At 68.1% G+C, this 113559-nt stretch carries 99 protein-coding genes, 1 tRNA gene, 1 pseudogene and 1 riboswitch (1 of these 102 only partly in view); of the genes and pseudogenes, 68 read left to right on the top strand and 33 right to left on the bottom strand.

What is annotated here, in order from left to right; all coding sequences use genetic code 11:
• On the bottom strand, positions 1-2076 hold a 2076-nt coding region (locus tag ACE3T8_RS03220), incomplete at its 3' end, for a putative bifunctional diguanylate cyclase/phosphodiesterase (RefSeq protein WP_374606758.1).
• 93 nt (positions 2077-2169) lie between these two features.
• On the opposite strand from ACE3T8_RS03220, the gene ACE3T8_RS03225 reads away from it, so the two are divergent.
• Together ACE3T8_RS03225 and ACE3T8_RS03230 are read left to right on the top strand one after the other, a co-directional pair.
• Positions 2170-2712 carry a UPF0149 family protein gene (locus ACE3T8_RS03225; protein ID WP_374606760.1) on the top strand — a complete coding sequence of 181 codons (543 nt, stop codon included), beginning with the start codon at positions 2170-2172 and terminating at the stop codon, positions 2710-2712.
• A gap of 16 nt (positions 2713-2728) precedes the next feature.
• Positions 2729-4051 carry an aminopeptidase P N-terminal domain-containing protein gene (locus ACE3T8_RS03230; RefSeq protein WP_374606761.1) on the top strand — a complete coding sequence of 441 codons (1323 nt, stop codon included), beginning with the start codon at positions 2729-2731 and terminating at the stop codon, positions 4049-4051.
• 135 nt (positions 4052-4186) lie between these two features.
• On the opposite strand, the gene pepQ is transcribed toward ACE3T8_RS03230, so the two are convergent.
• The 6 genes from pepQ to rph all read right to left on the bottom strand — a co-directional run bounded on the left by pepQ (position 4187) and on the right by rph (position 10949).
• Entirely contained in the window at positions 4187-5509 is a 1323-nt protein-coding gene (gene pepQ / locus ACE3T8_RS03235; RefSeq protein ID WP_374606762.1) for a Xaa-Pro dipeptidase, read from the bottom strand.
• Positions 5510-5585: 76 nt separating this feature from the next.
• Positions 5586-5933 (bottom strand): PilZ domain-containing protein, encoded by a 348-nt coding sequence (locus tag ACE3T8_RS03240; RefSeq protein WP_374606763.1) that lies wholly within the window; start codon positions 5931-5933, stop codon positions 5586-5588.
• Positions 5923-8277 (bottom strand): DUF1631 family protein, encoded by a 2355-nt coding sequence (locus ACE3T8_RS03245; RefSeq protein WP_374606765.1) that lies wholly within the window; start codon positions 8275-8277, stop codon positions 5923-5925. The genes ACE3T8_RS03240 and ACE3T8_RS03245 overlap by 11 nt, the downstream gene beginning before the upstream one ends.
• Before the next feature lie 82 nt (positions 8278-8359).
• Positions 8360-9613: a radical SAM family heme chaperone HemW gene (hemW, locus tag ACE3T8_RS03250; RefSeq protein ID WP_374606766.1), complete on the bottom strand. Its 1254-nt coding sequence runs from the start codon at positions 9611-9613 to the stop codon at positions 8360-8362.
• Between the two features lie 8 nt (positions 9614-9621).
• Positions 9622-10224: an RdgB/HAM1 family non-canonical purine NTP pyrophosphatase gene (gene rdgB, locus ACE3T8_RS03255; RefSeq protein WP_374606767.1), complete on the bottom strand. Its 603-nt coding sequence runs from the start codon at positions 10222-10224 to the stop codon at positions 9622-9624.
• The gene (rph, locus tag ACE3T8_RS03260; protein WP_374606769.1) at positions 10221-10949 is read right to left on the bottom strand and encodes a ribonuclease PH; all 729 of its coding nucleotides are present in this window, start codon (positions 10947-10949) and stop codon (positions 10221-10223) included. The genes rdgB and rph overlap by 4 nt, the downstream gene beginning before the upstream one ends.
• A gap of 95 nt (positions 10950-11044) precedes the next feature.
• On the opposite strand from rph, the gene ACE3T8_RS03265 reads away from it, so the two are divergent.
• The 6 genes from ACE3T8_RS03265 (at position 11045) to recG (ending at position 17937) form a co-directional block, all read left to right on the top strand.
• Positions 11045-11893 (top strand): YicC/YloC family endoribonuclease, encoded by an 849-nt coding sequence (locus ACE3T8_RS03265; RefSeq protein WP_374606771.1) that lies wholly within the window; start codon positions 11045-11047, stop codon positions 11891-11893.
• 150 nt (positions 11894-12043) lie between these two features.
• Positions 12044-12673: a guanylate kinase gene (gene gmk, locus ACE3T8_RS03270; protein ID WP_374606772.1), complete on the top strand. Its 630-nt coding sequence runs from the start codon at positions 12044-12046 to the stop codon at positions 12671-12673.
• A gap of 152 nt (positions 12674-12825) precedes the next feature.
• A complete protein-coding gene (rpoZ, locus tag ACE3T8_RS03275; RefSeq protein WP_374606774.1) occupies positions 12826-13125 on the top strand; it encodes a DNA-directed RNA polymerase subunit omega in 300 nt (99 codons plus the stop codon).
• A gap of 100 nt (positions 13126-13225) precedes the next feature.
• Positions 13226-15397, top strand: coding sequence for a bifunctional (p)ppGpp synthetase/guanosine-3',5'-bis(diphosphate) 3'-pyrophosphohydrolase (locus ACE3T8_RS03280; RefSeq protein WP_374606776.1), 2172 nt, complete (start codon positions 13226-13228; stop codon positions 15395-15397).
• 40 nt (positions 15398-15437) lie between these two features.
• Complete coding sequence (locus ACE3T8_RS03285) at positions 15438-15830, top strand: RidA family protein (protein WP_374606777.1); 393 nt, start codon at positions 15438-15440, stop codon at positions 15828-15830.
• A 7-nt stretch (positions 15831-15837) separates the two neighbouring features.
• Complete coding sequence (gene recG / locus ACE3T8_RS03290; protein WP_374606779.1) at positions 15838-17937, top strand: ATP-dependent DNA helicase RecG; 2100 nt, start codon at positions 15838-15840, stop codon at positions 17935-17937.
• 9 nt (positions 17938-17946) lie between these two features.
• Here the strand turns inward: recG and ACE3T8_RS03295 are convergent, their stop codons facing one another.
• Genes ACE3T8_RS03295 through ACE3T8_RS03305 form a run of 3 tightly spaced genes read right to left on the bottom strand, consistent with a single transcriptional unit; the run spans position 17947 to position 19578 of the window.
• Positions 17947-18828 carry an MBL fold metallo-hydrolase gene (locus tag ACE3T8_RS03295; RefSeq protein ID WP_374607048.1) on the bottom strand — a complete coding sequence of 294 codons (882 nt, stop codon included), beginning with the start codon at positions 18826-18828 and terminating at the stop codon, positions 17947-17949.
• A gap of 2 nt (positions 18829-18830) precedes the next feature.
• On the bottom strand, positions 18831-19181 hold the full coding sequence (locus ACE3T8_RS03300; protein ID WP_374606780.1) for an ArsR/SmtB family transcription factor: 351 nt from the start codon (positions 19179-19181) through the stop codon (positions 18831-18833).
• A 4-nt stretch (positions 19182-19185) separates the two neighbouring features.
• Complete coding sequence (locus ACE3T8_RS03305) at positions 19186-19578, bottom strand: rhodanese-like domain-containing protein (RefSeq protein ID WP_374606782.1); 393 nt, start codon at positions 19576-19578, stop codon at positions 19186-19188.
• Positions 19579-19683: 105 nt separating this feature from the next.
• Between ACE3T8_RS03305 and ACE3T8_RS03310 the strand changes: the two genes are divergently transcribed.
• The 8 genes from ACE3T8_RS03310 (at position 19684) to ACE3T8_RS03345 (ending at position 28022) form a co-directional block, all read left to right on the top strand.
• The gene (locus ACE3T8_RS03310; RefSeq protein ID WP_374606784.1) at positions 19684-19887 is read left to right on the top strand and encodes a DUF2892 domain-containing protein; all 204 of its coding nucleotides are present in this window, start codon (positions 19684-19686) and stop codon (positions 19885-19887) included.
• Positions 19884-20969: an efflux RND transporter periplasmic adaptor subunit gene (locus ACE3T8_RS03315; protein ID WP_374606786.1), complete on the top strand. Its 1086-nt coding sequence runs from the start codon at positions 19884-19886 to the stop codon at positions 20967-20969. The genes ACE3T8_RS03310 and ACE3T8_RS03315 overlap by 4 nt, the downstream gene beginning before the upstream one ends.
• Positions 20962-24234 carry an efflux RND transporter permease subunit gene (locus tag ACE3T8_RS03320; protein ID WP_374606788.1) on the top strand — a complete coding sequence of 1091 codons (3273 nt, stop codon included), beginning with the start codon at positions 20962-20964 and terminating at the stop codon, positions 24232-24234. The genes ACE3T8_RS03315 and ACE3T8_RS03320 overlap by 8 nt, the downstream gene beginning before the upstream one ends.
• Positions 24234-24674: a thioredoxin TrxC gene (trxC, locus tag ACE3T8_RS03325; RefSeq protein ID WP_374606789.1), complete on the top strand. Its 441-nt coding sequence runs from the start codon at positions 24234-24236 to the stop codon at positions 24672-24674. The genes ACE3T8_RS03320 and trxC overlap by 1 nt, the downstream gene beginning before the upstream one ends.
• Before the next feature lie 8 nt (positions 24675-24682).
• Positions 24683-25225 (top strand): beta-lactamase hydrolase domain-containing protein, encoded by a 543-nt coding sequence (locus tag ACE3T8_RS03330; protein ID WP_374606791.1) that lies wholly within the window; start codon positions 24683-24685, stop codon positions 25223-25225.
• A 36-nt stretch (positions 25226-25261) separates the two neighbouring features.
• Positions 25262-26200 carry a nucleoside hydrolase gene (locus ACE3T8_RS03335; RefSeq protein WP_374606793.1) on the top strand — a complete coding sequence of 313 codons (939 nt, stop codon included), beginning with the start codon at positions 25262-25264 and terminating at the stop codon, positions 26198-26200.
• Positions 26201-26298: 98 nt separating this feature from the next.
• Positions 26299-26541, top strand: coding sequence for a type B 50S ribosomal protein L31 (locus ACE3T8_RS03340; RefSeq protein ID WP_374355940.1), 243 nt, complete (start codon positions 26299-26301; stop codon positions 26539-26541).
• A 146-nt stretch (positions 26542-26687) separates the two neighbouring features.
• The gene (locus tag ACE3T8_RS03345; RefSeq protein ID WP_374607049.1) at positions 26688-28022 is read left to right on the top strand and encodes a citrate synthase; all 1335 of its coding nucleotides are present in this window, start codon (positions 26688-26690) and stop codon (positions 28020-28022) included.
• A gap of 84 nt (positions 28023-28106) precedes the next feature.
• Here ACE3T8_RS03345 and ACE3T8_RS03350 read toward each other — a convergent pair whose 3' ends face one another.
• The gene (locus ACE3T8_RS03350; protein WP_374606795.1) at positions 28107-28775 is read right to left on the bottom strand and encodes a hypothetical protein; all 669 of its coding nucleotides are present in this window, start codon (positions 28773-28775) and stop codon (positions 28107-28109) included.
• A gap of 66 nt (positions 28776-28841) precedes the next feature.
• A complete protein-coding gene (locus tag ACE3T8_RS03355; RefSeq protein WP_374606796.1) occupies positions 28842-31316 on the bottom strand; it encodes a penicillin-binding protein 1A in 2475 nt (824 codons plus the stop codon).
• 240 nt (positions 31317-31556) lie between these two features.
• Here ACE3T8_RS03355 and ACE3T8_RS03360 point away from each other — a divergent pair, with 240 nt between their 5' ends.
• The 22 genes from ACE3T8_RS03360 (at position 31557) to ACE3T8_RS03465 (ending at position 56508) form a co-directional block, all read left to right on the top strand.
• A complete protein-coding gene (locus ACE3T8_RS03360; protein WP_374606798.1) occupies positions 31557-32615 on the top strand; it encodes a pilus assembly protein PilM in 1059 nt (352 codons plus the stop codon).
• Positions 32615-33244, top strand: a complete 630-nt coding sequence (locus ACE3T8_RS03365; protein WP_374606800.1) for a PilN domain-containing protein — start codon at positions 32615-32617, stop codon at positions 33242-33244. The genes ACE3T8_RS03360 and ACE3T8_RS03365 overlap by 1 nt, the downstream gene beginning before the upstream one ends.
• Positions 33241-33936: a type 4a pilus biogenesis protein PilO gene (locus ACE3T8_RS03370; RefSeq protein ID WP_374606801.1), complete on the top strand. Its 696-nt coding sequence runs from the start codon at positions 33241-33243 to the stop codon at positions 33934-33936. Before ACE3T8_RS03365 ends, ACE3T8_RS03370 begins: the two co-directional genes overlap by 4 nt.
• A 7-nt stretch (positions 33937-33943) precedes the next feature.
• Positions 33944-34459, top strand: a complete 516-nt coding sequence (locus ACE3T8_RS03375) for a pilus assembly protein PilP (protein ID WP_374606803.1) — start codon at positions 33944-33946, stop codon at positions 34457-34459.
• A gap of 14 nt (positions 34460-34473) precedes the next feature.
• The gene (locus ACE3T8_RS03380) at positions 34474-36501 is read left to right on the top strand and encodes a type IV pilus secretin PilQ (protein ID WP_374606805.1); all 2028 of its coding nucleotides are present in this window, start codon (positions 34474-34476) and stop codon (positions 36499-36501) included.
• A gap of 138 nt (positions 36502-36639) precedes the next feature.
• Positions 36640-37632 carry an AAA family ATPase gene (locus ACE3T8_RS03385; RefSeq protein WP_374606807.1) on the top strand — a complete coding sequence of 331 codons (993 nt, stop codon included), beginning with the start codon at positions 36640-36642 and terminating at the stop codon, positions 37630-37632.
• Positions 37633-37645: 13 nt separating this feature from the next.
• Positions 37646-38581 carry a DUF58 domain-containing protein gene (locus ACE3T8_RS03390; RefSeq protein WP_374606808.1) on the top strand — a complete coding sequence of 312 codons (936 nt, stop codon included), beginning with the start codon at positions 37646-37648 and terminating at the stop codon, positions 38579-38581.
• Positions 38578-39030 carry a DUF4381 domain-containing protein gene (locus tag ACE3T8_RS03395; RefSeq protein WP_374606810.1) on the top strand — a complete coding sequence of 151 codons (453 nt, stop codon included), beginning with the start codon at positions 38578-38580 and terminating at the stop codon, positions 39028-39030. The genes ACE3T8_RS03390 and ACE3T8_RS03395 overlap by 4 nt, the downstream gene beginning before the upstream one ends.
• 83 nt (positions 39031-39113) lie before the next feature.
• A complete protein-coding gene (locus ACE3T8_RS03400; RefSeq protein WP_374607051.1) occupies positions 39114-40031 on the top strand; it encodes a VWA domain-containing protein in 918 nt (305 codons plus the stop codon).
• The gene (locus ACE3T8_RS03405; RefSeq protein ID WP_374606811.1) at positions 40028-41773 is read left to right on the top strand and encodes a tetratricopeptide repeat protein; all 1746 of its coding nucleotides are present in this window, start codon (positions 40028-40030) and stop codon (positions 41771-41773) included. The genes ACE3T8_RS03400 and ACE3T8_RS03405 overlap by 4 nt, the downstream gene beginning before the upstream one ends.
• Positions 41770-43401: a BatD family protein gene (locus tag ACE3T8_RS03410; RefSeq protein WP_374606813.1), complete on the top strand. Its 1632-nt coding sequence runs from the start codon at positions 41770-41772 to the stop codon at positions 43399-43401. Before ACE3T8_RS03405 ends, ACE3T8_RS03410 begins: the two co-directional genes overlap by 4 nt.
• Before the next feature lie 93 nt (positions 43402-43494).
• Positions 43495-44790 carry a dicarboxylate/amino acid:cation symporter gene (locus ACE3T8_RS03415; RefSeq protein WP_374606815.1) on the top strand — a complete coding sequence of 432 codons (1296 nt, stop codon included), beginning with the start codon at positions 43495-43497 and terminating at the stop codon, positions 44788-44790.
• Positions 44791-44885: 95 nt separating this feature from the next.
• On the top strand, positions 44886-46871 hold the full coding sequence (tkt, locus tag ACE3T8_RS03420) for a transketolase (RefSeq protein ID WP_374606817.1): 1986 nt from the start codon (positions 44886-44888) through the stop codon (positions 46869-46871).
• 77 nt (positions 46872-46948) lie between these two features.
• Positions 46949-47659, top strand: a complete 711-nt coding sequence (locus tag ACE3T8_RS03425; RefSeq protein ID WP_374606818.1) for an ABC transporter ATP-binding protein — start codon at positions 46949-46951, stop codon at positions 47657-47659.
• Positions 47649-48629 carry an HlyD family secretion protein gene (locus ACE3T8_RS03430; RefSeq protein ID WP_374606819.1) on the top strand — a complete coding sequence of 327 codons (981 nt, stop codon included), beginning with the start codon at positions 47649-47651 and terminating at the stop codon, positions 48627-48629. Before ACE3T8_RS03425 ends, ACE3T8_RS03430 begins: the two co-directional genes overlap by 11 nt.
• Positions 48626-49585 carry an HlyD family secretion protein gene (locus ACE3T8_RS03435; RefSeq protein ID WP_374606821.1) on the top strand — a complete coding sequence of 320 codons (960 nt, stop codon included), beginning with the start codon at positions 48626-48628 and terminating at the stop codon, positions 49583-49585. The genes ACE3T8_RS03430 and ACE3T8_RS03435 overlap by 4 nt, the downstream gene beginning before the upstream one ends.
• A complete protein-coding gene (locus ACE3T8_RS03440) occupies positions 49582-50859 on the top strand; it encodes an efflux RND transporter periplasmic adaptor subunit (RefSeq protein ID WP_374606822.1) in 1278 nt (425 codons plus the stop codon). Before ACE3T8_RS03435 ends, ACE3T8_RS03440 begins: the two co-directional genes overlap by 4 nt.
• A complete protein-coding gene (locus ACE3T8_RS03445) occupies positions 50856-52109 on the top strand; it encodes an ABC transporter permease (protein ID WP_374606824.1) in 1254 nt (417 codons plus the stop codon). Before ACE3T8_RS03440 ends, ACE3T8_RS03445 begins: the two co-directional genes overlap by 4 nt.
• Before the next feature lie 60 nt (positions 52110-52169).
• Positions 52170-52436 carry a DUF2946 family protein gene (locus ACE3T8_RS03450; RefSeq protein ID WP_374606826.1) on the top strand — a complete coding sequence of 89 codons (267 nt, stop codon included), beginning with the start codon at positions 52170-52172 and terminating at the stop codon, positions 52434-52436.
• 63 nt (positions 52437-52499) lie between these two features.
• Positions 52500-54569, top strand: a complete 2070-nt coding sequence (locus ACE3T8_RS03455) for a TonB-dependent copper receptor (RefSeq protein WP_374606828.1) — start codon at positions 52500-52502, stop codon at positions 54567-54569.
• A gap of 108 nt (positions 54570-54677) precedes the next feature.
• Positions 54678-55049 (top strand): BlaI/MecI/CopY family transcriptional regulator, encoded by a 372-nt coding sequence (locus ACE3T8_RS03460; RefSeq protein WP_374606830.1) that lies wholly within the window; start codon positions 54678-54680, stop codon positions 55047-55049.
• Positions 55036-56508, top strand: a complete 1473-nt coding sequence (locus tag ACE3T8_RS03465; RefSeq protein ID WP_374606832.1) for a M56 family metallopeptidase — start codon at positions 55036-55038, stop codon at positions 56506-56508. Before ACE3T8_RS03460 ends, ACE3T8_RS03465 begins: the two co-directional genes overlap by 14 nt.
• Positions 56509-56523: 15 nt before the next feature.
• On the opposite strand, the gene ACE3T8_RS03470 is transcribed toward ACE3T8_RS03465, so the two are convergent.
• Genes ACE3T8_RS03470 through ACE3T8_RS03480 form a run of 3 tightly spaced genes read right to left on the bottom strand, consistent with a single transcriptional unit; the run spans position 56524 to position 58827 of the window.
• Complete coding sequence (locus ACE3T8_RS03470; RefSeq protein ID WP_374606834.1) at positions 56524-57273, bottom strand: sulfite exporter TauE/SafE family protein; 750 nt, start codon at positions 57271-57273, stop codon at positions 56524-56526.
• Positions 57270-58145 (bottom strand): S1/P1 nuclease, encoded by an 876-nt coding sequence (locus ACE3T8_RS03475; protein WP_374606835.1) that lies wholly within the window; start codon positions 58143-58145, stop codon positions 57270-57272. Before ACE3T8_RS03475 ends, ACE3T8_RS03470 begins: the two co-directional genes overlap by 4 nt.
• A gap of 49 nt (positions 58146-58194) precedes the next feature.
• Positions 58195-58827 (bottom strand): OmpW family protein, encoded by a 633-nt coding sequence (locus ACE3T8_RS03480; RefSeq protein ID WP_374606837.1) that lies wholly within the window; start codon positions 58825-58827, stop codon positions 58195-58197.
• Positions 58828-58980: 153 nt separating this feature from the next.
• Between ACE3T8_RS03480 and gap the strand changes: the two genes are divergently transcribed.
• From gap to ACE3T8_RS03500, 4 genes are all read left to right on the top strand, one after another.
• Positions 58981-59982 carry a type I glyceraldehyde-3-phosphate dehydrogenase gene (gap, locus tag ACE3T8_RS03485; protein ID WP_374606839.1) on the top strand — a complete coding sequence of 334 codons (1002 nt, stop codon included), beginning with the start codon at positions 58981-58983 and terminating at the stop codon, positions 59980-59982.
• A 96-nt stretch (positions 59983-60078) separates the two neighbouring features.
• Positions 60079-61758 carry a diguanylate cyclase gene (locus ACE3T8_RS03490; RefSeq protein ID WP_374606841.1) on the top strand — a complete coding sequence of 560 codons (1680 nt, stop codon included), beginning with the start codon at positions 60079-60081 and terminating at the stop codon, positions 61756-61758.
• Between the two features lie 94 nt (positions 61759-61852).
• Positions 61853-64591: a DUF2339 domain-containing protein gene (locus ACE3T8_RS03495; RefSeq protein ID WP_374606842.1), complete on the top strand. Its 2739-nt coding sequence runs from the start codon at positions 61853-61855 to the stop codon at positions 64589-64591.
• Positions 64588-65949, top strand: coding sequence for a DUF3999 domain-containing protein (locus ACE3T8_RS03500; RefSeq protein WP_374606844.1), 1362 nt, complete (start codon positions 64588-64590; stop codon positions 65947-65949). Before ACE3T8_RS03495 ends, ACE3T8_RS03500 begins: the two co-directional genes overlap by 4 nt.
• A gap of 21 nt (positions 65950-65970) precedes the next feature.
• On the opposite strand, the gene ACE3T8_RS03505 is transcribed toward ACE3T8_RS03500, so the two are convergent.
• Complete coding sequence (locus ACE3T8_RS03505) at positions 65971-67647, bottom strand: tetratricopeptide repeat protein (protein ID WP_374606846.1); 1677 nt, start codon at positions 67645-67647, stop codon at positions 65971-65973.
• A gap of 129 nt (positions 67648-67776) precedes the next feature.
• Between ACE3T8_RS03505 and ACE3T8_RS03510 the strand changes: the two genes are divergently transcribed.
• The 8 genes from ACE3T8_RS03510 to ACE3T8_RS03545 all read left to right on the top strand — a co-directional run bounded on the left by ACE3T8_RS03510 (position 67777) and on the right by ACE3T8_RS03545 (position 78091).
• A complete protein-coding gene (locus tag ACE3T8_RS03510; protein WP_374606849.1) occupies positions 67777-68952 on the top strand; it encodes a phosphoglycerate kinase in 1176 nt (391 codons plus the stop codon).
• A 75-nt stretch (positions 68953-69027) separates the two neighbouring features.
• Positions 69028-70521: a pyruvate kinase gene (pyk, locus tag ACE3T8_RS03515; RefSeq protein ID WP_374606851.1), complete on the top strand. Its 1494-nt coding sequence runs from the start codon at positions 69028-69030 to the stop codon at positions 70519-70521.
• Positions 70522-70589: 68 nt separating this feature from the next.
• Positions 70590-71240: a hypothetical protein gene (locus ACE3T8_RS03520; protein WP_374606853.1), complete on the top strand. Its 651-nt coding sequence runs from the start codon at positions 70590-70592 to the stop codon at positions 71238-71240.
• A gap of 47 nt (positions 71241-71287) precedes the next feature.
• On the top strand, positions 71288-72292 hold the full coding sequence (locus ACE3T8_RS03525; RefSeq protein ID WP_374606854.1) for a class I fructose-bisphosphate aldolase: 1005 nt from the start codon (positions 71288-71290) through the stop codon (positions 72290-72292).
• A gap of 172 nt (positions 72293-72464) precedes the next feature.
• Complete coding sequence (locus ACE3T8_RS03530; RefSeq protein ID WP_374606856.1) at positions 72465-72860, top strand: hypothetical protein; 396 nt, start codon at positions 72465-72467, stop codon at positions 72858-72860.
• A 124-nt stretch (positions 72861-72984) separates the two neighbouring features.
• Complete coding sequence (locus ACE3T8_RS03535; RefSeq protein ID WP_374606857.1) at positions 72985-74076, top strand: efflux RND transporter periplasmic adaptor subunit; 1092 nt, start codon at positions 72985-72987, stop codon at positions 74074-74076.
• A 3-nt stretch (positions 74077-74079) separates the two neighbouring features.
• Positions 74080-77214, top strand: a complete 3135-nt coding sequence (locus ACE3T8_RS03540) for an efflux RND transporter permease subunit (protein WP_374606858.1) — start codon at positions 74080-74082, stop codon at positions 77212-77214.
• Positions 77207-78091, top strand: coding sequence for a TrmH family RNA methyltransferase (locus ACE3T8_RS03545; protein ID WP_374606860.1), 885 nt, complete (start codon positions 77207-77209; stop codon positions 78089-78091). Before ACE3T8_RS03540 ends, ACE3T8_RS03545 begins: the two co-directional genes overlap by 8 nt.
• Positions 78092-78137: 46 nt before the next feature.
• On the opposite strand, the gene ACE3T8_RS03550 is transcribed toward ACE3T8_RS03545, so the two are convergent.
• The 4 genes from ACE3T8_RS03550 to ACE3T8_RS03565 all read right to left on the bottom strand — a co-directional run bounded on the left by ACE3T8_RS03550 (position 78138) and on the right by ACE3T8_RS03565 (position 81098).
• Positions 78138-79550 carry a M28 family peptidase gene (locus tag ACE3T8_RS03550; RefSeq protein ID WP_374606861.1) on the bottom strand — a complete coding sequence of 471 codons (1413 nt, stop codon included), beginning with the start codon at positions 79548-79550 and terminating at the stop codon, positions 78138-78140.
• 75 nt (positions 79551-79625) lie between these two features.
• Positions 79626-80030 carry a large-conductance mechanosensitive channel protein MscL gene (gene mscL / locus ACE3T8_RS03555; protein WP_374606862.1) on the bottom strand — a complete coding sequence of 135 codons (405 nt, stop codon included), beginning with the start codon at positions 80028-80030 and terminating at the stop codon, positions 79626-79628.
• A 39-nt stretch (positions 80031-80069) separates the two neighbouring features.
• A complete protein-coding gene (locus ACE3T8_RS03560) occupies positions 80070-80813 on the bottom strand; it encodes a fumarylacetoacetate hydrolase family protein (RefSeq protein ID WP_374606864.1) in 744 nt (247 codons plus the stop codon).
• Positions 80814-81098 carry a hypothetical protein gene (locus tag ACE3T8_RS03565; RefSeq protein WP_374606866.1) on the bottom strand — a complete coding sequence of 95 codons (285 nt, stop codon included), beginning with the start codon at positions 81096-81098 and terminating at the stop codon, positions 80814-80816.
• A 73-nt stretch (positions 81099-81171) separates the two neighbouring features.
• Between ACE3T8_RS03565 and ACE3T8_RS03570 the strand changes: the two genes are divergently transcribed.
• Positions 81172-81546, top strand: a complete 375-nt coding sequence (locus ACE3T8_RS03570) for a Rieske (2Fe-2S) protein (protein ID WP_374606868.1) — start codon at positions 81172-81174, stop codon at positions 81544-81546.
• 33 nt (positions 81547-81579) lie between these two features.
• On the opposite strand, the gene ACE3T8_RS03575 is transcribed toward ACE3T8_RS03570, so the two are convergent.
• From ACE3T8_RS03575 to thiS, 4 genes are all read right to left on the bottom strand, one after another.
• Complete coding sequence (locus tag ACE3T8_RS03575; RefSeq protein ID WP_374606869.1) at positions 81580-83418, bottom strand: SLC13 family permease; 1839 nt, start codon at positions 83416-83418, stop codon at positions 81580-81582.
• Between the two features lie 39 nt (positions 83419-83457).
• Positions 83458-84192 (bottom strand): tRNA (guanosine(46)-N7)-methyltransferase TrmB, encoded by a 735-nt coding sequence (gene trmB / locus ACE3T8_RS03580; RefSeq protein WP_374606871.1) that lies wholly within the window; start codon positions 84190-84192, stop codon positions 83458-83460.
• The gene (locus ACE3T8_RS03585; protein WP_374606873.1) at positions 84189-84983 is read right to left on the bottom strand and encodes a thiazole synthase; all 795 of its coding nucleotides are present in this window, start codon (positions 84981-84983) and stop codon (positions 84189-84191) included. Before ACE3T8_RS03585 ends, trmB begins: the two co-directional genes overlap by 4 nt.
• A gap of 156 nt (positions 84984-85139) precedes the next feature.
• Positions 85140-85340, bottom strand: a complete 201-nt coding sequence (gene thiS, locus ACE3T8_RS03590; RefSeq protein ID WP_374606874.1) for a sulfur carrier protein ThiS — start codon at positions 85338-85340, stop codon at positions 85140-85142.
• Positions 85341-85522: 182 nt separating this feature from the next.
• Here thiS and ACE3T8_RS03595 point away from each other — a divergent pair, with 182 nt between their 5' ends.
• The 7 genes from ACE3T8_RS03595 (at position 85523) to ACE3T8_RS03625 (ending at position 92406) form a co-directional block, all read left to right on the top strand.
• Positions 85523-87352 (top strand): autotransporter domain-containing protein, encoded by a 1830-nt coding sequence (locus ACE3T8_RS03595; RefSeq protein ID WP_374607053.1) that lies wholly within the window; start codon positions 85523-85525, stop codon positions 87350-87352.
• 87 nt (positions 87353-87439) lie between these two features.
• Positions 87440-87513: transfer RNA gene (locus tag ACE3T8_RS03600), tRNA-Gly, on the top strand.
• A gap of 68 nt (positions 87514-87581) precedes the next feature.
• Positions 87582-88040 carry an ATP-dependent zinc protease gene (locus ACE3T8_RS03605; protein ID WP_374606876.1) on the top strand — a complete coding sequence of 153 codons (459 nt, stop codon included), beginning with the start codon at positions 87582-87584 and terminating at the stop codon, positions 88038-88040.
• 8 nt (positions 88041-88048) lie between these two features.
• Positions 88049-88966, top strand: coding sequence for a 30S ribosomal protein S6--L-glutamate ligase (gene rimK, locus ACE3T8_RS03610; RefSeq protein ID WP_374606877.1), 918 nt, complete (start codon positions 88049-88051; stop codon positions 88964-88966).
• 304 nt (positions 88967-89270) lie between these two features.
• Positions 89271-89954 (top strand): response regulator transcription factor, encoded by a 684-nt coding sequence (locus ACE3T8_RS03615; protein WP_374606878.1) that lies wholly within the window; start codon positions 89271-89273, stop codon positions 89952-89954.
• On the top strand, positions 89947-91248 hold the full coding sequence (locus tag ACE3T8_RS03620) for a sensor histidine kinase (RefSeq protein WP_374606879.1): 1302 nt from the start codon (positions 89947-89949) through the stop codon (positions 91246-91248). The genes ACE3T8_RS03615 and ACE3T8_RS03620 overlap by 8 nt, the downstream gene beginning before the upstream one ends.
• 51 nt (positions 91249-91299) lie before the next feature.
• Entirely contained in the window at positions 91300-92406 is a 1107-nt protein-coding gene (locus ACE3T8_RS03625) for a branched-chain amino acid aminotransferase (protein ID WP_374606881.1), read from the top strand.
• Between the two features lie 3 nt (positions 92407-92409).
• Here the strand turns inward: ACE3T8_RS03625 and ACE3T8_RS03630 are convergent, their stop codons facing one another.
• From ACE3T8_RS03630 to metF, 3 genes are all read right to left on the bottom strand, one after another.
• On the bottom strand, positions 92410-92988 hold the full coding sequence (locus tag ACE3T8_RS03630; protein WP_374606883.1) for a hypothetical protein: 579 nt from the start codon (positions 92986-92988) through the stop codon (positions 92410-92412).
• 45 nt (positions 92989-93033) lie between these two features.
• Positions 93034-93666, bottom strand: coding sequence for a hypothetical protein (locus tag ACE3T8_RS03635; protein WP_374606884.1), 633 nt, complete (start codon positions 93664-93666; stop codon positions 93034-93036).
• A 102-nt stretch (positions 93667-93768) separates the two neighbouring features.
• Positions 93769-94593: a methylenetetrahydrofolate reductase [NAD(P)H] gene (metF, locus tag ACE3T8_RS03640; RefSeq protein ID WP_374607055.1), complete on the bottom strand. Its 825-nt coding sequence runs from the start codon at positions 94591-94593 to the stop codon at positions 93769-93771.
• A gap of 134 nt (positions 94594-94727) precedes the next feature.
• On the opposite strand from metF, the gene ACE3T8_RS03645 reads away from it, so the two are divergent.
• From ACE3T8_RS03645 to ACE3T8_RS03670, 6 genes are all read left to right on the top strand, one after another.
• A complete protein-coding gene (locus ACE3T8_RS03645) occupies positions 94728-95885 on the top strand; it encodes a diguanylate cyclase (protein WP_374606886.1) in 1158 nt (385 codons plus the stop codon).
• Between the two features lie 7 nt (positions 95886-95892).
• Positions 95893-96447 (top strand): DUF3228 family protein, encoded by a 555-nt coding sequence (locus ACE3T8_RS03650; RefSeq protein WP_374606888.1) that lies wholly within the window; start codon positions 95893-95895, stop codon positions 96445-96447.
• A gap of 93 nt (positions 96448-96540) precedes the next feature.
• A complete protein-coding gene (locus ACE3T8_RS03655) occupies positions 96541-97245 on the top strand; it encodes a DUF3348 family protein (protein WP_374606890.1) in 705 nt (234 codons plus the stop codon).
• 10 nt (positions 97246-97255) lie between these two features.
• Complete coding sequence (locus tag ACE3T8_RS03660; RefSeq protein ID WP_374606892.1) at positions 97256-99454, top strand: DUF802 domain-containing protein; 2199 nt, start codon at positions 97256-97258, stop codon at positions 99452-99454.
• 2 nt (positions 99455-99456) lie between these two features.
• Positions 99457-100110: an OmpA family protein gene (locus ACE3T8_RS03665; protein ID WP_374606894.1), complete on the top strand. Its 654-nt coding sequence runs from the start codon at positions 99457-99459 to the stop codon at positions 100108-100110.
• Positions 100094-100747: a DUF2894 domain-containing protein gene (locus ACE3T8_RS03670; protein WP_374606896.1), complete on the top strand. Its 654-nt coding sequence runs from the start codon at positions 100094-100096 to the stop codon at positions 100745-100747. The genes ACE3T8_RS03665 and ACE3T8_RS03670 overlap by 17 nt, the downstream gene beginning before the upstream one ends.
• A 93-nt stretch (positions 100748-100840) precedes the next feature.
• Here ACE3T8_RS03670 and ahcY read toward each other — a convergent pair whose 3' ends face one another.
• From ahcY to ACE3T8_RS03690, 4 genes are all read right to left on the bottom strand, one after another.
• Positions 100841-102289 carry an adenosylhomocysteinase gene (gene ahcY, locus ACE3T8_RS03675; protein WP_374606898.1) on the bottom strand — a complete coding sequence of 483 codons (1449 nt, stop codon included), beginning with the start codon at positions 102287-102289 and terminating at the stop codon, positions 100841-100843.
• Between the two features lie 35 nt (positions 102290-102324).
• Positions 102325-102405, bottom strand: a riboswitch (S-adenosyl-L-homocysteine riboswitch).
• A gap of 68 nt (positions 102406-102473) precedes the next feature.
• The gene (locus ACE3T8_RS03680) at positions 102474-103214 is read right to left on the bottom strand and encodes a peptidase (protein ID WP_374606900.1); all 741 of its coding nucleotides are present in this window, start codon (positions 103212-103214) and stop codon (positions 102474-102476) included.
• Between the two features lie 72 nt (positions 103215-103286).
• Complete coding sequence (locus tag ACE3T8_RS03685) at positions 103287-104285, bottom strand: alpha-E domain-containing protein (protein WP_374606902.1); 999 nt, start codon at positions 104283-104285, stop codon at positions 103287-103289.
• Positions 104285-105712 carry a circularly permuted type 2 ATP-grasp protein gene (locus ACE3T8_RS03690; protein ID WP_374606904.1) on the bottom strand — a complete coding sequence of 476 codons (1428 nt, stop codon included), beginning with the start codon at positions 105710-105712 and terminating at the stop codon, positions 104285-104287. Before ACE3T8_RS03690 ends, ACE3T8_RS03685 begins: the two co-directional genes overlap by 1 nt.
• Before the next feature lie 250 nt (positions 105713-105962).
• On the opposite strand from ACE3T8_RS03690, the gene ACE3T8_RS03695 reads away from it, so the two are divergent.
• A complete protein-coding gene (locus ACE3T8_RS03695; RefSeq protein WP_374607057.1) occupies positions 105963-107174 on the top strand; it encodes an OmpA family protein in 1212 nt (403 codons plus the stop codon).
• A gap of 19 nt (positions 107175-107193) precedes the next feature.
• On the opposite strand, the pseudogene ACE3T8_RS03700 reads toward ACE3T8_RS03695, so the two are convergent.
• Positions 107194-108743 (bottom strand): annotated as a pseudogene (locus ACE3T8_RS03700) (SDR family NAD(P)-dependent oxidoreductase).
• A gap of 73 nt (positions 108744-108816) precedes the next feature.
• On the bottom strand, positions 108817-110025 hold the full coding sequence (gene metK / locus ACE3T8_RS03705; RefSeq protein WP_374606906.1) for a methionine adenosyltransferase: 1209 nt from the start codon (positions 110023-110025) through the stop codon (positions 108817-108819).
• Between the two features lie 215 nt (positions 110026-110240).
• On the opposite strand from metK, the gene ACE3T8_RS03710 reads away from it, so the two are divergent.
• The 3 genes in view from ACE3T8_RS03710 to ACE3T8_RS03720 are tightly spaced (at most 32 nt apart) and all read left to right on the top strand, a layout consistent with a single transcriptional unit that may run on beyond the window.
• A complete protein-coding gene (locus ACE3T8_RS03710) occupies positions 110241-111959 on the top strand; it encodes a GNAT family N-acyltransferase (RefSeq protein WP_374606908.1) in 1719 nt (572 codons plus the stop codon).
• The gene (locus tag ACE3T8_RS03715) at positions 111959-112780 is read left to right on the top strand and encodes a UDP-2,3-diacylglucosamine diphosphatase (protein WP_374606910.1); all 822 of its coding nucleotides are present in this window, start codon (positions 111959-111961) and stop codon (positions 112778-112780) included. The genes ACE3T8_RS03710 and ACE3T8_RS03715 overlap by 1 nt, the downstream gene beginning before the upstream one ends.
• 32 nt (positions 112781-112812) lie before the next feature.
• Positions 112813-113559 carry the 5' portion of a metal-dependent hydrolase gene (locus ACE3T8_RS03720; protein WP_374606911.1) on the top strand. The gene runs 330 nt beyond the window's last position, so only the first 747 of its 1077 coding nucleotides appear in the window; it begins with the start codon at positions 112813-112815; its stop codon lies beyond the right edge, outside the window.

Consider the following 113559-nt stretch of genomic DNA (forward strand, 5'->3'; position numbering starts at 1 on the left):
CGTGGTGGTGATCGCCGCGTCCTCGTTGTCGCCGGGACGGCCGAGGTCGTCGATGAACGCCTTGTCGATCTTCAGCGTGGTGATCGGCAGGCGGCGCAGGTAGGCGAGCGAGGAATAGCCGGTGCCGAAATCATCCGCCGCGATCGACACGCCCAGCCGGCGGAAGGTCTGCAGGCGTTCGGTCGCGTGTTCCGCGTTCGCCATCAGCACGCTTTCGGTGAGTTCCAGTTCCAGTTGGTTGGCCGGCACGCCGGTGTCGCGCAGCACCTGCTGCACGGTCTGCGCCAGGTCGCTGCGCAGTAGTTGCACGGCCGAGACATTGACCGACATCAGCACGTTGTCGATGCCGTCGCGACGCCACTCGGCCAGCGTGTTGCACGCCTCGCGCAGCACCCATTCGCCGATCGACACGATCAGCCCGCTTTCCTCGGCCAGCGGGATGAACACGCTCGGCGGAATGTCGCCGTGCTCCGGGCTGTTCCAGCGCAGCAGCGCTTCGACCGCACCGATCCGGCCATCGGCCAGCACCAGCTGCGGTTGGTAGACCAGGCGCAGTTCCCCGCGTTCGACCACCTTGCGCAGCGCGGCGATCAACATGGCGCGCCTGCGGATGTCGCCGTCCATCGCATCGGCGTAGCGCAGGAAGGTGCGCCGGCCGGCGGCCTTGGCCTGGTACATCGCGGTGTCGGCGTGCTTGAGCAGGTCGGTGGGCACCTGTGCGTGGTCGGGGAACAGGCTGATGCCGATCGACGGCGAAATCGCGATCTCGTGGCGGTCGTCGAGGCGCAGCGGCGCGTCGAAGGCATCGATGATGCGCTGCGCGCAGCGTTCGGCCTCTTCGCCGCCGACGAGGTCTTCCAGCAGCACGGTGAATTCGTCGCCACCGATGCGGGCCACGGTGTGGCCATCGCCGACGACCTCCTGCAGGCGTTGCGCGGTGGCGCGCAGGATGCGATCGCCGGTGGCGTGGCCCAGCGAATCGTTGATGTCCTTGAAGCGGTCCAGGTCGAGGAACAGCAGGGCCATGCGGCTGCCCTGGCGGCGCGCGCGGACGATGGCGCGGGACAGCCGCTCGGCCAGCAAGGTGCGGTTGGGCAGGTTGGTCAGGGTGTCGTAGTTGGCCAGGTAGCGCAGTTCCTGCTCGATCCGGCGGCGGTCGGTGATGTCGCTGGCCACCACCACGTACAGGCGCTTGCGGCTGCCCGGTTCGACGATCGCGTTGAACTGCACCGCGCAGAGGAAATCGCGGCCGTCCTTGCACTTCTGCCACATCTCCCCGGTCCAGCAGCCCTGCTGCTGCATCGCCTCGCGCGATTTCTCGTAGAAGGCCGCATCCTGCTGGTCGCTGTTGATGATCGAACCATCCTTGCCGATCACGTCGACCGCTTCGTAGCCGCTCATCCGGGTGAAGGCGGGGTTGACCGCGACGAAGCGGAACTCGGCATCGACCACCGCCACCGATTCGGCCATGTTGTGCATGACCTCGTTGGCGATGCGGCGCTCGCGCTCCTTTTCGCGGATCGAGGTGACGTTGCGGGCGGTGCCGGCGATGCGGGTGACGTGGCCGACGTCATCGCGGGCGACCGCGCGGCCGCGTGCACGCATCCATTGCCATTGCCCGCCTTCGTCCAGGATCCGGTGCTCGGACAGGAACATCTGGGTGCCGCCGGTGACGTACTCGCGCAAGCGGTCCAGCACCAGCGGCAGGTCCTCCGGGTGGATCTGGTGATCCTTGTCCAGGTCCACCTGCACGGCGAGGTCGTCGCTGCGGTCGGGCTCGACCCGGGTGCGCTCCAGCTCGCGCTTCTCCAGGTCGTACTGCCAGTAGATCTCGTTGGACGCCCACAGCGACAGGCGCAGGCGCTGCTCGCGTTCGCGCATGGCGCGCAGGTGGTCGCGGTGCTCACGTTCGCGGCGGCGATGCCCGGCGATCGCCATGCCGGCCATCGCCAGGACGAGCAGTGCCACCAGCAGCGCGAGCACGTGGCTGGATGGCATGTCCAGGAACGACGAGGACGCCGGCAGGGGCGCGGTGGCGCCGGCCAGGCGTGATGGCGTAGTGGCGCGGATCCCCATCCGGCCAGTGTAGGCGCGGGTCGGCGCCCGCAACAAGCCGGGCGGGGGGCATGGATTGCTAAACTGTCCTGCCCCGACCCAAGGCGCATCCACGTGAGCGAAACCGAGCTGCCGGCCTGGGCCGACGTGGCCACCGCCGCCGACCGGCTGGAACTGGCCAGCACCCCTGCCGAACTGCATGGGGCATTGTGCGGCTGGCTGGCCGCGGGTGGCGCGGACCAGCCCGGCTGGATCGCCACGGTGATGGCCGATCCCGGCCTGCCCACGCCCGCCCCCGGCGATGCGCTGGACCAGTTGCGCACCACGTCCGCGAAGCAGTTGGGCGATGCGGATTTCGGTTTCGAACTGCTGCTGCCGGACGATGACGACGTGCAGGTGCGTGCCGGCGGATTGTTCGCCTGGTGCCGCGCGTTCCTGGGCGGTTTCGGCCTGGCGGTCGGCGACAAGGCCCTGTCCGAGGACGGCCAGGAAGCGCTGGGCGATCTCGCGAACCTGGCGGCCGCGCGCATCGAGGAAGTGGATCCGGAGCAGGACGAGGAATCGCTGACCGAGATCGAGGAATACCTGCGCATGGCGGTGCTGTTGCTGCACGCGGACTGTGCGCTCGGCCCGCGCAGCCGGCAACGCCTGCACTGAGGCGGCGGGCGTCACCATGACCGCGCCCACCACCCACAACCGCAAGGCGCTGGCGCGTCGCCGCAAGCAACTGATGCAGGCCGCCGGCGACGGCGCCATCCTGATCCTGCCCGCTGCACCGGAACGCATCCGCAGCCGCGACACCCACTATCCCTACCGGCAGGACTCGGACTTCTGGTACCTGACCGGATGCAACGAGCCCGATGCGGTGCTGGTGCTGGTGCCCGGGCGCAAGCATGGCGAGGCGATCCTGTTCTGCCGCGAACGCGATCCCGAGCGCGAGGGTTGGGATGGTCCGCGGCTGGGGCCGGACGGCGCGGTCGAATTGCTAGGCATGGACGATGCGTATCCGATCTCCGATATCGACGACATCCTGCCCGGCTTGCTGGAAGGCCACCGGCGCGTGCACTACCACCTGGGCCGCGACGCCGATTTCGACCTGAAGCTGATCGGCTGGCTCAACCGCGTGCGTGCGCAGGCACGACACGGCGCGCAGCCACCGCAGGAATTCCTCGAACTCGGCCATCTGCTGGACGAGATGCGGCTGTTCAAGTCGGCCGACGAAATCAAGCTGATGCAGCGTGCCGCCGACATCAGCGTGGAAGCCCATCGCGCGGCGATGCGCGCGGCCCGTGCCGGCATCCACGAATACGAACTGCAGGCGGAACTGGAGCGGGTGTTCCGCATGCACGATGCACAACCGGCCTATGCCAGCATCGTCGGCGCCGGCGCCAATGCCTGCGTGCTGCACTACCGCGACAACAGCGCGAAGTCGCGCGACGGCGAGCTGGTGCTGATCGACGCCGGTGCGGAATACCGCGGCTACGCCGCCGACATCACCCGCACGTTCCCGGTCAACGGGCGCTTCAGCAAGGAACAACGCGCGTTGCACGACCTGGTCTGCACCGCACAAGCGGCGGCGCTGGCACAGTCGCGACCGGGCGTGGCGTACGAAGCGGGGCATGACGCCGCGGTGGCCACGCTCACCGAAGGCCTGCTCTCGCTGGGCCTGCTGAAGGGCCGGCTGGAGACCGCGATCGAGCGTGGCGACTACAAGCGCTTCTACCGGCACAAGACCGGCCACTGGCTCGGCCTGGACGTGCACGACGTGGGCGAATACCGCATCGACGGCGAATCGCGGCTGCTGGAACCCGGCATGGTCTTCACCCTCGAACCCGGCCTGTACATCCCGTCCGATGACGCGTCCGTGCCGGCGAAATGGCGCGGCATCGGCATCCGCATCGAGGACGACGTGCTGGTCACCGCCGATGGCCACCGCGTGCTGACCGCGGCGTTGGAGCGCAGCGCGGATGAAGTAGAAGGGTTGATGGCGGGTTGATTGGCTCAAGCCCCTCTCCCCCTGGGAGAGGGGTTGGGGTGAGGGTTCGGCCACCGCGCGATTGATTCATCTGCGTCCCAATCCGAACCCTCATCCGCCCTTCGGGCACCTTCTCCCGGAGGGAGAAGGAAAAAATCAGCTCGCAAACGCCTCGCGCGTCAGGTTGATCGGCGCGCCATCGGTGCAGACCACGTCGTCCTCGATGCGGATGCCGCCGTAGGGCTTGAATACATCCACGCGATTCCAGTCCACCGCATCGGCCAGGCCCTTCTGCTTCAATTCGTCCAGCAGCATGTCGATGAAGTAGACGCCCGGTTCGATCGTGACCGCCATGCCCGGTTCCAGCACGCGGGTCAGGCGCAGGTAGGGATGGCCTTCGGGTTTGGCGATCGTGCCGCCGGCATCGCTGGCGGCGAAGCCGGCCACGTCGTGTACCTGCAGGCCGATGCCGTGGCCGATGCCGTGCGGGAAGAATGCGCTGGACACGCCGCTGGCCAATGCCTCCTCCGCACCCACCTTGATCACGCCGAAGTCCTTGAGGATCCCGGCCAGCGCCAGGTGTGCGTCGATGTGCAACTGCTTGTAATCGAAGCCCGCGCGCACCGCGTCGCACATCTTCAATTGCGCGGCATCGACCGCATCCACCATCGCCTGGAACTCGTCGCCGGCATCGGCGGAGTAGGTGCGGGTGATGTCGCAGGCGTAGCCGTGGAAGCTGGCGCCGGCATCGATCAGGAAGCTGCGCGCCGCCGTGGGCGGCAGGCGGTCGCGGTCGGTGTAGTGCAGCACCGCGGCGTGTTCGTTGAGGCAGACGATGTTGCCGTAGGGCAGGTCGTTGGCATCCTGGCCGGCGGCCTGGCAGTAGGCCAGGTGGATGCCGAACTCGCTGGCGCCGGCACGGAACGCGCGTTCGGCGGCGCGATGCGCGCGTGCGCCGATGCGGCTGGCCGCGCGCATCATCGCGATCTCGTACGGTGTCTTGTAGGCGCGGTGGTATTCGAGGTAATCGACCACCGGCACCGGGTTGGTCGGGACGTAGTCGCCGACCGCACTTTGCGGCTCACCGAGGATCGCGCAGCGCGCAGCGTCCTTCGGCAGGTGGCGCGCGGCTTCTTCCGGCGTGCGAATGGTGACGATGTCGAAATGCTCGACCCAGTAACCGCTGGGCGCGGCCGGAACCACGTGCCAATAGTCGTGCGGTTGCAGGAACAACAGCTTCGGACGCTGCCCGGGGGTGATCACCAGCCAGCTGCCGGGTGCGCGGGTCAGCGGCAGCCAGGCCTTGAACTGCGGATTGACCGCGTAGGGATAGTCGCGGTCGTCGAAGAACTGGTAGTGCAGGGTGCCGCTGGGCACGACCAGATGGTCGAAGCCGCCGCGCTGCAGCGCTTCCGCGGTACGCGCCTGCAGTTCGGCCAGGTGCTGCGGGTACAGGGCGGCGAGCGTGGTCGGGGACATGGCGGGCGTCTCGCGGGGCGGATCGGGCATTTTGACCGATCCCGCCGGCGCGCACAGTGCGTGACGTCCCGGCCGGTCAGAGCGCGTTCGATTCCTGCTCGGTCCACCAGCGCAGGCGGCGGGTCGCCTCCGGCGACAGGCCGAGGAAGCGCAGCCCGGCCCAGGACTGCCCCGGCGCACTGGCATCGTCCACCCACAGCACGTGCGCGCCGACTTCCAGCGGCTGGGTCTCGCCCATGTCGTCGGGCAGGGCGAAGCGGAACTGGTACAGCGCGTCATCGACCAGGGCGCGGTTGGCGATCAGCAGCATGCCGCCCACCGAGACATTGCCCAGGTAACCCACGGGTTCCTCGGTGATGGTGTCGTAGACCTCCATCATCCCCGGCACGGTGCGGCGTGCCTGGCGGCGCGATTCAATCCCCATGGCCGTCCTCCCGGGCCTGCTGGCCCTCGTTTTCGCCGATCCGTTGCAGGCTGGCCATGGTCGCCTCCCACGCGGTCTCGGCCGGCGCGATGTCGGCATCGAGCACGCGCATCCTGCCGGCCGCCAGCTTGCGCGCCAGCACGTCGAGGTCCTCGCTCAGGGTACGCAGGCCGCGGCGGTTGACCACCAGGGTCTGCAGGGTGTGCTGGCTGGTCCAGGCCAGCCGGCGGCGGACGGTGGTGTCGTCGGCGTCCTCGTCGAATTCCACCCAGGCCGGTTCCTGCAGGGCGCGCAGCTGCTGGAAGGCGGCTTCTTCAAGGGGGTTGCGCGTCGGCAGGTCGGTGCCGGGTGCGGCTGCATTGCCTTCGCCCAGGCGCGCGCGCGCGCGCAACTGCACCAGCAATTCGGTGCGCGAGGCCAGGTCGGCGTCCTCGGCGCGGCCATTGGCGAGCTGGCGGGCGATCGCGGTGGCGTCGTCGGCGTGGTAGCCGACCTGCTCCAGCGCACCTTGCACGCGCGCCACGAAGGCCGGGTCCGCATGCGGCTGGCCACTGCTGGTGCTGGCGTCGATGATCGTGGCGGTGGTGTCGAGCAGTTCCCGCCAGGCCGCGGAGTGTTCACCGTTGCGCAGGTGGGTCAGCGACAGCACGTCGGACCAGGCCTGGTCCATCAGGATGGCGTGGAAGCGGGGCAGGCTGCGCCCTGCGAGCAGCCGGGCGATTTCGGTGCCGGCGCGCTGGCGGGCGACCTCGAGTTTCTCGCGGCCGCGCGCGGCTTCCACTTGCCGGCGTTCGGACATCTCGGTCTTGCGGGCCAGCGCCTGCAGCCCGGATTGCAGGGTCTGGTTGGCTTCGACGAAGGTGTCGAAGGCGCCTTCCGCGTCCTGCTGCACGGTCGCCACTGCACGTTGCAGCAGGCCCAGCCATTGCAGGTCGGCATCGTCTTCGCCCAGCCAGCGCGCGCCACCGCGCGACACCGCATCCAGCAGCATGCGCCCGGGGTGGCTGGCATCCACGAAGAAGCGATGGTCGCGCAGGGCGAGTTGCAACAGCGGCAGGCGCAGGCGTTCGACCAGCGCCTCGCCGTCGCTGCCCTTGCGCATTTCCCGCTTCAGTTGGGTGAGGAACAACGCGAGCAACTCGAAGGTGTCGCTGTCCGGGTCGGACAGGGCCACGCCATGCCCGTGCATCTGCCGCGCCTGGGCCAGCAGGATCTGCCGGAAGTCGCCGATGGTGTCGGCCTTGGTCGCGTTGGCGCGCATCCGCTGCAGCGCGCCCAGCACTTCATCGCGCTGCAATGGCTCGCGCACGCGCTCGTCCTGGCCGCCCGGGCGCAGCTTGGCCAAAAGCACGCGACGGCGCTTGAGCAGGTTCTGCAGCGCGGCGAAACCGGCGCCCAGGCCAGTGGGCTTGGGCGGTGCAGCACTGCCCGGCTCCTGTGGCGCGTGAGGTGCCTGCGGGACGGGCTGCATTCCCGCAGGCATGAAGTTGGCCCGGCCCTTGCCTTCCATCGAGAGCGTCGGCAGGTCGATGCCGGCCGCACCCCTGGAAGCGGGCGTCGGCCCGCCGTCGCCCGCGCCCAATGCGGGCATCGCCGCGGTGGTGCGCGGCGACCCAGACCCCGCCGACGCCGGTCGCGCACGCACCGGCACGAAGCTCAGGTGCGGCAGGATGCCGTCGCTGGCCAGCTTGTTGTTCAGGGCTTCGAGCAAGGTCGAGTACAGCGCCATCAGCACCTTCTCGAACTGCCGGTACAGCTCGAACTTGGCGTGCGGCGGGAATTCGAGCTCGCCGCTGGCATCGTGCAGCGCGTGGCACAGCGCGTACGGGCCGATCGGCAGGTGCTCGCCGTCGAAGGCGGGCGCGCCGGCGAGCACGCCGAAACGCTGGCCCATGAGTTGCAGGGCCAGGCTGTTGCGGGATTCGATGCGGCTGGCAATGTTGTTGAGGATCGCCTGGTCGCTCATCGCATCGTCGTCGAGCAGGGTCAGGCCCAACACCGAGGCTTGCTGTTCCTCCAGCCGATGATTGCGGCGCGGTGCCAGCAGGCCGGCCAGGCCGGCCTCGATGTCAGCCAGGAAGCGCCCGCTGAAGCGTTGCTGGCCGGTGCGCAGGTTGTTGAGCGAGAGGAACTTTGCGGCTTCGACCTTGGGATCGTTGACCGGACTGCCCGCGCGCGACAGCGATACTTCCGTTTCCAGCAGGACCGTCTGCAACTGCCGGTCCATGTCACCGCGGAACTCCTGCAGGACGCGCTCCAGCACCTGGCGCACGCGCCGCGGCAGGGTGGCCTCGGCGAGCGTTCTGGCGGATGCGGATTCGTGTGCAACGGGTGCTGCGGCCATCGGCGTCCCCTTCACGCGCCGGCAAGCGCCCGATGGTATGCGTTGCGAAGTCGGCCCTCAACTGGAATCGACGTCACGGAATTCATGCCAGGAAGAGGCCAATGACGTCATTGGTGAAACGGCGGCCCAGTTCGGTCGGACGCAGCCAGTCCGGATCGTCCTCCAGCCAGCCGTGCGCCTGGGCCTCTTCCAGTTGCGGCGCGATCGTCGAGCGTGGCAAGCCGGTGCGTGCCTCGAACATCGCCATCGGCACGCCGTCGTTCAGGCGCAACGCATTCAACATGAAATCGAAGGGCAGGCGTCCGGCATCCAGGATCTCGTCGCCGCCGATCGCCGCTTCACTGCCTGCCGCGACCAGGTACTGCGATGGGTGCTTGTGCTTCCAGCGCCGCATCACCTGTTGCGCTGCACCCAGCGTCAGCTTGCCGTGCGCGCCGGCGCCGATGCCCAGGTAGTCGCCGAAGCGCCAGTAGTTGAGGTTGTGCGCGCACTGCCGCCCTTCGCGCGCATAGGCGCTGACCTCGTACTGGGCGAACCCGCCTGCGGCCAGCAAGGCCTGGCAGGCGTCCTGCATGTCCCAGGCACCATCCTCGTCCGGGATGCCGGCGGGCGGGCGGGCGGCGAACACGGTGTTGGGTTCCAGGGTGAGCTGGTAATGGCTCATGTGCGCGGGCTGCAGGGCGAGCGCCCGTTCGACGTCCGCGAGCGCCATCGCCAGCGATTGTTCCGGCAGCGCATACATCAGGTCGATGTTGAGGTTGTCGATGCCGGCATCCTGCGCGGCCTTGATCGCGCGTTCGGCGTCGCCGCTGGAATGGATCCGCCCGAGGCGCCGCAGGCAGCCGTCGTCGAAGCTCTGCACGCCGAAGCTCAGGCGATTCACTCCGGCTGCGCGATAGCCGGCGAACGGGCCATGCTCGACCGTGCCCGGATTGGTCTCCAGGGTGATCTCCGCATTCGGTGCGAAGCGCAGGCGTGCACTGGCCAGTTGCAGGAAGCGGTCGATCGCCTCCGGCGGGAACAGGCTGGGCGTGCCGCCGCCGAAGAACACGGTCTGGATGGTGCGGCCCCAGGCCAGCGGCAGGTCGAAGTCGAGGTCGGCGATCAAGGCATCGACATACGCATCGAACGGCAACGCGCCGCGCCCGCCCTCGCCGCGGAATTCGTGCGAATTGAAATCGCAGTACGGGCATTTGCGCACGCACCAGGGCAGGTGCACGTAGAGCGAGAGGGGGGGGTGAAGCAGCGCGCTTGCGGACCACTGGTCCGCGCACTGCTGAACGCCCGGCCAAGGATGGCCGGGCAGGGAGTCGTCAGGGCGATTTTGTTGCGCCATGGATGGCTTCAACGACGATCGGTGGAAACATTGGAAAGCAGCGTGCGCAGCTTCGCCAGCGCGATCCCGCGGTGGCTGTCGCGGTTCTTGGTGGCGGCCGGCAATTCGGCCGCGCCGACACCATGCGCCGGCGAGAAGAACACCGGGTCGTAGCCGAATCCGTTGCTGCCGGTGCGCGCGTGCAGGATACGACCCTCCCAGATGCCTTCGGCGACCAGCGGCATCGGGTCCTCCGCATGCCGCACCAAGGCGAGCACGCAGACGAAGCGTGCCGTGCGTGCATCGTCCGCTACGCCAAGCAGGTTGCCCAGTAGCTTGTCGATGTTCGCTTCGCTGTTGCCGTGGCCACCCGAGTAACGCGCCGAATACAGCCCGGGTGCGCCATCCAGCGCATCGACGCACAGGCCGGAATCGTCGCCCAATGCAGGCAAGCCGGTGGCGCGCGCGGCATGGCGCGCCTTGAGGATCGCGTTCTCGATGAAGCTCAGCCCGGTTTCCTCGGCATCGTCCACGCCGAATCCGGATTGCACGTGCAGCTCGAATGCGTCGCCCAGCAATTCGCGCAATTCGACCAGCTTGCCGGCGTTGCTGCTCGCCAGGACCAGCTTCACGCCAGCGCCAGCGCCGCCTGTTGCGCGGCGAACAGTTCGTTGCAGCCGTTGCCGGCCAGCGCCAGCAATGCATCCAGTTCGTCGCGTCGGAAGGCGTGGCCTTCCGCGGTGCCCTGCAGCTCGATGAAGCCGCCGCCGTCGTTCATCACCACGTTCATGTCGGTATCGCAGTCGCTGTCCTCGGCGTAGTCGAGGTCGAGCACCGGGGTGCCGCGATAGATGCCCACCGACACCGCCGCGACCGCGCCGATGATCGGATCCTTGCCGATGTCCCTGCGCTTCTGCAGCCAGCGCACCGCATCGACCAGGGCGACGTAGGCGCCGGTGATCGCGGCGGTGCGGGTGCCGCCATCGGCCTGCAGCACGTCGCAGTCCAGGGTGATGGTGCGTTCGCCAAGCGCGGCGCGATCCACGCAGGCGCGCAGCGAGCGGCCGATCAGGCGCTGGATTTCCAGGGTGCGGCCGCCCTGCTTGCCGCGCGAGGCCTCGCGGTCGTTGCGGGTGTGGGTGGCGCGCGGGAGCATGCCGTACTCGGCGGTGACCCAGCCCTCGCCCTTGCCGCGCAGGAAGCCGGGCGCCTTGTTCTCGACGCTGGCCGTGCACAGCACGCGGGTGTCGCCGAACGCCACCAGCACCGAGCCCTCGGCATGGCGGGTGAAGCCGCGGGTGATCGACACGGTGCGCAACTGGTCGGCGGTGCGGCCGCTGGGGCGGGCGAACGACATCGGGATTCCGGCAACGAACGCCGGCAGCCGGCGGGGCGCTAGATTACCATCCGCATTCCGCTCTCCCGGCCGCCCGCACGATGCCCATCCGCAGCATGACCGCCTACGCCGCCGGCGAGCGCAGCACCGAATGGGGCGTGCTCGGCTGCGAGATGCGCGCGGTCAACCATCGTTTCCTCGAACTCGGCGTGCGCCTGCCGGATGAGCTGCGCGTGCTGGAACCGCAACTGCGGGAACGCATCGCCACCCGCGTGTCGCGCGGCAAGCTGGACCTGGTGCTGCGGCTGCGTTCCGCGACCGGCAGCGATGGATTGCAGGTGGACGAGGCACTGGTCGCGCGGCTGGGCGACCTGGCACGGCAACTGGATGCGGGTTTCCCGCAACTGCGCGTGCAGTTCACCGAGCTGCTGCAGTTCCCCGGCGTGCTGCAATCGCGCGGCGTCGATGCCGAGGCCCTGCAGCGCGAGGCGATGGTGCTGCTCGATGCGGTACTGGACGATTTCGTCGCTTCCCGCGAGCGCGAAGGCGGCAAGCTGGCCGAGGTCATCGGCGAGCGCGCCATCGCGATCGCGGCGATCGCCGCCGAAGTTCGCACGCTGGTGCCGCTGATCCGCGCTGGCCAGCGCAGCAAGCTGGAGACCCGGCTGGCCGATCTCTCGCAGCCCGCCGACCCGGGCCGCGTCGAGCAGGAACTGGTGCTGTGGCTGCAGAAGCTTGATGTCGACGAGGAGCTCGATCGCCTCGACAGCCACCTCTCCGAATTGCGGCGCGTGCTCAAGCAGAAGGAACCGGTCGGTCGCCGCCTGGATTTCCTCCTGCAGGAGTTCAACCGCGAGGCCAATACCCTGGGCAGCAAGTCGGTCGACGCGCGCACCAGCAATGCCGCGGTCGAGCTGAAGGTGCTGATCGACCAGATCCGCGAGCAGATCCAGAACATTGAATAGTGCATGCGCACGTGGGGCCTCTGCACCGGCACAAGGATGTGCCGGCGGCGACATGCCGAAGGCATGCTGCCGTTGCGGCAGGGAATCCACGCATTTCCGGCCGCACGTCGAAGTCGCGGCAGGATGCCCGATCTTCGACCAAGGATGACCATGCGCGGAACCCTCTACATCGTCGCCGCGCCCTCGGGTGCCGGGAAATCCAGCATCGTCAACGCGGTGCTGGCGCGCGATGCGAACATCAGCCTGTCGATCTCGTTCACCTCGCGGCAGCCGCGGCCCGGCGAGCGGCATGCCGAGCACTACCATTTCATCGGCGCCGACGAGTTCAAGGCGATGGTGGCCGAGGGCGACTTCTTCGAGCACGCGCTGGTGCATGGCGACTGGAAGGGCACTGCGCGGCAGTCGGTGGACCCGCAATTGTCGGCTGGCCGCGACGTGTTGCTGGAGATCGACTGGCAGGGGGCGCGGCAAGTGCGATCGAAGATTCCCGACGCGGTCAGCGTGTTCATCCTGCCGCCGTCGCGGGCCGCGCTGGAAGAACGCATGCGCAAGCGCGGGCAGGATTCGGAGGCGGTCATCCAGCAACGCCTGGCCGCGGCGCGCGAGGAAATGAGCCACTACGGCGAATTCGACTACGTCATCGTCAACGAGGATTTCGAGACCGCGGTGAGCGAGATGTGCAGCATCTTCACCGCCAGCCGGCTGCGCAAGGACGCCCAGGTGGCGCGCCATGCCCGCCTGATCACTTCGCTGCTGGTCGACGACGAATCCGCCATTTGACCCGCGCGATCCGGCGCTTGCTGCTGCCCGGGCGCGCAGGATTCGATCTATGTGGTTGATTTTCAAGGCGGCGACTTGCCTTGCGGGCGGCCTGCGGCTAGAATTCCGGCCCCTTTCGATCACTTCAGCGGCCCCGCGGTCGCAGGACACACATGGCCCGTATTACCGTCGAAGATTGTTTGGAAGTGGTCGACAACCGCTTCGAGCTCGTGATGATGGCCGCCAAGCGCGCGCGCCAGCTGGCCGGCGGCGTGGAGCCGAAGCTGGACAACAGCGAAGCCAACGACAAGCCGACCGTGCTTGCCCTGCGCGAGATCGCCGCGCGCGAAATCGACACCGACTACATCGATGCGGTCGAGAAGGCCGAGCGCGAGCGCAAGGAGCGCGAGGCGCTGGAGTGGGCCGCCGCCGAAGTGGTGGCCGGCGACGACGACATGAAGGGCGACGACTGATCGTCGCGTTTCATGCGGCATGAAGACGGCCCCGCGGGGCCGTTTTTCGTTTCCGGGACAGGGGTTTACGGCTCCCATACGGCCCGGTTAGGCTCGCCGCATGAGTCCCGGCGATCCTGCGCTTGCCATGCCGTTGCCCGCACCCGGCCAGGATGCGGTGCCCGACTACGTGCAATCGCTGGAACGCGCCGCGAACTACCTGCCCGAGGCGCAGCGGTTGCAGTTGCGGCGGGCGTGGGCGGTGGGCGCGGCGGCGCATGCCGGGCAGACCCGCAAGTCCGGCGAGCCGTACATCACCCATCCGGTCGCGGTGGCGCAGGTGCTGGCCGAGCAGGGCCTGGACGTTGAGACCCTGGTCGCCGCGATCCTGCACGACACCATCGAGGACACGCCGCTCTCGCGCCAGGACCTGGCCGCGCAGTTCGGCGAGACCGTGGCCGAACTGGTCGATGGCGTCACCAAGCTCGACAAGCTGCGCTTCGCCGACCGCCAGGAAGCGGCGGCCGAGAGCTTCCGCAAGATGCTGCTGGCGATGTCGCGCGACCTGCGGGTCATCCTGATCAAGCTCGCCGACCGCCTGCACAACATGCGCACGCTGGGCGCGCAATCCGCTGAAGCGCGCCGGCGCATCGCGGTGGAAACGCTGGAGATCTTCGCGCCCATCGCCCAGCGGCTGGGCATGAACCTGATCAAGTCCGAACTGCAGGACCTCGGCTTCCGCGCGCTGCATCCGTGGCGGCATGCGGTGATCGAGAAGCGCATCCGCAGCCAGCCGGTGGTGCGGCGCGAGGCGCTGGCGCAGATCGAGGCGCGGCTGGCGCAGAAACTGGCGCTGGAGAAGCTGCCGCACCGGCTGGTCGGGAGGATCAAGACCCCGTGGAGCATCTACACCAAGATGCATGCGGAGAACCGCAGCTTCGACCAGGTGATGGACGTGTTCGGCTATCGGGTCATCGTCGACAGCGTTCCGGACTGCTATCACGCGCTCGGCGTCGTCCACTCAGTCTATAAGCCGCTCGACGCGCGCTTCCGCGATTTCATCGCGATCCCCAAGGCCAACGGCTACCAGTCGCTGCACACGGTGCTGTTCGGGCCCTACGGTTCGCCGATCGAAGTACAGATCCGCACCCGCGAGATGGACCTGGTCGCGGAGCGTGGCGTGGCCGCGCACTGGGCCTACAAGCACGGTGGCGGCGATGCCGGCAACAGCGCGCAGAGCCGCGCCTCGGCGTGGATCGCCGGCTTGGTGGAAAGCCAGCGCGGCACCGGCTCGTCGCTGGAGTTCCTGGAAAACGTCAAGGTCGACCTGTTCCCGGACGAGGTCTACCTGTTCACGCCGAAGGGCGAGATCATGGCGCTGCCGCGCAATTCCACCGCGCTCGATTTCGCCTACGCGGTGCATACCGACGTCGGCAACCATGCGGTCGCCGCGCGCGTGGACCGCAAGCTGGCGCCGCTGCGCGCGCAGCTGGCCAGCGGCCAGACCGTGGAGATCATCACCGCCAAGTCGGCCGCGCCGGCGGCGCAGTGGCTGGAATACGTGGTCACCGGCAAGGCGCGCACCGCGATCCGCCAGCAGCTGAAGCACCTGGAACACGAGGACGCCGTGCGCGTCGGCCACCACATGCTGGACCGCGCGCTGGGCGATCGCGGCACCTCGCTGGACCGGCTGCCGCTGGCGCGGCTGGACGGCTACCTGGCGGAGAATCGCTTCCCGCGCCTGGAGGCGCTGCTGGCCGACATCGCCCTCGGCAACCGCATGCCCACGCAGGTCGCGCTGGCGCTGGCGCAGGAGCAATCGCCGAACCTGCTGCAACCCGACGCGGTACCCGGTGAGCGCATCCTGATCACCGGCGCCGAGCGCGGCGTGATCAGTTTCGCGCAGTGCTGCATGCCGATCCCCGGCGACGAGATCATGGGCTACCACAGCGCCGGCAAGGGCATTGTGGTGCACCGGCTGGAATGCCCGAACGTGGCCGAGTTCCGCAAGTCGCCGGAGCGCTGGGTGGCGATCGGCTGGGACCGCGCGGTCTCCGGCGATTTCGATGCGGCGTTGCGGATCGAGGTCGAGAACCGTCCCGGCGTGCTGGCCCAGGTCGCCGCCGCGATCGCCCATGCCGAATCCAACATCGACCGCGTCGAGTACCTGGAGCGCGACACGCATACGGCGGCGATCCGCTTCTCGATCGAGGTCGCCGACCGCAAGCACCTGGCCGAAGTCATGCGCCGCATCCGCCGGCTCGGCGTGGTCCACGGGGTCGGGCGGCTGTAGCGTCGTTACACTGTCGGCTTCCCCGACGGAGCCATCCCGCATGTCCCGCACCGCCATCCACAGCGACCGCGCGCCGGCCGCGATCGGCCCGTATTCGCAAGCGACCCGCGCCGGCAACCTGGTGTTCTTCAGCGGCCAGATTCCGCTGGACCCGGCCACCGGCGAACTCGTCGGCGGCGATATCGCCGCGCAGACGCGCCGCGCCTTCGACAACCTCAAGGCCGTGTGCGAAGCCGCCGGCGGCACGATGGACGACATCGCCCGCGTCGGCCTGTACCTGACCGACCTGTCGCAGTTCGCGGCGGTGAATGCGGTGATGGGCGAATACTTCGCGCAGCCTTATCCCGCGCGCTCGACCATCGAAGTCCCGGGGCTGCCCAAGGGCGCGGCGTTCGAGGTCGATGCGCTGATGGTTCTGCCGCAGGCGGACTGAGCCCGGCGTGCCACGCCTGTCGCGACCCGCGCCCGCCCTGGCGGCCAGCGCGACGCCGCTGTCGGTGCTGCCGGGCGTGGGCCCGGCGGTCGCGGAAAAACTTGCCGCGCGTGGTTTGGCCAACCTGCAGGACCTGTGGCTGCACCTGCCGCGCGGCTACGAGGATCGCACCGCGCTGACCGCGATCCGCGACCTGCGTCCGGGGGTTGCCGCGCAGGTGGAGGGCAAGGTGACGGCGGTCGAACGCGGCTTCCGTTTCCGGCCGATGCTGCGCGTCGCGCTGGCAGACGAGTCGCGCGGCACCCTGGTGCTGCGGTTCTTCCATTTCCGCGCGCAGCAGGTGTCCCAGTTCGCGCCGGGCGCGCGCATCCGCGCCTACGGCATGCCGCGCGCGGGCCAGCTCGGGCTGGAGATCGTGCATCCCAGCTATCGCGTCCTTGATGCCGGCGAGCATGGCCTGGGCGAGGCGCTGGATCCGGTCTATCCGGAGGTCGAAGGCATCGGCCCGGCCAACCTGCGCAAGCTGATCGGCCTCGCCCTGCAACATCTACCGGACGAGGACGCGCTGGAATTGCTGCCGCGCGACTGGCTGCGCGAGATGCGCTTGCCCACCTTGCGCGAGGCGCTGTTGACCCTGCACGCGCCACCACGCGAGGCCGATGTCACCGCCTTGCAGACCGGCCTGCATCCGGCGCAACGGCGACTGGCGCTGGAGGAATTGCTCGCGCATCAATTGAGCTTGCGTCGGCAGCGGCTCGCACTGCAGGCGGAAGGCACGCGTGCGCTGGCCGGCGACGAACGCCACGTCGCGCGCCTGCGCGATGCATTGCCGTTCGCGCTGACCGCCGCGCAGGCGCGGGTGTACGCGCAATTGCGCGAGGACCTGTCGCAGCCGCGGCCGATGCTGCGGCTGGTGCAGGGCGACGTCGGCAGCGGCAAGACCGTGGTCGCGGCGATGGCGGCCCTGCTGGCGGTGGCGGATGGTCGCCAGGCCGCGCTGATGGCACCGACCGAACTGCTGGCCGAGCAACACCTGGCCAACCTGCGTGGCTGGCTGGAGCCGCTCGACATCCGGGTGAGCTGGCTGGCCGGCAAGGTCACCGGCAAGGCGCGTGCGAAGGCATTGGACGAGGTCGCATCCGGTGTCGCGCAGGTCGTCGTCGGCACGCACGCGCTGATGCAGGAGGGCGTCGAGTTCCATGACCTCGCGCTGGCCATCGTTGATGAACAGCACCGCTTCGGCGTGCACCAGCGGCTCGCCTTGCGAGACAAGGGCAAAGGCAACGTCCCGCACCAGTTGGTGATGACCGCCACCCCGATCCCGCGCACGCTGGCGATGAGCGCGTATGCCGACCTGGACGTGTCCGCCATCGACGAATTGCCGCCGGGACGCACGCCGATCACCACCATCGCGCTGTCGGCGGAACGCCGCGCGGAACTGGTCGAACGCATCCGCCAGGCCTGCGCCGAAGGACGCCAGGCCTACTGGGTCTGCACCCTGATCGACGACTCGGACGAAATCGAGGCGCAGGCCGCGCAATCCACCTTCGAGGCCTTGCAGGCGGCGTTGCCGGATGCGCGCATCGGCCTGGTCCATGGCCGGTTGAAGACCGCGGAAAAGCAATCGACCATGCGTGCGTTCAAGGACGGCGGCATCGACCTGCTGGTGGCGACCACGGTGATCGAAGTCGGCGTGGATGTGCCGAATGCGTCGCTGATGGTGATCGAGAACGCCGAGCGACTTGGGCTGGCGCAATTGCACCAGTTGCGCGGTCGGGTGGGGCGCGGCAGCGCGGCGTCGAGTTGCGTGCTGCTCTACCAGTCGCCCTTGTCTGCGATGGCGCGCCAGCGGCTGGACACCTTGCGGCAGACCAACGATGGTTTCGCCATTGCCGAGAAAGACCTGCAACTGCGCGGCCCCGGCGAACTGCTCGGCACCCGGCAGACCGGCCTGGCAGCGTTCCGCATCGCCGAACTCGCGCGGGATGCGGATTTGCTGCCGAAAGTGCACGCGCTCGCGGATCGCCTGCTGCAGGACGCGCCCGATGCGGCGAATCGCATCATCGACCGCTGGGTCGGCGGCGCGGCGCGTTTCGCTGCCGCCTGATCGCTGCGACTAGGGCTTGCCGAACTGGTCGATCGGCAGCTTGAGGTAACGCACCCCGTTGCCTTCCGGCTCCGGCAACGCGCCGGCGCGGATGTTCACCTGCACCGACGGCAGCAGCAGCGCCGGCATCGCCAGGGTGGCGTCGCGTGCGGTGCGCACCGCCACGAAGTCGGCTTCGGAGACGCCATCGCGGACGTGGATGTTGCCGCGCTTCTGCGCGTCGATGCTGGTCTCGCAGGCGACCTCGCGGCCGCCCGGGCCGTAGTCGTGGCAGACGAACACGCGAGTGCCTGCAGGCAGCGCGAACAGGCGCTGGATCGAGCGGTACAAGGTGGCGGCGTCGCCACCCGGGAAATCGCAACGCGCGGTGCCGCCGTCCGGCATGAACAGCGAGTCGCCGGTGAACAGGGCATCACCGATCAGGTAGGCATTGCTGTCGCTGGTGTGGCCGGGCACCGCGATCACGCGTGCCTGCAATCCGCCGATCGCGAAGGTCTCGTCGTCGGTGAACAGGTGGTCGAACTGCGAGCCATCGACCGGGAAATGTTCGCCGAGGTTGAAGATCGGGCGGAACGCCTTCTGCACCGCGCGGATGCCTTCGCCGATGGCGAGCGTGGCGGTTGGATAGTGCGTCTCCTTCAGCCAGTGCGCGGCGCTGAGGTGGTCGGCGTGCGCATGCGTTTCCAGCAGCCAGCGCACGTCCAGGCCTTCGGCGGCGACATGGTCGACGACCGCCTGCGCTGAGGTGGTCGAGGTGCGTCCGGACGGCGCATCGAAGTCGAGCACGGCGTCGATGATCGCCGCTGCGGTCGATGCAGGGTCGCGGACCACGTAGCTCCAGGTGTTGCTGGCGCGGTGGAAGAACGGGGTGACGACGGGCTTGCCGGGCATGTTCATGGCGCGCAGAGCGGCGCTCCGCCGCAATAGATGCCGTGCAGGGTTTCGATGATCCGGTGCGCCGGGCCATCGGCCAGCGAGTAGTAGATCGTCTGCGCTTCGCGTCGTGTTCCCACCAGGCCATCCTCGCGCAAGACCGCAAGGTGCTGCGACAGCGCCGACTGGCTCAGGTCGACCCGGGCGTTGAGCTCGCCGACGGACTGCTCGCCTTCCACCAATGCGCACAGCAGCATCAGCCGCTTCTCGTTGGCCAGTGCGCGCAACAGGCGCGCGGCATCGGCGGCATGCTCGCGCATGGCCTCGGGATCCATCACGGGTGGGGCGGGTTTGCGGCGTGCCTGGGCCATGCGCTTACCGTAGCACCAGCGGCAGGCCGGCTTCGCCCCAGGCCAGCACGCCGCCGGCGATCGAACGCACGTCGGCGAAGCCGAGCCGCTGCAGGTTCACCGCCGACAACGCCGCGCGTCCGCCGGTTCGGCAGACCACCACGATGGGTCGCTCCTTGTGCGACAGCGCGGGGTCGCTGACGTTGGCTACGGCCGGATGCGCACCGACCTGGAATTCCAGCACGCCGCGCGGGATGTTGATCGCGCCGGGGATATGGCCGGTCTCGAATTCGGATGGTTCGCGCACGTCGATGACGACCGCATCGGCCACCGCCGCGTGGAATGCACCTGGAGCGACTTCACGGATCTTCGCGCGTGCCTCGGCGACGAGGTCGGAGGCGGTGATGGATGCGGCCATGGCGGGTTCCCTTGATTGTCTGTTGAAATATCAGTTGACACTAATATAAGTAATATCTAATATTTATTCCAGCGCCGTGCGTCAACAACTGAGGAAATCACTGCGATGAACATCGATCGCGCCATCTTCGCCTTCGCCGGCACGATGATCCTGCTCAGCCTGGCGCTGGCGCATTTCGTGTCGCCACGCTGGCTGTGGCTGACCGCCTTCGTCGGCCTGAACCTGTTGCAGTCCAGCCTCACCGGGTTCTGCCCGGCGGCGATGGTGCTACGCAAGATCGGCCTTGCCCCGGGCTGCGCCTTCCAATGAAGCGCATGGTGCTGGCCGCCGCATTGGCGGCCTCGCTTGCAGCGTGTGGCAGCGACAAGCCGACGGCGCCGCCGCGCCTGGCCGATGTCCCCACCTTCGTGGTCGCGGCCGCCGGCGGTGCGCCCGGCCGTGGCTGGGACGGCGTGGTGGAAGCGGTGCGCCGCTCCGACCTGAGCGCGCAGACCGCGGGCCGTGTCACCGCGGTGGAGGTTGATGTGAACGATCGCGTCGCCGCCGGCGACGTGCTCCTGCGCATCAGTGCGGTGGAGCAGAACGCCGGCGCCAATGCCGCGCGCGCGCAACTGCGTGCGGCCGAGGCGTCCGCGGTCGAGGCCGAGCAGCACTACCGCCGCTTCGCCGCGCTGGCGAGCGGGCAGTACGTGTCGAAGGCGCAGATCGACCAGGCCCGCGCCGCCCGCGATTCAGCCGCGGCCGCGCGCGATGCCGCCCGCGCCGTGGTGGCGCAGGCCGCGCAGCAGTCGGCGTACACCGTGGTGCGCGCCCCGTTCGCCGGCGTGGTCGCCAGCCGCGATGTCGAGCCCGGCGAAACCGTGGCCCCCGGCAAGCCGTTGATGCGGGTGTACGAACCGCGCGAACTGCGGATCGAGGTCGCGGTGCCGCAAACCCGTGCCGAGGCGATCCGTCGTGATCCCCGCGCGCGTGTCGTGTTGCCCGGCGGCCGCGAAGTGGTGCCGGCCGAGGTCACCGTGTTCCCGGCGGCGGATGCCGCCAGCCACAGCGTCAACGTGCGCGTGCGGCTGCCCGACCTGGATCCGCCGCCGGCACCCGGCACCACCGCCAAGGTGGTGTTCGATGCCGAACCCGGCAACGCCGGCGATACGGGCGCGAGGTCGGTGCGTATCCCGCTGTCCGCGGTCGCCCAGCACGGCGAACTCAGCGGTGCCTACGTGCAGCAGGGCGACCGGCTGCTGCTGCGCCAGTTGCGGCTCGGCGCGCGGCTCGGCGACAGCGTGGAAGTGATCAGCGGCCTGCAGGCCGGCGACAGGGTCGCACGCGATCCGGTCGCGGCGATGCAGGCGCTGGCCGCGCAGCGCAAGCAGGCGGGCGCAGGCGATGAGTGACGCATCCACTCCCGTGCGGCTCGGCATTTCCGGGCGGCTGGCGACGGCGTTCCAGAAGAATCCGCTGACCCCGATCCTGGCGATCATGGGCCTGCTGCTGGGCCTGCTCGCGGTGGCGATCACCCCGCGCGAGGAAGAGCCGCAGATCGACGTGACGATGGCCAATGTCATCGTCCCGTTCGACGGCGCCAGCGCGCGCGATGTCGAACAACTGGTGGCGACGCCGCTGGAGCAGACACTGTCGGAGATCGAGGGCGTCAAGCACGTCTATTCGATCAGCCGACCGGGCATGGCGGTACTGACCGTCGAATACGAAGTGGGCGTGCAGCGCCAGCCGGCGCTGGTGCGCCTGTACAACCAGGTGTTCTCCAACCAGGACTGGCTGCCGCAGGGTGTCGGTGTCGGCCAGCCAATCGTCAAGCCGAAGGGCATCGATGACGTGCCGGTGATGGCGGTGACCCTGTGGAGCGACGATCCGGCCACCGATGCGAGCCTGCTCGCGGAAGTCGCGCACACCCTGGAAACCGAATTCAAGCGCGTGCCCGGCACCCGCGACGTCTACACCATCGGTGCGCCCGACCGCACCGTGCTGGTCACCCTCGATGCGGCAAAGCTGTCCGCCTACGGGCTCGCCCCCGGCGACCTGGTGCAGGCACTGCGCGGGGCCAACGTGGTCCACCAGGCCGGCGAGCGCGTGGGCGCCTCTGGCGCGGTGCCGGTCACCGCGGGGCGCTTCCTCGCCTCCGCGGAAGAAGTGGCGTCGCTGGTGATCGGCAACCACGCCGGCAAGCCGCTGCTGCTGGCCGACGTCGCCAGCATCGAGCCGCGTGGCGACCTCGCCACGCGCTACGCCTGGCATGGCGCGCCCGCAGGGCGTGATGGCCCGAAGTCGGGCATTGCGCCGGCGGTCACCATCGCTATCGCCAAGAAGCCGGGCAGCAATGCCTCCGACATCACTGCCGCGATCACCGAGCGCCTCGACCAGCTCAAGGGCCAGCTGATCCCCGACGGGGTGCGTGCCACCGTCACCCGCGACTACGGCGCCACCGCCGCGGACAAGGCGTCGAAGCTGATCCAGAAGCTGGCGTTCGCCACCGCTTCGGTGGTTCTGCTGGTGCTGTTCGCGCTGGGCTGGCGCGAGGCCATCGTGGTCGGCAGCGCCGTAGTGTTGACCCTGGCCGTGACCCTGTTCGCCTCGCACGTGATGGGCTTCACCCTCAATCGCGTCTCGCTGTTCGCGCTGATCTTCTCGATCGGCATCCTGGTCGACGATGCGATCGTGGTGGTCGAGAACATCCACCGCCACCTCGCCATCCCCGGCGCGGATGGCCGCAAACGCAGCCTGTTCGAGGTGATCCCACCGGCGGTGGACGAAGTCGGTGGCCCGACCATCCTGGCCACGTTCACGGTGATCGCGGCGCTGATGCCGATGGCCTTCGTGTCCGGGCTGATGGGTCCGTACATGCGGCCGATCCCGATCAACGCTTCGGTCGGCATGCTGCTGTCGCTGCTGATCGCATTGATCGTGACCCCGTGGCTGTCGCTGAAGCTGCTGCGCCGGCACGGGCATCCGGCCGAGGTCGACCAGTCGCATGAGGTCCCGCAGCAGGGTCGCCTGCACCGCCTGTTCCGCTGGGTGATGTCGCCGTTCCTGTTCGGCGAGCGCGCCGGCCGCAAGCGCGGGCTGCTGTTCGCGTCGATGGCCGGGTTGGTGCTGCTGGCGGCGTCGCTGGCGGTGTTCGAGCTGGTGGTGCTGAAGATGCTGCCGTTCGACAACAAGTCGGAAGTGCAGGTGGTTGTCGACATGCCGGAAGGCAGCACGCTGGAGCAGACCAACGCGCTGCTGGGCGAACTGGCCGCGCAGCTCGACACGGTGCCCGAAGTGCTGGACTACCAGGGCTATGCCGGCACCGCCGCGCCGATCAATTTCAACGGCCTGGTGCGCCAGTATTTCCTGCGCAGCGGCAGCAATGTCGGCGACCTGCAGGTCAACCTGGTCGACAAGCACCATCGCGACCGCAAGAGCCACGACATCGCCCGTGCGATGCGCCCGGCGCTGGCCGCGATCGGTATCCGCCACGGCGCGTCGGTGAAGGTGGTGGAAGTGCCGCCCGGTCCGCCGGTGCTGTCGCCGCTGGTGGCCGAGGTCTATGGTCCGGATTACGCCGGCCAGCGGCGCATCGCGCGTGACTTGGCGAGCGGTCCTTTCGCGAAAACCGAGGGCATCGTCGACATCGATACCAGCGTCGAAGCCGATGCCTCGCGCGAAACCGTGGTGCTGGATCGCATGCGCGCGGCGCGCCTTGGGGTGGCGCAGGCGACCGTGGCCGATGCGATCGCGATGGCGGTGTCCGGCAGCGACGCGACCTATGTGCACGACGGTGCGTCCAAGTACCCGCGCCCGGTGCGCGTGCGCCTGCCGGCGCAGGAACAGGCGTCGACCGAATCGTTGCTCGCGGTGAAGGTGCGCGGCGGGCAGGGCCAGCTGGTGCCGTTGTCGGAGCTGGTGCGCGTCGAGCAAGGGACCTGGGATGGCGCGGTCCACCACAAGGACGGCCTGCCGGTGGCGTACGTGATGGCGGACGAGGCCGGTGACCTCGACAGTCCGCTTTACGGGATGTTCTCGATCGTCGGCCAACTGCGCGACGCGAAAGTGGACGGCCAATCGCTGGCGCAGACTTTCATCTCGCAACCGCCGGGCGACAGCGGATATGCGATCAAGTGGGATGGCGAGTGGCAGATCACCTACGAGACGTTCCGCGACATGGGCATCGCCTACGCCGCCGGCATGGTGCTGATCTATTTGCTGGTCGTCGCCCAGTTCCGCAGCTACCTGGTGCCGCTGGTGATCATGGCGCCGATCCCGCTGACCGTGATCGGGGTGATGCCCGGGCATGCGTTGCTGGGCGCGCAGTTCACCGCCACCAGCATGATCGGCATGATCGCGCTGGCCGGGATCATCGTGCGCAACTCGATCCTGCTGGTGGACTTCATCCACCAGGAGACCACGCGCGGGATGCCGCTGGCCGAAGCGGTGATCGACGCCTGTGCGGTGCGCGCCAAGCCGATCGCGCTGACCGGCGCGGCGGCGATGCTGGGCGCGTTCTTCATCCTCGATGATCCAATCTTCAACGGGCTTGCGATCTCGCTGATCTTCGGCATCTTCGTGAGCACGCTCCTCACGCTGGTGGTGATCCCGGTGCTGTATTACGTGCTGCAAGCCGGCAGGGCACGCCGTCCAGCGGCGACAATGGAGACCACGTGATGACCGCAGCACGGCTGGTGGCCTGTCCGCATTGCAATGCGATCAACCGGGTGCCGATGTCGCGGTTGGCGGAATCGCCGAACTGCGGAAAATGCGCGGGCGCACTGTTCGTCGGGCACCCGCTGGCCCTGGACGCGGTCGGTTTCCATGCCCATGCCGAGCGCGCCGACCTGCCGCTGCTGGTGGATTTCTGGGCAGCGTGGTGCGGGCCATGCCGGGCCATGGCCCCGCAGTTCGAGGCCGCCGCCGCGCAACTGGAGCCGGCAATGCGGCTGGCCAAACTCGATACCGAAGCGCAACCTGCGCTGGGTGGCCGTTTCGGTATCCGCAGCATCCCCACCCTGGTGCTGTTCCGCCAAGGTCGCGAACTGGCTCGCCAGGCCGGTGCGATGGGCGCGGCCGACATCGTGCGCTGGGCGCGCCACTACCTTCCCGATTGAAGACCACCATGCACAAGATCTCCGCGCTCACCCCTGTACTCGCCTGTGCCCTTGGTTTGCTGGCCGCTTGCCATGCGCACCGCGACACCGCACCGGTTGCGAGCGCGACGGCGATCCCCACGCCCAGCATCGAGCTGCGCGAGCCGCGCCCCGGCCTGTACACCGCTGCACAGCCCGCAGCAGCAGATTGGTCGACGATCGCCGCGCGCGGCGTCGGCACGGTGATCGACCTGCGCGCGCCGGGCGAGCTGAAGGACCGCGATGAAGCCGCCGAAGTGCGTGCGGCCGGCATGCAGTACATCGCGATCCCGGTGGCCGGCGCGGGTGGCATCGACGATGCCAATGCGAACCGCCTGCGCAAGGCGCTTGAGGCGGCCGATGGTCCCGTGCTGGTGCATTGCGCCAGCGGCAACCGCGTCGGCGGCTTGCTGGCGCTGATGCAGGCGCGATCCGGCACGATGACGACCGAGCAGGCGCTCGAGTTCGGCCGCAGTGCCGGCATGGGCAGCACCGAGGCGCGGGTCAGGACGTTGCTCGACGCCGGGGAGTGATGCGGGATCGCGGAGGCATCGGGCCATAATGGCGGGATGACGAATACACGCATCCCGCTCCTGATCGATACCGACCCCGGCGTGGACGACGCGCTGGCCCTGCTGATGGCCTTCAACGACCCGCGCTTCGATGTGGTCGGGCTGACCATCGCCGCCGGCAATGTCGGCCTGGACCATACCGTCGCCAATGCCCTGAAACTCTGTGAAGTCTGCGGCGTCGACGTGCCGGTATTCCCCGGCGCCGATGCCCCGCTGGTGCATCCCGCGCGCGACGCCGCCTACGTGCACGGCCGCGACGGCTTCGGCGATACCGGTTATGCGCCGGCAGTGCGCCAGGCCGAGGCCGAACACGCCGCGCTGGCGATCCTGCGGCTCTCGCACGAACACGCCGGCAAGCTGCTGCTGGTGGCGCTGGGGCCGCTGACCAATGTCGCGCTGGCGTTGAAACTGGATCCGACCCTGCCGAGCCGGGTCGCGCGCTGCGTGATCATGGGCGGGTCGGTGACGGCCCACGGCAACATCACCCCGGCCGCAGAATTCAACATCGCCTTCGACCCGGAAGCCGCGCACATCGTCTGCAGCGCGTTCCCGCGGTTCGATTTGGCCGACTGGGAAGCGGTGCTGGCGCACGGCTTCCAGCACGACGACGCGGATCGCTGGCTGGCCGCGGATTCGCCGCGCGCACGGTTCTACGCGGGGATCTCGGCGCATACCCGGGCCTGGTCGAAGGCCGGGCGGGGCGCACGCTGGCATGCCGCCGACGCGTTGGCGATGGCCCTCGCGCTGCGGCCCGAGTGGGCGACCGAAACCCTGGAACGGCCGCTGGTGGTGGAGATGGCCGGCGTGCATACCCGCGGCGGCACCATCGTGGACTGGAACCGCCAGACCGGCCAGCCGGACAATGCGGCCATCCTGATGCGTTACGACCAGGTGCGCTTCGAAGGCCTGATCCAGGCCGCACTGGCGGCATCCTGACCGTTTCGGGGGCGTCCGTGCCGGCATCGGCTTGCACTGGCGCCAACGTCGTCGCTATAATGCGCGGCTCAGTCCCGCTCCACTACCAGGTTCAAGCCATGAAAGCCGGCATCCATCCCGAATACCGTGACGTCGTCTTCCAGGACGTGACCTCCGATTTCAAGATCCTGACCCGCTCGACGCTGGCCTCCAAGGAGACCGTGAAGTGGGAAGACGGCAACGAATATCCGCTGATCAAGGTGGAAGTGTCGTCGTCGTCGCACCCGTTCTACACCGGCCAGAACAAGCTGATCGACACCAGCGGCCGCGTCGACAAGTTCCGCAAGCGCTACGGCAAGTAAGCCCCCGCGCCATGCGTTGACGAACGGCCACCCTCGCGGTGGCCGTTTCGCTTTTGGGCGACCGGAAGGGCGGGCGTCTGCGACTTTCGTCCGGGGCCGCGTCCGGATGGCCTGTGCGATAATTCCGGTTCCCCATGCGCAGGCGCATGGCCTGCGGGCCGGCGACGCGCATACCCCACTGGAGTTGCGTCGTGCCTGAACTTGAGCAGATCACCCTGACCGCGGGCGACAAATCCGTCGCCATGCCCGTGCTGCACCCGACCCTGGGCCAGCCCTGCATCGACATCGCCAAGCTGCCGAAGGAAACCGGCTGCTTCACCTACGATCCGGGCTTCGGCGCCACCGCATCGTGCAAGTCGGCGATCACCTACATCGACGGCGATGCCGGCGTGCTCCTCTACCGCGGCTACCCGATCGAGCAACTGGCCGAGAAGTCGACCTTCACCGAGGTCGCCTACCTACTGATGCACGGCGAGCTGCCGACCCAGGCCGAACTGGGCAAGTTCGAGCACGAGGTCACGCATCACACGATGATGCACGAGGCGTTCCGCACGTTCCTGTACGGCTTCCGCCACGACGCCCACCCGATGGCGATGCTGACCGGCATGCTGGGCTCGCTGGCCAGCTTCTACCACAACGACCTCGACCTCGAGGATCCGGAGCAGCGCCGCCTGGCCGCGATCCGCCTGATCGCCAAGGTGCCGACGATCGCCGCTGCCTGCCATCGCTATTCGATCGGCTGGCCGATCCGCTACCCGCGCAACAACCTCGACTACACCACGCGCTTCCTGCACATGATGATGGAAGTGCCCAGCGAGCCGCTGGAGCTCAATCCGGTCGCCGCGAAGGCGATGGACCTGCTCTTCATCCTGCATGCCGACCATGAGCAGAACGCGTCGACCTCGACCGTGCGCCTGGTCGGTTCCACCGGCGCGAATCCGTACGTCAGTGTCGCCGCCGGCGTGGCGGCGTTGTGGGGTCCGGCGCACGGTGGCGCCAACGAGGCGGTGCTGAAGATGCTGGCCGAGATCGGCCGCCCGGAGAGCGTGAAGTCGGCGGTCGACAAGGCCAAGGACAAGGAGTCCGGCTTCCGCCTGATGGGCTTCGGCCACCGCGTCTACAAGAACTACGATCCGCGCGCGGCGCTGGTGCGCAAGATGACCCACGAGGTGCTGGGCGCGCTCAATGTCGACGACCCGTTGCTGGAAGTGGCGGTGCGGCTGGAGGAAGCGGCCCTGCAGGACGAGTACTTCGTCCAGCGCAAGCTCTACCCGAACGTCGATTTCTACAGCGGCATCATCTACAAGGCGCTGGGCATCCCCACCGAGATGTTCACCGTGATGTTCGCCATCGCCCGCACCGCCGGCTGGGTCAGCCACTGGCTGGAGCAGCAGAACGACCCGGAAAACCGCATCGGCCGCCCGCGCCAGATCTACACCGGCGCGCCGACCCGCGATTACGTCGGCATGGGCCAGCGCTGAGTCGCGGGCCACGCTCGTAACGTGAAACGCCCCGCATGCGGGGCGTTTTCTTGATCGCGACCCGTCGATGTCGGGGAAGTCTCCTCAGGACGCCTCGTAGCCGGCGATCTCCTCTTCGGCCAGCAGCGCCTGCAATTGCGACGCGGACGCGCGACGCATCGGTTTTCCGTCGACGCCCGACAACGGTGCCTGGCGCAGCACATCGGCGGGCAGCACGGTCACGTCGAAGCTGAGACCTTCCGCACCGAACAGCCAGACCGGGAAATCGCCCTCGCGGTCGCGGTCCAGGCGCAGGTGGCGGCTGCGCGATTCGGCCGGCACGCCGTGTTCGTCCAGCCAGCGCGGGACCGCGTCCGCATCGTCGTCGTGCAGGTGCAGGGCGACCGCGGTGTTCGCGTCTGCCGTCCCGTCCAGCACGGCACCGACCAGGCGCGGCTCGAACCGGCGGAAGAACGCCAGCGCGCGGATGGCGGCTTCGCGGCGGATGCGCAGTTCCGCGGCCTGGTCGCTGCCGGCGAACAGGCGCTGGTATTCGCGCAGGGCGTCCTCGATCTCGCGGTTGCGCGGCAGCGAGGCATCGTCATGGATGCCGAGCCGCTGCGCGGCCTTGAGCTTGGCCTGGTGGTAGTCGCGCATGCCACCCTCGGCCATCAGCCGGGCGGCTTCGTGGGCAAGCCGCTGGCGGCGCTCGCGGATGCGGGTCTGCGCATGCAGCTGCGCGTGGGGATTGGGATGGTGGCGGCTGTTCGGCATTGCGCATCCCCGCTGCGACCTGCGTCCGACTGTAAACGAGCGGGCTGACGCCCGCCATCGCGTGGCTCAGAAGATGTCGAACGCTTCCTCGGTGGGCTGGGCCTCTTGATCCTGCATGGTGTCGTATTCGGCGTGCATCCGCTCCTGATCCTCGATCTTGACCCACTCGGTCGCACCGTTGGAGGTGACCTGGACCATCCCGTCCGGCGGGTCGAGGTTGCGCTCGGGCTGGTCCTTCAGCGCGGCCTTCATGTAGCCGATCCAGATCGGCAGCGCGGCCTTGCCGCCGTATTCGCGGTAGCCCAGCGAGCGGAAATCGTCGCGGCCGACCCAGACCGTGGTGACGACCGGCCCGCCGAACCCGGAGAACCAGGCGTCGCGGTGGTTGTTGGTGGAGCCGGTCTTGCCGCCCACGTCCTCGCGCCCCAGCACCTTGGCATCGGTCGCGGTACCGCGCTTGACCACGTCGCGCATCATCGACTGCAACTGCCAGGCCACGCGTGGGTCGATCGCGCGCGGGGCGACGACCATGCCGGGATCGAGCGGCTTGGCCTCGCGGGGTTTCGGCGCCTCGGACGGTTTGCCGGCGCTGGCGACGGGCGCTGGCGTCGACGCTCCGGCCGCGGGGCCGAGGTCGAACCCGTCCACCTTCGATGGCGCGGCCACGGGTGCGGCCTGGCCCGGGATCGTGGTCACTGCGCAACCTGGGCAGGCGGTCGGGGGCTTCTCGGTGAAGATGTCCTTGCCGTCGCGGTCGCGCACGCGGTCGATGACCCAGGGCGTGGTCAGGAAGCCGCCATTGGCGAAGGCCGTGTAGCCGCGCGCCACCGACAGCGGGGTCAGCGAGGCGGTGCCCAGCGACATCGACAGGTTCGGCGGCAGGCTGGCTTCGTCGAAGCCGAAATGGCTGATGTAGCGGCGGGCGTATTCCACCCCGATCGCGTCGAGCAGGCGCACCGAGACCAGGTTGCGCGACTGCACCAGCGCCTCGCGCACGCGCATCGGGCCGGCGAAGTTGCCGCTGTCGTTCTGCGGTCGCCACATGTGGCCGCGGCGATCCTTGAACACCACCGGGGCGTCCAGCACGATCGAGGCCGGGTTGAAACCGCGCTCGAAGGCCGCCGCGTAGACGAACGGCTTGAAGCTGGAGCCCGGTTGGCGGCGTGCCTGGGTGGCGCGGTTGAACTTGTTGCCGGCGAAGCTGAAACCGCCGACCAGCGCGCGGATTGCGCCGTTGTCGGCGTCCAGCGAGACCAGGGCGGCCTGGCCGCGCGGCAACTGGTCGATCGCCCATTGCGGGGCGGCGTCGGGCTTGTCGGACGGGAGCCGGCGCACCCGCACCACGTCGCCGCGCTGGGCGAGCCCGGCGGCCGATTTCCCGGTCCAGGAGAGCGCGCTGCCGCCCAGGGCGAGTTCGCTGCCGTCGGCCAGCACGACGCGCAACTGGCCACCCTCGCTGCCGGTCACCACGGCCGGCAGCAGACCGCCCTGCGGCGGCGTGCCGCGCAGCAGGCCGGCGATCGTCGCGGTGTCCGCCCCGGCCGGGATATCGACCTTCTGCTCCGGCTTGCGCCAGCCATGGCGGTGGTCGTAGACCCGCAGGCCGTCGATCACCGCCTTGTCGGCTGCGCCCTGCAGCACCGGGTCGATGGTGGTGGTGACGTGGTAGCCCTTGCTGAGCACGTCGCCGCCGAAGCGTTCGATCATCTGCTGGCGCACCATTTCCGCCACGTACGGCGCATAGACCTCGATCTGGCGCTCGTGCGGGCTGGCATGCATCGGCACCGCGCGGGCCGCGTCGGCCTCGGCGCGGCTCACGTAGCCCAATTCGGCCATGCGCGGCAGGATGTAGTTGTCGCGGCGGATCCGGGCGCGCTCCGGGTTGCTCAGCGGATTGCCGCTGGACGGGAACTTGGGGATGCCGGCCAGGGTGGCGGCCTCGTCCAGGGTCAGCTGGTCCAGGGTCTTGCCGTAGTAGAACTCGGCCGCTGCGGCCACGCCGTAGGCGCGATTGCCGAAAAAGCTCTTGTTGAGGTACAGCTCGAAGATCTCGTCCTTGCCGAGTTCGCGCTCCATCTTCATCGCCAGCAGCATCTCGGCGAACTTGCGGCGGAAGCTGTATTCGGAGCTCAGGAAGAACTGCTTGGCCACCTGCTGGGTGATGGTCGAGCCACCGGCCACGCGCTCCTGCCCGCCGGTCTTGGCCAGCAGCCACACGGCGCGGGCCACGCCGTTCACGTCGATGCCGTTGTGCTCGTAAAAGTTGGCGTCTTCGGCGGCCAGGAAGGCCTGCTTCACCCGCGCCGGAACCTTGGCGATGTCGACCGGATAGCGGCGCATTTCCCCGAACAGGCCCATCAGCCGGCCGTCGGCGGCATACACGTAGAGCGGTTCCTGCAGCTCGGTGCTGCGCAGGCTCTGCACGTCGGGCAGGCGCGCGCTGACCACGTAGACCAGGATGCCGATCGCCAACATCCCGATCAGGCAAAGTGCGACCGCGCCCAGCAAAAACCAGCGCAGCATGCGGGGGAGGCGGGGCATTGGGGCGAATTCCGATTGCAGCCGGGCAGGGCGCGGAGTATAGAGTAGGCGTTCGTGATGCCGGGCCTACAGGGGGCGACCGGTTTCCCCCAAGGCCTCCGTTAACCCGGGTGCCGGGTGCGGTGGAGAGGGTGTTTGCGGGGTGGGAACCAAGGGGCCGGTTGCCATATCGTGAAAAGTCCGTTATTCATGTACTGCAGCACCAAGTGCGCGTAAGCGCCCGTGGGAAGGGGAGATACCGTGGGTCTGGTGACGAAAACACAACCGCCGTTGATCGGCGTGGATATCAGCTCGACTGCGGTCAAGCTGCTTCAGCTTGCCCGTACCGGTGACCGTTACCGGGTCGAGCACTACGCCGTCGAACCGCTGCCGCCGAACGCGGTGGTGGAAAAGAACCTGGTCGAGGTCGAGGCCGTCGGCGAGGCGATCCGCCGCGCCGTGGCGCGATCCGGCTCGCGGATCAAGCATGCCGCCGCCGCGGTCTCGGGCTCCTCGGTGATCACCAAGGTGATCCCGATGCCGGCCGACCTCGGCGAGGACGACCTGGAATCCCAGATCGAACTCGAGGCCGTCAACTACATCCCGTACCCGATCGAGGAAGTGAACCTCGATTTCGAGGTCATGGGGCCGATGCCGGGCAACAGCGAGATGGTGCAGGTGCTGCTGGCGGCGTCGCGCTCGGAGAACGTCGAGGTCCGCGCCTCCGCGCTGGAACTGGGCGGACTCACTGCGAAGGTGATCGATGTCGAGGCCTTCGCCATCGAAAATGCCTACGCGCTGATGGCAGGCAGCCTGAACGTGCCCCGCGATGGCCTGGCCGCGCTGGTCGATGTCGGTGCCACCATGACCACGCTGAACGTGCTCCGTGGCGGTCGCAGCATCTACACCCGCGAGAACGTGTTCGGCGGCAAGCAGCTCACCGATGAAGTGATGCGTCGCTACAGCCTGAGCTACGAGGAAGCCGGCCTGGCCAAGCGCCAGGGTGGGCTGCCGGAAAGCTACGAGATCGAGGTCCTCGACCCGTTCAAGGAAGCGATGGTCCAGCAGGTCAGCCGCCTGCTGCAGTTCTTCTATGCCGGCAGCGAGTTCAATCGCGTCGACAGCGTGGTCCTGGCCGGCGGTTGCGCATCGATCCCGGGCATCGCCGCGATGGTCGAGGAACAACTCGGGATCCCGACTGTGGTCGCCAATCCGCTGGCGCAGATGACCCTCGGCCCGCGCGTGCAGGCGCATGCGCTGGCGCAGGATGCTCCCGCGCTGATGATCGCCTGCGGGCTCGCACTGAGGAGCTTCGACTGATGGCACGGATCAATCTCCTTCCGTGGCGCGCCGAGCGCCGCAAGTCCCGGCAGAAGGAATTCGCCGGCATGCTCGGGCTGTCGGCGTTGGCCGGCATTCTGGTCGCCTTCCTGATCGTCAGCTTCTACAACGGGCGCATCAGCAGCCAGAACGGCCGCAACGAGTACCTTCGCGGCGAGATCACCAAGGTCGATGCGCAGATCAAGGAAATCGACGAGCTCGACCAGAAGAAGGCGAAGTTGCTGGCGCGCAAGGAAGTCATCGAGCAATTGCAGTCCAATCGTTCGCAGATGGTGCACCTGTTCGATTCGCTGGTTCGCACCATCCCGGATGGCGTGACCCTGACGGCGATCAAGCAGGAAGGCGACATCCTCACCCTGAGCGGTCGTTCGCAATCCAATGCCCGCGTGTCGACCTACATGCGCACCCTGGAAGGTTCGGGCTGGATGACCAATCCGGATCTGAACATCATCGAGGCCAAGGGGGCGAATCCGGGTCTGCCCTACGAGTTCAACCTCAAGGTCAAGCTGGCCAACCCGAACGCTCCCAAGGAAGAGGGTGAGGGTGGTGAGGCGACTGCGCCCGCCACGGCCCCGGCCGCGCCAGCCGCAGGAGGAGCCGCCCCGTGAGCGCCAACAAGAAGATCAATCTCAAGGAACTCGATATCAACAACATCGGTGGCTGGCCTCGCCAGGCACAGATGGGATTCTGCGTGATCATCGCCGTGATCATCATCCTGCTGGGATGGTGGCTGTTCGTGCGCGGCAAGCAGGCCGAGCTCGACAAGCTGGAAGGCCAGGAGACGGAGCTGCGCAGCGAGTTCGAGATCAAGCAGGGACGCGCGTCCAACCTGGAGCCGCTGAAACAGCAACTGGCGCAGATGGAACAGCAACTGCAACAGATGCTCCGCCAGCTGCCGAGCAAGACGGAGATGCCGGATCTGATCGTGGACATCTCGCAGACTGCGCTGGCGACCGGGATCCAGAACGAGTTGTTCCAGCCGGCCGGCGAGAGCAAGAAAGAGTTCTACGCCGAGAAGCCGATCGCATTGCGCATGGTGGGGACCTACCACCAGTTCGGTGCGTTCGTCAGTGGTGTTGCTTCGCTGCCGCGCGTGGTGATCATGACGATGCATGACATCTCGCTGCAACCCAAGGACGCGAAGACCAACCCGAATGCCAGGATCGGGCCCAACAGTCCGCTGGAATTGGCGGGGACGGTGAAGACGTACCGCTACCTGGACGAGGACGAGACTCCAGCGCCGGCTGCAAAGCCCGCCACCCCAGCGCCCGCTGCGACACCTGCCAAGGGAGGTGCCTGACATGCGCATGAAAGGACACCTTCGCGCCAGTCGCTGGCTGGTCGTCGCGCTGCTTGCCTCCGCGTTGGCCGCCTGCGGCGGCAGCAAGGGCGACTTGGAGAAGTGGGTCGCCGAAATCAAGGCGAAGCCCGCGCCGCCGCTTGATCCGTTGCCGGTCATGCAGCAGTTCGAGACCTTTGAATACGACGCGCAGAACCTGCGCGATCCCTTCAGCGAGATGTTCAACGGCGGCGAAGGCAGCGGGCCACGACCGGATGCCGGCCGTCGCAAGCAGACCCTCGAGCAGTTCCCGCTCGACAGCCTCGACATGGTCGGCACGCTCGGCAAGGGCAAGAGCCTGGTGGCTCTGGTCATGGCACCCGACAAGGTGACCTATCGGGTGCAGCCCGGTGCCTACGTGGGGCAAAGCGATGGGCGGGTGACCGCCATTAACGAAGACCGGGTCGAACTGGTCGAACTGGTTCCGGATGGAGCGGGTGGCTGGCTCGAACGGCCGGCGACCATCTTGCTCGAAGACAATTGATTGGGGATAGACCGATGACCGTCACCAACGCCAAGCAACAGCGTCCTCTCCGGCGCCCCCTTTCCCTCGGCACCTGCGCGATCGGGCTTGCCGTCGGCCTCTATGCCGCGGGCGCGAGCGCGCTGCCTGTCACCACGCTCGCCGCGATCGGGCAATCCGCGACCGGCGCGATGGCAGACCCGGCCAAGCGCGCGCCGGATGCCGTCACCGTTTCCGCGATCGATTTCAAGCGCGGGGACGGCGGCTCGGGCAAGCTCGTGCTCCGGTTCTCCGGCAGCGGTGCGGCCCCCGACCTTCGCAACATGGGCAACAGCGTCGTCGTCGACATCGGCAACGCGCAATTGCCGGCCGCCCTGCAACGTCCGATCAACGTGACCGACTTCGCCACGCCGGTACAGCGCATCGATGCGCGTGCCACCAGCAGCGGTGCGCAACTCGTGCTCGGCACGCAGGGCGAATTCGAGTCGATGGCCTACCAGAGCGGCAACGAATACATCGTCGAGATCGTGCCGCGTGCGAGTACCGCAGGCGTCGCCAAGGCAAAAGCCGCAGCGCCGGCGATGGGTGCCCCCGCCATGGGCGCGGCATCGAGCGCATCGACGGTTCGCTACAGCGGCAAGCCGGTGACCTTCAATTTCCAGGACGTGCCGGTGCGTACCGTCCTGCAGCTGATCGCCGAAGAATCCAACCTCAACATCGTTGCCGCCGACACCGTGCAAGGCAACGTGACCCTGCGCCTGATCAACGTGCCGTGGGATCAGGCGCTGGACATCGTGCTGCAGGCGAAATCGCTGGACAAGCGCCGCAGCGGCAACGTCGTGTGGGTTGCGCCGCAGAAGGAAATCGCCCAGTTCGAGCAGGACAAGGAAGATGCCCGCATCAACCTGGAGAATCGCGCCGAGACGGTGACGGAATACATCCCGGTCAACTACGCGAGTGCCGAGGACATCGCCAAGCTGCTGACCGAGCAAAGCCTCAGCAGCCAGGGTGCTGGTGGCGGAGGTGGAGGCTCAAGTGGGCAAGGCGGCCAGCAGGATCGCGGCTTCCTGTCGCCTCGCGGCAGCTTGAGCTACGACAAGCGGACCAACACGCTGCTGGCGATCGACATCCCGCAGCGGGTGGCGAACATCCGCAACTTGGTGCAGCAGCTCGACAAGCCGGTCGATCAGGTCGTGATCGAGGCCCGCATCGTGATTGCCAACGAGAACGTGGCACGCGAATTGGGTGCGCGGTTCGGTATCAGTGGTGCCAAGGACAATGCCTACTTCAGTGGGGATCTTGGTACCAACTCGATCAACCGCAACAACGACGCCGCCAATGAACTTGCGAACGCCAACAGGATCCGCGATTGGCAAGTCGAGAATCAGGAGCGCGCCGAGGAAGGGTTGGCGCCTCTGGCACCTCCGGTGCTCACGGCCGGCAGCATCACACGCGGTTTGATGACCAATCTGCCTGCTACGCTCGTTGGTGCGAACGCCGGCTCGATGGCCTTGTCCATCCTCAATGCAGGCTACCTGCTGGACATCGAACTGTCGGCGATCCAGACGCAGGGTCGCGCAGAAGTCATCTCCAATCCGCGGATCGTGACCAGCAACCAGAAGGAATCGGTCATTCGCCAAGGCAAGGAAATCGGTTACCTGACGGTGTCCGGTGGCCAGGGCGGCAATGTGCCGACGGTGAACTTCAAGGAAGCCTTGCTGGAGCTGAAGGTCACACCGACGATCACCAATGACGGTCGGGTGTTCCTCAACCTGAATGTGAAGAAGGACGAGCTGGACGGGTTCGTGGACCTGGGCACGTTCGGCAGCGTGCCGCAGATCGCCAAGCGCGAAGTCAACACGGCGGTACTGGTCGATGATGGCCAGACCGTGGTGATCGGTGGCGTCTATGAATTCAGCGACAGCACCGACCTGGCCAAGGTTCCGTTCCTCGGCGACCTGCCGGTGATCGGTAACCTGTTCCGCAACAAGAGCCGCGCCAAGAGCAAGGCCGAGTTGCTGATCTTCGTGACCCCGAAGGTGATGCGCGTCGCCCAGCGCTGATCCAACGCGCATCGCAAGGCCAGGAACGGGAGCCGCAAGGCTCCCGTTTCGTTTGCGGGGAACTTCGCTGTTTTTCGCCGGCGTGAGAACCTTTATGAATTGCGCCGGTCGAAGTCGACTGCAGAAAAAGGTTGCCCAATGGACATCGCCATTCCTGACACCGCCACCCTGCACGATGCCTTCCGTGGCTTGCGCGAGGATCTTTCGCGCGAGATCGTTGGCCAGGCGGGACTGATCGAACGCCTGCTGGTCGCCCTGCTTGCGGATGGCCACCTGCTGGTCGAAGGTGCGCCCGGGCTGGCCAAGACCACCGCGATCCGCGCGCTGGCATCGAGGCTGGAAGCCGACTTCGCCCGCGTGCAGTTCACCCCCGACCTGTTGCCTGCAGACCTGACCGGCACCGAGGTCTGGCGTCCGCAGGATGGCCGCTTCGAATTCCAGCCCGGGCCGATCTTCCATCCGATCCTGTTGGCGGACGAGATCAACCGCGCACCGGCCAAGGTGCAATCCGCCCTGCTGGAGGCGATGGGCGAACGCCAGGTCACCGTGGGCCGGCAGACCTATGCCTTGCCGCCGCTGTTCCTGGTGATGGCTACCCAGAACCCGATCGAGCAGGAAGGCACGTTCCCATTGCCCGAAGCCCAGCTCGACCGCTTCCTGATGCATGTCCGCATCGGTTATCCGCAGGTCGACGCGGAGACCGAGATCCTCCGACTGGCGCGCGAGCGCGCACGCGATGCATTGACGGCCGCACCGCATCCACCGTCGCGCATGCCGCAAGCGCATGTGTTCGAGGCGCGCGCCGCAGTGCTCGACCTGCATCTGGCACCGGCGCTGGAGCGTTACATCGTCGAGATCGTGCTGGCCTCGCGCGATGCCGGTCGCTATGACGCCGCGCTGGCCCGGCGGATCGCCTGGGGCGCCAGTCCGCGCGGCTCGATCGCGCTGGAACGTTGCGCACGTGCGCGTGCCTGGCTGGAAGGGCGCGATTTCGTGACCCCGGACGACGTCCGCGCAGTGGCCCCGGATGTGTTGCGCCACCGGGTGCTGCCCAGCTACGAGGCCACCGCGGAAGGCTGGGACGGCGAGCGCCTGGTCGCCGAGTTGTTGCGCCTGGTGCCGCTGCCGTAAGCCGGTCGCAGATATGCCCCCATCCGGAGCGACCGTGACCGACGGCCTTGTCCCCACGCTTCCCGAACTGGTCGGCCTGCGCGCCCTGGTGCAGGGACGGCGCGGCGCCAGGCACGGCCGGCACGGTGCGCATGGGCCGGCGGCATCGAACCTGCGCGGCCGCGGCATGGAGTACGCGGAATCGCGCGAATACGCGCAGGGCGACGACGCGCGCCACATCGACTGGCGGCTCACCGCGCGCAGTGGTCGTACCCATACCAAGCTGTTCCAGGCCGAGCGCGAACGACTCACGCTGGTTGTGGCGGATACCGCGCCATCGCTCTACTTCGGCACCCGCGTGCGCTTCAAGTCGGTGCAGGCCGCGCGTGCCGGTGCACTGGCGGCATGGCTGGCGGCGCGCGACGGCGACCGCATCGCCGCGCTGCGCGGGTCGCATCGGGAAGCGCCGGTACCGCCGGCATCTGGGCCGCGCGGCGCATTGCGTGTGCTGGACGCACTGGTGCGTTGGTATGCGCAACCCCCTGCGGACGATGACGGCCTGCTGGTCGCACTGGAGCATGCGCGGCGACTGCTGCGGCCGGGTTCGCGGCTGGTCCTGCTGGCCGACCCGTCCAGCATCGCCGCAGTCCCCGCGGAACGCTGGCTGGCGTTGGCGATGCACCATGAATTGATCGTGCTGCTGTTCGTCGATCCAGTGGAAACCTCGCCACCATCGAAACGCTTGCCGTTCCGTGGCACGCAGGGCGACCGCATCGAGCTGGGACTGGACACCGCGCCGGTGCGCGAGCGTTGGCGGCAACAGTTCGATATTCCGCTGGAGGCCACGCAGGCAATGCTGCAGCGGCAGGGCGCGCGGGTGATGGCGCTGTCCACCATCGATGCCAGCGATGCGTGGCTGTCGCTGCTCGGGCGACCCCACGCAGGGGTGGCGACGGGAGCCGCGCGTTGAACCTGCCGTTGCCGCTCAAGGACGTCCATCCCGGCCTGGCACCGTCGTGGTGGCCGCCGGCCCCGGGTTGGTGGATGGTCGCGGCCGGGGGATTGCTGGTCGCTGCGGGCGCGTGGTGGTGGTTGCGCAGGCGGCGCATGCGACGCGCGGCGATCCTGCAGCTGTTCGAGGACGCAGTCGATGCCGCGGGTTCGCCCGCGCAACAGGTCGCGGCGATGTCGGACCTGCTGCGGCGCGCGGCGCGGCGCAAGGATCCGTCGGCCGACCGGCTGCAGGGCGACGATTGGCTGCGTTTCCTCGACCGGGGCATGAGCCCGCCATGCTTCGAGCATGGACCCGGTGCATTGCTGCGCGACGGTGCGTTCCGTCGTGATGTCGACGAAGGCGCGGCACGTGCGTTGCGAACCGTCGCGCGGCAACGCTACGTGACCTGGATGCTGGGCAAGTGAACCTGCTCGCCGATTGGCTGGGCATCGACGGATTCGCCTGGCCGTGGCTGTTGCTGGCGATTCCCTTGCCGTGGCTGGTGCGCATGTCGATGCCGGCGCGTGCGAACCCGCAGCCGGCGCTGCGCGTGCCGTGGGGCGAGCGCCTGCGCAAGGTGGCCTCGGGTCGCGTGCTGGAGGTGACATCGCGCGGCTTCCCGTGGCTGGCGATGCTGGCCTGGTGCCTGCTGTGCGTCGCCGCGGCGCGTCCGCAGCAACTCGGACCGGCAGTGGCGCCGCCGCAGGTCGGCCGCGACATGATGCTGGCGGTCGATTTGTCCGCCAGCATGGGCGAGGAAGACATGGAACTGGGCGGGCGCCTGGTCGATCGCCTGACCGCGGCCAAGGCGGTGCTGGCGGATTTCCTCGACCGACGGGTCGGCGATCGCATCGGCCTGGTCGTGTTCGGCGACCGCGCCTTTGCGCTGACGCCGTTGACCCTGGATCGCGACAGCGTGCGCCAGCAACTCGATGCAAGCGTCGTCGGCCTGGCCGGGCGCGCGACCGCGCTGGGCGATGCCATCGCGCTGTCGACCAAGCGCCTGCAACAGCAACGCACCGAGCAGCGCGTGCTCATCGTGCTCACCGATGGCGTCAACACCGCCGGCGTGCTGGAGCCGGCCAAGGCCGCGCAGATCGCCCGCGATACTGGCGTGCGCATCCACGCGATCGCCTTCGGTGGCGAAGGCGGCGGCGCGTTGTCGGTATTCGGCCTGCAGTTGCCGACCGGTGGCGACGAGGTCGACGAAGCCGGCTTGCAGCGCATCGCCAAGCTCACCGGCGGGCGCTTCTTCCGCGCCCGCGACACCGAGGCGCTGGCCGGCATCTACGCGGAGATCGACGCGCTGGAACCGGTCCAGCGGCAAGGCCAGGCGGTGCGCCCGCGGATCGAGCGCTACCCGTGGCCGCTCGGCCTCGCGCTGGCGTTGGGCGTGCTGGCGCTGCTGCTGCGGAGGCGCGGATGAGCCTGCTCTCCGCCCTGCATTTCCTGCGCCCGTGGTGGCTGCTGGCATTGCTGGTCCTGCCGCTGATCGCGTGGTGGTGGCGCAGGCAGGCGCAACAGCGCAATCCGTGGCGCGACGTGGTCGATGCGCACCTGCTGCCGCACCTGCTCGAAGGCGAAGCGGATGGCCACGTGCGCGCATGGCCGCGCTGGTTCGCATTGGCTGCGGCCGCGCTGGCGATCATTGCGCTGGCGGGTCCGAGCGCTGGCAAGGACGAGCAGCCGCTGTGGCAGGCGCAGGAACCGTTGGTGATCGCCTTGGACCTGTCCAGCGCCACCCTGGCACGCGACCTGCCACCGACGCGGCTCGCCCAGGCGCGGGCCAAGCTGGCGACCCTGCTGCGCGAACGCGCTGGCAGCCAGGTGGCCCTGGTCGCGTTCGCCGGCGATGCCTTCACGGTGGCACCGTTGAGCGAGGACGCCGCCAACATCGCGCTGTTCCTGGATGCGCTATCGCCGGGGGTGATGCCGGAAGACGGCCATCGTGCCGATCGCGCCATCGCCTGGTCGCAAGGCCTGATGCGCCAGGCCGGGTTCGAACGCGGGCAGGTCCTGTTGCTGACCGACCGCGCCGACGGCACCGATATCGCAGCCGCCGCGAAAGCGAATGCCGCGGGCTACCGCGTGTCCGTGCTTGGGCTGGGCACGGCGCAGGGCGGCGTGTTCGATACCCCGGAGGGACTCGGCCAGGCGCGACTGGATGCGCCTGGCCTGCGTCGCCTCGCGGCGAGCGGTGGCGGCAATTACCAACAATTGACGCCGGGCGATGCCGACCTGCGCGCGCTGGGCGTGCTGGATCCAAGCCAGGACGCCGGCACCAGCGTGCGCGGGCAGAAGGTCTCGCGCTGGCGCGATGACGGCTACTGGTTGTTGCCGCTGGTGATGTTGCTGTGCCTGCCGCTGTTCCGTCGTGGCGGTGCATTCGCGCTGCTGCTCGCCTGCGGCATGCTGTTGCCGGTCGCACCCGCATCCGCGCAGTCGACGTCGTCCGGTGGCAGCCTGTGGCAACGCGCAGACCAGGCCGAACACGCGCGCATGCAGGACGGCATCGCCGCCTACCGGCAGAAGGACTATCCGCGCGCGATCGAACGTTTTTCCACGGTGGGCGGCGCGGAGGGCCAGTACAACCTCGGCAATGCGCTGGCCAAGGCCGGGCGCTATGACGATGCGATCGCCGCCTACGATCGCGCCTTGGCGTTGCAGCCAGGAATGCAGGACGCGACCTTCAACCGCAACCTGGCGCGATTGGCGAAGAAGTTGCCGAAGCGCCCGCAAGACCAGGGCGAGAACAAGGACGGCAAGCAAGACGAGGACGGGCAAACCGGCAAGGACGGCAAGACCGACCCGCAGGCGCGCCAGGGCAAGGACCAGGACAAGCACTCGCCGCAGCCCGACCCGCCGCAGCCCACCAACGCGCCGCCACCGCCGCGCGATCCGCAATCGCAGGCACGGGCCGATGCCGCGCAACGCGAGCGCATGCAGCAGGCACTGCGCGAACAGCAGACCAAGCAGGACGGCAAGGGCAAGGACGGGAAACCGCAGCAAGCGTCCGCTGAGCGCGGCAAGCCCGCGGAAACCCCGGAACAGCGCGAGCGCAGGCTGGCCAACGAGGCCTGGTTGCAGCGCGTGCCGGACGATCCCGGTGCGTTGCTGCGTGCGCGCTTCCTGTTGGAACAGCAGCGGCGTCGCGGAGGCGGCCCGTGAGCCGCGTGCTTGCATGGTTGCTCGTCGCGATGCTGATGCTTGCCGCATCGCCCGTGCAGGCGCAGACGCGCGCCTGGCTGGATCGTGCGCAGGTCGGCCATGGCGAAACCGCGACCCTCAACATCCAGACCGACCAGTCGGTGGCGTCGATCGACTATGCGCCGCTGCAACGGCAATTCGATGTCGGCGGACAGACCGTGCGCCGCAGTTACCAGCGCAGTAATGGACGCTCGACCGCGATGTCGTTGTTCGTGGTCGGCATCCGTCCGCGCGGACCCGGTGTGTTCACCGTGCCGGCGCTGCGCGTCGGCAACGTCACCACCGCGCCCTTGCAATTGACGGTGGTGGCGCCTTCGGTGCTGCCGGCCAGCGGCGATGCCGACGCCTTCGTCGAAACCGTGGTCGATGCCGCGCGGCCGTATGTGCAGCAGGCGGTGGGCGTGCAGGTGCGCCTGCACTACGCAGTGCCGTTGATGTCCGGCCAGCTCGAACAGGATCCACCGATGGGTGCGAGCCTGCGCCAGGTCGGCGAGGACCTGACCTACCAGCGCGAGATCGATGGCCGTCGCTACAACGTGGTCGAACGCCGCTTCTTGCTGATCCCGGAGCGGAGCGGCGTTTTGTCGTTGCCGGGCGCGCGTTTCAACGGCCAGACCATGGGCGGGTTCTTCGACCAGGTGTTCGACGACGGTCGCAAGGCGGTGTCCGCTGCCGCGCCGGTCAAGCGCCTGGACGTGCAACCGATTCCATCGGGCGTGCCGCAGCCGTGGTTGCCGCTCCATGACCTCAAGCTGCGTTACGTGCAGGCGCCAACGCGCGCGCGCGCCGGCGAAGCGGCATCCGTCGAGATCGAAGTCATCGCCGATGGCGCCACCGCCACGCAGCTACCGCCGGTCGCGCTGGCGGACACGGCGGGCGTGCAACTGTTCGCGGATCCGCCGCAGGTCGACGAACAGTTCGTCGAAGGCCGGCCGCGCAGTGTGCTGCGCCGGCGCATCGCGATCGTGCCGTTGCAGCCGGGCGCGGTGTCGATCGCGGGCCCGCGCATCGAATGGTGGGATGCGGCGCAGGGCGTGGCGCGCACGGCGATGCTGCCGCCGTTGCAACTGCAGGTGGCAGCGGGCACGGCCGCCGCCACGACATCGACCGATGCCACGCAACCCGCGAATCCGGGCGTGCCATCGGGCGATGCCGCGCAATCGTGGTCGCGATGGTGGCCCTGGCTGTTGCTGATCGTTGCATTGCTGGTCGCGCTCGGAGGGTGGCGCTGGTCGCGCGCGAAAGGATCCGTGTCGGAGGCGAAGCGCGATGCGCCATTGCCCGTTGCGCAGGTCGCCGCAATCCCCTCCTTGCAGGAGGCATTGAAGCGCGGCGACCTCGGCGTGATCGCGCAGGCGTTGGGTGTCGCGGCCGCGATGCGCAGCGACGACCTCGATGGCGTGCGCCGGCGACTGGACGATGCCGCGCAAGTCGATGCGGTGATGCAGTTGCAGGCGGCGCGCTGGGGCGATGGCGATGCGGCATCGGCACTCGCTGCATTGCGCGCTGCGTTCGCGAAGGGACCGCGCTGGCGCAAGCCCACGAAGGCATCGACCTCGCTGCTGCCACCGTTGTACCCGGAGCGTTGAGGCAGCCCCTTCGACGTCGTGGCTTCGCCACGACGCTCGGGCGAACAAGTTCGGTTTGTTAAGCTCGCCCGCTACACGGAGCGGGACGAAGCGATGAGCGAAGCGAAGGCCACCGGCGGCAAGCTGCCACTGCACTGGAAGATGCTGATCGGCTTCCTTGCGGGCCTGGCCCTGGGCCTGGTCGCGCACCATGGCGGCGGTGCGGATGTCGGTTGGGTGCAATGGCTCACGACGTACGTGACGCAACCGGCGGGCACGCTGTTCCTGCGCCTGATCTTCATGCTGGTGATCCCGTTGCTGTTCTCCGCGCTGATCATCGGCGTGGCCGAGATGGGCGACGTGCGTTCGCTGGGCCGCGTGGGGTGGAAGACGCTGGGTTACACGATCGTCGCATCCGGCGTCGCGGTGGCGCTGGGCCTGGTGCTGGTGAACTGGCTGCAGCCGGGCGCGGGCGTGGACCCGGCGGCGGCGCAGGCGATGCTGGCGCAGGGCGCAGACCGGGCCAAGGACATCGTCGGCACCACGGCCTCGCAGCCGAAGGGCCTGGACATGCTGTTGGCGATCGTGCCGGACAACGTGGTCAAGGCCGCGGCGGAGAACACCATCCTGGCGGTGATGTTCTTCGCGCTGATGCTCGGCGTCGGCCTGGTGCTGACCCGCACGCCGGCGACCGAGACGCTGTTGCGCGGGATCCAGGGCCTGTTCGACGTCTCGATGACCCTGATCGGCCTGGTCATCCGCCTGGCGCCGTACGCGGTGTTCTGCTTCATGTTCAACCTGGCCGCGCTGTTCGGCTGGGACCTGCTGCGCTCGCTGGGCGCCTACGTTGGCGTGGTGGTGCTCGCGCTGGCGCTGCACATGGTCGTGGTCTATTCGCTGATGCTGAAGTTCCTGGGTGGCTGGTCGCCGCTGACGTTCTTCAAGGGCTCGCAGGAAGCGATGGTGATGGCGTTCTCGACCGCGTCGAGCAACGCGACGCTGCCGGTGTCGTTGCGGGTCGCCGAGGAGAAACTGCACCTGCCGAAGAAGATCTCGCGCTTCGTGCTCACCGTCGGCGCCACCGCCAACCAGAACGGCACCGCGCTGTTCGAAGGCGTCACCGTGCTGTTCCTCGCCCAGTTCTTCGGCGTGGATCTTTCGCTCACGCAGCAGGTCACGGTGATGTTCGTCTGCATCCTCGGCGGGATCGGTACTGCGGGTGTTCCCGCTGGCTCGTTGCCGGTGGTGGCGCTGATCTGCGGCATGGTCGGCGTGCCGCCGGAGGGCATCGGCCTGATCCTCGGCGTGGATCGCTTCCTCGACATGTGCCGGACCACGCTCAACGTGACCGGCGACCTGATGCTCGCGGCAGTGGTGTCGAAGGGCGAGGAAGCCGCGGAAGCCGCGTAGCCGCTGCGTTTCGGGCTCAGGTTCCGGATCGGGCCGCGCGCGTGGGACAATGGGCGGCCCGCATGCCGCCGGGCGCCTCCCCACGATGCCCCCCCATGACGACGCCTAGCCGCCGCGACCTCGCCAACGCCATCCGTTTCCTCGCCATCGACGCGGTCCAGGCCGCCAATTCCGGCCATCCGGGCATGCCGATGGGCATGGCCGACATCGCCGAAGTGCTGTGGAACGATGTTCTCAAGCACAACCCCGCGAACCCGCGCTGGGCCGACCGCGACCGCTTCATCCTCTCCAACGGCCACGGCTCGATGCTGCAGTACGCGCTGCTGCACCTGAGCGGCTACGACCTGTCGATCGACGACCTGAAGCAGTTCCGCCAGCTGGATTCGAAGACCCCGGGTCATCCCGAGAACTTCATCACCTGCGGCATCGAGACCACCACCGGGCCGCTGGGCCAGGGTTTCGCGAATGCGGTCGGGTTCGCGCTGGCGGAGAAGTTGCTGGCGCAGCGCTTCAACCGCGACGGCCATGCCATCGTCGACCACCGCACCTGGGTGTTCATGGGTGATGGCTGCCTGATGGAAGGCATTTCGCATGAAGCGGCATCGTTGGCCGGCACCTGGGGCTTGAACAAGCTGGTCGCGTTCTGGGACGACAACCACATCAGCATCGACGGCAACACCGATGGCTGGTTCACCGACGACACCCCCAAGCGTTTCGAAGCCTACGGCTGGAACGTGGTGCGCGGCGTCGACGGCCACGATCCGGTCGAGATCCGCACCGCGATCGAGACCGCGCAGAAGTCCTCCGACAAACCCACCCTGATCTGCTGCCGCACCACGATCGGTTTCGGCTCGCCGAACAAGGCCGGCAAGGAGTCGTCGCACGGTTCTCCCCTGGGCAAGGACGAAGTGCTCGCCACCCGCGAGGCGTTGGGCTGGACGCATGGCGCATTCGAGATTCCACAGGACTTGTACGACGGCTGGCGCGCGCGCGACCTGGCCAGCGTCGAAGCCGATTGGGATGCGCGCTTCGCTGCGTACGCTGCCGCGTTCCCGAGCGAGGCCGCCGAATTCCAGCGCCGCCTTGCAGGCGACCTGCCGGATGGTTTCGTCGACGCCGCACTGGCCTTTGCCATCAAGACCCAGCAGGACGGCCCGACCATCGCCAGTCGCAAGGCCTCGCAGAACTGCATCGAGGCATTTGCGCCGCTGCTGCCGGAACTGGTCGGCGGCTCCGCCGACCTGGCGCATTCCAACCTGACCCTGTGGAAGGGCAGCAAGTCGGTGGCCAGCACCGATCCGAACGCGAACTACATCTATTCCGGCGTGCGCGAGTTCGGCATGACCGCCATCAGCAACGGCCTGGCCCTGCATGGCGGCTTCATCCCGTACGACGCGACCTTCCTCGTCTTCAGCGACTACGCCCGCAACGCGGTGCGCATGAGCGCGCTGATGGGCGTGCGCGCGCTGCATGTGTACACGCATGATTCGATCGGCCTGGGCGAGGACGGCCCGACCCACCAGCCGATCGAGCATCTCGCCTCGCTGCGCTACATCCCCGACAACGATGTCTGGCGCCCGTGCGATGCGGTGGAATCGGCGATGGCGTGGAAGGCCGCGATCCAGCGCGCCGACGGCCCGAGCTGCCTGGTGTTCAGCCGCCAGAACCTGCCGCACCAGCCGCGCGACGAAGCCCAGTTGCTCGACATCGCGCGTGGCGGCTACGTGCTGAAGGACAGCGCGGGCGTGCCCGATGTCATCCTGATCGCCACCGGTTCCGAAGTCGGGCTTGCGATGCAGGCGGCCGCACGACTCGGCGATGGTGTCCGCGTGGTCTCGATGCCGAGCACCGACGTGTTCGATCGCCAGGACGCAGCCTACCGGGAATCCGTGCTGCCGAAGGCGGTGCGCAAGCGCGTCGCCATCGAAGCCGGCGTCAGCGATTTCTGGCGCAAGTACGTGGGCCTGGATGGCGCGGTGATCGGCATCGATACCTTCGGTGCGTCCGCGCCGATCGAAGCGCTGCTGCCGCATTTCGGGTTCACCGTCGACAAGGTGGTCGAGGCCGCGCAGTCCCTGTAACAGGGACTGCGACGTTCGGGAACTGTCCGGCATCCTGTCTGTCACAGGCTGTCGAGCCGGCAAGCGGTGGGGGACGGGTGACGGATAACCAGAGCGCGGGCGAATTGATCGAGCTGCGTGGCGTGCGCCGCCGCTATGCCATGGACGGGCAGGTGGTGGAGGCATTGGCCGGCATCGACCTGCGTATCGGTGCGGGCGAATTCATCGCCATTACCGGCGCGTCCGGTTCGGGCAAGTCGAGCCTGCTCAATATCCTCGGCTGCCTGGATCGCCCGACCGAAGGCTGCTATCTGATCGAAGGTCGCGACGTGGCCGGCATGGACGACGAGGCCGCCAGCGACATCCGCAATCGCCGCATCGGCTTCGTGTTCCAGAGCTTCCACCTGTTGCCGCGGTTGACCGTGCTGGAAAACGTGCTGCTGCCGTTGCGCTTCCATCGCGACCCGCCAACGGACGCAGGCGCGCATGCGCGCGAATTGCTGCGCAAGGTCGGGCTGCAGGAGCGCATGGAACATCGGCCCTCGGAGCTTTCCGGCGGGCAGATGCAACGCGCCGCGATTGCCCGTGCGTTGGTGCTGCGCCCGGCGATCCTGCTGGCCGACGAACCCACCGGCAACCTGGATTCCAGGAGTGCGGCCGACGTGCTGGGCCTGATCGACGACGTGCATGCCAGCGGCCAGACCGTGGTGATGGTCACCCATGACAACGACATCGCCGCGCGCGCGCCGCGCCGGATCCGCCTCCGCGACGGCAAGGTCGAACATGACATCCGCCAACATGCGCATTGAACTGCGCGCTGCATGCGTGGCCTGCGCGGTGGCGCTGGCATGGCCGGCGTTGGCTGGCAATGCCACGGTGATCACCGGTGAAGTGCAGGCCGTGAATGCGCAGCCCATCTACACGCCGGAGTCGAATTCCTCGCCGGTGGTGATCCGCTATTTCATCGCCGAAGGCACGCAGGTGAAGAAGGGCGACGTGGTGCTGCGCATTGATCCCGGCCAGTCCGCCAGCCAGGTGCGCGACATCGAGGCCAACATCGAGCAGACCCGCGCACGCGCCGCGAAGGAACTGGCGGAACTGCAGGTCAAGCGGGTCGATGCCGAGCTTGCGCTGGGCGATGCCGAGGCCGCGCTCGCCACCGCGAAGATCGACGCGAAGGTGCCACGAGAACTGATTTCCCGGCTCGACTACGACCGCTACCAGGGCGAGCTCGACCGCGCCACCCGCGAGGCCGCGCTCAAGCGCACCGAGCTTGCTTCCGCGCGCGCCGCGGTCGAACGCCGCAGGAACGACGGCGCGCTGGAAGTGCAGAAGCTGCAAGTGCAGCGCGACTACAGCGCCACCCGCATGCGCAACTCGGAAGTGCGGGCGGATCGCGACGGCATCGTCGTGCACGGGTTCAACCAGGGCTGGCTGGAAGGCCGGATCGATGAGGGCTCCTCGACCATGCCCGGCAGCAAGGCCGGCGAAGTGGTCAGCGGCGGCGCGATGCGCGTGCGCGCATGGGCGCTGGAACCGGATCGCCGGCACTTGCGCCTCGGCCAAGGCGTGCAACTCGCCTTCGATGCCTATCCGGGGCACCATCTCCCCGGCCGCATCCAGGCGATCGCCGGTGCGCCGGACCGCAAGCCGGAATGGGGCGAGGGCCGCTATTTCACCGTCGACATCGACCTGGTCCAGCAGCCGAAGTTCAAGTTGCTGCCGGGCATGAGCGTGCGGGTGACTGCGCCATCGGCAACCGGAGCAGCGTCGCGATGAAACGCCTGCTCTTGGCATCCGCCCTGCTGTGCATGGGGACGGCCATCGCCGGCACGCTCAAGATCGATGGCGAGGTCTATGCGCAACGTACCGCCTCGCTGATGCCGCCCGCGGTCGACGACCTGTGGCAGTTCAACATCACCCAGCTCGCGCCCGACGGGAGTCCGGTCAAGCAGGGCGATGTGGTGCTCGCCTTCGATGGCAGCGAACTGATGAAGCGGCTCACCGAGAAGCAGAGCGTGCTGAAGGAGAAGCAGAGCCAGCTCGACAAACTGCTGCTGGAACTGGCCGAGCGCGAGCGCAACGAACGCCTGGGCACCGCCGAAGCGATGTCCAATCGCGAGAAGGCGCAGCGCAAGACCACGCAGCCGGAGGAAATCATCGGCGGCATCCCGTACCGCAAGCTGATGGTCGCGCGCCAGCAGGCCGACCGCCGTGCGGCGCTGGTCGAGCAACGCGAGCGCCTGGCCGCGGAACAACGCGTGCAGGAACGCCGCCTGCTCGGTTCCGAAGTCGAGCAACTGCAGGGCGAAGTGAAGGAACTGCAGGCCTCGCTGATGGCGATGAACGTCACCGCGCCGCGCGCCGGCCTGATGATGCACAGGAGCAACTGGCAGGGCGAGAAGTTCGATGTCGGCACCCAGGTGTGGAAGGGCATGTCGGTGGCCGAAATCCCCGACACCGCAACACTCGCGGTGCGCGCGCAATTGCCGGAGCGCGACCTGACCCGCGTGCAAGTGGGCGCGCCGGCGCGGATCGTGATCGAGGGCGGTGCAGGCAGTGCGCTCAAGGGCCGCGTGGTCGCGCTGGGGCGCACCGTGCGCAGCAAGTCGCGGGTGCAGCCGATCCCGGTGGTGGATGTCGAGATCAGGCTGGACGATCCGCGTGCCAGGCTCAAGCCCGGGCAGCCCGTGCGCGTGGAAGTGACCGTGGCCGACGTGGTGGCGGCGCAATGAAGGCCCGCGCGTTTTCGCTCGCCTGTCTCGTCGCACTCGGACTGTGCGCCTGTCGCGAGGATGCGCCGCAGCCCGTGCTGGAAACCGTGGCCGCAGGCGACATCGTGCTCAGCGTGCAGGCCGGCGGCGAACTCAAATCGTCCAAGGCCACGCCGTTGATGGTGCCCGGCCAGAACTGGTCGTCGCGTCGGCTCACCTGGATGGTGCCGGAAGGCAGCCTGGTGAAGAAGGGCGAACTGATCGCCCGCTTCTCCGCCGAGGAGGGCGCGCAGCAACTGGCGCAGGCGATGATCGACCTGCAGCGCAATGCGCTGGCGCGCTCGGCGAAGGAAGGCGAACTGGATGCCGGTCGCGGCCGCGTCGACGTGGACCTGGCGAAAGTCGGCACCGACCTCGGCATTGCCCGCCGCTATGCCGACGCCGATCTCAGCACGATGGCCCGCAACGACGTGCTCGATGCGGTGCAGGATTCGCGCTTCCTCGGCACCAAGCAGGACACCCTGCAATGGAAGCGCGGCCAGTTCGGCGTGCGCGGTGGTGCGGAACTCGCGGTGCTGGACGCCCAGCGCGCCACCTATTCGATCAATGCGAAGACGCGGCAGGACGACCTCGACGCGCTGGAACTGCGTGCGCCGAACGATGGCGTGTTGATGCTCAGCGCCAACTGGACCGGCGAGAAACCCAGCGTCGGCAGCAACCTCTATGCCGGCACCGATTTCGGCAGCCTGCCGGACCCGGGTGCGATGGAGGTGGAACTGACCCTGCCGCAGATCGAGGCGCAGGGCCTGCGCGCCGGCATGGCGGTGGAACTGCATCCGGTCGGCCAGCCCGCACAGAAGATCGCGAGCACGTTGAGCTGGGTGGCCAGCGCTGCCAAGCCGCGCAGCCGCAACAACCCAGTCAAGGTGTTGTCGATGAAGGCACCGATCCCGGCCGACGCGATCCGAAAGTACGGCCTGGTGCCCGGGCAGAGCATGCAGGCGACGATCATCCTGCTGCGCACCGCCGATGCGCTGAGCGTGGCGAATGTCGCGATCGAAAGCGACGATGGCCGCAGTTACGTGCAGGTGCGCGATGGCGATGGCTTCAAGCGGCGTGAAGTGGCCCTGGGCATCCGCGGCACCGCGCGTTCGCAGGTGACGAAAGGCCTGCGTGCAGGCGAGCAGGTGCGGTTGGCCAGCGGCATTGCGCCGGATGCGGAAGCCGCAAAGACAGGCGCATCCGCGGAAAACAAGAACAAGTCGGCGAGCGAAGGCGAGGCAGCGAACCCATGATCGACTCTCTGCTGCAACGCCTTCCGCAGATCTGGCGCGAGGCCATCGACGAACTCTGGCGTCGGCGCCTGCGCACGCTGCTGACCCTGCTCGGCCTGATCTTCGGCGTGGGCGCGATCGTGGCGATGCAGGCGGTCGGCGAAGGCAGCCGGCGCGAGGCGCTGCGCCTGGTCGAGAGCCTGGGCCTGCACAACCTGATCGCCGTCGCCACGCCGCAGGACGACGACACGCTGAAGGAGACCCGCGCGCGCAGCTTGGGCCTGAGCATCGCCGATGCGCGCGCCGCGCTGGCGGTCGTGCCGGGCGCCGAAGCATTCGCCGCGGAGAAGCCTGTCAAGACGCATTCGGTGTTCAGCGATTACGCCAGCGGCGAGGCGCAGGCCAGCGGCGTCAGTGCCGACTGGTTCGCACTGTCGTCGTTGCAGGTCGCGCGTGGCCGCGCATTGACCGCGCAGGACGAGGATGCGCTGGCGCCGGTTGCCGTGCTCGGCCACCAGGCCGCGACCGCGTTGTTCCCGCGCGTCGATCCGCTCGGCAAGCACGTCAAGGTCAACCACGTGTGGCTGGAAGTCGTCGGCGTGCTCGCCGATCGCGACCTCGGCAAGGACAGTTTCGAAGGCGTGCCGTTGGGCCTGGAAAGCAACCGCGTCTACCTGCCGCTGGCGAGTGCGCGTGCGCGCTTCAAGTTCCAGGAACAGGAGGACGAAGTCGACCGCTTCCTGTTGCGCCTGCGCGATCCGCAGCAGCTCGCTGCCGGCGCCAGCGTGCTTGCGGCAATGCTCGACCAGCGCCATGCGGGCATGCGCGACTACACGCTGGTGGTGCCGCAACAGCTGTTCCGCCAGCACCAGCAGACCCAGCGCATCTTCCAGGTGGTGATGGGGGCGATTGCCGGCGTCAGCCTGCTGGTCGGCGGCATCGGCATCATGAACATCATGCTGGCGAACGTGCTGGAACGTCGCCGCGAGATCGGCCTGCTGCGCGCACTCGGCGCGCGCCGTCGCGACGTGGTTGCGCAATTCCTGCGCGAAGCCAGCGTGATTTGCGTGGTCGGCGCACTCATCGGCCTGCTGTTCGGCACCGTGCTGGCCTACCTGATCGCCACCTTCGCCGGCTGGCAGGTCGCGTGGGCGCCGCTGCCGATCCTCCTGTCCGCCGGATTCTGCGCGCTGGTCGGCATGGCCTTCGGCGTGTATCCGGCGCGGCAGGCGGCGCAGCTGGATCCGATCACCGCGCTGCGGCACGAGTGATTGAAGCAACGCGCGCTGGTTTCTTCATCGGACGCTTGACCGAGGTCATCGAAGGCCGGCATGGCGATGTGCACCAGCGACGGCATGGCGTGGTCGCCGCCGGCGGCATTGTTCCAGGCAGGCGATCCGCTCCCCACGGGCACGCAGCCGGGCGCGGACTGCGATTACTGCCCACTGCTGGCCAGTGCCGTACCGGTGGTGCTGGCGACGCTGTTGTTGCTGCCGCCACCGGCATCGCCACCGCCATCCGCATTCCCCACGACATCGCCGCGTGATGCATCGCTCGCGCACGGATTGGGTGCGCGAGGGCCGCCACGCCTCTCCTGAACCACAAGACCATCTCTCCGCGAGGTCGCATGCCTCGCTCCTTGTGTTCCGGAGCCAAATCCCATGTCCCGTTCCCCGATTGCGACGGCGCTGCCGTCGCGACTGGCGCTTGCCTGCGCCATCTCGCTTGCCGCACTGCCCGTCGCCGCGTCCGATGAGGGCGCCAGGACGCTCGACCGCGTCATCGTCACCGCATCGCCGGTGCAGCCGCTGACCTACGACACCGATCCGAAGTTGCCGCGCCAGCCGGTGCCCGCCAGCGATGGCGCCGACTACCTCAAGACCATTCCCGGCTTCAATGCCTTGCGCAACGGCGGCACCAATGGCGATCCGGTAATGCGCGGGATGTTCGGCTCGCGGCTCAACCTGCTGAGCAACGACGGCAGCATGCCCGGTGCGTGCCCGGCGCGGATGGACAATCCGATGTCCTACGTCGCGCCGGAAACCTACGATGCGTTGAGCGTGATCAAGGGTCCGCAGGCCGTGCTCTGGGGGCCGGGCGCGTCGGCCGGCACGGTGCGCTTCCAGCGCGAGACGCCGCGTTTCGACAAGCCCGGGCTGCGTGTGCAGGGCAGCCTGCTGGGCGGCAGCTTCGGTCGCAACGACCAATTGCTCGACGCCACCGCTGGCGCATCCAGGGGCTATGCGCGTGTTGCTGCCAATCGTTCCGAAGCGGACGACTACGCGGACGGCAACGGCGAACGCGTGCCATCGGCATGGAAGAAGTGGAATGCCGACGTCGCGTTGGGCTGGACGCCGGATGCCGACACCCTGCTCGAACTCAACCTTGGCGAAGGCGATGGCCAGGCGCGCTATGCAGGCCGCGGCATGGATGGCGCGCAATTCAAGCGCGAGAGCCGCAGCCTGCGCTTCGAGAAGGGCGGTTTCGATGGTGTGTTGAAGAAGCTGCAAGCCAGCGTGTTCCGCAACCACGCCGATCACGTGATGGACAACTACACCCTGCGCGATCCTGACCCGATGGGCATGATGCCGATGCCGGTCGCGGCGAACGTGGATCGTCTGACCAACGGAGGGCGCGTGGCGCTGGACTGGGGGTGGAGCGCCTTTGCGCTGACCACAGGCGTCGACCTCCAGCGCAGCGAACATCGCGAACCCAGTGCGATGGGCGAGGGCGCGTACGCCGCAGTGCCGTGGGCCGACGATGCCGGGTTCCGCAACACCGGCATGTTCGCCGAGGGCACGTGGACACTGACGCACGGCCGCAAGCTCATCGCCGGCGCGCGTTCCGACCGCGCCCAGGTCACCGACCGCCGCGCGACCAGCGGGATGATGGCGATGCCGAACCCGACCTTCGGCATGACCCGCCGCGAGACCTTGCGCAGCGGATTCCTGCGCGTGGAGCACGACGCGGCACGCGGTATCGGCTGGTACGCAGGCCTCGGCCACGCGCAACGCATGCCCGATTACTGGGAACTGTTTTCCGCCGACACGTTCGGCTCGGGCATGGGATCGATGGGAGGGCCCAACGCCTTCGCCGGCGTCGCGCCGGAGAAGACCACGCAACTGGATGTCGGTGCACAGGTTCGCAGTGCGCGCGCGTCGGCGTGGGTGTCCGCGTACGCGGGCCGGATCGACGACTTCATCCTGTTCACCTATCGCAGCGGCGGGACGATGGGCACGACCACTTCGGTCGCCAATGTCGATGCACGCATCCACGGTGCCGAAGCCGGCGCGGAGTTCCAGCCGGATGCGGACTGGACGCTGGGCGGCACGCTGGCGTGGGCCTGGGGCGCGAACACCAGCGCGGGCACGCCATTGCCGCAGATGACCCCGTTCGAAGCGCGCCTGACCGCTGCCTATGAAGGCGAGAAGTGGAGCGGCGGTGCGTTGCTGCGCATCGTGGCGGCGCAGGATCGCATCGCCATCGACCACGGCAATGTCAGCGGGCGCGACCTCGGGCCCAGCGCGGGGTTCGCGATCCTGTCGGTGAACGGCGGCTATCGTTTCAGCGAGGCCGTGCAGCTCAGCGCCGGCATCGACAACCTGTTCGATCGTGCCTACAGCGAGCATCTCAACCTGGCCGGCAGCGCCGATTTCGGCTATCCCGCAGACCCGGTGCGGATCGCCGAGCCCGGCCGCAACCTGTGGCTGAAGGTGAACCTGCGCTACTGACGGCCAGCACCCGGGCATGCCGCGTGCCATCCGGGCGCGGTTTGCCCGGCGTGGTTGACATGTTCGTTTACATGTGTAATTTTCAAACCAATTACGGATGTAAACGACATGCAGATCAGCGACGCGGAAGCGGTGGTGATGGACGTCCTCTGGAAGCGCAGCCCGCTGTCCGCCGAAGATGTCGTGGCGTCGCTGTCCTCGCGGCAGGACTGGCAGGAAGCCACGGTGAAGACGCTGCTGAATCGACTGCTGAAGAAGGGGGCGATCGATGCCGAGAAGGACGGCCGCCGCTACCTGTACGCGCCGGTGCTGCAGCGCGAGGCCTGGGTGCAGGGCGAGAGCGAAAGCCTGCTGGACCGGGTGTTCGGTGGTCGCGTGGCGCCGCTGGTGGCGCACTTCAGCGAACAACGCAAGCTGAGCCGCAAGGACATCGCCGAACTGCGCAAGCTGCTGGACGGGATCGACGATGGCCGCCGCTGACCTGAGTGCATGGCTGGTCGAAGCCACGCTGGCCGGAAGCGCGGCATTGCTGGTCGTGCTTGCGCTGCGCGGGCCGTTGCGCCGCGTGTTCGGCGCGGGCGCCGCGTATGCGGCATGGAGCGCGCTGCCGGTCGTGCTGGTTGGCACGCTGCTGCCTGCGATGCCGATGCCAGTGCCGTCGCTGCCGATGTCGGTGATGCAGGCTCCCATCGCGATGCTGGCGGAAACGACAGCCTCCAGGGCCACGCCCGACATCGCGGTGTTGGCCTGCCTGTTGTGGTTTGCCGGCTGTGCCGTCTTCGCCGCCTGTTTCGCCTGGCAGCAACGCCGTTTCGTCCGCGGGCTCGGGCGCATCGCGACGCGCGGTGATGGGATCTGGCTGGCCAAAGCCACTGCGGGCCTGCCCGCGGTCATCGGTGTCCTTCGCCCGCGCATCGTGATGCCGGCGGATGCGCTGTTCCGCTACGACGCCACCGAACGCCGCCTGATGCTCGCCCACGAACGCGAGCACATCCGCCACGGCGACCTTCTGGCCAACGCCGCTGTCGTGGTGCTGCGTTGCGTGTTCTGGTTCAACCCGCTGCTGCACGTCGCCGTGCGCCGCTTCCGCGACGATCAGGAACTGGCCTGCGACGCGCGGGTAATCGCGCGCAATCCGCAGCAACGCCGCGCCTACGGCGAAGCCATGTTCAAGACCCAACTGGCCACGCAGCGGCTGCCGCTGGGTTGCCACTGGGGGCAGTCCCATCCGCTCAAGGAGAGAATCGAAATGCTCAAGCAACCGACACCGTCTTCCCTGCGCCGCAACAGCGGCCGCGCGCTGGTCATCGCGATCCTGCTGGCCTCGGGCTATGCGGCATGGGCGGCGCAGCCTGCGCAACCGTCGATCTCGACCGTGCCAGCCGGCAAGATCGCCGCCGACATCGCATTGCGCGTGGACGACGGTGAGCCCGTGCGCTTGCGTGCGGTCACCGACGAGGGCGTGCCTTTCTCGGTGAGTGGCGAACACGATGGAAAACTATATGCGATCGAGGGCACGGTGACGCGCATGCAGCATGCGGGACAGCCCGCGTTGGCGCTGGATCTGCGCATTGTCGAAGGGGGCGGCCAGGTCACCGATCCGAAACTCGTCAGGCAGGTTGCGTCGCCCAAGATCGTGCTGCGCAACGGCAAGGCCGGCAGTATCCGAATGGGTGAGGAAACCCGCAGCAAAGACGGCCAGGCCGCGACGTTCAAGGGCCTGCGCCTGGACATCGTGCTGACCGATTCGATGCCGGTCGCGTCGCGCGTGGCCAAGCCGGCGCCCGTGCAAGCCAGTGCATCCAGCCGCAAGCCGACGCCGATCACCGCCCGGCAGGCGATGGCATCGACGACGGGCAATTTCAACACCTACGAGCGGATGCAGGCCTCGCTCAGCGCCAGCTGGATGCCGCCGAAGCCGCCGCAGGACGATTGCTGACGTCGCCTGGTCGAATCAGGCGAACAGCAGTTTCCCCGACGCGATCAGCAGCACGACCACCAATGCATAGCGCAGCCCGCGCACCGGCAACCACTTCAATCCGAACTGGGTGCCGAGCAGCGCGCCGATCGCGACCACGCCAAGCCACCACGGCAGCATCGCCGGCAGCGACTGGCCGGAATGCAGCAGGCCGGCAAGCCCGGTCAGCGAATTGATCCAGACGAAGGCCACGGACACGCCGCTGGCCTCGCGGGTCGGCATCCAGCGCGCGAACAGCAGCAGCGGCGTCAGGAAGATCGCGCCGCCGGTACCGGTCAGGCCGGACAGGGTGCCGATGGCCGCGCCGATCAGCAGGCCGGCCATCCAAGGCACGTCGCGGTCGCGCGCGGCCTGGTCTTCGGCCTCGGCGCGCGACGCATGGCGGAACACGCCAATGGCTGCGACCAGCAACACGATGCCGAGCAGCAGTGAATAACTTTCCTTCGGAAGTTTCACCTGCGCGGACAGGAACGCGGCCGGTGCCGAGGCCAGCACGAACGGCAGCACATTGCGCCAGCGCACATGGCCCCCGCGCCACCAACGCCACAAGCCGATGCCGCCGACCAGCAGGTTCAAAGCGAGTGCAGTCGGACGCACCTGTTCGGGGGCGAAGCCGAGCAGCGCCATCGACGCGATGTAGCCGCTGGCACCGGCATGACCGACCGACGAATACAGCACCGCGACCGCGAAGAACAGCGCGGCCAGCAACAGGTCGGTGTTGCTCACGGTGCCGCCTGCGCTCCGATGGTCTGGTTCAACAGTTGCGCGAGCCGCCACGCCGCCTGGCGCACGCGCTGCTCGGCCAGCGGGCGCATCGCATCCAGGTAGGCGCTGTCCATGGTGTGCCTGTCCTCGGGCGGATAGATGCCGCGCGCCTCGATCAGGCGGCAGGACTCGCCGGCCCAGGCCAGTGGCATCACGTCATGCGCGGAGGGTGCGGGGAACGGCGGCCACGGCAGCGCATCGAGCTTGTTCGCATACGACGGTTGCTCGCGTCCGGCGCTGGCGAGGATGTAGAAATCCCAGACCGAGTGCAGGTTGGTGCCCATCACCCCGTCCACGTACTTGCTGCGGTTGTACGCCTCGGGTTCGATCGGCGTGCGCAGGCTGACCTGGAAGCCGTTGCCGCCGGCGTCGGTGCGGCTGCCGGCGTGCATCGGCTGGTGCGCGTCGCCGATGAAGTGGACGATGAACTTCAGTGCGTCGCGCCGTGCCTCGATCGGCTGGCTGCGGTCGGCCAGGATCGCGCGCTGCGCCTCGATCGCGCCGACCACGCAATTGCCGTCCGGGCAATCGCGGGCCAGGTCGAAGCCGCAGCCACCACCCTTCGCATTGATGTAGTGCAACTTCGACGTCGCCTTGAAGCGCGCCGGGTCGCTGTCGCGCAGGTCGTCGGCCCACGAGGCCACGCCGGCCAGGGTGGGATCCGTCTCGCCCGCAAGCAGGCGCGCGATGTCGGCCTTCGCGGTCGGGTCGAGATGGCGCTCGGCGAGGTCGCCGACCAGTGCGTGGCCCTGCCGGCCCCATGCGAAGGCGGTGGAGGCGATGCCCAGGCAGAGCAGGGCGACGAGGATGCGGAATCTGCGGGGATTGGCCATGCCGGCAGGATAGCCCGGCATGGCCGACGACGGTATGACAGCGGTGGCGTCAGAGCGTGAACACGTAGGCGATGCCGTACACCGACGGATCGATGTTCACCGTGTTCTTGGTGCCCAGGTTGGCGCCGTTGAGCTTGACCCGGGTGTCGATGTCGACCTTGCGGTAGTCGAGGCGGATCGCACCCTTCTCGCCGACCTTGAAATCCACGCCCACGTGCGCAGCCAGGCCCCAGGAATCCGACAGGTCGAGGTTGGCGCCGGCGATCGCGCCCTCGGCCTTGGTGCTGAAGAAACGGGTGTAGTTCACGCCGAGGCCGACGAAGGGCTTCACCTTGCCCTGACCGAAGTGATACTGCAGCGAGACCGTCGGCGGCAGGTGCTTGGTGGAACCGACCTTGCCCACGCCGGCCACGCTGATGTCGTGCTGGAACGGCAGCGCGGCGAGGACTTCGATGCCGAGGTTGTCCTGCAGGAAATATTCGCCGGTGATGGTCGGGCGGACGTTGCTGCCCACGTCCATCGTCAGGTTGCCGAGCGGCGTCGCGGTCAGCGTGCCGTTGTCGGACTTGGGGGCGACGTTGTGCGCGCCGATGCCGACAGTCCAACTGCCGGCGGATTGGGCGAGAGCGGGGGTGGCGGCCAGGGCGAGCACGGCGGCCAGGGCGATGCGGAGGGGGTTCATGCGGGAGCTCCAGTGGGGGTGGTTTCAACTGGAACCAGTCTCCGCCGGCATCGACGCGCGCACCTTGACCATGATCAATTCCGCGCCCGCGGAATGCGCGGGACGATTGGGTAGAATGTCGCCTTCCCCACGAACCATCCGCCAGGAGCGTCAATGGCCATCAAGGTCGGCATCAACGGTTTCGGTCGCATCGGGCGCTGCGTGTTCCGCGCGGCGGTGCAGAACTTCGGCGACGACATCGAGATCGTCGCGATCAACGACCTGCTGGAACCGGACTACCTCGCGTACATGCTGCGCTACGACTCCGTGCATGGCCGCTTCAAGGGCGACGTGTCGGTCAAGGACGGCCAGCTGGTGGTCAACGGCAAGACCATCCGCCTGACCGCGGAGCGCGATCCGTCCAACCTGAAGTGGGACGAGGTCGGCGCCGACGTGGTGCTGGAATCCACCGGCCTGTTCCTGGACAAGGACAGCGCGGGCAAGCATCTCGCCGCCGGCGCGAAGAAAGTGATCCTGTCGGCGCCGTCGAAGGACGACACGCCGATGTTCGTGCACGGCGTGAACTGCAAGTCCTATGCCGGCCAGGCGATCATCAGCAACGCGTCCTGCACCACCAACTGCCTGGCCCCGCTGGCCAAGGTGCTGGACGACAAGTGGGGCATCAAGCGCGGCCTGATGACCACCGTGCATGCGGCGACCGCCACGCAGAAGACCGTGGACGGCCCGAGCAACAAGGACTGGCGCGGCGGCCGCGGCATCCTCGAGAACATCATCCCGTCGTCCACCGGCGCGGCCAAGGCCGTCGGCGTGGTGCTGCCGCAACTGAAGGGCAAGCTCACCGGCATGTCGTTCCGCGTGCCGACCAGCGATGTGTCCGTGGTCGACCTCACCGTCGAACTCGAGAACCCGGCGACCTACGCCGAGATCTGCGCGGAAATGAAGGCGCAGTCGGAAGGCGCGCTGAAGGGCATCCTCGGCTACACCGACGAGAAGGTGGTCGCCACCGATTTCCGCGGCGACGCGCGCACCAGCATCTTCGACGCGGAAGCCGGCATCGCGCTGGACAGCACCTTCGTCAAGCTGGTCAGCTGGTACGACAACGAATGGGGCTATAGCAACAAGTGCCTCGAGATGGTCAAGGTCGTCGCCGCATGAACGCGTGATCCAGGGTTGCACCCGTTCGACCGAAGCCCCGCACCCGCGGGGCTTCGCTGCTTGTGCGGCCTGCATGTCCGCGGGTAGGGTGCGGCCATGACGCCGGACGCGCCAACCGCAGGATGGAGCCTGCGCCGCGAACTCACCCGCATGCTGGTGCTGACCGCGCTGCTGCCGGCGCTGGTGTTCGGCATGGCCCTGCTGTGGAGCCAGTGGCAGCGTGTCCAGGACGACCTGAAGTTGCGGCTGGGCTCCAACGCGCAACTCAGCGCCAACGCAATCGACGATTTCCTGCAAGGCCAGCTCTCCGGCGTCGAGTTGATGGCCGATGGTTCGATGCTGTCCGGGCGAACGCTCGACGAGGAGCTCGGCAAGCTGCTGCGCGCGTATCCGGCGATGCTGCGCGCCCTGGCGACCGATCGCGAGGGCAACATCGTCGCGGCGCGCTCGGCGACCGGACGACCTGCCGCGATTGCCGCCGAACAGGTGGCCGACCGCGAGTGGTTCCGCACGGTCCGCGATGGCAGTCGTCCGCATGTCTCGGATGCCTATCGCGCCCGTATCTATGGCAGTGAGCCACTGGTCGCGGTCTCGGCACCGATGTGGCACGACGGCGCGTTCGAGGGCGTACTGCAGGCCTCGATCCCGATCGAACAGTACATCCGCGTGCGTTCGGACAATCTGCGACGGCGCGGGTTCGAGCTGTTGCTGCTCGATCGCCAGGATCGCGTCGTCCATGCGAGCAAGGCCTTGCGCTGGCAATTCCTCGATGCGACCGGAACCGTGGGCGCGACGATCCGTGGCGGTGCGGCGCAACCGGGTCAACCCGGCGAGATGCGCACCCTGGGCGGGCTGTTGCGTGATGGGGAGGACGCCTATGTGCATGCAGTGGCGATGCGCACCGGCTGGATCGTCGCGATCATCGCCCCGGAGCAGCGCTTGCTGGCACCGGCGCTGCCGCGCGTGGGCCTGCTGCTCGGCTTGCTGGCCATGACCACGCCGGGCGTGCTGTTCGCGCTATGGCGATTGCGCCGGTTGCTGGCTGCCAGCATGGGTCGCCTGTTGGCGAGCCTGCACGGCTATGCGCTGGGTGGGCGCCTGGATCCGCGGCAACTGTCGCAGATGCCGGAGGAATTGCAGCCGCTGGCGGGCGGGATCGGCGACCTGGCCGCGCGCATGAACACCGCCTACGACGCCTTGCAGCAGGCGCTGGAACAGCGCGAGCACATCATCGAGGAGCGCACCGAATCGCTGCGCCTGGCGGTCAGCGACCTGGACCGGCTGAGCCGCACCGATGCGCTGACCGGCAGCCTGAACTACCGTGGCTTCCAGGAAGCGGGCGAGGCGCTTTGGAAGCAGGCGCGCGCGACGGGCGCGGAACTCTCGGTGCTCGCCCTCGACATCGACCACTTCAAGAAATACAACGACCTGTACGGGCACGCCGAAGGCGATGGCGCGTTGCGTCGCTTCGCCGGCGCGGTCAGCAGCGCCTTGCTGCATGCCGACGACCTGCTGGCGCGCCCGGGCGGCGAGGAATTCATCGTGTTCCTGCCCGGCAGCACCCAGGAGCAGGCGATGCGCGTGGGCCAGCGCGTGTGCGAGCGCGTGCGCAGCGCCGACATCGTGCACGCCGCATCGCCCGAAGGGCGGATGACGGTGAGCATCGGCGTGGCCAGCGTGCTGCCCGGCGACGACGATGTCGAGCAGATGCTGCGCCGTGCCGATGCCGCGCTGTATCGCGCCAAGGCCGCGGGCCGCAACCGGGTCAGCGATTGAACCTGCGGGTGCGCATGCCTGCGCATCGCCGCGTCAAGTTGCAAAACACCGGGGCATCGCCGAGGCTGCGGGCACCGCGGGGTGAGGGACAGGCATGGAAGGCATGATCGCGTTGTTGGTGCTGGCGGTTCTCGCGGTGCCGGTGTTGCTGGTGATCGCGCTGGTGTCGATCTCCGGTTTGAAGCAACGCGTCGCCGCGCTGGAGCAGCAGGTGGCTGCGCTGCATCGACGCCCCGCGGCACCGGCGGCTGCAACACCCCCGCAGGAACCGACGCTGGCCGACCTCACCCGTCAGTCCGCGCCGCCAACATCGCAACCCGCGGCGCAGGCACCGCCTCCATCGGTGCAGGATGCGCCCGTGCCACCCGTGGTGCCCGCCGTCGCTCCGGCTGCGCCGCGAGCGAATGACCCGATCGCGCCTGCGCCAGCCGTCACCATCGCGCCCGTACCTCGCCCGATCCCGCGCCCGCAGCCCGCGAAGCCCGCCGCGCCGGGCATCGCCACCATCGCAATGCGTGCGGTGCAACGCTGGTTCACCGTCGGCAACGTGCCGGTGAAGATCGGCATGCTGGTCTTGCTGGCCGGCGTGGCCTCGCTGCTGAAGTACGGTGCGGACCAGGGCTGGTTCGCGATGCCGGCGGAACTGAAGCTGGCGGGCGTGGCCGCTGCGGCACTCGCCGCGCTGGTGTTCGCTTGGCGCAAGCGCGAGAGCAACCGCGTGTTTGCCTTGAGCCTGCAGGGGGGCGCGATCGGCGTGCTGCTGCTGGTGGTGTTCGCCGCGTTCAAGAACTTCGGGATGCTGCCTGCGGGCGCGGCCTTCGCATTGAGCATCGTGCTGGTCGCGAGCGCAGGCGTGCTCGCGGTGCTGCAGGACGCCAAGGCGTTGGCGGTATTCGCCCTGCTCGCCGGCTTCCTCGCGCCGATCTGGCTGTCCACCGGCGGCGGCAACCATGTCGCGCTGTTCTCGTACTACGCCGTGCTCAATGCGGCGATCGTCGGCATCGCCTGGCACAAGGCCTGGCGGATCCTCAACCTGCTGGGCTTCGTGTTCACGTTCGGCATCGCGACCGCTTGGGGCGTGTTCGATTACTCCCCGGCGAAGTACGCCAGCACGCAGCCGTTCCTGGCGCTGTTCTTCGCGATGTACCTGCTGATCCCGATCCTGTTCGCGCGGCGTCGCCCGGTCGGCCGGCGCGACCTGATCGACGGCTGCCTGGTGTTCGGCATGCCACTGGTGGCGTTCTCCCTGCAGGCCGGGCTGCTGCAAGGACAACGCATGGCGCTCGCGTTCTGCGCGCTCGGGCTCGGCGCGTTGTACGCGGGATTGTCGTGGTGGCTGCGTCGGCGCAAGGGCTTCGACGTGCTGGCGCAATCGCATGCCTTGCTCGCGGTCGGCTTCGCCACGCTGGCGGTGCCGTTGGCCTTGTCGGCTCAGGCGACGGCTTGCGTGTTCGCGCTGGAAGGCGCGGCACTTTGCTGGCTCGGTTTGCGCCAGCAGCGACTGCTCCCGCAACTGGCAGGTGCCGGCCTGCAATTGGCCGCAGCCATCGCGTTCACCATCGGACTCACAGCGGCGCGTTTTTCGCCCGGCGAGCACATCGCGGTGCCGATCGCGAATGCATCGTTCATGGGCGCATTGCTGATCGCGATCGCCGGCTTCGCCAGCGCGTGGGCGTATCGCCAGGTACGCAACGACAACATCGCCGGCCTGTATTACGGATGGGGACTGGCCTGGTGGGTCGGCAACGGCCTCAATGAAATCGTCGGCTTCCTCGGTCATCGCGACGAACCCGATGCGCTGCTCGCCTTCGCCGCGCTGACCGGTTGGCTGGCGGCGGAAGTGCATCGCCGCAAGCCCGCGAGCGCGCTCGCGTTGACCGGATTGGCCGCGCTGGCCTCGGCCGTGCCGCTCGCGCTGTGGCAGAGCGGGGTGCATGAGCAACCCTTCGCCGGCAATGGCGTTTGGGCATGGCTGGTGTACGCAGCGCTCGGCATTCGCAGCCTGCAGTGCCTGCGCGATGGCGAACACCGGTTGGCATCGCCCGCGCAATTCACCTGGTGGCTGGTCTGGCCGCTGGTGGCCAGCCTGCTGCTGGGCTGGCTGCCCGGCCAGTTCGCGGGCATGGGCGACGGCTGGCAGGCAGCATTGATCGTGTTGCCGTGGCTGGTGGTTGCGGCGCTGGCGTTGTATCGCTGGCGCTGGTTGTCGATGCCGCTCGGCGACGCCTTCGATGGCTGGCGTGGTCGCCTGCTGGCGGTGCTGTTCGCGGTGCTGGGCCTGTGGTGGCTGGTCTCGCTGTTCGACGACGGCGCGGCCACGCCCTTGCCATGGTTGCCGGTGCTCAATCCGATGGAGCTCGCGCAATTGGCGGTGCTGGTACTGGCCCTGCGCTGGCAACTGCCGGCGGGCGGTCGCTTGTCGTCGTCGCGCATCGTGCTGCTCTCCGGATTGGCCTTCGCCTGGATCACCTCGGTGGTGCTACACGCCGTGCACCACTGGGGCGGGATCGCATGGGATGGCGGACTGCTGTCGTCCAGCCTGGCGCAGACCAGCCTGACCGTCGTGTGGAGCGTGCTCGGCGTGATCGGCTGGGTGCTGGGTTCGCGTCGTGGCCAGCGCATGCTGTGGCTGGCGGGCGCGGTACTGATGGGCGTGGTGCTGGCCAAGCTGGTGCTGGTCGATCGCGAGCACCTGGGCAACCTGCTCGGGATCGGGTCGTTCATCGCCTACGGCCTGTTGTGCACCGTGGTCGGCTACCTCGCGCCCGCGCCGCCGCGCAGTGCGGATGCGAATCCCGATCCCGACGTCGACGCCAAGGAGACCGTTGCATGAAGAAGCTCGCATGGTTGTCGTTGCTGCCGCTGGTGGCCCTCGCCGCCACGCGCGACGATTACGCCGGCCAATGGCCACTCGCCCTGCCACGCGATGACGGTGGTGCCTACCGCGTGGTGCTGGATCGCGAGGTCTATCGGCACGTGCAGTCGCCGCGATTACAGGACCTGGTCGTGGTCAATGCGCAGGGCACGCCGGTGGCGACCGCGATCTTCCCCGCCGACGCGCCACTGGCCCGATCCGGTGCCGCCGTGTCCTTGCCGTGGTTCCCGTTGCCGGTGGATGCCGGCGCGTCGCGCCAGGACATCGCCGCGATCAGCGAGATCGCCACCGATGGCAGCCTGCGCCGGGTCGAGTTGCGTGCTCCCGGCAACGCAACGGCCGCGACGGGCGATGGCGGCTTCGTGGTCGATGCCAGCCAGGTGCGCAGGCCGCTGGCGGCATTGCGTCTTGCGTGGACGGACACTGCACCCTTCGATCGCGGCTATCGCGTGAGTGCGTCGGATGATCTTCGCCAATGGCGCGATGTCGACGCCGATGCGCGCCTGGTGCAATTGCAGAACAACGGCCAGCGAATCGGCGAGGATCGCATCGCGCTGCCAGCCGTGCAGGCGCGCTACCTGCGCCTGTTGCCAAGGACGCCGCAGGCCAGTGCATTGGCGTTGACGGGCGTCATCGCGGAACCGGTCGGGCAGGTCGCGGCGCCTTCGCTGCAGTGGGAGGAACTGCAGGGACGCCGCGTCGACACGCCGCAAGGCCCGACCTTCGAATACGTGCTGGACGGGCGTTTCCCGATCGAAGCCGCGGATGTGGTCTCACCAGGCAACAGCACCCGCGGTTGGTCGCTGGAACGTCGCGACGACGAACAGTCCGCGTGGCAGCCGGCGGCATCGCCGTGGATGGCCTATCGCTTGGACAGCACGGGCACCTCCAGCCGGTCGCCACCGCAACCGTTGCACGACGACTCGCGGGATCGCCATTGGCGCCTGCGCGCGCGCGATGCCTTCGATGGCGCGCCGCCGGTGCTGCGCCTGGGCTACCGACCGGAAGTCGTGGTGTTCCTCGCCGAAGGCAACCCGCCGTTTGCTTTGCTCGCAGGCAGTGCGCGCGCATCACGCCAGGACGCGCCGTTGCCGCAACTGGTGGATGCGCTGCGCGCCGAGCGCGGCCGCGACTGGCAACCCGTGACCGCCGCCCTCGGCACGCGCCAGCAGGCGGCGGGCGATGCCGCATTGCAGCCGGTCGCGCCGCCCACCGACTGGAAGCGCTGGCTGCTGTGGGGGGTGCTGATCGTCGGTGCGCTGCTGGTGGCGGCCTTCGCCTTCAGCCTGTTGCGACAGCCACGCACACCGTCGTGATGCGTGCCTGCCGGCCTGCAATCAGGTCGGCAAGCCGAGTTGCTGCAGGAGTCGCGGGTAGCGCGCGTCGCTGCGCAGTGAACGCAGCGCCGGGTCGTACTTCAGGTACTGCAGGCCCGCGTCGCGTTGCGCCACCGCGCGCTGCAGCCAGTCGAAGGCGGTGCCGCGTTCGTTGCGCCAGGCGAACACGCCGGCGATCTGGTACGCGCTGTTGTGCGCATGGCCGGCCAGCAATTCCTGCAGGACGCGCCGGGATTCCGCATCGTCGCCAAGATCGTGCGCGGCCATCGCCAGGCCCGCGAGCCGGAAGGTTTCGTTGTTGCTGCGCGCATACCAGGCGCGCGCCGCGGCGGGATCGCCTTCGAGCAATGCCGCCATGCCCAGGCCGAGGGGCGCGCGGCCATGGTCGGGCGCGAGGTCCAGCGCCTGTTCCAGCGACCGGCGCGCTGCCGCGATGTCGCCGCTGGCCAGTTCGTAGCGGGCGCGGATTTCCCAGGCCTGCGCGGATAGCGGATCGAGTTGCGTCGCCTGGCTTGCAGACGCCAGCGCCTCGGGCAGGCGGCCGAGCGCAGCCAGGAGCCGGCTGTACTGCCAATGGGTCATCACGTCGCCGGGATTGAACACCAGCGCCTGCGCGAAATCGGCATCGCCACCGTTCCAGTCGAGGTCGAACACGAAGCGCAGCACCGCGCGGGCGGTGTAGGCCTCGCCCAACAGGGGATCGCTGGCGACCGCACGTTCGGCGGCATCACCCGCCCGTTCGCGGCCTGCCAGCATCGCCGCATCGGAATCGGTGTAATCCGAGGCGTAGGCCTCGGCCAGCGCCAGCCCGGCCAGCGCGGCGGCGTAGCCGGGTTCCAGCGCGACCGCCTGCGCGAATTCGCCGACTGCGCGATGGAATCCTTCCTCCGTCGCGCGGTTGAGCAACTGCCGCCCGAGCAGGAAATTCTTGTAGGCCGCGGTACCGGGGACGTGGTGTCCCGCCGTGCTCGGTTGCTGCGCCGGCAACAGCCGCAGCTTCAATGCATCGACCACCGCAGCGGCGATCTCGTCCTGCACGGCGAAGATGTCGGTCAGCTCGCGGTCGTAGGCCTGCGACCACAGGTGGTAGCCGTCGCGCGCCTTGACCAGCTGCGCGGTGATGCGCACGCGTTCGCCAGACTTGCGCACGCTGCCTTCCAGCACGGTGGCGACATTGAGGGCGCGGCCGATCTCGCCGATCGTGGCCGGCTTGTCCTTGAACGAGAACGACGAGGTGCGGCCGGCGACGTGCAGCCCGGGCACCTGTGCCAGCAGGTTGAGCAATTCCTCGGACAGGCCGTCGGAGAAATAATCCTGCTCGCGATCCGAGCTCATGTTGACCAGCGGCAACACCGCGATCGAGGCCTCGGCGGGCGCGGGTGCAATCGCCTGCACGGCATCGAAGCCTGCCGTTGCCGCGCTTCCCCGCGGTTCGCCGGCGGTCGCCGATTCGCGGACCAGGCCGCCATCAGCCCAGGCGTAGTGCCACGAGAACAGCAGGGCGAACGGGAAGCCCAGCACGACCACCAGGACGAGCAATTTCAACGCCCAGTTGGGGATGTCGAAGATCGGCACCAGCAAGGCCGCGACCTGCAGCACCAGCCAGGCCAGCGCGCAGTAGGCGACGGCCATGCGGACGACATGGCGGCGGCGCAGTTCCGCCCACAGTGCACGCATCCCTCGCACCCCTACGCATCCCCGCGCCATGTGCTCGACCGGATAGTAGCGTGATGCCGCGCCGCAGGCCGTTTGCGGCGACCGCGCGCGGCCGGGACAATGGAGGCCCACGTCTCCCGCAGGAATGCCATGTCCATCGTCCGCATGACCGACCTCGACCTGACCGGCAAGCGCGTGCTGATCCGCCAGGATCTCAACGTGCCCGTCGCCGACGGCAAGGTCACTTCCGACCAGCGCATCACCGCGTCGATCCCGACCCTCAGGCTGGCGCTGGAAAAGGGCGCGGCGGTCATGGTGACCTCACACCTTGGCCGGCCGAAGGAAGGCGCGTGGAGCGAGGCCGATTCGCTGGCGCCGGTCGCGGCGCGATTGTCGGAGTTGCTTGGTTTCGAGGTGCCGCTGGTGCGGGAGTACCTGGATGGTGTGGACGTACGGCCCGGCCAACTGGTGTTGCTGGAAAACTGCCGCATGAATCTCGGCGAAGGCAAGGACGACGAGGCGTTGTCGAAGCAGTACGCCGCGCTGTGCGACGTGTTCGTGATGGATGCGTTCGGCACCGCGCATCGCGCGCAGGCCTCCACGCATGGCGCGATCCGCTTTGCGAAGCAGGCGGCAGGCGGGCCGCTGCTGATGGCGGAACTCGACGCGCTGGACAAGGCGCTGGCCAGCCCGGCGCGGCCGTTGCTGGCCATCGTTGCCGGATCGAAAGTCTCGACCAAGCTGGAATTGCTGTCCTCGCTGGTCGGCAAGGTCGACCAGTTGATCGTCGGCGGCGGCATCGCCAATACCTTCATCGCCGCGCTCGGGCATGGGGTCGGCAAGTCGCTTGTGGAACTGGACCTCATCGATACCGCGAAACAGATCATGGCCGATGCGAAGGCACGCGGCGCCGACATCCCGCTGCCGCTCGACGTGGTGGTCGCGCCTGCGTTCGCCGCGGATGCGCCGGCCACGATCAAACGCATCGACGAGGTCGCGGCCGACGACATGATCCTGGACATCGGCCCGCAGACGGCGCAGGCCTACGCCGCGTTGATCGCCAAGGCCGGCACCGTGGTCTGGAATGGCCCGGTCGGCGTGTTCGAGTTCGACGCCTTCGGCCACGGCACCGAGGCGGTGGCGCGTGCGATCGCGGCCTCGCCCGCGTTCTCGATCGCCGGTGGCGGCGACACGCTCGCGGCCGTGGACAAGTACGGCATCGAGGACGAGGTGTCGTACATCTCCACCGGCGGCGGCGCGTTCCTGGAGTTCCTGGAAGGCAAAACCTTGCCGGCGGTCGCGGCGCTGGAGGCGCGCGGCGAGTGAGTTCGTTTGCATTGTCCGGCGAGCCATCGCCGGTCGTTGCGCTGTGCTAGCGTGCGGGGCCTCAGGAGCCCGCACATGACCGCACGCAAGACCGATCCCGTCGCCATCCCGCACCAGCGCCGCACCCGCATCGTCGCCACCCTCGGGCCGGCCACGGATCCGCCTGAGATTCTCGAAGCAGTGCTGCGCGCGGGCGTGGACGTGGTGCGGCTGAACTTCTCCCACGGCGATCCTTCTGCGCAGGTGGCGCGTGGCGAGGCGGTGCGCGCGATGGCGCTGAAGATCGGACGCGAGATCGGCATCCTCGCCGACCTGCCCGGACCGAAGATCCGCGTGGAAACCTTCGCCGAGGGCAAGGTCGCGTTGAAGGCGGGCAACCGCTTCGACCTGGTCGCCCGCCTCGACGCACCACCGGGCGATGCGACCCAGGTCGGCGTGAGCTACCTCGAATTGCCCGGCGATGTGGTGCCGGGTGACGTGCTGCTGCTCGACGACGGCGTCGTGCAACTGGAAGTCACCGCGGTGGAAGGCGAGCGCATCGTCACCCGCGTGCTCAACGACTGCTTCCTGTCCAATCGAAAGGGGCTGAACAAGCAGGGCGGCGGCCTGTCGCTGGGCGCGATCACCGAAAAAGATCGCGAGTTGATCGCGATCGCGGCGGGCATGGACGTGGACTTCATCGCGGTCTCGTTCTGCCGCAACGCCGAGGACATGCACGAGGCGCGCCGTGTGGCCAAGGCGCACGGCAGCAGCGCGGCGCTCGTCTCCAAGATCGAGCGCGCCGAGGCGATCGAGAACCTGGCCGAGATCGTCGATGCCAGCGATGTGGTGATGGTGGCGCGCGGCGACCTGGGCGTGGAGATCGGCGATGCCGAACTGCCCGGGCTGCAGAAAAAGATCATCCGCGAGGCAGTGGCGCGCGAGAAGGTCGTCATCACCGCGACGCAGATGCTGCAGTCGATGGTGGACAGCCCGATCCCGACCCGCGCGGAAGTCCTCGACGTGGCCAACGCGGTCATCGACGGCACCGATGCGGTCATGCTGTCGCAGGAATCCGCCGCCGGCAGCTGGCCGGTGAAGGCGGTCGAGGCGATGGCGCGTATCTGCGTCGGCGCCGAGAAGCAGTTCATCGCCGACACCGATTTCGAAGCCGCCCGGCGCGGCCTGGAACGCGCCGACCAGGCCATCGCGATGGCCACCATGTTCCTGTCCGAGCACATCGGCGTGCGCGGGGTGGTGGCGATGACCGAGTCCGGCGGCACTGCGCGCTTCCTCTCTCGCTTCCGCTCCTCGGTGCCGATCTTCGCGTTCTCCCGCCACGGACCGGCGCGCCGCAAGATGGCCTTGATGCGCGACGTGTTCCCGATGGACTACGACAGCCGCGGCCAGACCCCGCGCGAGGCCGCACGCGGCAGCATCCGCCTGCTGGTCGACGCCGGCCTGCTGCAGCCCGGCGACCGCGTGGTGTTCACCAGCGGCGAGCACATGGAAACCCGCGGTGCCACCAATACCCTGCGCCTGCTGGAAATCGGCGAGGACGGGCGCGCGGCGGGGTTGGGCGAACTCTGAATGGAGCCTGCTTGACAGGCTGTCGGGGCGGGCGTAACTAACGATCCGGGCGTGTGCGGGGATCGGCGATGCGCAGGCAGGTCGGTAATCTGGTCCTGATGACGGCGTTGCTCGCATCGATCACGCCATCGGCATCGGGTCCTGCGGGAAAAATCCGCGTCGTCAATGAAGGCGGAATCCGCGATGCGTGGATGCTGCCGCAAGGTGCGACCTTGCCGGTGCCTGCCTATCCGCAGATGCATGCCCGTGCGCGGGCGGAGGTCTGCGTCACGATCGGTTGCCTGCTCAATCCGGACGGGACGACATCCGATTTCGCCCTGCTGAAAGGCTGGAGCGCAGCGGAACCTGCGAAGGATCGTGACGCTGACTGGGCGGCCTTCGCGAAAGATGCAGCGAATGCACTGGCGCACTGGCGATTCCTCCCGCGCCCGGGTGTGCGGCAGCCGATGCCGGTGTACACGGTGGCGACGTTCCTGTTCGGCTCGAACGCCCCGGCAACGCTGCGCAAGCGCTGCGCGATCAACGATGTGGGGTTGCGCCTCGCGGAATTGAAGCGCGACGGCAAGGCGCGGCAGCGCATGGCGGGACAGGACATCTTCGATCGGCTCGACATCGAACCAAGGAACAGCAAGGCAGCAGAATGGCGACCGCACCGTGGTGGATCGACCCAGCCGGCGCCCATCCATCCTGCGCCCGGTGAACCGGGAAGCGCCGGTTAGCGGAAGGCTATAATCCGGAATCTCCCGGAAACAGGCTGACTTGCCCCATGAGCATCGAACAACTCGCCGAAACCGCCCGTGCCATGGTCGCCCCGGGCAAGGGCATCATCGCCATCGATGAATCGTCCTCGACCTGCGCCAAGCGCTTCGCCGGGGTCGGCATCGAGAACACCGAAGAGAATCGCCGTGCGTACCGCGAATTGCTGCTGACCGCGCCGAACGCCAACCAGTACCTGTCCGGCGCGATCCTGTTCGACGAGACCATCCGCCAGTCGACCAAGTCCGGCGTGCCGTTCGCGAAGTACATGCTCGACAACGGCATGATCCCGGGCATCAAGGTCGACAAGGGCACGCACAACCTCGCCGGCTTCCCGGGCGAAGTGGTGACCGAGGGCCTCGACGGCCTGCGCGATCGGCTTGCCGAGTACTACAAGCTCGGCGCGCGCTTCGCCAAGTGGCGCGCGGTGATCAACATCGGCGACGACATCCCGTCCGGCACCGCCATCGAGGCGAACAGCCACGCGCTGGCGCGCTATGCGGCGCTGTGCCAGGAGCAGGGCCTGGTGCCGATGGTCGAGCCGGAAGTGCTGATGGACGGCGACCACGACATCGAAACCTGCTACGAGGTCACCGAAGTGGTGCTGCGCTCGCTGTTCGACGCGCTGTACAACCAGAGCGTGATGCTGGAAGGCACCATCCTCAAGGCCTCGATGGTCATTCCCGGCAAGGCCTGCGACGAGCAGGCCAGCGTCGAGGAAGTGGCCGAATCCACCCTGATGTGCCTGAAGTCGGCGGTGCCGGCGATCCTGCCGGGCATCGTGTTCCTGTCCGGCGGCCAGGACGACGAATCCGCCACCGCCCACCTCGATGCGATGAACCGGATGGGCCCGAACCCGTGGCCGCTCACCTTCAGCTACGGTCGCGCGATGCAGCAGGCCGCACTCAAGCTGTGGGCGAAGGACATGACCGGCAACTATGCCAAGGCGCAGCAGACCGTGTTCGAGCGCGCGAAGGCCAACGGCCTGGCGGCGCTGGGGCAATGGGGTGACTGACCGCGTTTAGCCGTTGCCATCCGGCAACGGCTGCGGTCGCGGAGGCTCGAGCGCGACGCGCGAGGGTCGGGCCGAGCGCGATGTCACATTGATCGATCGCGGAACGCCGGCCCAGTGCCGGCGTTTGCGCATGCGGCGTATGCTGCGGCGTATCGCCTCCGGGATCGACCGCATGCAGCCGCCCCCCGTCAACCGACCCGATGCGAAAACGCTGCAGGCCGCGGCGGCGGATGCCGGGATCCAGTTGCCGGATGCGGCGATCCAGGCGTTCCAGCATGGCCGCATGATCGAGGCGATCAAGTTGGTCCGCGCCGCCAATCCGGGCCTGGACCTGGCGCGGGCGAAGGCGGCGATGGAGCATTTGCAGCGCGCCCAGCGATCCGCGGCCGGCACGACGGCAGGCCAGGCAGGCGTCGCATCGCATCGCGCACCGGCAACCCAGGTGCGCAGCACGCGACCACCGACGGTGGAACGGGGCGATCCACCGGGACAACTGCGCTGGCTGCTGATCGTGTTGGCCTTGCTTGGCGCGGGACTCTGGTACGCCTTCGGCGGCAACCCGGGCTGAGTCGCGTAACGCGCGCACGCGCGTCTGGTTGACGGCATCGCTGCAACGCAGCCCCCAGCCGATGGCAGGGGAAGGCGTCACATGCGGCCCGCTAGAATCGAGAACCCCCTGTTCGAGCCACCCCATGCCGCCACGCAACCGCAGTCTCCTGGCCCTGTCGTCCGCACTCGTATTGGCGCTGTCCGCATGCGGCAAGGACGAGGCGGCGGCGAAGCCGGGCGCGGGCCAGCGCGGTGGCGGCGGTCCGGTGCCGGTGGTGGTGGAAGTGGTGCGCGAGCAGGCATGGACGGACGCGCTGCGCGCGCTGGGCACCGTGCATGCGCGCGAAGCCGTCACCGTGACAGCGAAAGTCAGCGAGACCGTGCAGCAGGTGCATTTCGAGAGTGGGCAGGACGTCGCCCGCGGCGCACCACTGGTGACCCTCAGCGGGCAGCAGCAACAGGCCTCGCTGGCGTCCGCCGAGGCAACGCTGAAGGAAGCCGAGCAGTTGTTCCAGCGACAGTCGCAGTTGGCCTCGCAGCAACTGGTCGCGCGCGCTTCGCTGGATGCGCAGCGGGCCACCCGCGATGCCGCGCGCGCGCAGGTCGCGCAGATCCGCGCCAACCTGTCCGACCGGGTGATCCGCGCGCCGTTCGCCGGCGTGCTCGGCATCCGCCAGATCAGCCCGGGTGCGCTGGTCACGCCGGGCACCGCGATCGCCACGCTCGATGATGTGTCGCGCGTGTTCGTCGATTTCCCGGTGCCGGAAACCGAACTGGCCGGCGTCGCGCCGGGCCAGGCCCTGAGCGGAACTGCTGGTGCGTATGCGGGGCGCACCTTCGACGGCACGGTCGCGACCGTGTCGGCGCGGCTGGATGCAGGCTCGCGCTCGGCCACCGTGCGTGGCGATTTCCCCAATCCCGGGCGCGTGCTGCGGCCGGGCATGCTGGTCGAGGTCACCGTGGCGCGGGATACCCGGCAGGCGCTGGTGGTGCCGGAGATCGCGGTCCAGCAGATTGGCAGCGAAACCTTCGTCTGGCGGGTCAAGGCCGACGACACCGTCGAGAAGGCCGATGTCGAGGTCGGCGGACGCATTCCCGGCAAGGTGATGCTCAAGGGTGGCGTGGAAGCCGGCCAGCGCATCGTCACCGAGGGGGTCGGCAAGCTGCAGCCCGGCGCGAAGGTGGCCAACGGGGCGCCCTCCGCGACTGCCGCGCAGACGGCGGCGGCGAAGTAACGCATGAAGCTTTCCGATCTTTCGATCAAGCGGCCGGTGCTGGCCGTGGTGATGAGCCTGCTGCTGCTGGTACTCGGCGTGATGTCGTTCATGCGCCTGACCCTGCGCGAACTGCCGGCGATCGACCCGCCGATCGTGTCGGTGCAGGTCGACTATCCCGGCGCCTCGGCCAGCGTGGTCGAGACCCGCATCACCCAGACCCTGGAAGACGCACTGGCCGGCATCGAGGGCATCAACACGATCGATTCGAGCAGCCAGAACGGCGCGTCGCGGATCAGCATCGAATTCCTCGCCACGCGCGACATCGAGGCCGCGGCGAACGACGTGCGCAACGCGGTCAGCCGCGTCGCCGACCGCATGCCGGAAGAGGCCGATCCGCCCGAGATCAGCAAGGTCGAGAGCGATTCCGACCCGATCATCTGGCTCAACCTGCGCTCGGCCAACATGGACCAGATGCAGCTGTCCGACTACGCGCAGCGCTACCTGGTCGACCGCTTCTCCAGCCTCGAAGGCGTTGCCCAGGTGCGCCTGGGCGGCAGCCAGCGCTACGCGATGCGGATCTGGCTGAGCGGCGACAAGCTGGCCGCGCGCGGATTGACCGCGGGCGACGTGGAAAGCGCGCTGCGCGCCGAGAACGTGGAACTGGGTGCGGGCCGGATCGAGTCCACCGACCGCGACTTCATCCTGCGCGTGGCGCGCGACTACACCACCGCCGAGGCCTTCGCGACGATGCCGATCGCCAAGGGTGCGGACGGTTACGTGGTGCGCCTGGGCGATGTGGCGAAGGTCGCGCTGGAATCGTCCGAGCGGCGCGCCTACTACCACAGCAACGGCGAACCGGCGCTCGGCATCGGCATCGTCAAGACCTCCACTGCGAACAGCCTGGACGTGGCCGAAGAGGCGAAGGCCGAGGCGGAACGCATCAAGGGCACCTTGCCGGACGGCACCGACATCTACATGGCGTTCGACACCACGACGTTCATTTCGGCGTCGGTGCAGCGGGTGTACGAGACCCTGGTCGAGGCGATGGTGCTTGTGCTGCTGGTGATCTGGTTGTTCCTGGGCAGCGCGCGCGCGGCGCTGATCCCCGCGGTGACCGTGCCGGTCTGCGTGATTGCCTCGTTCATCGCGCTGTATGCGTTCGGGTTCTCGATCAACCTGTTGACCCTGCTCGCCCTGGTGCTTTGCATCGGCCTGGTGGTGGACGATGCGATCGTGGTGGTCGAGAACATCCAACGCCGCGTCGACCTGGGCGAGCCGCCGCTGGTCGCCGCGCGTCGCGGCACTGCGCAGGTCGCCTTCGCGGTGCTGGCGACGACGGCGGTGCTGGTTGCGGTGTTCCTGCCGGTCGGTTTCCTGCAGGGCAACACCGGCCGCCTGTTCCGCGAATTGTCGGTGGCGTTGGCGGCGGCGGTGGCGATTTCCGCCTTCGTCGCGTTGACGCTGACGCCGATGATGGCGTCCAAGCTGCTGCAGCCGCACACCGGCCCGCACGCGGTGAAGGAGAACCGGGTCAGCGAATGGCTCAATGCGCGCTTCCAGCGCCTGGCCGATGGCTACAAGGGCGTGCTGTCGCGGCATGTGCACCGCATCTGGCTGTTCGCTGGCCTGATGATCGCGGCGGTGGTCGCCTTGCTGGTGCTGTTCAAGACCCTGCCCAGCGAACTGGCGCCGGCGGAAGACCGCGGCTCGTTCCAGATGGTGATGGAAGGCCCGGAAGGCGCGGGCTTCGACTACACCGTGGCGCAGATGAAGCAGGTCGAGGCGATCCTGGCCGGCGAGATCGGCGACGACAAGCCGATCCAGCGCGCCAACCCGCGCGTGCCGGGCAGCTTCGGCGCCAGCGAGGAAATGCATACCGGGCGCGCGATGATCTTCCTGCAGCCCTGGGACCAGCGCGAGAAGAGCACCGCGGACGTCGCCGGCGAGCTGGAAAAGAAATTCGCCGGCATGACCGGCGTGCGCGTGCGCACGCAGGTCGGCGGCGGCCTGGTGCGCACCCGCGGCCAGCCGTTCCAGATGGTGCTTGGCGGCCCGGACTACGCCGAGCTCGCCGGCTGGCGCGACATCATGCTGGCGAAGATGGCGGAGAACCCCGGCTTCATCGGCCCGGACTCCGACTACAAGGAGACCCGGCCGCAGATGCGGGTGATCGTCGACAAGACCCGCGCGGCCGACCTCGGCGTGTCCGCGAACGCGATCGGCACCGCGCTGGAAACCATGATGGGCGGGCGCCGCGTCACCACCTTCGTCGACAACGGCGAGGAATATGACGTGATGCTGCAGGCGGATCGCGCCGGGCGCACCTCGGTGGCCGATCTCGACGCACTGCAGGTGCGCGCCAAGGACGGCAGCCTCGTCCCGCTGTCGAATCTCGTCAGCCTGCGCGAAGTCGCCGAACCGGGCACCTTCAACCGTTTCAACCGCCTGCGCTCGATCACCCTGAGCGCGCGCCTGTCGCCGGACTATCCGCTGGGTGAAGCGGTGTCCTGGGCGCAGCAGACCGCGGACACCAGCCTGCCGGATTACGCGCAGGTCAGCTGGAAGGGCGAGTCGCGCGAACTGCAGCAGTCCGGTGGCGAGGTGCTGATCACCTTCGCGCTGGCCTTGCTGATCGTGTACCTGGCGCTGGCCGCGCAGTTCGAGAGCTTCATGCACCCGCTCGTGATCATGCTGACGGTGCCGCTGGGCGTACTCGGTGCGCTGCTCGGCTTGTGGCTGACCAGCGGCACGATCAACCTGTTCTCGCAGATCGGCATCGTCATGCTGGTCGGCCTGGCGGCGAAGAACGGCATCCTGATCGTGGAATTCGCCAACCAGTTGCGCGACGCCGGCCGCAACGTCCACGACGCCATCGTCGAGGCCGCGGCAGTGCGCCTGCGCCCGATCCTGATGACCTCGATCGCCACGGTGATGGGCGCGGTGCCGCTGGTGATCTTCGGGGGCCCGGGTTCCGCCAGTCGCGCGACCATCGGCATCGTCATCGTGTTCGGTGTGTCGTTCTCCACCCTGCTGTCGCTGTTCGTGGTGCCGGCGTTCTATGCGCTGCTGGCGAAGTACACGTCGTCGCCGGAGGCGCTGGCGCACGAGCTGGATACACTGGAGTCCACTACTCCGCAGGCAGGTGGCCATGCGTGATTCGGGTTCTCCGTGGAAGCCGCGCTCGCCTTCCGTTCCGCCGTCGTCCTCCAGCGGATCTTCGCGACCGGACCGGGGGCGTCCGCATGGGCAGCGTGAGCCCGCCTCTGTCCCTGCGGCAGAGGCTGGTTCCGTGCGCGAGCATCGCGACGTCGAGCTGCGTCTTTATGGCTTGAACGCGATCCGCGCGGTGTTCGCGAAGCGCCCGCAGGCGATCCGCAAGCTCTACCTGGTCGAGGCACGCATCCCGCAACTGCAGCCGTTGCTGAAGTGGTGCGTGGCCAACCGCGTGGGTTATCGCGTGGTCGAAGATGCCGACTTGCAGAAGCTCGCCGCCAGCACGCACCACGAAGGCGTGGTCGCCGAGGTGCTGCGCGAGGAACAGTTGCCGCTGTCGACCTGGCTGCGCGACCTGCCCGCCGGCCCGCAGTGCGCGCTGTGGCTGGATGGCGTGGGCAACCCGCACAACCTCGGCGCGATCCTGCGCAGCGCCGCGCACTTCGGCGCGGGCGCGGTGCTGCTGACCAAGCATTCGACGCTGGCGTTGTCCGGTGCCGCCGCGCGCGTGGCCGAAGGTGGCGCGGAAGCGCTGCCCTTCGTGCGCCTGGGCCGCGAGGACAACAGCATCGCCCAGTTGCACGGCGCCGGCTTCAAGCTGGCCGCCACCCTGGTGCGAGGCGGCGGCGACCTGTTCAAGGCGTCGATGCCGGAGCGCGTCGTCTACGTACTCGGCGCGGAGGCCGAAGGCATGTCGCCCGACTTGGCCAAGGCCTGCGACCTGCGCTTGTCGATTCCCGGCAGCGGCGCCGTTGAAAGTCTCAACGTGGCATCGGCGACGGCAGTCCTGCTCTCGCAGTGGGCGAGACGCGCGCGCTAGGCGAATGATTGCTCGTCATCCCGGTTTTCGCCGGGATGACGAATCCCTATTTCGCGCCGTCCGCCGGCTTCGGTGCGCTGCCGAAATCGCCCTGCGCATCGGCGGCCAGGAACGCGAACACCGTGTATGCCGCCACGTTCTGCGCCAGCGCCTTCGGATCGATCTTGTCCAGGGTGTCGTCCGGCGTGTGGTGCAGGTCGAAGTAGTCGGTGCCGTCCTGCGACAGCCCGGCGCAGGCCATGCCGATCGCGTTGAACGGCGACAGGTCGGGACCGCAGCCGTCGCCGTCTTCGCGATGTTCGATGCCGAGTGGTCCGAGCGCCTGGGCGATGCGGGCGACGGCGTCCTTCGCGTAATCCGGTGTCTTCGCCGCGAAGGCATAGATGCGGCCGGCACCAAAGTCGCTTTCCGCACCGAGCTGGTGCTTGCGGATGTCCGCGGCGTATTTCTGCGCGTAGGCGCGTCCGCCGTACAGGCCTTGCTCTTCGTTGGCGAACGCGATCACGCGGATCGTGCGCGCCGGACGTTGCGCCTTGGGCAACTGGCCGATGAGGTGGCCCGCGGCCATGCCGATCGCCACGCCCGCGCCATCATCGATGGCACCGGTGCCCAGGTCCCACGAATCCAGGTGCCCGCCGATCACCACCACCTCGTCCGGTTTGCTGCGCCCGGTCATCTCGCCGATCACGTTCTGCGAGGTGTATTCGCCATCCCAGCCGCAATCCAGGCTCAGCGCGATGCGGGTGTTGCCCAGCGCGACGAGGCGTGCGAGCTGGTCGGCGTCCGGCAGCGACAGTGCGGCGGACGGGATCGGCGTGAGGCCGTCCTCGAACCGGGTCATCCCGGTGTGCGGGTTGCGGTGCGAATCGGTGCCCGCTGATCGCATCACATATCCGATCGCGCCGGCCTTGATCGCGGCAGAGGGACCTGCACTGCGCACGCGTCCGCCGGGACCGTAACCGCTCCCATCACGTGCGCGCTCCATGCGGTAATCGACGAACGCGATCTTGCCGGCCAGCGAGCCGGGCGCGGCCTTCTGCAGGTCCTCCAGCGTCGCGAAGCGCACGACGTCGCCCTCGACCGTGCCGGCCGGGCTTCCGCCGAGCGCGGTGACATGCAGCGGCTGCGCGCTGGCGCCGAGCACGCGCGCGGACTCGCTGCGCCGCTCCCACTTCGGGAAGGTCACCGGCTCGGTCCAGACCTTGTCGTAGCCCAGCGCCTTGAATTTGGCCTTGGCCCATTCCACCGCGCGCGCGTCGGCCTCGCTGCCGGCCAGGCGCGGACCGACTTCGGTGGTCAGCGATTCCACCACCTTCCAGCCGGTGTCGTCCGCCAGTGCGCGCTCGCGCAAGGTCGCGGCCCGTGCCATCGCGTCGTCGCCGATGCGCGTGGGCTGTTGCGCCTGCAAAGGCAGCGAGAACAGCAGCGTCAGGGCGGCGGCAAGCAGGGTGCGGCGCATGGCGGATTCCGGAAACGAGGAAGCCGCGAGTGTAAGGCTCGCGGCTTCGTCGAAGATGTGCTGGAAGTCGCGCGGCTACTTCTTCAGCGAATCGCGGATCTCGCGCAGCAGCAACACGTCTTCCGGCGTCGCCGCCGGTGCTTCCTCGGGCTTCTTGTGCAGACGGTTGATCGCCTTGACCACCAGGAAGATCGCGAAGGCCACGATCACGAACTGCACCAGCGCGTTGATGAACTCGCCGTAGGCCAGCACCACGGCAGGCACTTCCTTGCCGGCGGCATCGACGCTCGCTTCCTTCAGGACGATCGCCATCTTCGAGAAGTCCACGCCGCCGATCAGCAGGCCCAGCGGCGGCATGATCACCTTGTCGACCAGCGCAGTGACGATTTTCCCGAACGCCGCACCGATCACCACGCCGACGGCGAGGTCGATCACGTTGCCGCGCATCGCGAATTCCTTGAACTCCGTCATCATGCCCATCGCGTGCTCCTGTCCGGTTGTGGTTGGCGTGCGGCCAGCCTACACCGCTGCCTGCACGATGTGGCCCTGAAATCGCGCGATGTCGCCGAGGCGCGCATCGAAGGTGTCGCCGGGTTGCAGCGCGGCCACGCCGGCGGGCGTGCCCATGAACACCAGGTCGCCGGCGCGCAGCGCATAGAGCTTCGAGAGCTCGTGGAGGATCTCCGGCACGTTCCAGATCAACTGGTCCAGGCCAGACTGCTGGCGACGCGCGCCATTCACGTCGAGTGACAGCATCAGTGACTCGATGTCGCCCGCATCGGCCACAGGCAGCAAGGCGCTCACCGGCGCGGAATGATCGAAGCCCTTGCCGGTATCCCACGGCAGGCCTTTCGCCTTGGCGGCGGATTGCAGGTCGCGGCGGGTCAGGTCCAGGCCCACGCCATACGCGAACACCAGCGAGGCCGCATCATCGGCCGCCAGTTCGCCCGCGGGCGCATCGCGGCCCAGCGCGACGACCAGTTCGACTTCGTGGTGCAGGTCGGTCGTGCCGGGCGGATACGGCACCACGCCTTCGATGACGATGGCGTCGGCCGGCTTCATGAAGAAGACCGGGTGGCCGCGCTCGGCCTTCGATGCGGGGGCGGTGGCGCCCATCTCGCGTGCGTGGTCGGCGAAGTTGCGGCCGACGCAGTAGATGCGCCGCACCGGGAAATGACCAAGGAGCTTGCCGGCGAGATCGTGGACCGGGATGCGCGGCGCGGGCGCGGCTGCGACGAGATCGCCGGATGCCGGGCTGTCCATTCAATGCGCGAGCGGCAGTTGCGCCTTGCCGACGACACGGTAGTCGGCGTCGATGCTGCCGGCGCGCACGGCCATGGGCGTGCGCCGCTGCCGGAACAGACGGAAGAGCATGCCGGCGGCCAGCATCGCGATGCCCACGAACACGCTGACGAACAACAGCGCGACCAGCAGGGCAACGCCGACCAGGCCAAGCGCCAGGCGCAGGAACGGATGACGCGGGCGACGCGGTGCGCCGAAGGTGGCGAAACGCACGCGGTTGAACAGGGTGTTGCGGAAGATCGACATCGTGGTTGGTTCCTGCGGCGCCGGGGCGCCATGACACAATGCCGGCAGTATCCGCAGATCGGCCGCGCGAGTTGTGACAACTTCGTTAAATCACGATGGAAGCGACGCGCCTGCCGCCGCGCTGGTGTCGCTGGAGGCGTTGCCGGCCGACAGCCTCCACGAAGTCGAGGCGATCATCGAAGGCGATGCGGAATCGCTGCTGGTGTACCGGGATGCCTCGGGCGACGTGCGTGCATGGCTGAACGTGTGCCCGCATGCGGGGCGACGACTCGACTGGGCACCGGGCAAGTTCCTGCGCGCGAAGGACGGCACGCTGGTCTGCGCGGCGCATGGGGCGAGCTTCGAATTGGCGCATGGCGTGTGCGTGGCCGGTCCATGCCGTGGCGAGGCGTTGCGTGCCGTCGCCGTCGAGGTGCGCGATGGCGAGGTTTCGCTCGCGCAAGCTTGAATCGACATCCCGGGTTTCGCCGGATGACGCGGGTCAGTACAGCAGGTTGATCGCGATCACGATCACGACCAGGTAGACCATCGACAACGGACCACCGACGCGCCAGAGGTCGCGGCCGGTGTAGTTGGCCGGGCCGGTGACCATCGACATCACCGGATTGGACGCGGTCATCAGGTTGTTCGATGCCGACAACGCCACGATCAGTGCGAACGCCGTGGGATTGCCGCCGGCCGCCAGCGCCACGTTGATCGCGATCGGCACCATGATGATGGTCGCGCCGACATGGCTGATCGCCAGCGAGAACGCGGTGGTCAGCAGGCCGATGAGCAACTGCAGCAGCCACAGCGGGAAGCCCTCGGGCAGTTGCTGCAGGGTGTGCCCGGCCAGCCACGCCGCCGCGCCGCTGCTGTCCATCGCCCAGCCCAGCGGGATCAGGCAGGCCATCAGGAACACGGTCTTCCAGCTGATCGCGGCGTAGGCCTCGTCGACGTGGATCACGCCTGCGACCAGCATGCCGGCCACGCCGGTCATCAACGCGATCGGCACCGGGATCTTCGAGCTCAGCGCCAGCAGCATCGACACCGCGAAGATCGCCATCGCGATCTTGAACTTGTGCGGGCGCTGCTCGTCCTTCGGGTAGTCGGTGACCACCACGAAATCCTTGCCCTTCGCCGCCTGCGCCAGGTCGGTCCAGATGCTGTGCAGGACCAGCATGTCGCCGGCGCGGATCGCGGTGTTGCGCACGTCCTCGCGCAGCACCTGCTTGTCGCGGTTGATCGCCAGCAGGCTCAGGCCGTATTGCTTGCGCAGGCGCAACTGCGCCTGGGTCTTGCCGATGAAGCCGGACGTGGGCGGCACCACCGCTTCGGAGATGCCCGCGCGGCTCGGGTTGAACAGGTCGCCGAACGCGCGCAGCCGCGACGACATCCGCAGGAAGTTGTTCTGGGCGAAGTCGGTGACCTGCTGCTTCGGACCCATCGCGCCGAGCACGCTGCCGACCCAGATGCGCGCATCGGCCGGCGGCGACAGCCGTGACTCGTTGCCGGTCTGCAGGGCCAGGAACAATGGCGCGCCGTGCAGGGCCTCGGCATCGCCCAGGCTCATCCCGACCAACGGGCTGTCGACGGTCACGGTGAGTTCGTGCACGTCGCCATCGATGCCGTAGGCGCGGGCGAAGTAGCTCTGGGTGCGCGCCGGGGTGACCGCGTCGCCACCGTCCTCGCGCAGCAGCTTGCTGCCGAAGAAATGGAAATACGCCAGCGACGCCGCCAGCAAGGCGATGCCGATCGGCATCGGCGCGAACATGTTCAGCGGTTCCAGCGATGCGGCGCCGGACGGCAGGTTGGCGTTGGCCGCGACCAGCAGGTCGTTGAGCAGGATCAGCGGCGAATTGCCGACCATGGTCAGCGCGCCGCCCATCACGATCGCCGCCGCCAGCGGCAGCAACATCCGCGACAGGGTCAGGCCGGTGCGCGACGACAGCCGCGACGCCACCGGCAGGAACAGCGACATCACCGACGGGTTCTGCATGATCGAACTGGTGATGCCGGCCGCTGCGGTGGTGTACAGCAACAGCCGCGATTCGACGCCGTGCGCACGCCGCAGCAGCCAGCTGGCCAGTCGGTTCAACGCGCCGGTTCGATCCAGCCCCGCGCCCAGGATCATGGTGGCGATGATGCTCATCACCGCGCTGCCGGAGAAACCGCCGAACAGGTCCTCGCGCGGCACCAGCCCGGTCAGCCCCAGCACCACCAGCACGACCAGCGCGACCACGTCGGCGCGCACGCGCTCGAACAGGAACATCACCATCGTGAAGACCACCAGCCCGAGCACGAGCTCCATGTCGGTGGTGAGCGTCAGCGCGGTGTCCATTCGGCGGCGTGGCGTCCCTGTCCTTGTTCGATCAGCGTGTCAGCAGCGGTCGTACAGCAGGTCCCAGACACCATGGCCCAGCTTCTGGCCACGGGTCTCGAAATGCGTCTGCGGCCGCCACTCCGGGCGTGGTACCGAACCACGCGCACCGGCGCGATTGGCGATGCCGGCGGTCGCGTCCAGCACGTCCCACATCTGCTCCGCATAGTCCTGCCAATCCGTGGCGAGGTGCAAGCGGCCGTCCGGTGCGAGCTTGCGGACCAGCAACGCGGCGAAGCCCGGATTCACCAGCCGCCGCTTGTTGTGGCGCTTCTTGTGCCAGGGATCCGGGAAATAGATGCGGATCTCGTCCAGCGAGGCATCCGCGACTTCATGCTCCAGGACTTCCACCGCATCGTGGTGATAGACCTTCGCGTTGCCGGCATCGTCCGTGGCCAGTGCGTTCAACAGGCGGCCGACGCCCGGCGCATGCACTTCGATGCCGATGTGGTCGCGTGCGGGGTCGCGCTGCGCGGAGAAGCGGAAGGCCTCGCCGTTGCCGAAGCCGATCTCGAGGATGCGCTTCGCATGGCGCCCGAACGCGGCGTCGAAATCGCGTGGGGTTCCTGCGTAGTCCAGCCCGAAGCGCGGCCACAGTTCATCGAACGCGCGCTGCTGCGCCTCGGTGAAGCGGCCCTGGCGCAGCACGAAGCTGCGGACCTTGCGTTGGCCGTCGGTGATGGTGAACGGCTTGGCTGGTGCCTTCGCCCCGGAACTCGCGAAGGGATCGGTCACCCGATGAGCCCGTCGACCGGTGACGAAGCCGACGCGAAGCGCTTGCGCGGGATGCGCCCGGCCTTGAACGCGGCGCGGCCGGCTTCGACCGCCAGCTTCATCGCGTGCGCCATCAGCACCGGATCCTTGGCGCCGGCGATCGCGGTGTTCATCAGCACGCCGTCGCAGCCGAGCTCCATCGCGATGGCGGCATCGGACGCAGTGCCCACGCCGGCATCGACGATGATCGGCACCTTGGCGCTCTCGACGATCTCGATCAGGTTGTACTTGTTCTGGATGCCCAGACCCGAACCGATCGGCGCGGCCAGCGGCATCACCGCGACGCAGCCGATCTCCTCCAGCCGCTTGCACAGCAGCGGGTCGTCGCTGGTGTAGACCATCACCTCGAAGCCGTCCTTCACCAGGATCTCGGCAGCCTTGAGGGTCTGCACCACGTCGGGATACAGGGTGCGCTGGTCGCCCAGCACTTCCAGCTTGGTCAGGTTGTGGCCGTCGAGCAGCTCGCGCGCCAGCCGGCAGGTCCGCACCGCATCCTCGGCTGTGTAGCAGCCGGCGGTGTTGGGCAGGATCGTGTAGCGATCCGGCGGCAGCACGTCGAGCAGGTTGGGCTCGCCGGGGTTCTGGCCGATGTTCGTGCGGCGGATCGCGACAGTCACGATCTGCGCGGCGGCGGCCTCGGTGGCCAGGCGGGTCTCGTCGAGGTCCTTGAACTTGCCGGTGCCGGTCAGCAGGCGCGAGGCATACGGTTTGCCGGCGATGACCAGCGGGTCGAGCGGGAGTGTCGAAGTCATTGGCCGATTATCGCTGATGGCGCATTGCGATGCCGCTTCGACAGGTATTGCGCCGCCATCCATGGCGCTACTTACTCTGCTTCGGAATGTCCTGCCCGGCCATCCATGGCCGGGCGTTCGGCTTGGCGCGCGGCAGTGCCGCGCAAACGCCAAGCCTCACCCACCGCCCAGCGCATGCACGATCTCGACGGTGTCGCCGGCCTGCAGCACATGCGTGGCGTGCCGGCCGCGCGGGACGATCTCGCCGTTGACCTCCACCGCGACCCGGCGCTGGGCCAGGCCTTCGTGTTCGAGCAGGGTGGCGAGGCTGGCCTGGTCGGCGATCTGGCGGGCTTCGCCATTGAGCTGGATGTCCATGCCGCGATTGTCGCCGGTTCGGGTCCCGTGCGTGCGGCGGTGCAACATGAAGCCGTTAGATTTTCGTGAAACCATACGCGCCATTCGCTGTCGTATGTCGGCGCGCTGGCGACCCATGCCAGGCACCTCCCACCCGATCCATCCGAGGATTCCCCATGAAAGCCACCCTCCGCCGGACCCTGCTGACCGCCGCGATCGCGCTTGCCGCCGCACCGGCCTTCGCCGGCCCCGCCGACTCGCCGTTCACCCAGACCATCTTCTTCGGCGACAGCCTGACCGATGGCGGCTTCTTCCGCTCGCTGCTGCCGGCCAACGTGCAGAACGTCACCGGCCAGTTCACCACCAACCCGGGCTACGTCTGGTCGCAGTACCTGGCCGACTACTACGACAGCAACGCCGATGTCGCCTGGAAGGCCACCGGCGCCACCCCGACCCTCAGCCCCGGCGGCAACAACTGGGCCGTAGGCGGCGCACGCACCGGCACCGACAGCGTGGGTGCGCTCGGCTACACGCCGTCGCTGGCCAGCCAGTACGCGCGCTACCTCAGCTCCGGCAATACGGTCGATCCGAATGCGCTGTACACGGTTTGGGGCGGCGCCAACGACCTGTTCGCGGTGCAGGCCAATCCGGCGCAGGCACAGGCCATCATCGGCGGCGCGGTGACCGCGCAGATCGGCCTGGTCGGTGCGCTGACCCAGGCCGGTGCGCAGTACATCCTGGTGCCCACCATCCCCGACCTCGGCCTGACTCCGGCCTCGCGCGCCGGTGGCGCGGCGGCGATGGCGCAGGGCACCGCGCTCACCAACACCTACAACAGCGCACTGTTCAACGGCCTGGCCTCGGCCGGCCTGCACGTGATCCCGCTGGACACGTTCCACTTCCTGCAGGAAGTGGTGGCCAACCCGGCCGCGTACGGCATCACCAACGTCACCGGCACCGCCTGCCAGCCGCAGATCACCGCGCAGTCGCTGACCTGCAACCCGACCTCGCTGGTCAACCCGGGCGCGCCCAACAGCTACCTGTTCGCCGATGGCGTGCATCCCACCAGCGGCGCGCACAAGGTGATCGCCGACTTCGCGATCTCGGTGATCGAAGGGCCGCGCCAGATCGCGATCCTGCCGCGCTCGGCGGCGATGGTCGGCCGCGCCCGCTCGCAAGTGGTCGATGCCAACGTCGGTGGCCTGATGGCCAGCGATGGCGATGGCACCCATTGGTGGGCCGACGTGCGTGGCGACCAGCAGCGCTCGCAGGATCCGGGCTTCGACGGCCCCGGCCTGAGCGGCAGCTTCGGCATCGGCCGGCGCAGCGGCAACCTGGCCTACGGCGCATTCGCCGGCTACGGCCGCCAGGACATCGACTTCGGCGAGCGTCGCGGCGACTTCCGCCAGACCGATGCCGGCGTCGGCGGTTTCATCGGCTGGACCAGCGATGCGATGTGGGCCAGCGGCCAGGTCAGCTGGACCAAGCTGTCCTACAAGGTCGACCGCCAGGTCAACCTGGGCCAGGCCAGCCGCATCCACAGCGGTTCGGCGGACGGCGACAACCTCAGCGTCGACGCCAGCGCCGGCTGGAACTTCGGCGACGGCGCGCTGGTGCACGGCCCGGTGCTGAGCGTGCTGGCGCAGAAGATCTCGGTCGATGGCTACGCCGAGAACAGCACCGAGTCGACCGCGCTGGCCTACATGGAGCAGGACGGCGATTCGCTGATCGGCAGCGTGGGCTGGCAGGCCAGCTTCGCCATCAACGACCACCTGAAGCCGTTCGCGCGGCTGACCTGGGATCGCGAGTTCGAGGACGCACCGGCGCAGGTCTGGGCGCAGTCGATGTCGATGCCGGGCACGCTGCCGTATGCGGTGCCGGGCCTGCCGTTCGACGACACCTACGGGACCCTGAGCTACGGCGTGCGCAGCGAGCTGATGGGCCTGGACATCACCACCGGCAGCAACATCACCGTGGGCCAGAAGGGTGGCAACGACGCCAGCTTCTTCCTGACCGTCAGCGGCAAGTTCTGAGGTCGCCCGCAACGCACGCCCGCGCGGCGTGCGTTGCAACATCCGCGGGGCGCGACATAGACTTGCCGCGCACTGCAAGCCGGTACCGCGGGTGTAGCTCAATGGTAGAGCTGTAGCTTCCCAAGCTACTGACGAGGGTTCGATTCCCTTCACCCGCTCCAAATTCGATGATCCACGGCAGGGCGGTGTCCTCGACGGATGCCGCCCTTGCTGTTTGCGGAGCGCAGCGATGGCGATGACCGAGGTCGGTTGGCGCGAATGGGCGGGGTTGCCCGCATTGGGCCTGCCGCGGGTGCGCGCCAAGCTGGATACCGGCGCGCGCAGCTCGGCGCTGCACGTGGACCGGCAATGGCGCTTCACCGAGGCCGGCGCGCCCTGGGTCGGCTTCGCCCTGGTGCCCGGCAAGCGCAGAGGATCGGTGGAGGTGTTCGCCCCGGTCGTGGACGAGCGCGAGGTCACCGATTCCGGTGGTCACCGCACCCTGCGCGTGTTCCTGCGCACCCGCCTGGAGTTGGCCGGGATCGGTCGCGAAATCGACATCAACCTGGCGGATCGTTGCGGCATGCGCTTCCCGATGCTGCTCGGGCGCACCGCGCTGGCCGGAATGTTCGTGGTCGATCCGTTGGCTTCGTTCATCCACCGGCGCAAGCCGCGTGGAACCATTGCCGCCCCCGACGCCCACCGGTGAAGACCTCGATGAAACTGGCCATCCTGTCCCGCAACAGCAAGCTGTATTCGACCCGCCGGTTGGTCGAGGCCGCGCGTGCACAGGGCCACAGCGTGCGCGTGCTGGATCCGCTGCGCTGCTACATGCGGATCGGCAGCGACGGCTTCGAGATGCGCTACAAGGGCGCGCCGATTTCCGGTTACGCCGCGGTGGTGCCGCGGATCGGTGCCTCGGTCACCCGCTACGGCTGCGCGGTACTGCGCCAGTTCGAGCTAATGGGCAGCTACACCCCGAACAGCGCCGCAGCGATCGCGCGCGCGCGCGACAAGCTGCGCTGCCACCAGGTGCTGGCGGCGAAAGGCATCGGCTTGCCGGTCACCGTCTTCGGCGACAACCCCGACGATACCGGCGACCTGCTGGCCATGCTCGGCCCGCCGCCGCATGTGGTGAAGCTCAACGAAGGCACCCAGGGCAACGGGGTGATGCTGACCGAGAAGCTGTCGGCCTCGCGCGGGGCCATCGAGACCCTGCGTGGTCTCTATGCGAACTTCATCGTGCAGGAGTTCATCGCCGAGGCGAAGGGTGCCGACCTGCGCTGCTTCGTGGTCGGCGACCGGGTGGTGGCGGCGATGCGCCGGCAGGCACCGAAGGGCGACTTCCGCTCCAACCTGCATCGCGGCGGCACCGCGAAGGCGGTGCGCGCGACCAGGGCGGAAATGCAGACCGCGGTGCGCGCGGCGCAGATACTCGGGCTGGGCGTGGCCGGCGTGGACCTGATCCGCAGCAAGCGCGGGCCGCTGGTGCTGGAGGTCAATTCCTCGCCCGGGCTGGAAGGCATCGAGGCCGCGACCGGGGTCGACGTGGCGGGCACGATCATCGCCCACGTCGCCAGCCACGGCACGTCGCCGCGCAAACGCGAACGCAACACCGATTTGACGGATTCTTAATCGCGCCAGCCGTATCGTCGCTCGCGTGGTGCCGTCGATTTCCCCCCGACGGCAGCATGCAGGGCAGCAGTGACCTTAAGGCCCAGGCGTCCCCCGCCTGGGCCTTCGTTTGTGGCCGCCCTCCATGGCAGCCACCCTCTGGGCCAACGCTCCGCGTTGTCAAAAAACGCTCCAAGCGTTTTTTTGTCCGCGTCCCGCCGCTGCCTGTGCACGGGATGCAGCGCGCCGTGCCTGTGCCAGAATCCCGGAACCACCGGCACCACCGGCGGTCTCATCGCAACGCCCGCCCCGCAAGGAAGATTGCATGCGCATCCTGGTCATCGAGGACAACTCGGACATCGCCGCCAACCTCGGCGACTACCTCGAAGATCGCGGCCATACCGTCGACTTCGCCGCGGATGGCGTGACCGGCCTGCATCTGGCGGTCGTGCACGAATTCGACGCGATCGTGCTCGACCTCAACCTGCCGGGCATGGACGGGTTGGAGGTCTGCCGCAAGTTGCGCAACGAGGCACGCAAGCAGACCCCGGTGCTGATGCTGACCGCGCGCGATTCGCTGGAGAACAAGCTGGCGGGGTTCGATTCCGGTGCCGACGATTACCTGATCAAGCCGTTCGCACTGCAGGAAGTCGACGTGCGCCTCAATGCGCTGGCCCGGCGTGGCAAGGGCCCGCAGGCGCGGGTGCTCAATACCGGCGAGCTGGAGTTCAACCTCGACACCCTTGAAGTCCGCCGCGAGGGCAAGCTGCTGCAGCTCAACCCGACCGCGCTGAAGATCCTGCAGGCGCTGATGGAAGCCTCGCCGGCGGTGGTCACCCGGCAGGAACTGGAAACCCGCGTCTGGGGCGAGGAACTGCCGGATTCCGATTCGCTGCGCGTGCACATCCACGGCCTGCGCGCGGTGATCGACAAGCCGTTCGGCGTGCCGATGATCCAGACCCGCCACGGCATCGGCTACCGCATCGCGCCGCCGGAAACCGATGCCTGAGTCCGCTGCGCCGCGACGCGCGCCGGCCGGCAGGCGGCGGCTGCGCACCCGCATCATCGTCACCTTCACCCTGCTCGGGTTCTGCCTGACTGGCTTGTTCGCCTACGCCACCATCGAGCTGCGCACGCGCGTCGAGAACCAGCTCCTCTCCGAATCGCTGAACCGCAACATCGATGCCTACGCCAGCGCCTTCCAGCGCGACCCCGGCAACGCGACGTTCTCGTTCGAGGGCGTGAGGGGCTGGGTGTACTCGCTGGACAAGCTGGGCAATGCGCCGGAAGACTGGCGCGAGCTGCAGGACGGCATCCATGAACTGCATGGCACCGAGGACGGCCAGGCCTTCGCCTACAAGCTGGCAGTGCGGCGGACGCCGACGCATGCGTTCTTCCTCGCCTACGACATGACCCAGACCCTGCAGGGGCAAGGGCAGCAGAACCGCATGCTGGTGGCGACCGTGGTGGTGTTCACCGCGCTTGCGCTGGTGCTGGGCTGGTGGTCGGCTTCGCGGGTCATGGCGCCCGTCTCCGACCTGGCGCAACGCTTGCGCCGATCCGGTACCAGTTCCGATCCGGCGGCACTGGCACCGCACTTCGCCGAAGACGAAGTGGGGGAGTTGGCGAAGGCACTCGACGACTACGCCGGCCGCCTGACCGAAGTCGTCCAGCGCGACCGCGAATTCAATGCCGACGTGAGTCATGAACTGCGCACGCCGCTGGCGGTGATCCGCGGCGCGGTGGAATTGCTGCTGTCGAAACCGGAAGTGGACGAGCGCACGCGCACCCGCCTGCAACGCATCCAGCGCGCCGAGCAGCAGTGCACCGACCTGATCAGCGCGCTCTTGCTGCTCTCCCGCAACGAGCGCGCAGTCGGCCAGTGCGATGTCGGCCGAGTCGCGCAGCAGTTGCTGGACCATCATCGCGCGCAGCTGGGTGGCAAACCGATCGAATTGCGCCTTGAAGGCGAGTCCGGTGTGCTGCTGGAAGCGCCGGAATCCGCGCTGGCGGTGGCCCTCGGCAACCTGATCGGCAACGCGGTGAAGTACACCCAGAGTGGTGCCGTGGTGGTGCGCGTCTTCCACGACGCAGTGGAAGTGGTGGATTCCGGCCCCGGCCTGAGCGCGGAGGACGCCGCCAAGCTGTTCGAGCGCGGCTACCGCGGCACCCATGCCGGCCATTCGCAGGGCGGCGGCATCGGCCTGTCGATCGTGCGTCGCCTGTGCGCGCTGTATGGTTGGGATGTGCGCGTGCGCCCGGGCGATGACATCGGCGTGGTGGCGACGCTGCGCTTCGGATAAGGCGTGCCCGCGCGGCATAATGCGCAGGCACGATTTTCCCAGGATGCCTGCATGAACAACGCCGCTGTCTCCCCACTGGCCTATCGGGTCACGCCCTCCGCGCACGCGCGTACCGATGAAGCGCGCGCGGCGCTGCTGGCCGGCGACCTCGGCTTCGGCAAGCACCTGACCGACCACATGGTCACCATCGAATGGGACAGCGCGCGAGGCTGGCACGACGCGCACGTGCATGCGTACGGGCCGCTGTCGCTGGATCCAGCGGCCGCCGTGCTGCATTACGGCCAGGAGATCTTCGAAGGCATCAAGGCGTATCGCCACGCCGACGGTTCCATCTGGACCTTCCGGCCGCGCGCCAATGGCGAGCGCCTGCAGCGCTCGGCGGCGCGCCTGGCATTGCCGCAACTGCCGGTGGACGAATTCGTGGAGTCGCTGCGGCAACTGGTCGCGATCGACCATGCGTGGGTGCCCTCGGCGCCGGAAACCAGCCTGTATTTCCGTCCTTTCATGATCGCCACCGAGGCCTTCCTCGGCGTGCGCGCGGCGCAGGCCGCGGCTTACCACGTCATCGCCAGCCCGGCCGGTGCGTACTTCGCCAACGGCGTGTCGCCGGTGTCGATCTGGCTGTCGCAGGACTATGCGCGCGCGGCCAAGGGCGGCACCGGTGCGGCCAAGTGCGGCGGCAACTATGCAGCCTCGTTGCTTCCGCAACTGGAGGCGCGCGCGCAGGGTTGTTCGCAGGTGCTGTTCCTCGACCCGGTCGAGGGCAAGTACCTGGAGGAACTCGGGGGCATGAACGTGTTCCTGGTGTATGCCGATGGGCGCATCGTGACCCCGGAACTGTCCGGCAGCATCCTCGACGGCATCACCCGCCACAGCATCCTGCAACTGGCGCGCGATCGCGGTTTGCAGGTCGAGGAGCGCAAGGTCTCGATCGACGAGTGGCGCGACGGCGTGGCATCGGGCGAGATCGTCGAAGCCTTCGCCTGCGGCACCGCGGCGGTGATCACCCCGATCGGCGAGTTGAAGGGCAAGGACTTCAGCATCGGCGATGCCAATGCGCCGGCCGGTGACGTGACGATGGCGATCCGCAAGGAATTGACCGACATTCAGTACGGCCGGCTGCCCGACCGTCACGGCTGGCTGGTCAGGCTGCGCTGACGCTCACAGCCGCACCCACCAGCAACCCAGGCGCTGGCGCAGGCCGAAGTTGGTGCGCGAGGGCGTGCTGCCGTTGGCCAGCGTCTGCTCCACCCGCAGGCCGATCAGGCGCGGCTTGCGCGGCGCACGGGTGATCACTTCACCGGTGGTCTCGTCGAACGTGACGATGTCGTCGCCGTAGGCATTGGTATCCCCGCTGTACATCGGTTGCACGTCGATCAGCGGGCGCTTGGCGATGGCCTCCAGGCGGGTCATCACCTTGTAGGCGCTGGAAGTCGGCATGCCCGCCCAGTCGTAGACGCCGGCGACCTGGTTGGCATCGCCCGATTGCAGCGCGTTGCTGAAGGAATAGACCAGATCCTGCACCGTGCGCGCGCAGACATTGCGATGGTGCGCGGCGATCGCGCCACCTGCCGATGGCAGCGCACCCGAGCGTTCCGTCGCGCCGATGTCGTCGCATTTGCGGTCGGTGTAGACCAGCGTGCCATCCGCGGCGGTGCAGCGCTTGACCTGCGCCCGCGCCGCATCGGGTGCCAGCAGGCCGGCGATCAACAGCAACAGGAGCAGGGCGGGGCGATGCATGTCGCGCAGCCTACGCGGGCGCGTCGCATCGAGGAAGTGCGGTGGTCAGTACTGCAGGAAGTAGCAGCCCTCGTCGCGCGTCACCTCGAAATCGAGGACGGACGTCCCCTTGTCATCGGCGAAGGTCACCTGCATCAGGCCCCGATCCGCGCCGCCAGAGGATCCCGCGTCCGCGACCATGGTGGCACCACCGATCGTCGCGTCGAAGTATTCGATGTCCGCCACCTGCTGGGTGGACAGCCGCTCCAGGTCGGTCATCACCCGCTGCGCCTGCGCATGCGGCATGCCGGCCCAGTCGAAGCTTTCCGCCACGCGGTTGACGTCCTGCATCGCCACCGACGCGACCAAGTCGGACGCGAGTTGCTGCGGGCTGGCGGCGCAACCGCCCTGCACGTCGCGCCGCACGCTGGCCTGGATGGGCGCTGCCTGCGATGCCGCATCCGGCACTTCGATGCCTGCCTGCCGGGCTTCATGTCGCTGGTCGCGTTCGATCCGGTCAAGCACGTCGCCGGGCAGGGGCATGGCCTTGCCACCGAACGCGCTGCACGCCTTGTTGGTGTAGGCGGAACTGCCATCGGGCATGCGGCAACGAAGCACGCCGGTATCGGCCTCCGCGCGATGCGGCACCGCCGGCAGTACGGCCAGCAGCAAGGCAGAGGCAAGGAGGGGGACGGACATGATGCGCATGGCGGGAAGAACGTGGCGTGCCCCTTCGGCACGCTGCGAGGATCCATGCGCGGGTGTCGACGATCCGTCGGAAAACGCTGAACCTCGCCCGAATCAGCGCAATCGGGCCAGTACGTTCAGGGTCGGTTTCGCCAAATTGAGTGTGTAGAAGTGCAGCCCCGGCGCGCCACCGGCGACGAGCCGCTCGCAGAGCTGCGCCACGAAGTCCGAGGCGAACTCGCGGATGCTGTCGGCATCGTCGCCGTAGCCGCGCATGCGCTGGGCGATCCAGCGCGGGATCTCGGCGCCGCAGGCTTCGGAGAAGCGCCGCAACTGGCTGAAGTTGGAGATCGGCATGATCCCGGGGATGATCGGGATGTCGATGCCGAGCGCGCGCGCGTCGTCGACGAAACGGAAATAGGCGTCGGTGTTGTAGAAGTACTGGGTGATCGCGCTGTCCGCACCGGCATCGACCTTGCGCTTGAAGTTGCGCAGGTCGGCCATCGCGTCCTCGGCCTGCGGATGGGTTTCCGGATAGGCCGCGACTTCGATGGCGAAGTGGTCGCCATGCTCGGCACGGATCAGCTCCACCAGCTCGTTGGCGTAGCGCAGGTCGCCGCTGCGCACCATGCCCGAGGGCGTGTCGCCGCGCAGCGCGACGATGCGGTCGCAGCCCAGCGCGCGGTACAGCTTGAGCAGCGAGCGGATTTCCTCGCGGTTGCCGCCGACGCAGGTCAGGTGCGGTACGCCGGCCACGCCATGTTCGCTGCGCAGGCGCTGCACGGTTTCCGGGGTGTGGCTGAGGGTCGAGCCGCCGGCGCCGAAGGTCACCGACGTGAACTGCGGCGCGTGGGCCTTCAGCTTGTGCACGCTGCGGTCGAGCTGCGCGCGCTGCTCGTCGGTCTTGGGCGGATAGAACTCGAAACTGATCGGCAGCATGGCGTCGTTCGCGTGCAGGATGCGGCGATTGTATCTCTTCATCCGGATGAAGCAAAAGATTAATATCGTTCAGCTGGGAAGGCGCGCTTGACGCCATCGGAGCCCGCCATGCATCGTGCAGGCAGGGGGAATCCATGCAACACGCTGTCGACCACGTCGTGCCCGCGACGCAGGCGCCGCCGCGCCTGCTGCAGGAGTTGCGCGAAACACTGCAGCGCTTGCGCCTGGGCGGGCCGTTCTACGTGCTGTTGTGGACGCTGGCCGGCGTGGCCGCCAGCCTCTGGCAACGTTCCCCGATGGCCTTCATCGCGATCAGCCTGGGCTTCATCGGCCTGACCGTGGTGCGCTTCCGCGTGCGCGCCCTGCCCGAGGACAGCGGCGAAGAGGCCGTGCGCGGGCGACTGGACTACATCTGGCTGCTGTTGCTGGTGAACGCTGCATTGTGGGGCGCGGCCTCGGCGTGGCTGCTGATGGTGGCGCCGGAGGAAAGCGCGCGTACCGTGGCCGCGATCAGTTCCTATGCCTTCGCCACCGCGTTCGCGCACAACTTCCCGATGCGCCTGCGGCATGCGTTCGCCGCAGTGCTGTTGCTTTACCTGCCCACGCTGGCGGCGATGATCCTCAGCGGTGCCCGCTTCGAGTTGATCGGCGTGAGCGCGCTGTACCTGCTCTATGTCAGCCTGGCATTGCGCCGCAGCCATGCCGAATACCTGCAACGCCTGGACCTGGAGGACGAGTTGCGCCAGCAACGCGACCTGTTCCAGCAGCAGAGCCGGCGCGACGGCCTGACCGGGTTGGCCAACCGGCGTCGGTTCTCGTCGGCACTGGAGGAGTGGTCCGCGCAGGCGCGCACGCAGGGCGCGCCCTTGTCGCTGCTGATCCTCGACCTGGACCATTTCAAGGCGATCAACGACCAGCACGGGCATGCACGCGGCGATGCCTGCCTGCGCGCATTCGCCGGGCGGCTGCAGGCCGCCTTCGCTGGGGACGAGGAACTGGTGGCGCGCCTGGGTGGCGAGGAATTCGGCGTGCTGCTGCGCGATGCATCGCTGCAACAGGCACTCGAACGCGCCGAGGGCTTCCGTGCGCGGCTTGCCGCAGATCCCATGGATGCCGGTGCCGATGCGGCCGTCGCATTGAGCGTCAGCATTGGCGTGGCGGCGTTCCACCCGCATCGCCACCACGACGCCGACGCGCTCTACCATGCGGCCGACTCCGCGCTCTACGAGGCCAAGGCCGCCGGCCGCAACCGCGTGGGCACCGAAGGCGATGTCGCATCGCCGGATCGCTGAGCCATAGATGTCGATCGTCCTGACACCGTTCGCACGCATCCGCCTGTTCCCGCGTGACGGCCGCGGCACCGCGATCCGCGATTGCACGGCGGAGCAGTTCGAGCGCCGCCTCAACGACGAAGCACCACTGCATGTGCTGCCCGGCTATGCCCCGTTCTGCCGGCTGCACGTGCATAGCAACTGGACGTCCACCCGCTGCTCGGTGGTGCCGGTGAACGACGCGAACCGCCGGCAGTTGCGCACCGCCTACGAGGCGCGGACGAAGGACGAACTGCCGGTGCTGGTGCGCTGGTTCGAAGGCGTGGATCCGCCGGTGGCCGACTACCTGGTCCCGATCCTCTACAGCCGCGCGCAATTGGCGAAAGAGGGCGAACCGATCGATGCCGACTGGGGCGTGGTCGGCTGCCTGTACACATCGGCACCCGAAGAGATCCCGATGGCGCCGATCACGATGATGCGCAATGCGCTGGGCGTGGCCGAGGGCGGCTCCGGGGTGGCCCTGGATCGTGATGCCTACCGGCGCAGCGTGGCGTTCTGGGAGACCCACGCCAACTGGCGCTGAGGCGGCATCGCGGCAGCGTGGAACATCGCCGGCGGCAAGGGTTCCACGCAGGCTGTAAAATGCCCGGCTCCCTGCAGGCAGCCCGATTTTTTTTTGGATATCGCAACCCGGGTGCCCGTGGCGGGCCCGACTTTCATCCGCCTGCTGGCGCGCATCGCCGCCGTCGACGGCCAGGCTTCCGGGCTGGCGCCATCGCAACGGCTCGGGCAATGGATCGACTGGACGCGGGCGGTCGCCCTGTCGCGTGCGCTGGATCGTCCGTTGGACGCGCCGACGCCGGCTCCGCACGGCCACGATCCTGCCGATGAGGTCGCGCAGGCGCGACGCGCGCTGGAATTGCAGATCGGCGACCGCGAGGCCTGGGACCAGGCGATGGCGCATGCCGGCGTCGATGCAGCCACCGGCTTCGACCAATCGCGCAAGCGCTACATCGCGATCCAGCACGCCATGCAGGCCGCGACCGGTCGCCTGCGCGGCAGCCTGCGCGACCGCCTGGCCCGGGGCGCCCCGGCGCAGGCACGCCTGGCCGAACTCGACGCGGTGATGGAACTGGTTGCGAGCCCGCGCGAACACCGCCTGCTGGCGGCGGTGCCGGGCCTGCTGGCCGAGCGCCACCTCCACCTGAATCGCCGGGCCAGTGCCGGCCGCGATGCCCCCGACCTGCTCGCGCAGGTCACCCCTGCCGGCGATGCCTGGCCACATGTCCTGCGCCAGGACATGCAGGACCTGCTGCTGGCCGAACTCGACGTCCGCTTCATGCCGATCGAAGGCTTGCTGGCGGCGCTCCGCGCACATTGACCTGGACGCCATGAAACGACATCCCCTGCATCTCCTCCTTTTCTTGCTGGGCCTGGCCGTGGTCGCGTGGATCGCGGTCGTGCATGCGGCGGCCAATCCGTGGGTGCTGCTGGTCACCCTGCTGATCGGTGCCGCCTACGTGGCCGGTGCGCTGGAACTGGATCGCTACCGCAGGGCGACCGCGACGCTCGATGCCGCGACGAATGGCCTGGCCGAAGCACCGGCCGACCTTGGCGCATGGCTGTCCACGATCGATCCTGCCCTGCGCGGTGCCGTGCGCCTGCGCATCGATGGCGAGCGCGCGGCCTTGCCGGCACCGGCGCTGTCCGGTTTCCTGGCGGGCCTGCTGGTGCTGCTGGGCATGCTGGGCACCTTGCTGGGCATGATGGCCACGTTGCGCGGCACCGGACTCGCGCTGGAAACCGCCAGCGACCTGCAGGCCATCCGCGATTCGCTGGCCGCGCCGGTCAAGGGCCTGGGCTTTGCCTTCGGCACCTCGATCGCCGGCATCGCCACCGCCGCGGCCCTGGGCCTGCTGGCCGCACTCTGCCGGCGCGAACGCGGTGCTGCCGGGCGTGCGCTGGATGCCGCCATCGCCGGGCCGCTGCGCAGCCTCACGCCCGCGCATCGTCGCGATGAAGCCTTCGGCCTGATGCAGCAGCAAGCGGCGCTCATGCCGACGCTGGTGGTTCGGCTGCAACTGCTGGCGACGACGCTGGAGCAGAACGGCGCAGCGCAGGGCGAGCGCATGCAGGCGCTGGCGGCAACGCTGGAGCGGCATGGCGATATAGGCGCGCAACGCCTGCAGGCGATGGCGGCCAGCATCGAACGCGAAGGCAGCGCCGCCCACGAACGCCTGGCCGCCAGCCAGGCGCAGTTCCATGCACGCACCGAAGCCATCCACGTGGCGCTGGCCGCCTCCGTGCAGCAGTCCTTGCACGACAGCATCGCGCTCGGCGCCCAGGCCGCCAGCGGCGCATTGCAACCGGTGATGCAGGCGACGATGGCGGAGATCGCCAGCGGCACCCGCGCATTGCAGGAAACCTTGGCCGATGCGGTGCAGCGCCACCTGCAGGACGCGGCCAGCGGCCTGCAATCCTCGACCCAGGTGATCGCCGGCCTGTGGACGCACGCATTGGAGGCGCAACGCGAGGCCGGGCAGGCGCAGGCGACGGACTTGTCCGCTGCGCTGGAACGCCTCGACGCGCGTTTCGAGCAGCGTTCGCTGGGCCTGCTCGACGGGGTGGCGGCGAAGCTCGACGCCGGCGTGGCCGGCATCGCCGCCACCTGGCAGGACGCGCTGGCGCGCCAGCAATCGACCCACGATGCGCTGGCCAGCGGCCACCGTGAGGCGATGGGCCAGGCGTCCGCCACCTTTGCCGCGCAGTCCGAGTCGCTGCTGCGCGCGGTCGACGGGTCCCATCGCGAGCTGCAGGCCGCACTCGCGGCGCAGGATCGCGAGCGGCTGGCTACGTGGAGTGAGTCGCTGGCGGACCTCGGCGCTGCGCTGCGCGAGGAATGGACGCAGGTGGGCGATGCCGCGTCCGCGCGCCAGCAGGCGATCCTCGACGCGCTGGCGCAGGCCGCCAACGACATCGGTGAGCAGTCGCGCGCGCATGCCGGGGCGACGATCAGCGAAGTCGCGAAGTTGATGCAATCCGCGTCCGAAGCGCCGCGCGTGGCCGCCGAAGTGGTCGGCGAACTGCGCCAGTCGCTGTCCCACAGCATGGTCCGCGACACCGCAATGCTGGACGAACGCAACCAGTTGCTGGCAACCCTGTCCACCCTGCTGCAGGCGGTCAACCATGCGTCGACCGAGCAGAAGGCGGCGATCGACGCGCTGGTCGGTACCTCCGCGGAATTGCTGGAGCGCGTGGGCAATCGCTTCAGCGACCACGTCGAGGCAGAGGCCGGCAAGCTCGACGGCATGGCCGCGCGCGTGTCGGTCGGCGCGATCGAGGTGGCCAGCCTGGGCGAGGCCTTCGGCGCTGCCGTGCAGGCATTCGGCGACGTCAACGAACGCCTCGCGGAGCGGCTGGAGCGCATCGAGGGCGCGCTGGAGAAATCGTTGGCCCGCAGCGATGACCAGCTGGCCTATTACGTCGCCCAGGCGCGTGAAGTGATCGACCTAAGCCTGCTGGCGCAGAAGCAGATCGTCGACGACCTGCGCCAGGCGCAGGGCGCCGCCGACCAGTCGCAGGCGGCCTGAGCATGCAAGTCGAGTCCGACATCGACGGCGATGGCGAATCCACGCCGATCTGGGCCGCGTTCGGCGACCTGATGGCGGTGCTGCTGGGCGTGTTCGCGCTGATCCTGGTCGGCGTGATCGGCGTGCAGCTGCACATGGAAACCCGGCTGCGCGACGAGATTCACCAGCGCGAAGTCGCCGAGCAGCGACGCAAGGCGCTGGAGCGGGCGCTGGCTGCGCCGCTCGCCGAGGGGCGCATCACCCTGGTCGATGGCCGCATCGGCATCCGCGGCAGCGTGCTGTTCGCCTTGAACTCCGACGAACTGCAGCCGGAGGGCCGCGAGGTGCTGGGCACGCTGGCCGGTCCGCTGGGCGAATACCTGCGCGCGCGCGACGAGATCCTGATGGTCAGCGGCTTCACCGACGACCGCGGCATCCACGGCGACAACCTGCATTTCGCCGACAACTGGGAGTTGTCCGCGCAGCGCGCGCTGACGGTGACGCGTGCGCTGATCGAGGCCGGCATCCCGTCGTCCTCGGTATTCGCGGCGGCGTTCGGCGCCGAACAACCGGTGGCGTCCAACGACGACAGCGAAGGGCGCGCGCGCAATCGCCGCGTCGAGATGGCGCCGGTGCCGCGCAATCGTGCATCCGGCGGGAATGGCCGTGGCGGCTGAGATCGCCACGCTGCGCTCACGACTCGATGCTTGGCGCGCGGCGGGCACACATCGTGTCGATCCAGTCGGCTTCCATCGGCTGGAATCGCTGGTGCGGCGCAGCGCATCCGCAGATGCGTCCATGCGGGCGCTCCTGCAACCGCGCATCGACGCGTTGGCGGAAGCGCATGCGGCGACGATCGCGCGCAAGGCAGCCGCATCGCCATCCGCAATCGACGCAGCGCGTCCGCTCGCGGCATTGGTCGCGGAATGCGATGCGCGGCGTGGCGGCATCGACGTCGATGCCGGGCATCTCGATCCAACCGCGCCCGCCATCCAGCACGCAGAACTCCCGGCACTGCAGCCGGCGCGGGAACTGTGGAAGGCCGTGCGCACTGAACGCCAGTTGCGGCAATCCCTGCAGAAACCGCACGAAGACACCGGCCCGCTCAACTCGGCGCAACTGGTAAACCGCATGCTGTTGCGGATGGGCGAGGCCTCGCCCGGGTTTCTCGAACACTTCATCGGCTATGTCGACGTGCTGTCCGAACTCGAACACCTGTTCGGCCCGGTAGCCGTGGCCGATCCGTCGTTGCCGATGTCAGGCAGGAGGCCGGCGGCGAAGCGGGCCCGCGCGCCGCGCAAGCGCAAGGACTGACGGCTCTCCGCACGCATCCGGCATCGCGCGGTCCTCCAAACGAAAACGGGCGCCTTTCGGCGCCCGTCTTTTATCGCAACTACAGGGTAGTGCTCAGTAGCGGTAGTGTTCCGGCTTGTACGGGCCGTCCACGTCGACACCGAGGTACGCAGCCTGTTCGGCGGTCAGGGTGGTCAGCTTCACGCCGATCTTCTCCAGGTGCAGGCGCGCGACTTCCTCGTCCAGCTTCTTCGGCAGGATGTAGACCTTCGGCTCGTAGGCCTCCTTGTTCGCCCACAGGTCGATCTGCGCCAGCGTCTGGTTCGAGAACGAGTTCGACATCACGAAGCTCGGGTGGCCGGTGGCGCAGCCCAGGTTGACCAGGCGGCCTTCGGCCAGCAGGAAGATCGCGCGGCCGTCAGCGAAGGTGTACTTGTCGACCTGCGGCTTGATGTTGAGCTTGGCCACGCCCGGGAAGGCGTTCAGCGCATCGACCTGGATCTCGTTGTCGAAGTGGCCGATGTTGCAGACGATCGCCTGGTCCTTCATCTGGCTCAGGTGGTCGATGGTCAGCACGTCCTTGTTGCCGGTGGTGGTGACATAGATGTCGCCACGGCCGAGGGTCGACTCGACGGTGTTGACCTCGAAGCCTTCCATCGACGCCTGCAGGGCATTGATCGGGTCGATCTCGGTGACCACCACGCGCGCGCCGTAGGCACGCAGCGAGTGCGCGGAACCCTTGCCGACATCGCCATAGCCGCAGACCACCGCGACCTTGCCGGCCAGCATCACGTCCATTGCGCGCTTCAGGCCATCGGCCAGCGACTCGCGGCAACCGTAGAGGTTGTCGAACTTGGACTTGGTGACCGAATCGTTGACGTTGATCGCCGGCACCAGCAGTTTGCCGGCCTCGACCATCTGGTACAGGCGATGCACGCCGGTGGTGGTTTCCTCGGACACGCCCTTCCAGTCCTTGACCACGCGGGTCCAGTAGCCGGGGCGCTCGGTGGCCACGCGCTTGAGCAGGTTCTTGATCACCTGCTCTTCGTGGCTGCCGGAGGCGGAGTTCACCCAGCTTGCGTCGCCCTGTTCCAGCTCGTAGCCCTTGTGGATCAGCAGGGTGACATCGCCACCGTCATCGACGACCAGTTCCGGGCCGGTCTGGGTGCCGTCGGCCAGGGTGAAGGTCAGCGCATCCAGCGTGCAGTCCCAATACTCTTCCAGGGTTTCGCCCTTCCACGCGAACACCGGGGTGCCGGTGGCGGCGATCGCGGCGGCGGCATGGTCCTGGGTCGAGAAGATGTTGCAGGACGCCCAACGCACGTCGGCACCGATGTCCTTCAGCGTCTCGATCAGCACCGCGGTCTGGATGGTCATGTGCAGCGAGCCGGTCACGCGCACGCCGGCGAGCGGCCTGCTGGCGGCGTACTTCTTGCGGATCGACATCAGGCCCGGCATCTCGTGCTCGGCGATGTCCAGTTCCTTGCGGCCCCAGTCGGCCAGGGAAATGTCGGCGACCTTGTAGTCGCCTTCCGTGGAGAAGGTCTTCAGTTGTGCGTTCATGTGCTGCTCCGTCGTTGGAATCCGCGCGGGATTCGCAGTAACGGGCGCCGTTTGCGTGGAACCGTGCCGAGCCTGGCCGTGGTGGGATCCACACGGTCGCAGCGCCCCTCGGCAGGGCGCGCGCAGTTTATCGCCTTATCGGGTTGCAGGGATGAATCGCGTGGCCGGCGTGCCGACGGACGGTTCAGCCGCCTGGCGTCATCCAGGCCGGCGTGGGCAGCGATTCCAGCGCGGAGCGCAGGCTGTCGTTCCAGTGGCTGCGGACCTGGTTGAGATAGGGGTCGTCGTCTTCCAGGCGCATCTTCAGGTCGATGGACAACGCATCGCGCCGGTAGCGCAGCAGGTCGATCGGCGGGCCGACCGACAGGTTGGAGCGCATGGTCGAGTCGAACGAGACCAGCGCGCACTTGGTGGCGGCGTCCAGCGAGGTCTGTGGGGTGACCATGCGGTCCAGGATCGGCTTGCCGAACTTGATCTCGCCGCTCTGGAAATACGGGGTGTCCGGATTGGACTCGATGAAATTGCCCTCCGAGTACACCATGAAGAGGCGCGGCGTCTCGCCCTTGATCTGGCCGCCGACAATGAAGGTGCCGGATGCGTCGATCCCGCTGTCGCGCAGGTAGGCGGCATCGCGCTTGCGGATCTCGCGCATCGCGTCGCCCACCAGGGTGGCGACCTCGAACATCGATTGCGCGCTGTACAGGCCCACGCCATCGCCATGGTTGGCGCGATATTCCAGCAGGTTCAAGGTGTTCTGGGTCAGCGACAGGTTGCCGGCCGAGAGGGTGACGATGACCCGGTCGCCGTCCACCGCGAACACCCGCATCTTGCCGAAGCGGCGGACGTCGTCGACGCCGGCATTGGTGCGCGAATCGGAGGCGAACAACAGGCCTTCGTCGAGGTTCAGGCCGATGCAATAGGTCATGTCAGGAGGCGTCGCCGATGAGGGATGATGCGGATGGCATTGTGCCCGCGCAGATCGCCGCGGGTGAAGGGATCACTGGTCGTGGCCCCACGGACGCGCGGCCACGACCACCGGCGATGCGACATCGGTCGAGACCATGAACTGCCGGTGGATCGCATCGCCAAGCCGAACCAGCCGCGCCATCGCCTCCTGTAGCCATGTCTCGAGCCCATGGTCGACGATTTCGTCGATGCGCGCGTAGCGGCAATGCGCGGAGAGTGCGCCGGCCTGGCGCACCACTTCCATCGCGTCGCCGCCTGCCAGCGTCTGCAGCACGTTGTGCGCGGTCGCGGTGCAGGTCAGCAGCGATCGCGGATTGCCTTCCTGCAGCAGCATCAGGTCGACCACGCCGGCGGCATTGACCGAGCCGCGATACAGCCGGCGATAGGTTTCGAAGGCGGACAGCGACTGCAGCAGCGCGCTCCAGCGGAAGTAGTCGACCGCGTCCTGCTCGCGGGCCTCGGCTTCGCCCTCGCTGCCGGCGATGTCGAGCAGGCGGATCGCCCAGTCGGCGCGTTCGACGAAGGCCCCGAGTTGCAGGAAGTGGTAGCCCTCGCCGCGCCCGAGCGTGCCGATGGTGACCCCGCGGAACGAGGCCGAACGTCCCTTCACCCGTTCCAGCAGGTTGTTGATGCCATCGGCATGCAACCGGCTCCAGGTCTGCCCGCGCATCTCCAGCCAGGAGACGTTGAGGTCTTCGTACATCTCCGCGGTGATCGCAACGCGTTGCGCGCGGGCGCATTCGCGCGCGGCATGCAGGCAGCTGTACACCGACGACGGATTGTCCGCGGCCAGCAGAAGATGGCGCTGCACGGATTCCGCATCGATCCGGCCGTAGCGGTTGCGCACCACGTCGGCTGCACCGAGTGCGTCCAGTGCGCGTCGCCACGGCGCGGCTTCCTTCTTGCCGCGGTCGTATCGCTCCGGGAGCAGGGCGATGCGCAGGGTCACGTCGACCAGGCGCGCGGTGTTCTCGGCGCGCTCGACGTTGCGCGCGGCCCAGTACAGGTCGCTGGCGGTCCGGCACAACATCAGCCCGGCCCTCCGTCGGATTCCAGCACCCAGGTGTCCTTGGTGCCGCCGCCCTGCGACGAATTCACCACCAGCGAGCCTTCGCGCAGGGCCACGCGGGTGAGCCCGCCGGGCACCACATGGATGCGCCGGCCACAGAGGATGTAGGGACGCAGGTCGATGTGGCGCGGCGCCAGCCCGCTCTCGACGAAGGTGGGGCAGGTCGACAGCGACAGCGTGGGTTGCGCGATGTAGTTGCCGGGATCGGCGAGGATGCGTTGGCGGAAGTCTTCGATCTCCGCCTTGGTCGATGCCGGCCCGACCAGCATCCCGTAACCGCCGGCGCCGTGGACTTCCTTCACCACCAGTTCGTGCAGGTGCTCGAGGGTGTACTTGAGGTCATCGGGATCGCGCAGGACGCGGGTCGGCACGTTGTGCAGGATCGGCTCTTCGCTCAGATAGAAGCGGATCATCTCCGGCACGTACGGATACACCGACTTGTCGTCGCCCACGCCGGTGCCGGGCGCATTCGCCAGGGTCACGTTGCCGGCGCGGTAGGCCTCGAACAGGCCGGGCACGCCGAGCATCGATTCCGCGCGGAACACTCGCGGATCCAGGTAGTCGTCGTTGACCCGGCGGTACAGCACGTGCACGCGCTGCGGGCCGCGGGTGGTGCGCATGTAGACCATTGCGTCGCGCACGAACAGGTCCGCGCCTTCGACCAGTTCCACCCCCATCTGCTGGGCCAGGAACGCATGCTCGAAATACGCGGAGTTGGCTGCGCCCGGCGTCAGCACGGCAACGACCGGATGGTCCACGCCGGCCGGCGCGGCCTCGCGCAGGGTGTCCAGCAGCATGTCCGGATAGCGCTCGACCGGCGCGATCTGCTGGCGCGCGAACAGCTCCGGCAACAGCCGCGCCATCATCCGGCGGTTCTCCAGCATGTACGACACACCGGACGGCACCCGCAGATTGTCTTCCAGCACGTAGTACTCGCCGTCGCCGGCGCGCACCAGGTCGATGCCGGAGATGTGCGAATACACGCCGCCGGGCACCGCGAAGCCGCGCATCTCCTGCCGGTATTCGCTGTTCTCGAAGACCAGGTCCATCGGCACCCGGCCTTCCTTGAGGATCCGCTGCTCGCCGTAGACATCGCCCAGGAACAGGTTCAGCGCATGCACGCGCTGGCGCAGCCCGGCTTCCAGCATCTTCCATTCGCCGGCCGGGACGATCCGCGGCACCAGGTCGAACGGGATCAGCCGCTCGTTGCCGGATTCCTCGCCGTACACGGAGAAGGTGATGCCGACGCGATGGAAGGAAATCTCCGCCTCGCGCCGCTTGTGCCCGATCTCGGTCTCCGGCGTGCGGTTGAGCCAGTTGTCGAACGCGCCGTAGTGCGCGCGCACCCTGCGCAGCGGGTCATGCATCTCGTCGTACGCAATCGCCATCCGACTGGCCAGCCTTGTCCCCGGGTCGACGCCTCCGTGATAGCACGGAGGCGCGGCGCTGGCTAGATGTTGCGATGCAATATGCGAGGTTTCTGAGGTTGAGGCGATGGTGGTTCTGACGGTGTGTCCCCGCTCGGCACCGCCTGCCTTGCACGATCGGATGGGGCGCTTCCGTTTACCAAATCCTTTACGCCAGAAACGGTACTTAGTCCGCATCGTGATCAAAGGAGCCGCTATGTCCATTGGAGACATGACACCGTGCGTAGGCGTTTGGAAGCCCGTTGTCCTGCTTGCGCCATTGGTGCTGTTGCTGGGCTGCAGTCGCGGCGACGACGGCGCTCGTCAGAGCGCGGAGTCCGGTGGTAAGCAGACCGGACCGTCAGCGGCGATGTCATCCGATGGCAAGGACGCAGAAGACGAATCGCTGCAGTTCCCGGCGATCCCGCAGATCGTCGTGCCTGACATCATCGGGGTCACGCCTGCGCAACGGGCGCTGGAAACCTCGATGCAGGACATCCTGGATCCCATCGCCGGCATCACCGTCAGGCCCGCCAACTGCAGTACGGACGGTGCGCTGGTGACGGATGCCGGAATCACCAGCGTGGACGAACAGGGCAATGTCAGCCGCAACGGCGATGAGGGGATTTTCCAGATCAATGCCGATGGCAGCGGCACGGCAAATTACGAAGGCGGCATCATCTCGCTCAATGCCGATGGCAGCGGCACCATCAACGGCAATGGCGACGGCGGTGGCGACGACGCGATCATCCGCGTCAACGCCGATGGCTCGGGCACCTACAACGGTCGCTACGGCATCATCTCGCTCGATGGCAAGGGCGCGGGCACCTGGAACGGCGACAGCGGCATCGTCACCAACAATGGCGATGGCTCAGGCACCTGGAACGGCCCGCAGGGACTGGTGACGATCAGGGCGGATGGTTCCGGCGAATGGAACGGACCCGAACAACGGGTGCAGAACCACGGCGATGGCACCGGTCGGGTGGGGACGCCCGGCACGGTGGTCAAGATGGATCCATTGCCGAAGGTGCCGCCCGCCGGCAAATTCCCGCCACTCGGCAAATTTGCGCCACCCGGTGTGCCGTGCGGCTTCGTCATCAGCCTGAGCGATCGCGTGCTCTTCGACTTCGACAAGTCGGACATACGGCCGGATGCTGCGAAGGTGCTGGATACCCTCGCGAGCGCGCTGCGGACCGTTCCCGCCAGGTCGATGGAGATTCGCGGCCATACGGACGCCAAGGGCAGTGACGATTACAACCAGTCGCTGTCCGAGCGAAGGGCGCAATCCGTCGTGGCAGCCTTGCAAGCGCGTGCCTCGGCCAAGGAGGCCACCGCGAAGGGTTACGGGGAATCGCAACCCGTTGCGCCGAACACGCTCAAGGGCGCAGACAATCCGGGCGGGCGTCAGTTGAACCGGCGCGTGGAAATCTTCGTACGGACTTAAACAGCTTAGCGCCGCGCGGTTACCAATCCGTCGGCGTGTAGTCCTTCAGGAACTGGCCCCAGACGTGCTCGCCGGTGTTGAGTCTGTGGATGATCGGATCGACGATGCGCGCGGCGCCGTCGACGATGTCCAAAGGCGGATGGAAGCGTTCCTCGATGACCTTGCGCGCGGCGAGCTCGGCCGGATCCTCGTCGGTCACCCAGCCGGTATCGACCGAGTTCATGTGGATGCCGTCAGCGTGGTAATCCGCCGCGGAGGTGCGCGTCATCATGTTGAGCGCGGCCTTCGCCATGTTGGTATGCGGGTGCCGGGTGGTCTTGAAGTTGCGGTAGAACTGCCCCTCCATTGCCGACACGCTGACGATGTGCTTGTCGCGATCCGGCGTGCGCGCATCAGCGGCTTCAGCCGTGCGTTGATGATGAACGGCGCGATGGCGTTGACCAGTTGGGTCTCCAGCAATTCCACCGATGGCACTTCGTGCATCAGCAGACGCCAGGAATTGCGCTCGCGCAGGTCGACCTGCTGCAGGTCCTGGTCCAGCCGGCCCTCGGGGAACAGGTGCTTCTGCCCGAGCAATTCGTCGGCAAGCAGCGGCACCTGCGAGAGTTCGGCGGAGCGCGTGAGTCCCGCATTGCCGCCGCTGCCACCAATCGATAGTTGCGTGGTTGCCGAATTGGCATCGGGCAGCATGTTGTAGCTGCGCACGTCTTCGGGCGTGTCGTGCAGCGCGGCGGTTTCCGCTTCCATCATGTGCGCGTAGAACTCGGGCGGGCGACGCACGGTCTGGCAGGCGTTGTTGATGATGAAGTCGAGCCGCGGCAGCTTGCCGATCAGTTCATGGCAGAACGCCTCCACGCTGGGCGTGTGGCGCAGGTCCAGGCCGAACACTTCGAGTCGATGGCCCCACTCGCCGAAGTCGGGCTCCTGCGCATAGCGTGCGGCGGAATCGCGCGGGAAGCGGGTTGTGACGACGAGGTGCGCACCGGCGCGCAGCAGTTTCAGGCCGGCCTGGTAGCCGATCTTGACCCGCCCGCCGGTCAGCAGCGCGACGCGCCCGCTGAGGTCGGCCAGTTCAGTGCGCTTGGCGAAATTGAAGTCGGCGCAGTCCGGGCACAGCTGGTCGTAGAAGTGATGCAGCCGCGTGTACTTCTGCTTGCAGACATAGCAATGCAGCAACTCGCTCGACTCGACCGGCGCGAGCTGGGGCGAGGTCAATGCAGGCGGGAAATAGTTCGGCGTGGTGAACACCGGCCTGCGGCGCAATTCGCGGATGCCGGTCTGGTCGAGCACCGCCTCGGCGCGACGCACGGCCTCGGCGTTGCGTTCGCGCTCGCGTTCCTTGGCCTTCTTGCGGCGCAGCTTGGGCTCCGGGTGGTAGATCGACGCGATCGCCTGGTGAAGGCGCGTGCGTTCATCGCTGGGCCAGCTGTCCAGCACGGTACGGTCGGCGGCGATCGACTCGAGCAGTGCGAGTGCGTCATGCGCGCTGGTGGAGTCGTCGGCGTCGGTGGAAGGCGCAGTGGTGTTGGTCAGGGCGTCAGTCTTGCGTATGGCGTGATTCAAGAACATGGCGGCCTGCAAAAAAAACACGGGCCGCGTGGGCGGCCCGTGCTTCACGGCATGGCGATACAGCGTGGCGTGCTTACAGCTTCGCCGCCTTGCGCAGTTGCTCGGCCTTGTCGGTCTTCTCCCAGGAGAAGGTGGTCGCGGTGTGCTTCTTGCCGTCGCCGTCGACGTAGCTGATCTCCTTCGGCTTGCGGCCGAAGTGGCCGTAGCTGGCGGTGGCCTGGTAGATCGGATGCTCCAGGTCCAGCATCCTGGTGATGCCGTACGGACGCAGGTCGAAGTTGGCGCGGATCAGCTTCTCGATCACGTCGTCACCGACCTTGCCGGTGCCGAAGGTGGTGACCGAGATCGAAGTCGGCTCGGCCACGCCGATGGCGTAGCTGACCTGCACTTCGCAGCGGTCGGCCAGGCCGGCGGCGACGATGTTCTTGGCCACGTAGCGCGCGGCGTAGGCGGCCGAACGGTCGACTTTGGACGGATCCTTGCCGGAGAACGCGCCGCCGCCGTGGCGGGCCATGCCGCCGTAGCTGTCGACGATGATCTTGCGGCCGGTCAGGCCGCAGTCGCCCACCGGGCCGCCGATCACGAACTTGCCGGTCGGGTTGATGTGCACCTTGTTCTTCGACAGCGAATCCAGCCACTTCTTCGGCAGCACCGGCACGAGGATCTCGGCGCGCACGGCTTCGACCAGGTCCTTCTGCTTGATGTCCGGATCATGCTGGGTCGACAGCACCACGGCGTCGAGGCCAAGCACGGTGTTGCCGTCGTAGCGCAGGGTGACCTGCGACTTGGCGTCCGGGCGCAGCCACTTCAGCTTGCCCTTCTTGCGCACCTTGGCCTGCTGCTCGACCAGGCGGTGCGAGTAGTACAGCGGCGCGGGCATGAACTCCGGCGCCTCGTTGCAGGCGTAGCCGAACATCAGGCCCTGGTCGCCGGCGCCCTGTTCCTCGGGCTTCTTGCGGTCCACGCCCTGGTTGATGTCGGGCGACTGCTTGCCGAGCATGTTGATGATGGCGCAGGTGTGGCCGTCGAAGCCGACGTCGGAATTGTCGTAGCCGATGTCGTTGATGACCTTGCGCGCCAGCGCCTCGATGTCGACCCACGCGGAGGTGGTGACTTCGCCGGCGACGATGGCGGCGCCGGTCTTCACCATGGTCTCGCAGGCCACGCGGGCGCGCTTGTCCTGCGCGAGGATCGCGTCGAGGACGGCGTCGGAGATCTGGTCGGCGATCTTGTCCGGATGGCCTTCGCTGACCGATTCCGAGGTGAAGAGATAGCTGGACATCGCGGCTCCTGTGAGTGATTCATCCTTGTATGCGGATGAAAAGATGGGCGCGCATCATACAACCCTGCGGGCGCGCGTGCATCTTGCGCCATCCGGCGGGGGATGGGTATTGCGGTTGCGTTAAGCGGGTTCGTCATCTGCCCGCAACCTGACGGCAACCGCGGCGTCGCATCGGCGGTGCAGGCTGCCGGCCAACACGGTCGCGGCCCGTCGCCATGCTCCAGCTCGAACAGCGCCTCCGCCAACGTTTCCCGCACTGGTTCCGCGGTCGTCGCGCGGCCATCGCCCGGCCGCTGCTGCGCGGGATCGCGCGTTGGTCGCGGCTCGCCGAGATCGACGCCTTCATCGCCGCCAACCGCCACGTGCGCGGCTTCGCCTTCGTTGCCGCGGCGCTGCAGTTCCTCGGCGCCCGGTATGAAGTGGACGATGTCGGGCTGGCGCGGATCCCCGCGCACGGGCGCCTGCTGGTCATCGCCAACCATCCCAGCGGTGCGCTCGACGCGCTCGCATTGCTGGACGCGATCGGCAAGGTGCGGCGCGACGTGCGCATCGTCGCCAACGACGTCCTGTCGGCGCTCGACAACCTCGATGGCCTGTTGCTGCCGGTGCGCATCCTCGGTGGCCGGCCCGCACCCGACAGCCTGCGCGCGGTCGATGCGGCATTGGCGCGTGGCGAATGCGTGGTCGTGTTCCCCGCCGGCGAGGTCTCGCGGCTGGGACCGCGCGGCATCCGCGACACGCGCTGGCGGCGCGGTTTCCTGCGATTCGCCCGCGGCTGCGATGCGCCGGTGTTGCCGGTGCGCATCCACGCGCGCAATTCCGCGCTGTTCTACGGCGCGTCGGCATTGTTCAAGCCCGTCGGCACCGCCTTGCTGGCGCGCGAAATGTTCGCGCGGCGCGGACGCCGGATCCGCTTGCTGGTCGGCACGCCGCGCACCATCCCCGCGGACGGCGACAGCCGGGCGCTGCTGCGTGAGATCAGGCGCGAGTTGTACGCGTTGGGCACGCGTCGGCAGCGCGACGAAAGGGCTGCATCGCCCGACCCCGAACGTCTCGCGGATGCGGTGGATCCTGCCGCGTTGCGCGTCGGCATCGCCATGCTGCAGTCACTGGGCACGACGAGCGACGGCAAGCAGATCCGCGTCGGCACGCTGTCGGTGGACGCACCGTTGCTGCGCGAGATCGGCCGCCTGCGCGAACTGACGTTTCGCGAGGTGGGCGAGGGCACCGGCCGCAGCCTGGACCTGGATGCCTGGGACAGTTGGTACGAGCACATCGTGCTGTGGGACGACGCGGCCTCGAAGGTGGTCGGCGCCTACCGCATCGCGCGTGGCGCGCCGGTGCTGGCTGCGCATGGCATCCGTGGCCTGTACACCGCTTCGTTGTTCGACTACGCCGACGATGCGATTGCCCGCATCGCCCAAGGCATGGAGCTCGGCCGAAGCTTCGTGGTCCCGGAATACTGGGGCAGCCGCAGCATCGACTATCTCTGGCAGGGCATCGGCGCCTACCTGCGCGCGCATCCGAAGGTGCGCTACCTGTTCGGTGCTGTCTCGATCAGCGCGGCCCTGCCGATCACCGCGCGCGAGCAGATCGCTGCGCACTACGCCCACTATTTCGGCGGCCCGGTGGGCGAAGTGGTCTCGAAGCGTCCGTTCGCGTACTGCGCCGCGCATCCACGCGATGCGGCGATGGATGCCGACACCGCGTTCCGCGTGCTGAAGGCGAACCTGGACGTACTCGGCGCGCAGGTGCCGATGCTCTACAAGCAGTACACCGAGCTGTGCGAGCCGGGCGGCGCGCGGTTCCTCGCGTTCGGCGTGGATCCGGATTTCAGCGACGCGGTGGATGGATTGATCGAGGTCGACATCCAACGGATGCGGCCGAAGAAGCGGCAGCGCTATCTGGGCGACATCGCGACAGGTAGCGCCTGATGCATGCCGTCGAGCCGCCGATGCGCCGTGCGGTGTTCCTCTCCGACGTCCACCTCGGCTCGCGCCATTGCCATGCGGCGGAACTGGCGACGTTCCTCACGACGCTGCGTTGCAGGCGGCTGTACCTGGTCGGCGACATCGTCGACCTGTGGTGGATGGCGCAGCGGCGCGCGCAATGGGGCAATGCGCAGAATCGCGTCGTCGAAGCCTTGCATGCATTGCGTCGCGCCGGCACCGAGATCGTGTACATCCCCGGCAACCACGATCGCCCGATACGCAAGTTCTGCGGGCTCGCGCTGCCTGCGATGCAGGTGCGTCGTCGCGCGATCCATGTCACCGCCGATGGACGCCGCCTGCTGGCGGTGCACGGCGACGAGTTCGACGGCGTCACTCATTTCGGCAGCCTGCAGGAGAAGTTCGGCGACTGGCTGTACTACCGCATCCTCACCGGCAACCAGTGGCTCAACGTCGTGCGCGGGCGGCTTGGCCTGCGCTACTGGTCGCTGTCGGAATTCCTGAAATCGAAGAGCGGTGCTGCGGAGCGTTTCATCGAACGGTTCATGCAGGCCGGACTGGATGATGCGCGCCGGCGCGGACTGGACGGCATCGTCTGCGGCCACATCCATCGCGCTGCGCTGCTGCACCGCGACGGGCTGGTCTATGCCAATGACGGCGACTGGGTGGAGAGCCTGAGTGCGCTGGTCGAGGAGCCGGATGGGACGCTGCGGCTGTTGGCGCATACCGGCGAGGTACTGGCCGAAATCCTGCCGCGACACGTCGTGGTGCGGCCGGTCGAGCCCGCACTGCCACGCGCCGCGTGATCGTGCGGGCGGATGCCGGTTAGCATCCACGCATGGATTCATTGACCCAGATCGTCCTCGGTGGCGCCCTCGCCGCCGCCATCGCACCCGCCCGCCATCGTCGCGCTGCCTTGCTGGCCGGCGCCGCGCTCGGCACCTTGCCGGACCTCGATGCGCTGCCGCTGATGCTGCTCAGCGACGACCCGATCGTGAACATGACGGTGCATCGCAGTTTCAGCCATTCGCTGTTCGTGCTGCCGTTGCTCGGCATCGCAATCTGGTGGCTGTTCAAGCGCTTCGGCAACGGGCGCGTGGCCGAGGCACCGACGCGCTGGTGCTGGGCCATCCAGCTGGCGCTGGTGACGCACCCATTGCTGGATGCGTTCACCGTCTACGGCACCCAGCTGTGGTGGCCACTGATGCCGCCGCCGACGATGTGGTCCAGCGTCTTCATCATCGATCCGCTCTACACGCTCTGGTTGTTGCTGGCCTGCGTCGCCGCGTTCTTCCTGCGCGAGCGCGCATCGGCGCAGCGCGTGCTGGCCGCGGGGCTGGTGCTGAGCACCGCCTACCTCGGCTGGTCGCTGCTGGCGAAGTCGATGGTCGATCGCGAGGCGGATCGCGCACTCGCGGCGATGGGCCTGGGCGATGCGCCGCGCTTCTCGGTGCCGATGCCGTTCAACACCTTGCTGTGGCGGGTGGTGGCGATGACGCCATCGGGTTTCGTCGAGGGCGAGCTCTCGCTGGTGGCCGACGACCGGCCGATGCAGTTCCGCGGCTATCCATCCAATGTCCAGGCA

Origin of the sequence: Thermomonas sp. (assembly GCF_041919455.1) — a bacterium.
GTDB lineage: Bacteria > Pseudomonadota > Gammaproteobacteria > Xanthomonadales > Xanthomonadaceae > Thermomonas.

What these genes read in the sequence shown, in the direction of transcription:
- ACE3T8_RS03230 (WP_374606761.1), top strand. Translation starts at nt 2,729, where the DNA reads ATGACCGCGCCCACCACCCACAACCGCAAGGCGCTGGCGCGTCGCCGC.
- pepQ (WP_374606762.1), bottom strand. Translation starts at nt 5,509, where the DNA reads ATGTCCCCGACCACGCTCGCCGCCCTGTACCCGCAGCACCTGGCCGAA.
- ACE3T8_RS03240 (WP_374606763.1), bottom strand. Translation starts at nt 5,933, where the DNA reads ATGGGGATTGAATCGCGCCGCCAGGCACGCCGCACCGTGCCGGGGATG.
- ACE3T8_RS03245 (WP_374606765.1), bottom strand. Translation starts at nt 8,277, where the DNA reads ATGGCCGCAGCACCCGTTGCACACGAATCCGCATCCGCCAGAACGCTC.
- hemW (WP_374606766.1), bottom strand. Translation starts at nt 9,613, where the DNA reads ATGGCGCAACAAAATCGCCCTGACGACTCCCTGCCCGGCCATCCTTGG.
- rph (WP_374606769.1), bottom strand. Translation starts at nt 10,949, where the DNA reads ATGTCGTTCGCCCGCCCCAGCGGCCGCACCGCCGACCAGTTGCGCACC.
- ACE3T8_RS03265 (WP_374606771.1), top strand. Translation starts at nt 11,045, where the DNA reads ATGACCGCCTACGCCGCCGGCGAGCGCAGCACCGAATGGGGCGTGCTC.
- gmk (WP_374606772.1), top strand. Translation starts at nt 12,044, where the DNA reads ATGCGCGGAACCCTCTACATCGTCGCCGCGCCCTCGGGTGCCGGGAAA.
- rpoZ (WP_374606774.1), top strand. Translation starts at nt 12,826, where the DNA reads ATGGCCCGTATTACCGTCGAAGATTGTTTGGAAGTGGTCGACAACCGC.
- ACE3T8_RS03280 (WP_374606776.1), top strand. Translation starts at nt 13,226, where the DNA reads ATGAGTCCCGGCGATCCTGCGCTTGCCATGCCGTTGCCCGCACCCGGC.
- ACE3T8_RS03285 (WP_374606777.1), top strand. Translation starts at nt 15,438, where the DNA reads ATGTCCCGCACCGCCATCCACAGCGACCGCGCGCCGGCCGCGATCGGC.
- ACE3T8_RS03295 (WP_374607048.1), bottom strand. Translation starts at nt 18,828, where the DNA reads ATGCCCGGCAAGCCCGTCGTCACCCCGTTCTTCCACCGCGCCAGCAAC.
- ACE3T8_RS03300 (WP_374606780.1), bottom strand. Translation starts at nt 19,181, where the DNA reads ATGGCCCAGGCACGCCGCAAACCCGCCCCACCCGTGATGGATCCCGAG.
- ACE3T8_RS03305 (WP_374606782.1), bottom strand. Translation starts at nt 19,578, where the DNA reads ATGGCCGCATCCATCACCGCCTCCGACCTCGTCGCCGAGGCACGCGCG.
- ACE3T8_RS03310 (WP_374606784.1), top strand. Translation starts at nt 19,684, where the DNA reads ATGAACATCGATCGCGCCATCTTCGCCTTCGCCGGCACGATGATCCTG.
- ACE3T8_RS03315 (WP_374606786.1), top strand. Translation starts at nt 19,884, where the DNA reads ATGAAGCGCATGGTGCTGGCCGCCGCATTGGCGGCCTCGCTTGCAGCG.
- ACE3T8_RS03320 (WP_374606788.1), top strand. Translation starts at nt 20,962, where the DNA reads ATGAGTGACGCATCCACTCCCGTGCGGCTCGGCATTTCCGGGCGGCTG.
- trxC (WP_374606789.1), top strand. Translation starts at nt 24,234, where the DNA reads ATGACCGCAGCACGGCTGGTGGCCTGTCCGCATTGCAATGCGATCAAC.
- ACE3T8_RS03330 (WP_374606791.1), top strand. Translation starts at nt 24,683, where the DNA reads ATGCACAAGATCTCCGCGCTCACCCCTGTACTCGCCTGTGCCCTTGGT.
- ACE3T8_RS03335 (WP_374606793.1), top strand. Translation starts at nt 25,262, where the DNA reads ATGACGAATACACGCATCCCGCTCCTGATCGATACCGACCCCGGCGTG.
- ACE3T8_RS03340 (WP_374355940.1), top strand. Translation starts at nt 26,299, where the DNA reads ATGAAAGCCGGCATCCATCCCGAATACCGTGACGTCGTCTTCCAGGAC.
- ACE3T8_RS03345 (WP_374607049.1), top strand. Translation starts at nt 26,688, where the DNA reads ATGGCCTGCGGGCCGGCGACGCGCATACCCCACTGGAGTTGCGTCGTG.
- ACE3T8_RS03350 (WP_374606795.1), bottom strand. Translation starts at nt 28,775, where the DNA reads ATGCCGAACAGCCGCCACCATCCCAATCCCCACGCGCAGCTGCATGCG.
- ACE3T8_RS03355 (WP_374606796.1), bottom strand. Translation starts at nt 31,316, where the DNA reads ATGCCCCGCCTCCCCCGCATGCTGCGCTGGTTTTTGCTGGGCGCGGTC.
- ACE3T8_RS03365 (WP_374606800.1), top strand. Translation starts at nt 32,615, where the DNA reads ATGGCACGGATCAATCTCCTTCCGTGGCGCGCCGAGCGCCGCAAGTCC.
- ACE3T8_RS03375 (WP_374606803.1), top strand. Translation starts at nt 33,944, where the DNA reads ATGAAAGGACACCTTCGCGCCAGTCGCTGGCTGGTCGTCGCGCTGCTT.
- ACE3T8_RS03380 (WP_374606805.1), top strand. Translation starts at nt 34,474, where the DNA reads ATGACCGTCACCAACGCCAAGCAACAGCGTCCTCTCCGGCGCCCCCTT.
- ACE3T8_RS03385 (WP_374606807.1), top strand. Translation starts at nt 36,640, where the DNA reads ATGGACATCGCCATTCCTGACACCGCCACCCTGCACGATGCCTTCCGT.
- ACE3T8_RS03390 (WP_374606808.1), top strand. Translation starts at nt 37,646, where the DNA reads ATGCCCCCATCCGGAGCGACCGTGACCGACGGCCTTGTCCCCACGCTT.
- ACE3T8_RS03400 (WP_374607051.1), top strand. Translation starts at nt 39,114, where the DNA reads ATGTCGATGCCGGCGCGTGCGAACCCGCAGCCGGCGCTGCGCGTGCCG.
- ACE3T8_RS03405 (WP_374606811.1), top strand. Translation starts at nt 40,028, where the DNA reads ATGAGCCTGCTCTCCGCCCTGCATTTCCTGCGCCCGTGGTGGCTGCTG.
- ACE3T8_RS03415 (WP_374606815.1), top strand. Translation starts at nt 43,495, where the DNA reads ATGAGCGAAGCGAAGGCCACCGGCGGCAAGCTGCCACTGCACTGGAAG.
- tkt (WP_374606817.1), top strand. Translation starts at nt 44,886, where the DNA reads ATGACGACGCCTAGCCGCCGCGACCTCGCCAACGCCATCCGTTTCCTC.
- ACE3T8_RS03430 (WP_374606819.1), top strand. Translation starts at nt 47,649, where the DNA reads ATGCGCATTGAACTGCGCGCTGCATGCGTGGCCTGCGCGGTGGCGCTG.
- ACE3T8_RS03435 (WP_374606821.1), top strand. Translation starts at nt 48,626, where the DNA reads ATGAAACGCCTGCTCTTGGCATCCGCCCTGCTGTGCATGGGGACGGCC.
- ACE3T8_RS03440 (WP_374606822.1), top strand. Translation starts at nt 49,582, where the DNA reads ATGAAGGCCCGCGCGTTTTCGCTCGCCTGTCTCGTCGCACTCGGACTG.
- ACE3T8_RS03445 (WP_374606824.1), top strand. Translation starts at nt 50,856, where the DNA reads ATGATCGACTCTCTGCTGCAACGCCTTCCGCAGATCTGGCGCGAGGCC.
- ACE3T8_RS03450 (WP_374606826.1), top strand. Translation starts at nt 52,170, where the DNA reads ATGGCGATGTGCACCAGCGACGGCATGGCGTGGTCGCCGCCGGCGGCA.
- ACE3T8_RS03455 (WP_374606828.1), top strand. Translation starts at nt 52,500, where the DNA reads ATGTCCCGTTCCCCGATTGCGACGGCGCTGCCGTCGCGACTGGCGCTT.
- ACE3T8_RS03460 (WP_374606830.1), top strand. Translation starts at nt 54,678, where the DNA reads ATGCAGATCAGCGACGCGGAAGCGGTGGTGATGGACGTCCTCTGGAAG.
- ACE3T8_RS03465 (WP_374606832.1), top strand. Translation starts at nt 55,036, where the DNA reads ATGGCCGCCGCTGACCTGAGTGCATGGCTGGTCGAAGCCACGCTGGCC.
- ACE3T8_RS03475 (WP_374606835.1), bottom strand. Translation starts at nt 58,145, where the DNA reads ATGGCCAATCCCCGCAGATTCCGCATCCTCGTCGCCCTGCTCTGCCTG.
- ACE3T8_RS03480 (WP_374606837.1), bottom strand. Translation starts at nt 58,827, where the DNA reads ATGAACCCCCTCCGCATCGCCCTGGCCGCCGTGCTCGCCCTGGCCGCC.
- gap (WP_374606839.1), top strand. Translation starts at nt 58,981, where the DNA reads ATGGCCATCAAGGTCGGCATCAACGGTTTCGGTCGCATCGGGCGCTGC.
- ACE3T8_RS03490 (WP_374606841.1), top strand. Translation starts at nt 60,079, where the DNA reads ATGACGCCGGACGCGCCAACCGCAGGATGGAGCCTGCGCCGCGAACTC.
- ACE3T8_RS03495 (WP_374606842.1), top strand. Translation starts at nt 61,853, where the DNA reads ATGGAAGGCATGATCGCGTTGTTGGTGCTGGCGGTTCTCGCGGTGCCG.
- ACE3T8_RS03500 (WP_374606844.1), top strand. Translation starts at nt 64,588, where the DNA reads ATGAAGAAGCTCGCATGGTTGTCGTTGCTGCCGCTGGTGGCCCTCGCC.
- ACE3T8_RS03505 (WP_374606846.1), bottom strand. Translation starts at nt 67,647, where the DNA reads ATGCGTGCACTGTGGGCGGAACTGCGCCGCCGCCATGTCGTCCGCATG.
- ACE3T8_RS03510 (WP_374606849.1), top strand. Translation starts at nt 67,777, where the DNA reads ATGTCCATCGTCCGCATGACCGACCTCGACCTGACCGGCAAGCGCGTG.
- pyk (WP_374606851.1), top strand. Translation starts at nt 69,028, where the DNA reads ATGACCGCACGCAAGACCGATCCCGTCGCCATCCCGCACCAGCGCCGC.
- ACE3T8_RS03520 (WP_374606853.1), top strand. Translation starts at nt 70,590, where the DNA reads ATGCGCAGGCAGGTCGGTAATCTGGTCCTGATGACGGCGTTGCTCGCA.
- ACE3T8_RS03525 (WP_374606854.1), top strand. Translation starts at nt 71,288, where the DNA reads ATGAGCATCGAACAACTCGCCGAAACCGCCCGTGCCATGGTCGCCCCG.
- ACE3T8_RS03530 (WP_374606856.1), top strand. Translation starts at nt 72,465, where the DNA reads ATGCAGCCGCCCCCCGTCAACCGACCCGATGCGAAAACGCTGCAGGCC.
- ACE3T8_RS03535 (WP_374606857.1), top strand. Translation starts at nt 72,985, where the DNA reads ATGCCGCCACGCAACCGCAGTCTCCTGGCCCTGTCGTCCGCACTCGTA.
- ACE3T8_RS03540 (WP_374606858.1), top strand. Translation starts at nt 74,080, where the DNA reads ATGAAGCTTTCCGATCTTTCGATCAAGCGGCCGGTGCTGGCCGTGGTG.
- ACE3T8_RS03545 (WP_374606860.1), top strand. Translation starts at nt 77,207, where the DNA reads ATGCGTGATTCGGGTTCTCCGTGGAAGCCGCGCTCGCCTTCCGTTCCG.
- ACE3T8_RS03550 (WP_374606861.1), bottom strand. Translation starts at nt 79,550, where the DNA reads ATGCGCCGCACCCTGCTTGCCGCCGCCCTGACGCTGCTGTTCTCGCTG.
- mscL (WP_374606862.1), bottom strand. Translation starts at nt 80,030, where the DNA reads ATGGGCATGATGACGGAGTTCAAGGAATTCGCGATGCGCGGCAACGTG.
- ACE3T8_RS03560 (WP_374606864.1), bottom strand. Translation starts at nt 80,813, where the DNA reads ATGGACAGCCCGGCATCCGGCGATCTCGTCGCAGCCGCGCCCGCGCCG.
- ACE3T8_RS03565 (WP_374606866.1), bottom strand. Translation starts at nt 81,098, where the DNA reads ATGTCGATCTTCCGCAACACCCTGTTCAACCGCGTGCGTTTCGCCACC.
- ACE3T8_RS03575 (WP_374606869.1), bottom strand. Translation starts at nt 83,418, where the DNA reads ATGGACACCGCGCTGACGCTCACCACCGACATGGAGCTCGTGCTCGGG.
- ACE3T8_RS03585 (WP_374606873.1), bottom strand. Translation starts at nt 84,983, where the DNA reads ATGACTTCGACACTCCCGCTCGACCCGCTGGTCATCGCCGGCAAACCG.
- thiS (WP_374606874.1), bottom strand. Translation starts at nt 85,340, where the DNA reads ATGGACATCCAGCTCAATGGCGAAGCCCGCCAGATCGCCGACCAGGCC.
- ACE3T8_RS03605 (WP_374606876.1), top strand. Translation starts at nt 87,582, where the DNA reads ATGGCGATGACCGAGGTCGGTTGGCGCGAATGGGCGGGGTTGCCCGCA.
- rimK (WP_374606877.1), top strand. Translation starts at nt 88,049, where the DNA reads ATGAAACTGGCCATCCTGTCCCGCAACAGCAAGCTGTATTCGACCCGC.
- ACE3T8_RS03615 (WP_374606878.1), top strand. Translation starts at nt 89,271, where the DNA reads ATGCGCATCCTGGTCATCGAGGACAACTCGGACATCGCCGCCAACCTC.
- ACE3T8_RS03620 (WP_374606879.1), top strand. Translation starts at nt 89,947, where the DNA reads ATGCCTGAGTCCGCTGCGCCGCGACGCGCGCCGGCCGGCAGGCGGCGG.
- ACE3T8_RS03625 (WP_374606881.1), top strand. Translation starts at nt 91,300, where the DNA reads ATGAACAACGCCGCTGTCTCCCCACTGGCCTATCGGGTCACGCCCTCC.
- ACE3T8_RS03630 (WP_374606883.1), bottom strand. Translation starts at nt 92,988, where the DNA reads ATGCATCGCCCCGCCCTGCTCCTGTTGCTGTTGATCGCCGGCCTGCTG.
- ACE3T8_RS03635 (WP_374606884.1), bottom strand. Translation starts at nt 93,666, where the DNA reads ATGTCCGTCCCCCTCCTTGCCTCTGCCTTGCTGCTGGCCGTACTGCCG.
- metF (WP_374607055.1), bottom strand. Translation starts at nt 94,593, where the DNA reads ATGCTGCCGATCAGTTTCGAGTTCTATCCGCCCAAGACCGACGAGCAG.
- ACE3T8_RS03645 (WP_374606886.1), top strand. Translation starts at nt 94,728, where the DNA reads ATGCAACACGCTGTCGACCACGTCGTGCCCGCGACGCAGGCGCCGCCG.
- ACE3T8_RS03650 (WP_374606888.1), top strand. Translation starts at nt 95,893, where the DNA reads ATGTCGATCGTCCTGACACCGTTCGCACGCATCCGCCTGTTCCCGCGT.
- ACE3T8_RS03660 (WP_374606892.1), top strand. Translation starts at nt 97,256, where the DNA reads ATGAAACGACATCCCCTGCATCTCCTCCTTTTCTTGCTGGGCCTGGCC.
- ACE3T8_RS03665 (WP_374606894.1), top strand. Translation starts at nt 99,457, where the DNA reads ATGCAAGTCGAGTCCGACATCGACGGCGATGGCGAATCCACGCCGATC.
- ACE3T8_RS03670 (WP_374606896.1), top strand. Translation starts at nt 100,094, where the DNA reads ATGGCCGTGGCGGCTGAGATCGCCACGCTGCGCTCACGACTCGATGCT.
- ahcY (WP_374606898.1), bottom strand. Translation starts at nt 102,289, where the DNA reads ATGAACGCACAACTGAAGACCTTCTCCACGGAAGGCGACTACAAGGTC.
- ACE3T8_RS03680 (WP_374606900.1), bottom strand. Translation starts at nt 103,214, where the DNA reads ATGACCTATTGCATCGGCCTGAACCTCGACGAAGGCCTGTTGTTCGCC.
- ACE3T8_RS03685 (WP_374606902.1), bottom strand. Translation starts at nt 104,285, where the DNA reads ATGTTGTGCCGGACCGCCAGCGACCTGTACTGGGCCGCGCGCAACGTC.
- ACE3T8_RS03690 (WP_374606904.1), bottom strand. Translation starts at nt 105,712, where the DNA reads ATGGCGATTGCGTACGACGAGATGCATGACCCGCTGCGCAGGGTGCGC.
- ACE3T8_RS03695 (WP_374607057.1), top strand. Translation starts at nt 105,963, where the DNA reads ATGACACCGTGCGTAGGCGTTTGGAAGCCCGTTGTCCTGCTTGCGCCA.
- metK (WP_374606906.1), bottom strand. Translation starts at nt 110,025, where the DNA reads ATGTCCAGCTATCTCTTCACCTCGGAATCGGTCAGCGAAGGCCATCCG.
- ACE3T8_RS03710 (WP_374606908.1), top strand. Translation starts at nt 110,241, where the DNA reads ATGCTCCAGCTCGAACAGCGCCTCCGCCAACGTTTCCCGCACTGGTTC.
- ACE3T8_RS03715 (WP_374606910.1), top strand. Translation starts at nt 111,959, where the DNA reads ATGCATGCCGTCGAGCCGCCGATGCGCCGTGCGGTGTTCCTCTCCGAC.